The 110200-nt window shown below is 70.8% G+C and carries 97 protein-coding genes and 3 pseudogenes (1 of these 100 only partly in view); 40 read left to right on the plus strand and 60 right to left on the minus strand.

What is annotated here, in order from left to right; all coding sequences use genetic code 11:
- The 3 genes from LCH29_RS13740 to LCH29_RS13750 all read left to right on the plus strand — a co-directional run.
- A protein-coding gene (locus LCH29_RS13740; RefSeq protein WP_446461998.1) for an IclR family transcriptional regulator crosses the window boundary here: on the plus strand, positions 1-534 show its 3' portion. It extends 279 nt beyond the left edge of the window; only the last 534 of its 813 coding nucleotides appear in the window; its start codon lies off the left edge, out of view; the stop codon is at positions 532-534.
- A 123-nt stretch (positions 535-657) separates the two neighbouring features.
- Positions 658-2103, plus strand: a complete 1446-nt coding sequence (locus tag LCH29_RS13745) for an MFS transporter (protein ID WP_446461999.1) — start codon at positions 658-660, stop codon at positions 2101-2103.
- Between the two features lie 48 nt (positions 2104-2151).
- Positions 2152-3543 carry an FAD-dependent oxidoreductase gene (locus LCH29_RS13750; RefSeq protein ID WP_446462000.1) on the plus strand — a complete coding sequence of 464 codons (1392 nt, stop codon included), beginning with the start codon at positions 2152-2154 and terminating at the stop codon, positions 3541-3543.
- A gap of 31 nt (positions 3544-3574) precedes the next feature.
- On the opposite strand, the gene hemE is transcribed toward LCH29_RS13750, so the two are convergent.
- Positions 3575-4660 (minus strand): uroporphyrinogen decarboxylase, encoded by a 1086-nt coding sequence (hemE, locus tag LCH29_RS13755; protein WP_446462001.1) that lies wholly within the window; start codon positions 4658-4660, stop codon positions 3575-3577.
- A 91-nt stretch (positions 4661-4751) separates the two neighbouring features.
- On the opposite strand from hemE, the gene LCH29_RS13760 reads away from it, so the two are divergent.
- The 5 genes from LCH29_RS13760 (at position 4752) to LCH29_RS13780 (ending at position 11422) form a co-directional block, all read left to right on the plus strand.
- Positions 4752-5480: a DUF3000 domain-containing protein gene (locus tag LCH29_RS13760; RefSeq protein WP_446462002.1), complete on the plus strand. Its 729-nt coding sequence runs from the start codon at positions 4752-4754 to the stop codon at positions 5478-5480.
- A 241-nt stretch (positions 5481-5721) separates the two neighbouring features.
- Positions 5722-6384, plus strand: coding sequence for a response regulator transcription factor (locus LCH29_RS13765; protein ID WP_063730929.1), 663 nt, complete (start codon positions 5722-5724; stop codon positions 6382-6384).
- A 107-nt stretch (positions 6385-6491) separates the two neighbouring features.
- Positions 6492-7769, plus strand: coding sequence for an HRDC domain-containing protein (locus LCH29_RS13770; protein WP_446462003.1), 1278 nt, complete (start codon positions 6492-6494; stop codon positions 7767-7769).
- A gap of 309 nt (positions 7770-8078) precedes the next feature.
- The gene (locus LCH29_RS13775) at positions 8079-9296 is read left to right on the plus strand and encodes a thiolase family protein (protein ID WP_123099413.1); all 1218 of its coding nucleotides are present in this window, start codon (positions 8079-8081) and stop codon (positions 9294-9296) included.
- Positions 9293-11422 (plus strand): 3-hydroxyacyl-CoA dehydrogenase NAD-binding domain-containing protein, encoded by a 2130-nt coding sequence (locus LCH29_RS13780; protein ID WP_446462004.1) that lies wholly within the window; start codon positions 9293-9295, stop codon positions 11420-11422. Before LCH29_RS13775 ends, LCH29_RS13780 begins: the two co-directional genes overlap by 4 nt.
- Before the next feature lie 369 nt (positions 11423-11791).
- Here LCH29_RS13780 and LCH29_RS13785 read toward each other — a convergent pair whose 3' ends face one another.
- Entirely contained in the window at positions 11792-12838 is a 1047-nt protein-coding gene (locus LCH29_RS13785) for a hypothetical protein (RefSeq protein ID WP_446462005.1), read from the minus strand.
- 67 nt (positions 12839-12905) lie between these two features.
- Between LCH29_RS13785 and LCH29_RS13790 the strand changes: the two genes are divergently transcribed.
- Entirely contained in the window at positions 12906-13310 is a 405-nt protein-coding gene (locus LCH29_RS13790) for an NTP pyrophosphohydrolase (RefSeq protein WP_446462006.1), read from the plus strand.
- A 45-nt stretch (positions 13311-13355) separates the two neighbouring features.
- Here LCH29_RS13790 and LCH29_RS13795 read toward each other — a convergent pair whose 3' ends face one another.
- The 9 genes from LCH29_RS13795 to ngcE form a co-directional block, all read right to left on the minus strand.
- The gene (locus LCH29_RS13795) at positions 13356-14825 is read right to left on the minus strand and encodes an amino acid permease (protein ID WP_446462083.1); all 1470 of its coding nucleotides are present in this window, start codon (positions 14823-14825) and stop codon (positions 13356-13358) included.
- Positions 14826-15110: 285 nt separating this feature from the next.
- Positions 15111-17099 carry a 1-deoxy-D-xylulose-5-phosphate synthase gene (gene dxs, locus LCH29_RS13800; RefSeq protein ID WP_446462007.1) on the minus strand — a complete coding sequence of 663 codons (1989 nt, stop codon included), beginning with the start codon at positions 17097-17099 and terminating at the stop codon, positions 15111-15113.
- A gap of 285 nt (positions 17100-17384) precedes the next feature.
- The gene (locus tag LCH29_RS13805) at positions 17385-18725 is read right to left on the minus strand and encodes a sugar ABC transporter permease (protein ID WP_446462008.1); all 1341 of its coding nucleotides are present in this window, start codon (positions 18723-18725) and stop codon (positions 17385-17387) included.
- On the minus strand, positions 18722-19510 hold the full coding sequence (locus tag LCH29_RS13810; RefSeq protein ID WP_446462009.1) for an ATP-binding cassette domain-containing protein: 789 nt from the start codon (positions 19508-19510) through the stop codon (positions 18722-18724). Before LCH29_RS13810 ends, LCH29_RS13805 begins: the two co-directional genes overlap by 4 nt.
- Positions 19511-19646: 136 nt before the next feature.
- Positions 19647-20744, minus strand: coding sequence for a substrate-binding domain-containing protein (locus tag LCH29_RS13815; RefSeq protein WP_446462010.1), 1098 nt, complete (start codon positions 20742-20744; stop codon positions 19647-19649).
- A gap of 283 nt (positions 20745-21027) precedes the next feature.
- Positions 21028-22227 (minus strand): ROK family transcriptional regulator, encoded by a 1200-nt coding sequence (locus LCH29_RS13820; RefSeq protein WP_039940999.1) that lies wholly within the window; start codon positions 22225-22227, stop codon positions 21028-21030.
- 268 nt (positions 22228-22495) lie between these two features.
- A complete protein-coding gene (locus LCH29_RS13825; RefSeq protein WP_446462011.1) occupies positions 22496-23440 on the minus strand; it encodes a carbohydrate ABC transporter permease in 945 nt (314 codons plus the stop codon).
- A gap of 61 nt (positions 23441-23501) precedes the next feature.
- The gene (locus tag LCH29_RS13830; RefSeq protein WP_446462012.1) at positions 23502-24419 is read right to left on the minus strand and encodes a carbohydrate ABC transporter permease; all 918 of its coding nucleotides are present in this window, start codon (positions 24417-24419) and stop codon (positions 23502-23504) included.
- Positions 24420-24492: 73 nt separating this feature from the next.
- Complete coding sequence (gene ngcE, locus LCH29_RS13835) at positions 24493-25929, minus strand: N-acetylglucosamine/diacetylchitobiose ABC transporter substrate-binding protein (RefSeq protein WP_446462013.1); 1437 nt, start codon at positions 25927-25929, stop codon at positions 24493-24495.
- Positions 25930-26267: 338 nt separating this feature from the next.
- Between ngcE and LCH29_RS13840 the strand changes: the two genes are divergently transcribed.
- Together LCH29_RS13840 and LCH29_RS13845 are read left to right on the plus strand one after the other, a co-directional pair.
- Entirely contained in the window at positions 26268-26789 is a 522-nt protein-coding gene (locus LCH29_RS13840) for a hypothetical protein (protein WP_446462014.1), read from the plus strand.
- 275 nt (positions 26790-27064) lie between these two features.
- Positions 27065-30934, plus strand: a complete 3870-nt coding sequence (locus LCH29_RS13845) for a GH92 family glycosyl hydrolase (protein WP_446462015.1) — start codon at positions 27065-27067, stop codon at positions 30932-30934.
- Positions 30935-30992: 58 nt separating this feature from the next.
- Here LCH29_RS13845 and LCH29_RS13850 read toward each other — a convergent pair whose 3' ends face one another.
- On the minus strand, positions 30993-31256 hold the full coding sequence (locus LCH29_RS13850; RefSeq protein ID WP_446462016.1) for a hypothetical protein: 264 nt from the start codon (positions 31254-31256) through the stop codon (positions 30993-30995).
- A gap of 245 nt (positions 31257-31501) precedes the next feature.
- Between LCH29_RS13850 and LCH29_RS13855 the strand changes: the two genes are divergently transcribed.
- Complete coding sequence (locus tag LCH29_RS13855; protein ID WP_446462017.1) at positions 31502-32446, plus strand: RICIN domain-containing protein; 945 nt, start codon at positions 31502-31504, stop codon at positions 32444-32446.
- 180 nt (positions 32447-32626) lie between these two features.
- Here LCH29_RS13855 and LCH29_RS13860 read toward each other — a convergent pair whose 3' ends face one another.
- On the minus strand, positions 32627-32932 hold the full coding sequence (locus LCH29_RS13860; RefSeq protein ID WP_446462018.1) for a hypothetical protein: 306 nt from the start codon (positions 32930-32932) through the stop codon (positions 32627-32629).
- A 145-nt stretch (positions 32933-33077) separates the two neighbouring features.
- Here LCH29_RS13860 and LCH29_RS13865 point away from each other — a divergent pair, with 145 nt between their 5' ends.
- The 3 genes from LCH29_RS13865 to LCH29_RS13875 are packed head-to-tail and all read left to right on the plus strand — an operon-like array spanning position 33078 to position 35017.
- Positions 33078-33929 carry a helix-turn-helix domain-containing protein gene (locus LCH29_RS13865; RefSeq protein WP_446462019.1) on the plus strand — a complete coding sequence of 284 codons (852 nt, stop codon included), beginning with the start codon at positions 33078-33080 and terminating at the stop codon, positions 33927-33929.
- 10 nt (positions 33930-33939) lie between these two features.
- Positions 33940-34209 carry a DUF397 domain-containing protein gene (locus LCH29_RS13870; protein WP_446462020.1) on the plus strand — a complete coding sequence of 90 codons (270 nt, stop codon included), beginning with the start codon at positions 33940-33942 and terminating at the stop codon, positions 34207-34209.
- A gap of 37 nt (positions 34210-34246) precedes the next feature.
- The gene (locus LCH29_RS13875) at positions 34247-35017 is read left to right on the plus strand and encodes a PIG-L deacetylase family protein (RefSeq protein ID WP_446462021.1); all 771 of its coding nucleotides are present in this window, start codon (positions 34247-34249) and stop codon (positions 35015-35017) included.
- On the opposite strand, the gene LCH29_RS13880 is transcribed toward LCH29_RS13875, so the two are convergent.
- From LCH29_RS13880 to LCH29_RS13890, 3 genes are all read right to left on the minus strand, one after another.
- The gene (locus LCH29_RS13880) at positions 35014-35478 is read right to left on the minus strand and encodes a hypothetical protein (RefSeq protein WP_446462022.1); all 465 of its coding nucleotides are present in this window, start codon (positions 35476-35478) and stop codon (positions 35014-35016) included. The genes LCH29_RS13875 and LCH29_RS13880 overlap by 4 nt on opposite strands.
- Positions 35478-36335, minus strand: a complete 858-nt coding sequence (locus tag LCH29_RS13885; RefSeq protein ID WP_446462023.1) for a hypothetical protein — start codon at positions 36333-36335, stop codon at positions 35478-35480. The genes LCH29_RS13880 and LCH29_RS13885 overlap by 1 nt, the downstream gene beginning before the upstream one ends.
- Before the next feature lie 73 nt (positions 36336-36408).
- A complete protein-coding gene (locus LCH29_RS13890) occupies positions 36409-37410 on the minus strand; it encodes an NAD-dependent epimerase/dehydratase family protein (RefSeq protein WP_446462024.1) in 1002 nt (333 codons plus the stop codon).
- Positions 37411-37484: 74 nt separating this feature from the next.
- Between LCH29_RS13890 and LCH29_RS13895 the strand changes: the two genes are divergently transcribed.
- Positions 37485-38372 carry a GNAT family N-acetyltransferase gene (locus LCH29_RS13895; protein ID WP_446462025.1) on the plus strand — a complete coding sequence of 296 codons (888 nt, stop codon included), beginning with the start codon at positions 37485-37487 and terminating at the stop codon, positions 38370-38372.
- 76 nt (positions 38373-38448) lie between these two features.
- Here the strand turns inward: LCH29_RS13895 and acnA are convergent, their stop codons facing one another.
- The gene (gene acnA, locus LCH29_RS13900) at positions 38449-41166 is read right to left on the minus strand and encodes an aconitate hydratase AcnA (protein WP_446462026.1); all 2718 of its coding nucleotides are present in this window, start codon (positions 41164-41166) and stop codon (positions 38449-38451) included.
- Between the two features lie 351 nt (positions 41167-41517).
- On the opposite strand from acnA, the gene LCH29_RS13905 reads away from it, so the two are divergent.
- Positions 41518-42417 (plus strand): LysR family transcriptional regulator, encoded by a 900-nt coding sequence (locus LCH29_RS13905; RefSeq protein WP_446462027.1) that lies wholly within the window; start codon positions 41518-41520, stop codon positions 42415-42417.
- Positions 42418-42507: 90 nt separating this feature from the next.
- Positions 42508-43074: a Uma2 family endonuclease gene (locus LCH29_RS13910; RefSeq protein WP_446462028.1), complete on the plus strand. Its 567-nt coding sequence runs from the start codon at positions 42508-42510 to the stop codon at positions 43072-43074.
- Between the two features lie 27 nt (positions 43075-43101).
- On the opposite strand, the gene LCH29_RS13915 is transcribed toward LCH29_RS13910, so the two are convergent.
- Together LCH29_RS13915 and LCH29_RS13920 are read right to left on the minus strand one after the other, a co-directional pair.
- Positions 43102-43461 (minus strand): GntR family transcriptional regulator, encoded by a 360-nt coding sequence (locus tag LCH29_RS13915; RefSeq protein WP_446462029.1) that lies wholly within the window; start codon positions 43459-43461, stop codon positions 43102-43104.
- An 8-nt stretch (positions 43462-43469) separates the two neighbouring features.
- Positions 43470-44432 (minus strand): DUF1648 domain-containing protein, encoded by a 963-nt coding sequence (locus LCH29_RS13920; RefSeq protein WP_446462030.1) that lies wholly within the window; start codon positions 44430-44432, stop codon positions 43470-43472.
- Between the two features lie 111 nt (positions 44433-44543).
- Between LCH29_RS13920 and LCH29_RS13925 the strand changes: the two genes are divergently transcribed.
- A complete protein-coding gene (locus LCH29_RS13925) occupies positions 44544-46073 on the plus strand; it encodes a helix-turn-helix domain-containing protein (protein ID WP_123100717.1) in 1530 nt (509 codons plus the stop codon).
- A gap of 48 nt (positions 46074-46121) precedes the next feature.
- Here the strand turns inward: LCH29_RS13925 and LCH29_RS13930 are convergent, their stop codons facing one another.
- From LCH29_RS13930 to LCH29_RS13950, 5 genes are read right to left on the minus strand one after another with little or no spacing between them, the layout of a single operon-like run.
- On the minus strand, positions 46122-46937 hold the full coding sequence (locus LCH29_RS13930; protein WP_446462031.1) for an SDR family NAD(P)-dependent oxidoreductase: 816 nt from the start codon (positions 46935-46937) through the stop codon (positions 46122-46124).
- 29 nt (positions 46938-46966) lie between these two features.
- Positions 46967-48064 carry a serine hydrolase domain-containing protein gene (locus tag LCH29_RS13935; RefSeq protein ID WP_446462032.1) on the minus strand — a complete coding sequence of 366 codons (1098 nt, stop codon included), beginning with the start codon at positions 48062-48064 and terminating at the stop codon, positions 46967-46969.
- 3 nt (positions 48065-48067) lie between these two features.
- The gene (locus LCH29_RS13940) at positions 48068-48583 is read right to left on the minus strand and encodes an ArsR/SmtB family transcription factor (protein WP_446462033.1); all 516 of its coding nucleotides are present in this window, start codon (positions 48581-48583) and stop codon (positions 48068-48070) included.
- 47 nt (positions 48584-48630) lie between these two features.
- Positions 48631-49035: a RidA family protein gene (locus LCH29_RS13945; protein WP_123100721.1), complete on the minus strand. Its 405-nt coding sequence runs from the start codon at positions 49033-49035 to the stop codon at positions 48631-48633.
- Complete coding sequence (locus tag LCH29_RS13950; protein WP_446462034.1) at positions 49032-50156, minus strand: acyl-CoA dehydrogenase family protein; 1125 nt, start codon at positions 50154-50156, stop codon at positions 49032-49034. The genes LCH29_RS13945 and LCH29_RS13950 overlap by 4 nt, the downstream gene beginning before the upstream one ends.
- A 127-nt stretch (positions 50157-50283) precedes the next feature.
- Here LCH29_RS13950 and LCH29_RS13955 point away from each other — a divergent pair, with 127 nt between their 5' ends.
- The 6 genes from LCH29_RS13955 to LCH29_RS13980 all read left to right on the plus strand — a co-directional run bounded on the left by LCH29_RS13955 (position 50284) and on the right by LCH29_RS13980 (position 55756).
- Positions 50284-51921, plus strand: coding sequence for an AMP-binding protein (locus LCH29_RS13955; RefSeq protein ID WP_446462035.1), 1638 nt, complete (start codon positions 50284-50286; stop codon positions 51919-51921).
- Positions 51922-51939: 18 nt separating this feature from the next.
- A complete protein-coding gene (locus LCH29_RS13960; RefSeq protein ID WP_446462036.1) occupies positions 51940-52782 on the plus strand; it encodes a PaaX family transcriptional regulator in 843 nt (280 codons plus the stop codon).
- 282 nt (positions 52783-53064) lie between these two features.
- Positions 53065-53520: a hypothetical protein gene (locus LCH29_RS13965; protein WP_446462037.1), complete on the plus strand. Its 456-nt coding sequence runs from the start codon at positions 53065-53067 to the stop codon at positions 53518-53520.
- A gap of 107 nt (positions 53521-53627) precedes the next feature.
- Positions 53628-54842, plus strand: coding sequence for a cytochrome P450 (locus LCH29_RS13970; protein ID WP_446462038.1), 1215 nt, complete (start codon positions 53628-53630; stop codon positions 54840-54842).
- A 20-nt stretch (positions 54843-54862) separates the two neighbouring features.
- Positions 54863-55057 (plus strand): ferredoxin, encoded by a 195-nt coding sequence (locus LCH29_RS13975; protein WP_123100732.1) that lies wholly within the window; start codon positions 54863-54865, stop codon positions 55055-55057.
- A 27-nt stretch (positions 55058-55084) separates the two neighbouring features.
- Positions 55085-55756, plus strand: coding sequence for a TetR/AcrR family transcriptional regulator (locus LCH29_RS13980; protein ID WP_446462039.1), 672 nt, complete (start codon positions 55085-55087; stop codon positions 55754-55756).
- On the opposite strand, the gene LCH29_RS13985 is transcribed toward LCH29_RS13980, so the two are convergent.
- Both LCH29_RS13985 and LCH29_RS13990 read right to left on the minus strand, forming a co-directional pair.
- On the minus strand, positions 55753-58056 hold the full coding sequence (locus LCH29_RS13985; protein ID WP_446462040.1) for a bifunctional salicylyl-CoA 5-hydroxylase/oxidoreductase: 2304 nt from the start codon (positions 58054-58056) through the stop codon (positions 55753-55755). The two genes, LCH29_RS13980 and LCH29_RS13985, sit on opposite strands and share 4 nt — an antisense overlap.
- Entirely contained in the window at positions 58053-58880 is an 828-nt protein-coding gene (locus LCH29_RS13990) for an enoyl-CoA hydratase family protein (protein ID WP_446462084.1), read from the minus strand. The genes LCH29_RS13985 and LCH29_RS13990 overlap by 4 nt, the downstream gene beginning before the upstream one ends.
- 227 nt (positions 58881-59107) lie before the next feature.
- Between LCH29_RS13990 and LCH29_RS13995 the strand changes: the two genes are divergently transcribed.
- Positions 59108-59596: an ATP-binding protein gene (locus LCH29_RS13995; protein ID WP_446462085.1), complete on the plus strand. Its 489-nt coding sequence runs from the start codon at positions 59108-59110 to the stop codon at positions 59594-59596.
- A gap of 3 nt (positions 59597-59599) precedes the next feature.
- On the opposite strand, the gene argF is transcribed toward LCH29_RS13995, so the two are convergent.
- The 5 genes from argF to LCH29_RS14020 all read right to left on the minus strand — a co-directional run bounded on the left by argF (position 59600) and on the right by LCH29_RS14020 (position 65962).
- The gene (argF, locus tag LCH29_RS14000) at positions 59600-60604 is read right to left on the minus strand and encodes an ornithine carbamoyltransferase (protein WP_446462041.1); all 1005 of its coding nucleotides are present in this window, start codon (positions 60602-60604) and stop codon (positions 59600-59602) included.
- A 136-nt stretch (positions 60605-60740) separates the two neighbouring features.
- Positions 60741-61970, minus strand: a complete 1230-nt coding sequence (locus LCH29_RS14005) for an arginine deiminase (protein ID WP_446462042.1) — start codon at positions 61968-61970, stop codon at positions 60741-60743.
- A 156-nt stretch (positions 61971-62126) separates the two neighbouring features.
- Positions 62127-62894 carry a hypothetical protein gene (locus LCH29_RS14010; protein WP_446462043.1) on the minus strand — a complete coding sequence of 256 codons (768 nt, stop codon included), beginning with the start codon at positions 62892-62894 and terminating at the stop codon, positions 62127-62129.
- A gap of 14 nt (positions 62895-62908) precedes the next feature.
- Positions 62909-64981: a hypothetical protein gene (locus tag LCH29_RS14015; RefSeq protein WP_446462044.1), complete on the minus strand. Its 2073-nt coding sequence runs from the start codon at positions 64979-64981 to the stop codon at positions 62909-62911.
- Between the two features lie 261 nt (positions 64982-65242).
- The gene (locus tag LCH29_RS14020) at positions 65243-65962 is read right to left on the minus strand and encodes a Crp/Fnr family transcriptional regulator (RefSeq protein ID WP_009714497.1); all 720 of its coding nucleotides are present in this window, start codon (positions 65960-65962) and stop codon (positions 65243-65245) included.
- 189 nt (positions 65963-66151) lie between these two features.
- Here LCH29_RS14020 and LCH29_RS14025 point away from each other — a divergent pair, with 189 nt between their 5' ends.
- Entirely contained in the window at positions 66152-66283 is a 132-nt protein-coding gene (locus tag LCH29_RS14025; RefSeq protein ID WP_446462045.1) for a hypothetical protein, read from the plus strand.
- 49 nt (positions 66284-66332) lie between these two features.
- Here LCH29_RS14025 and LCH29_RS14030 read toward each other — a convergent pair whose 3' ends face one another.
- From LCH29_RS14030 to LCH29_RS14060, 7 genes are all read right to left on the minus strand, one after another.
- Entirely contained in the window at positions 66333-68939 is a 2607-nt protein-coding gene (locus LCH29_RS14030) for a polynucleotide kinase-phosphatase (protein ID WP_446462046.1), read from the minus strand.
- Positions 68936-70549, minus strand: a complete 1614-nt coding sequence (locus LCH29_RS14035) for a 3' terminal RNA ribose 2'-O-methyltransferase Hen1 (RefSeq protein WP_446462047.1) — start codon at positions 70547-70549, stop codon at positions 68936-68938. Before LCH29_RS14035 ends, LCH29_RS14030 begins: the two co-directional genes overlap by 4 nt.
- 34 nt (positions 70550-70583) lie before the next feature.
- On the minus strand, positions 70584-71501 hold the full coding sequence (mmuM, locus tag LCH29_RS14040; protein ID WP_446462048.1) for a homocysteine S-methyltransferase: 918 nt from the start codon (positions 71499-71501) through the stop codon (positions 70584-70586).
- 108 nt (positions 71502-71609) lie between these two features.
- Positions 71610-72533 carry an LLM class F420-dependent oxidoreductase gene (locus LCH29_RS14045; RefSeq protein ID WP_446462049.1) on the minus strand — a complete coding sequence of 308 codons (924 nt, stop codon included), beginning with the start codon at positions 72531-72533 and terminating at the stop codon, positions 71610-71612.
- Positions 72534-72551: 18 nt separating this feature from the next.
- Positions 72552-73037: a DUF6099 family protein gene (locus LCH29_RS14050; protein ID WP_123107935.1), complete on the minus strand. Its 486-nt coding sequence runs from the start codon at positions 73035-73037 to the stop codon at positions 72552-72554.
- Positions 73038-73169: 132 nt separating this feature from the next.
- A complete protein-coding gene (locus tag LCH29_RS14055) occupies positions 73170-73508 on the minus strand; it encodes a nucleotide pyrophosphohydrolase (RefSeq protein WP_446462086.1) in 339 nt (112 codons plus the stop codon).
- Positions 73509-73563: 55 nt separating this feature from the next.
- A complete protein-coding gene (locus LCH29_RS14060) occupies positions 73564-74718 on the minus strand; it encodes an AAA family ATPase (RefSeq protein WP_446462050.1) in 1155 nt (384 codons plus the stop codon).
- Between the two features lie 106 nt (positions 74719-74824).
- Here LCH29_RS14060 and LCH29_RS14065 point away from each other — a divergent pair, with 106 nt between their 5' ends.
- Entirely contained in the window at positions 74825-75349 is a 525-nt protein-coding gene (locus LCH29_RS14065) for a hypothetical protein (protein WP_446462051.1), read from the plus strand.
- A 22-nt stretch (positions 75350-75371) separates the two neighbouring features.
- Positions 75372-75725: a toxin-antitoxin system YwqK family antitoxin gene (locus tag LCH29_RS14070; RefSeq protein ID WP_446462052.1), complete on the plus strand. Its 354-nt coding sequence runs from the start codon at positions 75372-75374 to the stop codon at positions 75723-75725.
- Here the strand turns inward: LCH29_RS14070 and LCH29_RS14075 are convergent.
- Positions 75703-77355 carry a hypothetical protein gene (locus LCH29_RS14075; RefSeq protein ID WP_446462053.1) on the minus strand — a complete coding sequence of 551 codons (1653 nt, stop codon included), beginning with the start codon at positions 77353-77355 and terminating at the stop codon, positions 75703-75705. The two genes, LCH29_RS14070 and LCH29_RS14075, sit on opposite strands and share 23 nt — an antisense overlap.
- Here LCH29_RS14075 and LCH29_RS14080 point away from each other — a divergent pair.
- A pseudogene (locus tag LCH29_RS14080) lies at positions 77344-78258 on the plus strand (IS630 family transposase); the annotation flags it as partial. The gene LCH29_RS14075 and the pseudogene LCH29_RS14080 overlap by 12 nt on opposite strands.
- On the opposite strand, the gene LCH29_RS14085 reads toward LCH29_RS14080, so the two are convergent.
- The 3 genes from LCH29_RS14085 to LCH29_RS14095 form a co-directional block, all read right to left on the minus strand.
- Positions 78255-79496: an amidohydrolase family protein gene (locus tag LCH29_RS14085; protein ID WP_446462054.1), complete on the minus strand. Its 1242-nt coding sequence runs from the start codon at positions 79494-79496 to the stop codon at positions 78255-78257. The pseudogene LCH29_RS14080 and the gene LCH29_RS14085 overlap by 4 nt on opposite strands.
- Positions 79497-79677: 181 nt before the next feature.
- Positions 79678-80241 (minus strand): Rrf2 family transcriptional regulator, encoded by a 564-nt coding sequence (locus tag LCH29_RS14090; protein ID WP_446462087.1) that lies wholly within the window; start codon positions 80239-80241, stop codon positions 79678-79680.
- 223 nt (positions 80242-80464) lie between these two features.
- Positions 80465-81064, minus strand: a complete 600-nt coding sequence (locus tag LCH29_RS14095; protein WP_446462055.1) for a TetR/AcrR family transcriptional regulator — start codon at positions 81062-81064, stop codon at positions 80465-80467.
- Between the two features lie 118 nt (positions 81065-81182).
- Here LCH29_RS14095 and LCH29_RS14100 point away from each other — a divergent pair, with 118 nt between their 5' ends.
- Positions 81183-81932: an SDR family NAD(P)-dependent oxidoreductase gene (locus LCH29_RS14100; protein WP_446462056.1), complete on the plus strand. Its 750-nt coding sequence runs from the start codon at positions 81183-81185 to the stop codon at positions 81930-81932.
- A 13-nt stretch (positions 81933-81945) separates the two neighbouring features.
- Entirely contained in the window at positions 81946-82695 is a 750-nt protein-coding gene (locus LCH29_RS14105; protein ID WP_446462057.1) for an SDR family oxidoreductase, read from the plus strand.
- A 220-nt stretch (positions 82696-82915) separates the two neighbouring features.
- On the opposite strand, the gene LCH29_RS14110 is transcribed toward LCH29_RS14105, so the two are convergent.
- The 4 genes and pseudogenes from LCH29_RS14110 to LCH29_RS14125 all read right to left on the minus strand — a co-directional run bounded on the left by LCH29_RS14110 (position 82916) and on the right by LCH29_RS14125 (position 85652).
- A complete protein-coding gene (locus LCH29_RS14110) occupies positions 82916-83686 on the minus strand; it encodes a DUF1963 domain-containing protein (protein ID WP_446462058.1) in 771 nt (256 codons plus the stop codon).
- Positions 83687-84110: 424 nt separating this feature from the next.
- A pseudogene (locus LCH29_RS14115) lies at positions 84111-84266 on the minus strand (hypothetical protein); the annotation flags it as partial.
- 159 nt (positions 84267-84425) lie between these two features.
- Positions 84426-84819, minus strand: a pseudogene (locus LCH29_RS14120) (IS630 family transposase); the annotation flags it as partial.
- A 143-nt stretch (positions 84820-84962) separates the two neighbouring features.
- Positions 84963-85652: a nitroreductase gene (locus tag LCH29_RS14125; protein ID WP_446462059.1), complete on the minus strand. Its 690-nt coding sequence runs from the start codon at positions 85650-85652 to the stop codon at positions 84963-84965.
- A 107-nt stretch (positions 85653-85759) separates the two neighbouring features.
- Between LCH29_RS14125 and LCH29_RS14130 the strand changes: the two genes are divergently transcribed.
- Positions 85760-86374, plus strand: a complete 615-nt coding sequence (locus LCH29_RS14130; protein ID WP_446462060.1) for a TetR/AcrR family transcriptional regulator — start codon at positions 85760-85762, stop codon at positions 86372-86374.
- Between the two features lie 834 nt (positions 86375-87208).
- On the opposite strand, the gene LCH29_RS14135 is transcribed toward LCH29_RS14130, so the two are convergent.
- Positions 87209-89485: a GmrSD restriction endonuclease domain-containing protein gene (locus LCH29_RS14135; protein WP_446462061.1), complete on the minus strand. Its 2277-nt coding sequence runs from the start codon at positions 89483-89485 to the stop codon at positions 87209-87211.
- A 397-nt stretch (positions 89486-89882) separates the two neighbouring features.
- On the opposite strand from LCH29_RS14135, the gene LCH29_RS14140 reads away from it, so the two are divergent.
- From LCH29_RS14140 to LCH29_RS14160, 5 genes are all read left to right on the plus strand, one after another.
- The gene (locus LCH29_RS14140) at positions 89883-90050 is read left to right on the plus strand and encodes a hypothetical protein (RefSeq protein ID WP_446462062.1); all 168 of its coding nucleotides are present in this window, start codon (positions 89883-89885) and stop codon (positions 90048-90050) included.
- A 60-nt stretch (positions 90051-90110) separates the two neighbouring features.
- Positions 90111-90236, plus strand: coding sequence for a hypothetical protein (locus LCH29_RS14145; RefSeq protein WP_446462063.1), 126 nt, complete (start codon positions 90111-90113; stop codon positions 90234-90236).
- Between the two features lie 386 nt (positions 90237-90622).
- Positions 90623-91606 (plus strand): hypothetical protein, encoded by a 984-nt coding sequence (locus tag LCH29_RS14150; protein WP_446462064.1) that lies wholly within the window; start codon positions 90623-90625, stop codon positions 91604-91606.
- 521 nt (positions 91607-92127) lie between these two features.
- Entirely contained in the window at positions 92128-92391 is a 264-nt protein-coding gene (locus LCH29_RS14155; RefSeq protein WP_446462065.1) for a CopG family transcriptional regulator, read from the plus strand.
- Positions 92388-92804 carry a PIN domain-containing protein gene (locus tag LCH29_RS14160; protein WP_446462066.1) on the plus strand — a complete coding sequence of 139 codons (417 nt, stop codon included), beginning with the start codon at positions 92388-92390 and terminating at the stop codon, positions 92802-92804. The genes LCH29_RS14155 and LCH29_RS14160 overlap by 4 nt, the downstream gene beginning before the upstream one ends.
- Positions 92805-93222: 418 nt before the next feature.
- On the opposite strand, the gene LCH29_RS14165 is transcribed toward LCH29_RS14160, so the two are convergent.
- From LCH29_RS14165 to LCH29_RS14205, 9 genes are all read right to left on the minus strand, one after another.
- On the minus strand, positions 93223-94323 hold the full coding sequence (locus LCH29_RS14165) for a hypothetical protein (RefSeq protein WP_446462067.1): 1101 nt from the start codon (positions 94321-94323) through the stop codon (positions 93223-93225).
- A 985-nt stretch (positions 94324-95308) separates the two neighbouring features.
- On the minus strand, positions 95309-96652 hold the full coding sequence (locus tag LCH29_RS14170) for a class I SAM-dependent RNA methyltransferase (RefSeq protein ID WP_446462068.1): 1344 nt from the start codon (positions 96650-96652) through the stop codon (positions 95309-95311).
- A gap of 107 nt (positions 96653-96759) precedes the next feature.
- A complete protein-coding gene (locus tag LCH29_RS14175) occupies positions 96760-98841 on the minus strand; it encodes an APC family permease (protein WP_446462069.1) in 2082 nt (693 codons plus the stop codon).
- 88 nt (positions 98842-98929) lie between these two features.
- Positions 98930-100045, minus strand: coding sequence for a cytochrome P450 family protein (locus tag LCH29_RS14180; protein WP_446462070.1), 1116 nt, complete (start codon positions 100043-100045; stop codon positions 98930-98932).
- On the minus strand, positions 100027-101412 hold the full coding sequence (locus LCH29_RS14185; protein WP_446462088.1) for a cytochrome P450: 1386 nt from the start codon (positions 101410-101412) through the stop codon (positions 100027-100029). The genes LCH29_RS14180 and LCH29_RS14185 overlap by 19 nt, the downstream gene beginning before the upstream one ends.
- A 138-nt stretch (positions 101413-101550) precedes the next feature.
- Positions 101551-102147, minus strand: coding sequence for a GTP-binding protein (locus LCH29_RS14190; protein ID WP_446462071.1), 597 nt, complete (start codon positions 102145-102147; stop codon positions 101551-101553).
- Positions 102125-102481 carry a DUF742 domain-containing protein gene (locus LCH29_RS14195; RefSeq protein WP_123103937.1) on the minus strand — a complete coding sequence of 119 codons (357 nt, stop codon included), beginning with the start codon at positions 102479-102481 and terminating at the stop codon, positions 102125-102127. The genes LCH29_RS14190 and LCH29_RS14195 overlap by 23 nt, the downstream gene beginning before the upstream one ends.
- Positions 102478-102906: a roadblock/LC7 domain-containing protein gene (locus LCH29_RS14200; RefSeq protein ID WP_123103938.1), complete on the minus strand. Its 429-nt coding sequence runs from the start codon at positions 102904-102906 to the stop codon at positions 102478-102480. Before LCH29_RS14200 ends, LCH29_RS14195 begins: the two co-directional genes overlap by 4 nt.
- A complete protein-coding gene (locus LCH29_RS14205; RefSeq protein ID WP_446462072.1) occupies positions 102903-104381 on the minus strand; it encodes an ATP-binding protein in 1479 nt (492 codons plus the stop codon). Before LCH29_RS14205 ends, LCH29_RS14200 begins: the two co-directional genes overlap by 4 nt.
- Before the next feature lie 481 nt (positions 104382-104862).
- Here LCH29_RS14205 and LCH29_RS14210 point away from each other — a divergent pair, with 481 nt between their 5' ends.
- Positions 104863-105531, plus strand: coding sequence for a potassium channel family protein (locus tag LCH29_RS14210; RefSeq protein WP_009714521.1), 669 nt, complete (start codon positions 104863-104865; stop codon positions 105529-105531).
- Positions 105528-106211: a potassium channel family protein gene (locus LCH29_RS14215; RefSeq protein ID WP_123107159.1), complete on the plus strand. Its 684-nt coding sequence runs from the start codon at positions 105528-105530 to the stop codon at positions 106209-106211. Before LCH29_RS14210 ends, LCH29_RS14215 begins: the two co-directional genes overlap by 4 nt.
- Before the next feature lie 78 nt (positions 106212-106289).
- Here LCH29_RS14215 and LCH29_RS14220 read toward each other — a convergent pair whose 3' ends face one another.
- From LCH29_RS14220 to LCH29_RS14235, 4 genes are all read right to left on the minus strand, one after another.
- Positions 106290-107135: a DUF3159 domain-containing protein gene (locus LCH29_RS14220; RefSeq protein ID WP_446462073.1), complete on the minus strand. Its 846-nt coding sequence runs from the start codon at positions 107133-107135 to the stop codon at positions 106290-106292.
- 3 nt (positions 107136-107138) lie between these two features.
- Complete coding sequence (locus tag LCH29_RS14225; protein ID WP_184503503.1) at positions 107139-107549, minus strand: OB-fold nucleic acid binding domain-containing protein; 411 nt, start codon at positions 107547-107549, stop codon at positions 107139-107141.
- A gap of 89 nt (positions 107550-107638) precedes the next feature.
- Positions 107639-108322 (minus strand): response regulator, encoded by a 684-nt coding sequence (locus tag LCH29_RS14230; protein WP_123107156.1) that lies wholly within the window; start codon positions 108320-108322, stop codon positions 107639-107641.
- On the minus strand, positions 108319-110200 hold a 1882-nt coding region (locus tag LCH29_RS14235; protein ID WP_446462074.1), incomplete at its 5' end, for a DUF4118 domain-containing protein. The genes LCH29_RS14230 and LCH29_RS14235, both read right to left, overlap by 4 nt.

The raw sequence follows: 110200 nt of genomic DNA on the forward strand, positions 1-110200 counted from the left end.
CGCGAGGCGGCGCTGCCGTTCATGGAGGACCTGTACGAGGCCACCCATGAGAACGTCCAGCTGGCGGTGCGCGACGGCCTGGAAGTGGTCTACGTCGAGCTGATCTCCGGCCGCTCCGCGGTCCATGTGCGCACCCGGGTCGGCAGCCGCTGGCCGCTGCACGCCACGGGCGTCGGCCTGGTGCTGCTCGCGTACGGGCCGCCGGGTCTGGGCGAGCGGGTGTGCGCCCGGCCGATGCGCCGGTTCACCGAGCGGACCATTCAGGACCCGGCGCGGCTGCGGGCCACGCTCGCCGAGGTGCGGCGCACCGGAATCGCGGTCAGCGACCGGCAGATCACCATGGACGGGCTGTCCATCGCCGCCCCGGTGCGGGGCCCGCGCGGGGATGTGGTGGCCTCGCTGTCGGTGGTGGTCCCGGCCGCGGAGGGGCGGGCACCGGGGCTGATACCCGCGGTGCGGGTCGCCGCCCACGGCATATCCCGTACCCTCGCCGCCTCCTGGGGACAAGAGTCCCTCGCCGAGGCTTCCGGCTGACGGAAGACCTCGATCTACCCCTTGCCGGGGGTGCGTTCACGCCACATTCTGTGGGGCGCCACCTCCTGTGCGGCACACCGCGCTCCGAGCTGGAACACCCAACGCCCGAAGGGGGCGCCCGACGTGACCACCGAGGACACCGCCGCGCGGGAGCCGACGGCCCACCGCACCGGCTGGCAGCCGTACCACACGCTGTGGGCCATGCTGCTGGGCGGCTGGCTCTTCTCCTACGCCGACCGCACCATCACCGGCCCGGTAGTGACCTGGCTGATCGAGAACGACCACGGCATGCTGGGCTCCGCCAGCCATCCGCATGCCCTCGGCGGTCTGATCGGCAGCCTCTTCTTCGCGGGCTACATGCTCACCCAGTTCCCCGGCGGCTATCTCGGGGACCGCTTCGGGCATCGCACGATGCTCGCCGTCTCGCTGGTGTGGGCGGGGGTGGCGACCCTGGCCAGCGGCGTGGTGAGCGGGCTGATCGCGTTCGTCGTCCTGCGGGTGCTGACCGGTCTCGGCGAGGGCGTCTTCTACTCCAACGACCGCTCGCTGATCGCCCAGCGCACCCCGCCCGAGAAGACCAGTCTCGGCATGGGCGTCGCCATCACCGGGCTGTCGATCGGGCTGACGATCGCGACCATCAGCACGCCCTATCTGATCGACTGGGGCGCCGAGGTGTTCGGCCACGAGGACGCCTGGCGGATGCCGTTCCTGGTGCTGGGCGCCGCGACGCTCGCGTTCGGCTGGATCACCACGGTCTATCTGCGCCGCATCGGCGGCCCGCTCAAGGCCACCGGCTCCACCCTGCGGCTGCTGGGGATATCGGCGGTGCTGTGCGCGGCCGTCATGGCGGTCTATCTGATCGCCGACGGGGCGGGGATGCCGAGCTGGGGCGTGGCGGTCCTGGAGTGCGTGCTCGCGTTCGTGCTGATCGGGGCGATCTTCGCCCGGCGCGGGTCGCGGCTCGGCTCCATCTTCCGGAACCGCAATGTGCTGCTGCTCAGCTTCGCCTTCATCGCGGTCATGTGGAACCTGTGGTTCTTCAGTTTCTGGTCGGTGTCGATCGTCGCCGACGCCGCCCACAGCTCCTTCCAGAACGCGGCACTGGTCGCGACGTTCAACGCGGGCGCGGGCATCCTCGGGTTCCCGGTCGGCGGCAGGCTGTCGGACCTGGCGAAGGACCGGGGGTGGGGGCGGCGGCCGCTGCTGATCGCGTTCACCGTGGTCCAGGGCGTGCTGGTGCTGGTCTTCGCGGCGTACCTCCAGGCCCAGGAGAAGCCGTCCCTGCTGGTGATGTCCGTCCTCCTCTTCGTCACCAGCCTGTTCTTCAACGCCCTCCAGCCGATGGCGCACGCCCTGCTGAACGATGTGGTCGACGCGTCCGAACGCGGTGCCGCCTTCGGCCTGTTCAACCTGGTCGGGGAGATCGGCGCGGTGATCAGCCCGGCGCTCAGCGGCACCCTGTTCGACCACTACGGCAGTTGGACGTCCGCCGTCTACATCGACGGCGCGCTGATGCTCACGAGTGCTGTTCTGTACGTCCTGGTACGCGAACCCATGGCGCGCTCATAGCGTGGTACCCGACGGAGCGGGACATACGGCTGTGAAAGGGCGGATTCGATGGCGGCAGCGCGGCGGATGGTGGTCATCGGGGGCGATGCGGCGGGGATGTCCGCCGCGTCCCGGGCGCGCAGGCTCAGCAAGCGGGGCGAGCTGGAGGTCCTGGCCTTCGAGCGCGGCCACTTCACGTCGTACTCGGCGTGCGGCATCCCGTACTGGGCCGGGGGCCTGGTGTCCGGCCCCGACGACCTCGTCGCCCGGACCCCGGAGGCACACCGCGGGCGCGGCATCGACGTCCGCCTCCGCAGCGAGGTCACCGAGATCGACGTCGCCGGGCAGCGGGTCCGGGTCCGGGAGCTGGACGCCTCCGGCGCCGCCGAGCGCTGGCACGGCTTCGACGACCTGGTCATCGCCACCGGCGCCCGCCCGCGCCGCCCCGACATGCCCGGCATCGACGCGCCCGGGGTGCACGGGGTGCAGACCCTGGACGACGGGCGGGCGCTGCTGGAGACCCTGGAGGGCCGGACGGTCGAGCGGGCGGTCGTGGTCGGCGCCGGATACATCGGTGTGGAGATGGCCGAGGCGCTGACCCGCCGCGGCTGCCGGGTCACCGTCCTGGAGCGCGGCGAACAGCCGATGGCCACCCTCGACCCCGACATGGGGCGGCTGGTGCGGGAGGCGATGACCGGGCTCGGCATCGACACCGTGACCGGCGCGGAGGTCGCCGAGGTGCTCACCGGCGAGGACGGCCGGGTGCGCGGGGTGGCCACCAAGGTCAGCGAATACCCGGCCGAGCTGGTCGTCCTGGGCCTCGGGGTGGCCCCCGAGACCGGGCTCGCCCGGGAGGCGGGGCTGCCGCTGGGTGAGTCGGGCGGGCTGCTCACCGACCTGGCCATGCGGGTCCGCGGGCACGCCAACATCTGGGCGGGCGGCGACTGCGTGGAGGTCCTCGACCTGGTGTCCGGCCGCACCCGGCACATTCCGCTGGGCACCCACGCCAACAAGCAGGGCCAGGTCATCGGCACCAACATCGGCGGCGGCTATGCCACGTTCCCCGGCGTGGTCGGCACGGCGGTCAGCAAGGTCTGCGATCTGGAGATCGCCCGCACCGGGCTGCTGGAGGCCCAGGCGGAGGAGGTGGGGCTGCGCTTCCACGCCGTCACCGCCGAGTCGACCAGCCGCGCCGGGTACTACCCCGACGCCCGCCCGATGACGGTCAAGGTGCTCGCCGAGCGCCGCACGGGGCGGCTGCTCGGCGCGCAGATCGTCGGCCGGGAGGGCGCGGGCAAGCGCGTGGACATCGCGGCGGTCGCGCTGACCGCCGGGATGACGGTCGAGCAGGTGGCGTCGCTGGACCTGGGGTACGCCCCGCCGTTCTCCCCGGTGTGGGACCCGGTGCAGGTGGCGGCGCGCAAGGCGGCGGCCGTCGTACGGGAGGCGGCGGACCGGTAGACGCCCGCCGCCGGGGCGTACGGCCGGGGCGTCAGCGCGCGGTGTGGGTGTGGACGTACTCGACGAGCCGGGTCAGGGCGTCCGGGTCGGTGGTGGGCAGCACGCCGTGGCCGAGGTTGAAGATGTGCCCCTCGAGACCCTGGGCCGCGTCCAGCACCTCGGCCGCCTTGGCCTCCACGGCCTCGCGCGGCGCGAACAGCACGGCGGGGTCGAGGTTGCCCTGGAGCGCCTTGCCGGGGCCCACCCGCCGGGCGGCCTCGTCCAGCGGCACCCGCCAGTCGGCGCCCACGACGTCCGCGCCCGCCTCGCCGAGCAGCCCGAGCAGCTCGCCGGTGCCGACACCGAAGTGGATGCGCGGCACCCCGTACCCGGCGACCGCCTCGAAGACCTTCGTGGAGGCGGGCATCACACTGCGCCGGTAGTCGGCCGGGGCCAGGGCGCCGACCCAGGAGTCGAAGAGCTGCACGGCCGAGGCGCCCGCCTCGATCTGCACCGTCAGGAAGGTCGCGGTGATGTCCGCGAGCCGGTCGAGCAGCTCGGCCCACAGCTCCGGGTCGCCGTACATGAGCGCCTTGGTGTGCTCGTGGTTGCGCGACGGGCCGCCCTCGACCAGATAGCTGGCGAGCGTGAAGGGCGCGCCCGCGAAGCCGATGAGGGGGGTGGTACCCAGTTCGCCGACGAGCGATCCGACGGCCTCGGTGACGTACTTCACATCGTCGGGGTCGAGCGGACGCAGCTGCTCCAGATCCGCGCGGCTGCGGATCGGACGCTCCACGACGGGGCCGACGCCGGGCTTGATGTCGAGGTCGATCCCGATCGCCTTGAGCGGCACCACGATGTCGCTGAAGTAGATCGCCGCGTCCACCCGGTGACGGCGCACCGGCTGGAGCGTGATCTCCGTGACCAGGTCGGGCCGCATGCAGGACTCCAGCATGGCGGTGCCCTCACGGACCTTCCGGTACTCCGGCAGCGAGCGCCCCGCCTGCCGCATGAACCACACCGGGGTGTGCGGCACCGGTTCGCGTCGACAGGCCCGGAGGAAGGCCGAATCGGCGCAGGGGTTCGCCGCCGGGCGGCCGGTCTGCTGCTGGCCCGAGGGCCGCTCTGTGGCGCTCATGCACCAAATCTTCGCACGGGCCGAACGAGTGACCCGCCAACCCGGGTGTTCCTCCCCGGTTGGAGCCCTCACTGCGCCTAGTCTTCCGGGCATGGCAGCGGTTCAAGGACACGTCTCGAACGGTGCTGACGGCGCTGACGGCCCGGACGCGGGCGGGGAAGGCGCCCCGCTCGCCTTCCGGCGTGCGGTCGCCGGTCTGCGCGCGGCACGGGTGCGGCCCGAGGTGGAGCTCGACCCGACCCCACCACCGCGCCGCCTGGCGCCGTTCGCGTACGCACTCGAAGCGGTGGTCACGGACCCCACCGCCGACGACGACGAGGAGTTGGCCGAGGGCCGGCTCATCCTGCTGCACGACCCGGCGGGCCATGACTCCTGGCGCGGCACCTTCCGGATGGTCACGCTGATCCACGCCGACCTGGAGCCGGAGATCGCGGCGGATCCCCTGCTGCCCGAGGTGTGCTGGTCGTGGCTCACCGGCGCGCTGGAGGCGCGCGGCCTCGGCTGCTCGGAGCCCAGCGGGACGGTGACGCGCGCCAGCTCGCACTACTTCGGCGGGATCGGGGAGCGGGAGCCCTCGACCCGGATCGAGATCCGGGCTTCGTGGACGCCGTCGGACCACCCGTCCCCCGAGCCGGCCCGCCCGGAGCGGCCGGAGCGGTCGGACGAGGCGGCCGCGGAGCCGCTGGGCGTGCCGGACACCGGGGCGCACCTGGCGGCCTGGTGCGATCTGCTGTGCCAGATCGCCGGTCTGCCCCCGGCCGGGACCACGGAGGCGGGCGTGGTCTCCCTCCCCCAGCGCCGCGGCCCCCAGCCCCGCTGAGCGGCCCCCGCCGGGCGGTTCCCCCGGCATTGCGCGGCCCCGCCAGGCAGTTCATCAGCCCCGCTGAGCGGTCATCAGCCCCGCCCGGCGGGTCTTCGCTGTGCGCTTCCGGCGCTCGGACAACCCCGTCTGACCGAGATTGCCCGAATTGTTACTCACCAAATCGTGATCATTCCCTAAAGCTGGACCGTATCGGTGCCGAAGGAGTGGTGACCCGTCCCACCACTTCCCAGGAGGCCTGGTGTCTGTTCTCCTCGAGCAACCGTCCAGCCTGGTCGCCTACCGCCCGAACAAGCCGACGGCCATGGTCGTCGTCGCCGACCCCCGCGTTCGTTCCACCGTCACCCGTCACCTGTGGGCCCTCGGGGTGCGCGACGTCATCGAGGCGTCGTCCGTCGCGGAGGCCCGCCCCCGTATCGGCAACCCGCGCGACATCTGCGTCGCCGACGTCCACCTCCCCGACGGCTCCGGCCTCACCCTGCTCTCCGAGACCCGCGCCGCGGGCTGGCCGAACGGCCTGGCCCTCTCCGCCGCCGACGACATCGGCGCCGTGCGGAACGCGCTGGCCGGCGGCGTCAAGGGCTACGTCGTCACCGGCACCCGCACCAACCTGGGCATCCCGGGCCGTCCCGGCGCCGCCCCCATCGGCGCCGCCGCCGCCCGGATGCACCGCCGGCCACCGGGCGCCCCCGGTCACCCGGGGGGCTACCGGGAGCTGTCGGGACGCGAGGTCGAGGTGCTGAGGCTGGTTGCGGAGGGCCAGTCCAACAAGGCCATCGGCGTCTCGATGGGCCTGTCCGCACTCACCGTCAAGAGTCACCTCGCCCGGATCGCCCGCAAGCTCGGCACCGGCGACCGGGCCGGCATGGTCGCGGTCGCGCTGCGTACCGGCATCATCCACTGAGCCGTACGGCGGGGGATCACCCGCCGCGCACCGGCCTCGCGCCCGTCGACGGAACGTTCCGTCGACGGGCGCCCTGTGTACCCGGCGTACACAGCTACCCTTGACAGGTGACCGACGCCCAAGAGACCGCAGCAGAGACGACACTGCGAACCACCGGGGGCGCTCCTCCGGACGACCTCCCCCCGGCGCCGGTCCCCTTGCTGGAGCCGCGTGAGGGCATTCCGCCCGTCACCGCCGACCCGGACGCGCTCGCCGAAGTCGTCGCGGCCTTCGCCGCGGGCCACGGCCCCGTGGCCGTCGACGCCGAGCGCGCCTCCGGCTACCGCTACGGACAGCGGGCCTATCTGGTCCAGCTGCGCCGGGCCGGAGCGGGGACCGCACTGATCGACCCCGTCGGCTGCCCCGACCTGTCGGGTCTGGGGGCCGCCGTCGCCGACGCCGAGTGGGTGCTGCATGCCGCGACCCAGGATCTGCCGTGTCTGCGTGACATAGGCATGGTCCCGGACCGGCTCTTCGACACCGAACTCGCGGGCCGGCTGGCCGGGTTCGCCCGGGTGGGGCTCGGCGCCATGGTCGAGAACATCCTCGGCTACGCGCTGGAGAAGGGACATTCGGCCGTCGACTGGTCGACCCGCCCGCTGCCCGAGCCGTGGCTGCACTACGCCGCGCTCGACGTGGAGCTGCTGGTCGACCTGCGGGACGCGTTGGAGGAGGAGCTGACCCGGCAGGGGAAGCTGGAGTGGGCCCACCAGGAGTTCGCGGCCATCGCCGCCGCCCCGCCCGCCCCGCCGCGCAAGGACCCCTGGCGGCGTACGTCGGGGATGCACAAGGTCCGGCGACGACGGCAGATGGCGGCGGTGCGCGAGCTGTGGACGGCCCGGGACCGCATCGCCCAGCGCCGCGACGTGTCGCCCGGCAAGGTGCTGGGCGACGCGGCGATCGTGGAGGCCGCGCTGGCGCTGCCGGTGAACGCCCGGGCGCTGTCCGCGCTCAGCGGCTTCGGCCACCGGATGAGCCGCCGCCAGCTGGAGCAGTGGCAGGCCGCGGTGGACCGGGCCCGGGAGCTGCCGGAGGCCGAACTTCCGCAGCCCGGCCAGCCGGTGGCCGGTCCGCCCCCGCCGCGCGCCTGGGCCGACAAGGACCCCGCCGCGGCGGCCCGGCTCTCGGCGGCCCGCGCCGCGGTGACGGCCCTCGCCGAACGGCTGAATCTGCCGCAGGAGAACCTGATCGCCCCGGACACGGTCCGGCGGCTGTGCTGGGAGCCCCCGGCGGAGCCGACGACGGACGCGGTGGCGGACGTTCTCGCTGGTCATGGCGCCCGTCCCTGGCAGATCGACCAGGTGTCGTCGGTTCTGGCCGGTGCCCTGCGGACGGACTCGGCGTGATCTCCGTCGTGATGTGACGCGCGTGGACCGGCGGCCTCGGCCGCCGGTCCGTCCAGGGCGTGTCCGCGCAGTCGCGTCGGGTCAGCCCGCGGCGTCAGGGGGCACCTCCCAGCGGTAGCTGGGGGAGCGTGCCAGGCGTCGCGGGCCCGGCCGGACCGTGCGGACACGCCCTACCGTGTGACCTGTGACCTTCGACGCTACGGCGGCGAAGACTGGGCAGCGTGGTTACTCATAAGTAGCATGAGGGTGTGGAAGCGCGCCGATGGCGTGCCCGCAGCAGTGCCATCCCGCACCTGGAGGAGAGCCAACGTGCCTCGTACCGCTAGGGACGTCGTCTTCGTCGACGGCGTCCGCACCCCGTTCGGCAAGGCGGGCCCGAAGGGCATCTACCACGAGACCCGCGCCGACGACCTGGTCGTCAAGTGCATCCGGGAGCTGCTGCGACGCAACCCGGATCTTCCGCCGGAGCGCATCGACGAGGTGGCCGTCGCCGCGACCACCCAGATCGGGGACCAGGGCCTGACCATCGGCCGCACCGCGGGCATCCTGGCCGGGCTGCCGCAGTCCGTCCCCGGCTACTCGATCGACCGGATGTGCGCCGGTGCGATGACCGCCGTCACCACCACCGCGGGCTCCATCGCCTTCGGCGCGTACGACGCGGTCGTCGCGGGCGGCGTGGAGCACATGGGCCGCCACCCGATGGGCGAGGGCGTCGACCCGAACCCGCGGTTCGTCTCCGAGAAGCTGGTCGACGAGTCGGCCCTCTTCATGGGCATGACGGCGGAGAACCTGCACGACCGGCTGCCGCACCTCACCAAGCAGCGCGCCGACGAGTACGCGGTGCGCAGCCAGGAGAAGGCCGCCAAGGCGTACGCCAACGGCAAGATCCAGCAGGACCTGGTGCCGATCTCGGTGCGCCGCACCACCCCCGAGGGCGGGGAGACCGGCTGGGGGCTCGCGACCTCCGACGAGCCGATGCGCCCGGGCACCACGCTGGAGAACCTGGCCACGCTGAAGACCCCGTTCCGGCCGCACGGCCGGATCACCGCGGGCAACTCCGCGGGGCTCAACGACGGCGCCACCGCCTCCCTGATCGCCTCCGAGGACTTCGCCCGGGAGCTGGACCTTCCGGTCAGGATGCGCCTGGTGTCGTTCGCCTTCGCGGGCGTCGAGCCCGAGGTGATGGGCTACGGCCCGGTCCCGGCCACCCAGAAGGCCCTGGCCAAGGCCGGGCTGACGATCGATGACATCGGCCTGTTCGAGGTCAACGAGGCGTTCGCCGTCCAGGTGCTGTCGTTCCTGGACCACTACGGCATCGCGGACGACGACCCGCGCGTCAACCAGTACGGCGGCGCGATCGCCTTCGGCCACCCGCTCGCCTCCTCCGGCGTCCGCCTGATGACGCAGCTGGCGCGGCAGTTCGAGGAGCAGCCGGAAGTCCGCTACGGCATCACCACCATGTGCATCGGATTCGGCATGGGGGGCACCGTGATCTGGGAGAACCCGCACTTCGAGGGGAACAAGTGACTACCACCGCAGAGCTTCTCAAGGGAGCGGCCGAGCTGTTCCCGGACGAGGTCGTGACGCAGGCGCACGTCCGCCACCTCGACCTCCCCCAGGACGCGGGCCGTTTCGCGCTCATCACCCTGGACAACGGTCTTGACCACACCAAGCCCACCACCTTCGGCCCGGCCTCGCTCGCGAACCTCAACGCGGCGATCGACCAGGTCGAGCAGGAGGCCGCGGACGGCGCGATCACCGGCGTCGGCATCACCGGCAAGCCGTTCATCTTCGCCGTCGGCGCCGACCTCAAGGGCGTGGAGCTGCTGAAGCGCCACGAGGACGCGCTCGCCATCGGCAAGGGCGGCCACGACGTCTTCAAGCGGCTGTCCCACCTCGCCGTGCCCACCTTCGCGTACTACAACGGCGCGGCGATGGGCGGCGGCGTCGAGGTCGGCCTGCACTGCACCTACCGCACCGTCTCCGGCGCGCTGCCCGCGTTCTCGCTGCCCGAGGTGTTCCTCGGCCTGGTCCCCGGCTGGGGCGGCTGCACCCTGCTGCCGAACCTGATCGGCGCGGACCGCGCGGTCTCGGTCATCATCGAGAACTCGCTCAACCAGAACAAGCAGCTCAAGGGCCGGCAGGTCTACGAGCTGGGAATCGCCGACGCCATCTTCGAGGGCGCCGACTTCCTGGAGCAGTCGCTGATCTGGACCGCGTCCGTCCTCAGGGGCGAGCTGGAGATCGTACGGCCCGAGATCGACCGCGGCGACGCCTGGCACGAGGCCGTGGTGCGCGGCCGCGCCATCGCCGACGGCAAGGTGCACGGGGCGGCCCCGGCCGCGTACCGCGCGCTGGAGATCATCGACGCGGCCCGCAACGGCGACCTCGCCCGTGGCTACGAGGCCGAGGAGAAGGCGCTCGCCGACCTCATCATGGGCAGTGAGCTGCGCAGCGGCATCTACGCCTTCAACCTGGTGCAGAAGCGCGCCAAGCGGCCGGCCGGTGCCCCGGACAAGTCGCTCGCCCGCCCGGTCTCCAAGGTCGGCGTGGTGGGCGCGGGGCTGATGGCCTCGCAGCTGGCGCTGCTGTTCGCGCGCCGCCTGGAGGTGCCGGTCGTGCTGACCGACATCGACCAGGAGCGCGTCGACAAGGGCGTCGGCTACGTCCACGACGAGATCGACAAGCTGCTGCTCAAGGGCCGTATCAACCAGGACAAGGCCAACCGGCTCAAGGCCGCGGTGACCGGGTCGCTGGACAAGGCCGCCGCGTTCGGGGACGCCGACTTCGTCATCGAGGCCGTCTTCGAGGAGATGGGCGTCAAGCAGCAGGTGTTCGCCGAGGTCGAGGCGGTCGTGCCGGAGCACGCCATCCTCGCCACCAACACCTCCTCGCTGTCGGTCAGCGAGATGGCCTCCAAGCTGAAGCACCCCGAGCGGGTCGTCGGCTTCCACTTCTTCAACCCGGTCGCGATCCTGCCGCTGCTGGAGATCGTCCGCGGCGAGAAGACCGATGACGCGTCGCTGGCCACGGCCTTCGGGGTGGCCAAGAAGCTGAAGAAGACCGCCGTCCTGGTCAAGGACGCCCCGGCGTTCGTCGTCAACCGGATCCTGACCCGCTTCATGGGCGAGATCCAGAACGTCATCGACGAGGGCACCCCGGTCGACGTCGCGGAGCGCGCGGTCGAGCCGCTCGGGCTGCCGATGTCCCCGCTGGTGCTGCTGGAGCTGGTCGGCCCGGCCATCGGCCTGCACGTCTCCGAGACGCTGCACGGCGCCTTCCCGGACCGCTTCACGGTCTCGGAGAACCTCAAGCGCGTGGTCGAGGCGGGCAAGCGCGGCTTCTACGTCTACGACTCCGGGAAGCCGGAGCTGGACCCGGAGGTCGCCGCGCTGCTCCAGCAGGGCGACACGGTCCTGACGGAGGAGCAGGTGCGCGCCCGGGTGCTGGACGCCGTCGCGCAGGAGATCGGCCTGATGCTGGACGAGGGCGTCGTCGCCGAGGCGCAGGACATCGACCTGTGCCTGATCACCGGCGCCGGGTGGCCCTTCCACCTGGGCGGCCTCACGCCGTACCTGGACCGTGAGGGCGTCTCGGAGCGGGTGAACGGGAAGCGGTTCCTGGCCCAGGGGGTCGCGAGCGTCCCGGCGTAACCGCGTCGTATCGCCCCGGGCGCCGGGCGGACCACACGGTCCGCCCGGCGCCCGTGCGTTCCCTGGGGCTTGCCGCCCCGCCGACGGCAGGCACCGCGGCAACGGCAGACGCTCCGGGCACCCGCGGCCCGGAGTGGCGACCGCGGGCGTATCCACGAAGCCGCGTCAGGGCGGCCCGCGGCGTCAGGGGGCACTTCCCGGCGGTAGCCGGGGCGCGTGCGGTCGCACGGCGGAGGGCCGTCCTCACGGGGCCACGCCGGGCCGGAGTCCGGGCGCGGACCCGCTCTTCCCGGACACGTCCGACAGCGCGGCGAGAGGGGACCTCCCAGCGGTGGCTGGGACGTCGCGGGCCCCGCGGGACCGTGCGGCCTAGCCGCCCACCCGGGACCACGCGCGCAGGGCCAGGCCGCGTTCGTCGGTCTTCTGACGCGCCACCAGCAGCCCGCCGTCCGGCGCGAGCGCGGCCAGGACCACCAGCCCGCGCCCGTCGAGGGCCAGCGCCGGGTGCTGGGCGCCGGGGTCGCCGGACGGCGTCCACCACACGCCCGCCGCCTCGTCCTCCGCCGGATGCGCGGCGACGGCCAGCCGACCGCTGGAGGCGTCGCGGTGCGCCAGGACGACGCAGTCGTGGCCGTCCACCGGGGCGCGCAGCGCGGCGACCGGGCCGGTGCCCGTCGCCCCGCCCAGCGGCGCCGGGGCCGGGGCGTCGGGCCGCCAGGCCAGGATCTCCCCGCTGCCCGCGTCCCGCCAGTAGTGGGTGACGGTGCCGGGGCTGCTCTCCACCGCGGACGCCGAATCCGGCCGGGTGTCGGCGGGGACGTCCTCGCCCCGCTTCGGGGCGGCGCCGGGCGTGGGCTGGTACCAGCGCAGCGCGACGCCCTTCCCGGCCGGTGCGAGCAGTTCGAGGCGGCCGTCGGCGGTCACGGCCGCCGACAGCCCGTCCAGCACGTCCGCGCCCTTCCAGTCGGTCCAGCGCTCCCACGTCCCCTTCTTGGGGTCCTGCCGCCGCGCGCTGACCCCGCCCCCGGCGTTGCGGACCAAGACGCGGAGGGCGCCCGTGGAGTCGACCGCCGCGGCCGGTGCCCCGATCCGCTGCGCCTTGGCGCGGTCCTTGGGGTGCGGGGTGCCCAGGGAGTGCCATGCGGTGAGCGCGCGGCCGGTCTGGAACTGGGTGGCGTGGACGAGGTCGACCTGTGGCCCGTCCTTGCCCTCCCTGCGCCGGAGCCCCACGAGGTGGACGTAGCCGTCGGCCCCCTGAGCGACCGTCAGCCGGACGAGTCCGGGCACCTCGATGAGCCAGGGGCCCGTCCAGTCCGGTCCGCCGGGACGCTCCTCGGTCCAGCGGGCGACACCCCCCGCCACCTCTGCGTAGGCCGTGAGCCTGCCGTCCTTGCCGCGGAGCAACCGCAACACCATGGCCCGCCGCCAACCTTCCCGCGTCGATCTACCTGATCCCCGTCGCCCATAGTATTTTGCCTGGTCTATGAGTGGTCTCGTCGGGCTTGTCGTCGTGGACGCAGCGAACGTGGTCGGCTCGGTGCCGGACGGCTGGTGGCGCGACCGGCACGGGGCCGCCGAGCGGCTGCGCGACCGGCTCGGCGCGGTCGCGGTGAGCGGTGTCCCCGGGCGCGCGGACGTCCCCGAGTGGGCCCGTCAACCGCCCCTGGACATCGTCTTGGTGGTGGAGGGCGCGGCGCGCGGGGTGGATCCGGTGGAGGGCGTACGGGTGGAGGCCGCGCCGGGGAGCGCGGACGACCTGATCGTGGAGCTGGTGGGCGCGCGTGAACCGGGGCGGCCCTGCCTGGTGGTCACCGCCGACCGGGAGCTGCGGGAGCGGGTGACGGCCCTGGGCGCGGAGGTCGTGGGCCCCCGCGCCGTCCGGGGATAGCGCGCCGCCCGGGGGTAGTCGCGCCGCCCGGGAGGGGAAACGGCGTCAGCGGCGCGTGCCCGCCTCGGTCACCCGGCTGTGCCTGCGCCCGTAGAGGACGTAGATGACGACGCCCAGCACCATCCACACCGCGAACCGCACCCACGTCTCCGCGGGCAGATTGAGCATCAGCCACACCGACGCCGCCACGGACGCGGCGGGCAGCACCGGCACCCAGGGCGTACGGAAGGCGCGGGGCAGGTCGGGGCGGGTGCGGCGGAGGACGACGACGCCGAGCGCGACGACGACGAACGCGAAGAGGGTGCCGATGTTCACCAGGGCCGCCAGCTCCGAGATGCTGGTGAACCCGGCGACCACAGCGATGAGGACACCCAGCAGGATCGTCGAGCGGTACGGGGTGCGGTACCGCGGGTGCACCCTGGCGAAGACCCGGGGCAGCAGCCCGTCCCGGCTCATCGCGAAGAAGACCCGGGTCTGGCCCAGCAGCAGGATCATGCACACGGTGGTGAGGCCGACCGCCGCGCCGAAGCTGATGAGGCCCGCGTAGAAGGGTTGTCCGACCGCCTTGAAGGCGTCGGCGAGCGGGGCGTCGATCGACAGCCGGGAGTACTTCTCCATGCCGGTGACCACGATGGACACCGCGACGTAGAGCGCGGTGCAGATGAAGAGCGAGCCGAGGATGCCGCGCGGCATGTCGTGCTGCGGGTTCCTGGTCTCCTCCGCCGCGGTGGCCACGACGTCGAAGCCGATGAAGGCGAAGAAGACCACGGCGGCGGCGGTGAAGATACCGGCGACGCCGAAGGTCGTCGGCTGGTAACCGGCCATCAGCTGGATCAGCGGCGCCCTGAGCCCGGAGGCCGCGACGGAGCCCTGCTCCTCGGGGATGAAGGGGCGGTAGTTGTCCGAGTCGATGAAGAAGGAGCCCGCGATGATGACGAGCAGCACGACCGTCACCTTCACCGCGACGACGACGGAGGTGACGCGCGCGGACAGCTTCATGCCGAGGACCAGGATCCCGGTCAGCACCAGCACCAGGAGGGCCGCGAGGATGTCGAAGGTGAAACCGCTCGCCGCGTCGGGGCCGGAGAGCACGGCGGGCAGCCGCCACCCGGCGTTGTCCAGCAGGGAGCGTACGTACCCGGACCAGCCGACCGCGACCACGGCGGTGCCGAGCGCGAACTCCAGGACCAGGTCCCAGCCGATGATCCAGGCGGGCAGCTCGCCGAGCGAGGCGTACGAGAAGGTGTACGCGGACCCGGCCACCGGCACGGTCGAGGCGAACTCGGCATAGCACAGCGCGGCCAGCGCGCACACCACGCCCGCGACCACGAAGGCCAGCGCGGTCGCGGGGCCCGCCTGCTCCTTGGCGACGGCCCCGGTGAGCACGAAGATGCCGGTGCCGATGATGACGCCGACACCGAAGACCGTGAGGTCCAGGGCCGACAGCGACCGGGTGAGGGCGTGCTCGGGTTCCTCGGTGTCCTGGATGGACTGCTCGATCGTCTTCGTCCGCAGATAGTCCGGCCGGGCCCTGCCCCGGGGGCCGCCGCTCCGGCCTCCGTCGCCGACTGGTTCCTCATCGCTCACCGGTGACACCTCCACGCCTGCCCCTGCGCGTCATGGTTCTGCCAACCGCGCGGGAGCGGAGCGCGCACACTCGACGGCCCCGCCGATTCACCCGATGGGGGCGGGCGGGCGGGACGGGGCTGGGCCGGTCGGAGCACGAAAACGGCCCCGGCCCGGACCGCGCGGGTCCGGGCCGGGGCCCTGAAAAGCCGGGGGCCCTGAAAAGGGAAGCCGTCAGTCGCGCACCGGCTCGGCGGTCGCCGGACGCGTCGCCACGCCCGCCTCCTCCGTGCCGGCCGACTCCTCGTAGCGGCCGCCGATCCGCGACACCAGGCCGGTGACCTGGCGGGCGATGTCCGGTGCGGTCAGCCCGATCTCGGACATGACCTCCTTGCGGGAGGCGTGCTCCAGGAAGCGCGGCGGGATGCCGAAGTCGCGCACCGGCATGTCGACGCCGGTGTCGCGCAGCGCCTGGGCGATGGCGGAGCCCACACCGCCGACCCGGCTGTTGTCCTCGACGGTGACGACGACGCGGTGCCGCTCGGCGAGCGCGGGAAGCTCCTCGTCCACCGGCTTGACCCAGCGCGGGTCGACCACCGTGGCCGAAATGCCCTGCTTGTCCAGGAGGTCCGCGATCTCCAGGCACATCGGCGCCAGCGCGCCGACCGAGACGAGCAGCACATCGGGGTGGTCCGCCGCGCTCGCCGCGGGCTCGCGCAGCACGTCCATGCCGCCGATCCGGCCGACGGCGGCGACCTCCGGGCCGACCGCGCCCTTGGAGTACCGCACCACCGTCGGGGCGTCGTCCACCTCGACGGCCTCCCGCAGCTGGGCACGGACCTGGCCCGCGTCACGCGGGGCGGCGATCCGCAGCCCCGGGACGACCTGGAGGAGCGACATGTCCCACATCCCGTTGTGCGACGGCCCGTCCGAACCGGTGATCCCGGCACGGTCGAGGACGAAGGTGACCCCGCACTTGTGCAGCGCCACATCCATCAGCACCTGGTCGAAGGCGCGGTTGAGGAACGTGGCGTAGACGGCGAAGACCGGGTGCAGCCCGCCGGTGGCCAGCCCCGCCGCGGACACGGCGCCGTGCTGCTCGGCGATGCCCACGTCGTAGACCCGCTCGGGGAACCGCTTCGCGAACTCGGTGAGGCCCACCGGGTGCAGCATCGCCGCCGTGATCGCGACGATGTCCTCCCGCTCCTCGCCGAGCTTGACCATCTCCTCACCGAAGACCGAGGTCCAGTCCGCGCCGCCCGCCGAGATCGGCAGCCCGGTGTCGGGGTGGATCGGGCCGATGCCGTGGAAACGGTCGGTCTCGTCCTGCTCGGCCGGGGTGTAGCCGCGGCCCTTCTCGGTGAGGCAGTGCACGATGACCGGGCCGCCGAAACGCTTCGCCCGCTGGAACGCGGACTCCAGCGCCTCGATGTCATGGCCGTCGATCGGGCCGACGTACTTCAGCCCCAGGTCCTCGAACATGCCCTGCGGGGCGATGAAATCCTTCAGCCCCTTCTTCGCGCCGTGCAGCGTCTCGTACAGCGGGCGGCCGACGACCGGGGTGCGCTCCAGCAGGTCCTTGCCGCGGGCCAGGAAACGCTCGTAGCCGTCGGTGGTGCGCAGGGTGGCGAGATGGTTCGCCAGACCGCCGATGGTCGGCGAGTACGACCACTCGTTGTCGTTCACGACGATGACGAGCGGGCGGTTCTTCGCGGCGGCGATGTTGTTCAGCGCCTCCCAGGCCATTCCGCCGGTCAGCGCGCCGTCCCCGATGACCGCGACCACATGGTCGTCCTTGCCCTGGAGCTCGTTCGCCTTGGCGATGCCCTCGGCCCAGCCGAGGACGGCCGAGGCGTGGCTGTTCTCGATGACATCGTGCTCGGACTCGGCGCGCGACGGGTAACCCGACAGCCCGCCCTTCTTCTTGAGCCGCGAGAAGTCCTGGCGCCCGGTGAGCAGCTTGTGGACGTAGGACTGGTGCCCGGTGTCCAGCAGCACCTTGTCCTTCGGCGACTCGAAGACCCGGTGCAGGGCGATGGTCAGCTCGACCACGCCCAGGTTGGGCCCGAGGTGCCCGCCGGTCTTGGACACGGCGTCGACGAGAAAGGTGCGGATCTCCGCGGCCAGCTGGTTCAGCTGCTCCGGGGCGAGCCGGTCCAGATCGCGCGGTCCCCTGATGCCGGTCAGCAGCACCCGTGCCTCCTTGCTGTCGAGCGTGTCCATCGAGCCTTGCCATTAGGGGGTGTCTTGCCGGTCATGCCGGGCTCCCGACGCCTGGCACGGCACCTCGCGGCCCCGCGCTCGTCGCGCGCAGCACCGCTGCGCTCTCCTCACGCGGCTTGCGATGCACCGCACCAGACGCCGCTCGCTGATCCGGCCTGATCGGCAAGACACCCCCTAGCCCCCGAGAGTCTAATGCTGCCCTACAGGAAGGCCCGGTTCGCCTCCGGGGCGGTCGGGGGTGTCGGCCCCCGGCCCCGAAGACGTCCCCGGAGGAGAGAGGGTTGCTCAGCCGCGACCCGCCGAGCGCTGTGTTCTGCGCGACACCGAGTCGATGACCACGGCGGCCAGCAGCACCGCGCCGGTGATCATGTACTGCACGGAGTTCGCGACGCCCAGCAGGTTCATCCCCGACGAGATCGACCCGATGACCAGCATGCCGAGCATCGCCGACCACACCGAGCCGCGCCCGCCGAAGAGGCTGGTGCCGCCGATGACCGCGGCCGCGATGGCCTCCATGAGCAGGTTGCCGGTACCGGCCTGCTGGCTCGCGGAGCCGATCCGGGACGCGATCATGAGACCGCCGAACGCGGCCATGAGCCCGGACAGCGCGAACACCGAGATCCGCACCGCGACCACGTTGATGCCCGCGCGGCGGGCCGCCTCGACGCTGCCGCCCAGCGCGATCACCTTGCGCCCGTACGGGGTGCGGCGCACCAGGAAGTCGAGCGCGACCAGCACCACCACGAAGATCACCAGGGCGAGCGGCAGGCCCATGTACTCGTTGAGCCGCCAGGCCGCCGCGTAGACGATCAGCGCGAGGACGGCGGTGCGCACCAGGATCTCGCTCAGCGGCCGGGACGGTATGCCGACCGCCTTGCGGCGCCGGCTGTCCAGGAACTGGCCGAGAAAGAAACCGGCCACCGCGACGGTCGCCGCGCCGTAGGCGGCGATGAGCTGGCTGAAGTAGTGATCGGTGAGCATGCGCACGAAGCTGTCGTCGTCGATGCCGATGGTGCCGGTGGTGCCGAGCACCTGGAGCATCAGCCCGTTCCAGGCCAGCAGACCGGCGAGGGTGACGACGAACGCCGGGACGCCGATCCTGGCGAAGAAGAAGCCGTGCACCGCGCCCAGGGCGGCACCGGCGGCCAGCGCCGCGACCACCGCGACGCCCTCCGGCACGCCGTGGCGCACGTTGAGCACCGCCAGGGTGGCCGCGGCCAGGCCGCTGACGGATCCGACGGACAGATCGATCTCGCCGAGCAGCAGCACGAAGACGATCCCGACCGAGATCATGCCGGTGCCGCCGATGAGGATCGACAGGTCGGAGAGGTTCTTGGGCGAGAGGAAGGCGCTGTCCTTCCACTGGAAGACCGCCCAGATGACGGCGATGCCGACGATCACCGGGACCGCGCCCAGGTCGCCGCTGCGCATCTTGCGGACGAACTCGTTGAGGTAGCCCTTGAAGCCCTCCTGGCGCACCAGCAGCCGCGGATCGACCACGGTGACGGCGTCCTTGGCGACCGGCCCGGCGTCGTCCGGTCCGGCCGGGGCCTTGTTGCTGCCGCCGTCCCCGCCGGCCCCCTCCCCGCCCTGGGCGTCATGGGTCTTGTCGAGACGGGTGCTCACTTGGCGGCCTCCCCGCTGCGCGCCTTGCGGCGGGTCACGGCGTTGTCCGTGGCGCCGGTGATGGCGGAAATGATCTCTTCTTGAGAGGTGGTGCGGACATCGAAGATGCCGTTGTTGCGGCCCAGCCGCAGCACCGCGACCCGGTCCGCGACCGCCTTGACGTCGGCCATGTTGTGGCTGATGAGGATCACGGCGAGCCCGCGCTCGCGCAGCCGCTCGACCAGGTCCAGGACCTGCGCGGTCTGCTCGACGCCGAGGGCGGCGGTCGGCTCGTCCAGGATGACCAGCTTCGGCTCGCCCAGCATCGACCGGGCGATGGCGACGGTCTGCCGCTGACCGCCGGAGAGCGAGGCGATCGGGATGCGCACGCTGGGGATGCGGATCGACAGGGTGCTCAGCAGTTCGCGGGCGCGGCGCTCCATCTCGACCTCGTCCAGCACCCCGGCGCGCAGGATCTCGCGGCCGAGGAAGAGGTTGCCGACGACGTCGATGTTGTCGCACAGGGCGAGGTCCTGGTACACCGTCGCGATGCCCAGGTCCTGGGCGTCGTGCGGGCGGGCGACCTCGACGGGCTTGCCCTGCCATTCGAGGACGCCCTCGTCGGCGGGGCCGACTCCGGCGATCGCCTTGACGAGGGTCGATTTCCCGGCGCCGTTGTCGCCCACCAGGGCGACCACTTCACCGGCGCGGACCTCCAGGTGGATGTCGGTGAGCGCCTGGACGGCGCCGAACCGCTTGGAGATCCCGCGCAACGCCAACACGGGTTCGTTTGGCACGATGGCCATCTCCGTTCCGGGCAGGGGGCGGCCCCTGCTGTGTGACGGAGGGGAGAGGACTTCTCCCCTCGGAGGGGATATGAGAGGGGTCGGCGGGCGGGCCGCCGGCGAAAGTCACGGCGGCCCGCTCCGGTCCGGCAGAGACCTACTTGAGCCCGGCAGCGGCACAGGCGGCCTTCAGCTTCGCCGTGCAGATCTGACCGACCGAGTAGAGACCGTCCTTGACGACGGTGCTCTTGATCTTGTCCTTGGTCAGCGAGACCGGGGGGATGAGCGTGGCCGGGATGTCCTTGGTGGTCGGGCTGTCGACCGTGCTCGTCCCGTCGACCTTCTCACCGCGGCCGAGGGCGATGGCCATCTTCGCGGCCGCGGTCGCCTCCTCCACGTAGGACTTGTAGACGCTCATGTACTGCTCGCCGCTCACCACCCGCTGCACACCGGCGAGTTCGGCGTCCTGGCCGGTGACCGGGGGCAGCGGCTTGACGCCGCCGCTCTTGAGCGCGGTGATCGCGCCGCCCGCCATGCTGTCGTTGGCGGAGTAGACGCCGATGATGTTGCTCTTGCCGACGGACGAAATGGCGCCCGTCATGGCCTTGTTGGCCTCCTCGGCCAGCCAGCGGTCGATGTCGTAGGACTTGGCGATGTCCACCTTGCCCTTGAGGACCGAGAGCGCGCCCTTCTTGAACATGGCGGCGTTGGGGTCGGCCTCCCAGCCGTTGAGCATGACGACCTTGCCGTCCTTGGCCTTCTTCCCCAGGGCCTCCAGCAGCGCCTTGCCCTGGACCTTGCCGACCGTCTCGTTGTCGAAGGACGTGTACGCGGACACCGGGCCCTCGGCGAGCCGGTCGTAGGCGACGACCGGGATATGCGCCTCGGCGGCCTTCTTGACCGAACCGGAAATGGACTTGGAGTCCACCGAGTCCAGAATGATGACGTCGACCTTTTTGGTGATCATGGAGTCGACCTGCTGCTGCTGTACGGCCGGGTCCGACTTGGCGTTGACGTACTTGATCTCGCAGTCGGCGCAGTCGGCCAGGATCTTCTTCTTGATCAGCGGACGGTCGAAGTTCTCGTATCTCGCCGTCTGATCCTCGGGCAGAAGGAGCCCGATGGTCAGCGGACCCGACTTCTTCTTCTTGTCGCCCTTCTCATCCGCTTCTTTCGCCGAACCACAGGCGGCGAGCGAGGCGGCCATCGATACGACGGCGGTGGCAATGGCGACGCGACGCATCGTTGCGTTCATAACGGGGGTGACCTCCCTGACGAGGCCGCGTCATTGCGGCCGAGGTGGCGTGAAGTCAACTCCGGCGCCGTCATGGCGTCAAGAAGTAAATCCTTAACGAGATGGCAACGGTGCCATTCGTTATCTGAGTGAACACAGCCCGAAGTTGCCCGAATGGGCAACGGAATGGCCCCCGAGGACGCGGCAAAGGTCCTCGGGGGCAGGAAGAATGGCAGGCTGTCAGGGTGGCCGAGAGGCCAGCGCACGGGGACGCGGCGCCCGGTGCCGGGCGTACGGCGGCGGCTCAGGCGAGCGCCGGGGTGCCCGCCGACAGCGCGCCCTCCAGCAGCGTCGAGTCGCCCATCTCGCTCAGCACCAGCGCCAGGGCGCCCAGCACCTCGGCCCGGCCGCCGAGCGCCCCGGGCATCACGGCCAGCTGACGGGCGGCGCTCGGGATGGCGTACCGCGCGACCGACTCGCGGATCGGGCCCAGCACCAGCTCACCCGCCTCGGCGAGGTGGCCGCCGAGCACCATGCGGCTGGGGTTGATCAGGTTGCACAGGTTCGCCACGCCGCTGCCGATGTGGCGGCCGACGTCCGCGATCACCCGGCGGCAGCCGGGGTCGCCGTCCCGGGCGAGCTGCACCATGCGCTCGATGGTCAGGTCCGCGCCGTGGGCGGAGTGCAGCAGCGGCAGGACGTAGCGGGCCGCGGCGAAGGTCTCCAGACAGCCGCGGTTGCCGCAGCGGCACACCGGGCCCGACTCGTCGAGGGTGATGTGGCCGATCTCGCCCGCCGTGCCGCCCGGGCCGCGGTAGATCTGGCCGCTGATCACCAGCCCCGCGCCGACACCGTCGGCGACCTTGATGTACGCGAGGTCGGCGACCCCGCGTCCGGAGCCCCAGACCAGCTCGCCGAGCGCGCCGAGGTTGGCGTCGTTGTCCACGTGCACCGGCACCCCGAGCCGCTGGGCCAGGTCGTCGCGCGGATTGGTGCCCGCCCAGCCCGGCAGGATCGCGGTGGAGCCGAGCGTGCCGGTCTCCACGTCTATCGGGGCGGGGACGCCGAGGCCGACGCCGACGACCTTGTCCTGGCTCAGGCCGGTGCCGGCGATCAGCCTGCTGACCAGCTGCTCCGCCCGGTCCAGGCCCTGCGCGGAGGAGGCGTCCACATCCAGCGGCTCCGCCTCCTCGGCCAGGACCTGGTGGGCCAGGTTGCCGACCGCGACCCTGAGGTGCGTATGGCCGAAATCCACGCCCACGACGATGCCCGCGTCCCCGCTGAGCGAGACGCTGCGCGCCCGGCGGCCGCCCGCCGAGGTGGGCGTGACCTCGACCGTTCCGCCGTCCTTCAGCTCGCGCACGATGTTGGAGACGGTGGCCGCGGACAGCCCGGTGGACCGGGCGATCTCCGCCTGGGTCAGCGAGCCCGCCATGCGCACCGCACGGACCACCCGCTCGAGATTGGCCCGGTGCAGCGATGACTGCGATCCCGGAGTCTCCACGCCCATCCACTCCCGCCTTCACGGGCGGCACGCCGGCCGCTCCGCCGGCCGGGCCGCAGCATGAGGCCCGGCTTTGTCTCCAACATGTGAACTCTAAGCTGAGCCGCCTCGCTTGTTCCACGTCAAGTCCTTGATGTGGGCAGACGGCCCTGTGAGCGAGGGTGTGGCAGGAGGTTTCCCCGCCCACCCTCGCACAATCGCGATATCCCGCCAGCGTACGACGGAGCGATCGAATCCGTTTCGTTCACATACCGAATACTATGCGGTTTTACTTGAGCGCCCCGGCGGTCAGTCCCGTCTGGACCTGGCGCTGGAAGACGATGTAAGCCGCGAGCACCGGAAGCATCGCCAGCACCAGCCCGGCGAACAGCGCCGACCAGTCCCCCTTGTATTGCTGGCTGGCCGCGAGCTGCACCAGCCCCTGGGTGAGCACCCGCTTGTCCTCGTCCGTGTTGAGCACGGTGGGCAGCATGTACTGGTTCCACTGGCCGAGGAAATTGAAGATGCCCACGCTGATCAGTCCGGGCTTCGCCATCGGCAGCATGACCTGGAAGAACGTCCGGGTGTGGGACGCGCCGTCGATCAGTGCCGCCTCCGCCACCGAGGTGGGCAGGGTCTTGAAGAAGGAAGTGAGGAAGAAGACGGTGAACGGCAGCGAATAGGCGATATAGACCAGTACCAGCCCGTGGAAGGTGTTGAGCAGGCTCATGTTCTTCATGACGAAGAACAGCGGCACCAGCGCCAGGATGATCGGGAAGCTCATCCCGCCGACGAACATGAAGTAGAGGACGCGCTTCCCGGGGAATTCGAACCGGGCCAGCACATACGCCGCCATCGCCCCCAGCAGCATCGTGCCGATCAGCGAACAGCCCACCACCAGCACGGTGTTGAAGAAGAAGTCGCCGATGTTGGACTTGCTCCAGGCACGCGACCAGTTGTCGAAGTGCAGCGCGGAGGGCAGCCCCCAGGGGGAGGTGAAGATCTCCTTGTCGGTCTTGAGGGAGCTCATCACCGCCCACAGCAGCGGCATGGTGACGAGCAGCCCCCAGATCACCAGCATGCCGTGCGAGAAGACGTTGAGGACCTTGCCCTCGCTGCCGATCCGCCCCTCCGGGGTGAAGCGCGGCGGCTGCTCGGCGACGGGGGCGACGAGCGGCCGCTCGTCGTCCTTGGTGACGCCGGGGAGTTCCGAGGGCTCTGCTTGCGAGGTCACTGTGATCCCCCCAGGTCGGCGGTCGAGCGTTGGTTCGCGGGTGCGGTAGCGGGCCCCGGCATCAGTACTCCAGCCGTTCGCGCCGACCGAGCTTGCCCACGACGACCGCGAAGATCAAGGTGACGATCAGCATCGCGACGCCGATCGTGGTCGCGCGTCCGGCCTGCCCGTCGCTGAACGTCTTGGTGTACACGTAGAAGCCCAGCACCTGGGTGGAGTCGGCGGGACCGCCCGGGCCGATCGTCATGATCTGCACGACGGCGAACGCGTCGAGGGCGATGATGCCCATGTAGATCCAGCCGGTCTGGACCGTGTCCCACAGCAGCGGCAGGGTGATCCGGAAGAAGGTGTTCACGCGGTTGGCGCCGTCGAGCAGCGCGGCCTCGTAGAAGTCCTTCGGGATGGAGCTCATCCCGGCGGAGAAGAGGACGACGTAGAAGCCGACGTTGCTCCACACCATCACGGCCATGAGGCACCACAGCGCGAGCTTGGGGTCGGCCAGCCACTGCTGCTGGAGCGCGTCCAGGCCGATTCCGCCGAGGAAGGCGTTGAGCGCGCCGTTGCGCGGGTTGTAGGTGAACTGGAACAGCAGGGCGACGATCGCGATCGACAGCACCTGCGGAAAGAAATAGATCACCTTGTAGACGCTCGACCCGCGCACGCCCGTGACGGCCGCGTTCTTCCTTCCGCGGCCGCCGACGTTGAGCATGAAGGCGAAGAAGAGTCCGAGACCGAGCGTCACCAGCGGCACGACCAGCAGCAGCAGAACATTGTGCCCGACCGCTTTCCAGAAGAGGTCGTCCTTCAGCAGCCAGTCGTAGTTCCTGAAACCGACCATCTTGAAGTCGGAACTCAGGCCGGTCCAGTCCGTGAACGAATAGTAGATGGCCTGGACGAACGGCGAGATCACGAAGACCGCGTAAAGGATCACCGGCAGGGCCAGGAACCCCGCGATGAACCGGTATTTACCATGCTGCATTTCTACCGACCTCGGACTTCCCTCGCGGATAATGCCGCCGGTGACGCATCGAACTCCATCAGATGTGCCTCGGTCAGACGTGCTTGTACTTCTTGACGGCGTCGTCCTTCGCCGCGTCGTCGGCGAACTTCTGGCACTTCTTGATGGCCTCGGCCGGAGTCATGCGGCCCGCCATCATCTCGCCCAGCACGCCCACGCCGATCTTCTGCTTCTGCAGCGTCCCGTACCAGTCCTGCATCCGCGGGTTGACGACGTTCTTGCCGGCCTTCTCCAGCGCCTCCTGAGCGGACGACAGGCCCGGCGGCAGGGTGAGACCGTCGGTGCCGCCGTTGAGGGAGGAGAGCGAGGAAACCTGCCGGATGAAGTTCTTGGTGGACTTCTCGCCGAGCATGATCCGCAGCAGCTCCATGCCGCCCTGGGGGTTCTTGGCCGCCTTCGGCACGATGAAGGGTTCACCGCCGGACGCCCAGAGGGTGCCGAACGGCATCTTGTCGCTCTTGTCGAGGCTGGAGGGCGCGCCCACCGCCATCTGGAAGTCCTTCGGCGTGGTCTTCTTCGCCTCGTTCTCCACCCAGGAGCCGTTCGGGATGAACAGCGCCTTCCCCTCGTTCCAGGCGGTCTGCGACTCGATGTGGGTCAGACCCGGGGTGCCCCTGAGGATGTAGCCCTTCTTGTACAGCTCGTAGTACGCCTCGAAGGCGGCCTTCACGGCCGGGTGCTTCCAGGCGTTCGGCTCCAGGTTGTCGATCGAGTCAAGGACATCCCGGCCGCCGATCTTGCCGATGAACGGGTAGAGGCTGAACGGCAGGTAGTACGGGTACTTGCCCGGGTACGTCCAGCCCGCGACCCCCTTCTTCTTCGCCTTCTCGCAGACCTTGAGCATGTCGTCCCAGGTCTCCGGGTACTCCGCGTCGAGCTTGCCGAGATTGGTCTTGGAGTACCAGACGCCGTAGACGGTGTAGGCGTAGTAGAGAACCCACACCGGCTTGCCGTCGAACTGGCCCATCTCCGCGACACCGGGGCGCAGCGTCTCGCGCACCGTCTTGTTCGGATCGTCCACGGAAGGCGCGTCGAGCAGCGGAGTCAGGTCGGTGAGCTGGTTCTTGCCGACCAGGGTGCCCATGTCCATCTGCTCGGCACCGTTGTTGTCCACGAGGTCCGGCGGGGTGCCACCGTTGAAGCGCGGCTGGAGGACAGTCTGGATCTTCTGGGTTGCCGAGTGCTTGACCTTGCCCTTGGTCTTCGGATACGCCTTCGCGTACTCCGCCTCGGCGTCCTTGGCGTACTGCTGCCCGAAGCCGCCGTCGAAGATCATGACATCGAGCGGCGCGCTCGCGTTGACGGCGAGCGGGTTCTTGGCGCTCTTCTCGCCCTTGTCGACCTTCTTGGTGTCGTCATCGCCGCCGCTGGCACACGCGGAGAGCACACTCATCGCGGGCACGGTGATCAGCCCGAGGGCCGCCGACCGTTTGATCAGGTCACGCCGACCGAAATCTGAGATGGATCCCATGCTCAAGTCCTCGCCTTCGTCAGGACTCAGGCGGTGTAACGGTCTCCCGTACATGCTCGCCTCCGGGCGAGGGGCCCGACACCGCGGGTCAGTTGAAGCGTGAAGCGGAATTGCTGGGTGTGCGCCGGGAGAGCTCAGAACCGCCGAGGCCAACTCGGCACGGCCGCGGCGCGGCCTCCCCCTGGGGCGACAGGTATAGTCCACTGGGCATCGAGAGGGCAAGATCGAAAGGTCATCGGGGTGGCATCTTTCCCGAGTTGAGACCTGTCCGACATACCGTGGGGGGCCCAGCCCGTACGGCATTCAGCCGTGCGCGCGATCCATGAGAGGCGGTCCTCGTGCCCCGGAAGCAGCTCCCCTTCGCCACCAGCGTTGTCGTGGCCGCGACACTCGCGCTCTCCGCGGGCTGCGGCACCGACCGAGGCGGCTCTCCGGCCGAGGACACCAAGGGCGGTGCCGCGATCGGCAAGGGCATGGCCCGGCTCCCGGTGGAACCGACGGAGGAGCCCACCGACGACCCCGCCACCGACCGCACCGACGACCCCTCGGACCCACCCACCGGCGGCTCCGGGCTGATATCGGCGGACGCCAAGATGGGCACGTGCGGCTGGAGCACGGACGGCAAGCCGTACGCCAATGTGACGATCAGCAACTCCAGCTCCTCCACGGCCTATTACTTCCTCCTCGTCGGCTTCGTGGACAGCTCCGAAGAGGTCGTGACCACGGGCACCGAGTCCGACGCCTCGGTGGCGGGGAACTCCGACAAGACCATCAAGGTCTCCGGCCTCCAGGCGGACTCCTCCAAGAAGGCGAAGAAGTGCCGTCTGTCGATGGCCACCAAGTCCAGCTCTCCCGGCTGACGGGTCGCGCCGATGGATCCTGCTGAGGGATTATTGACCGGCCGCCATGGACAGGGGCCGCATCCCGGCGCGGGTGCGGCCCGCGTCGCGCGGTCGCCACTCCAAGATCACCCGCATGGAGTGACCGATGGAGTGACCGATGGAGTGATCAGCGAAGCGATCACCCGGCATGGCTTGTGCGCGTCCGTCACCTTGACACCACCCTCCCCGCGACGCCCTACTTATCCCTGCCCCACCCAACCGACAACGTTGTCAGACTCCTTGAGAGGCTGAGTATGCGACAGAGACGGCTCAGACGCAGACCTCCGTCAGGTCGAGCGGCCGCCTTGGTGGCGGCCGCTCTGCTGGTGGTGACCGCCCAGGGCGCGGCGACCGCCGTTCCGCGGGGCCCCGGTGCGGCCGCGGACCGCGCCGCGGCCGCAGCCCCCTCAACGTTCACCTCGTCCTTCGAAGCGGACGATCCGCAGCCCGACTGGCGCAACACCGTCGAGACCACCCCGGGCGGTGAGAAGAAGGCCGACGGCGTCGACGGCGGCTACACCTCCGGCATCCCCGGGAACGTGACCGACAAGGTCACCGCCGTCCGGGCGAGCGGCGAGTACGCCGACGCGGGCGAGACCAAGGAGAACCTGGTCGACGGTGACGTCACCACCAAGTGGCTCGCGTTCGACAGGACCCCATGGCTCGAATTCGACCTCTCCGAGCCCGTCGACGTCGTCCGTTACGCCCTCACCTCCGCCAACGACGCCCCGGAGCGCGACCCGGTCGACTGGACGCTCAAGGGCTCCGCCGACGGCTCCGACTGGACCACCCTGGACACCCGCAAGGACCAGGTCTTCGACAAGCCTCACCAGACCAGGCAGTTCTCGGTCGAGGACGCCGCCGCCTACCGCCACTTACGCCTGGAGATCACGCGCAACAAGGGGGCGGACGCCACCCAGCTCGCCGAGGTGCAGTTCGCCAACGGTGACACCACCCCGCCCGCCCCCGCCGACATGCGCAGCCTGGTCGACCAGGGCCCGTCCGGCTCCCCCACCGCCAAGGGGAACGCGGGCTTCACCGGCACCCACGCCCTGCGCTACGCGGGCAGCCACAAGCCGGACGGCCGGGCGTACTCGTACAACAAGGTCTTCGACGTGAACACGGCCGTCACCCGCGACACCCTGCTCTCGTACCGGATCTTCCCGTCGATGGCCGAGACCGATCTGAACTACCCGGCCACCCACGTCTCCGTCGACCTCGCCTTCACCGACGGCACCTACCTCAGCGATCTCGCGGGCGCGGTCGACCAGCACGGCGCCCGGATGAGCCCCCAGGGGCAGGCGGCCTCCAAGACGCTGTACGTCAACCAGTGGAACCACAAGGAGTCCCGGATCGGCGCCGTCGCGGCGGGCAAGACGGTCGACCGGATCCTCGTCGCGTACGACTCCCCGGGCGGCCCGGCGAAGTTCCGCGGCTGGGTGGACGACATCTCCCTCGCCCCCCAGGCGCCCGAGAAGCCCCTGAAGCACCTCTCCGACTACGCGGTGACCACCCGCGGCACGAACTCCAGCGGCAGCTTCTCGCGCGGCAACAACTTCCCCGCGACCGCCGTCCCGGGCGGCTTCAACTTCTGGACGCCGGTGACCAGCGCGGGCTCGACCGACTGGCTCTACCAGTACGCCCGCGCCAACAACGACGACAACCTCCCCACCATCCAGGCGTTCGGCGCGAGCCATGAGCCGAGCCCCTGGATGGGCGACCGGCAGACGTTCCAGGTGATGCCGTCCGCCGCGTCCGGCACCCCGGACGCCTCCCGCAGCGCCCGCGCGCTCCCCTTCCGCCACGAGGAGGAGACCGCCCGGCCGTACGGCTACGGCGTGACGTTCGAGAACGGCCTCAAGGCCGAGATCGCGCCCACCGACCACGCGGCGGTCATGCGCTTCACCTATCCGGGCGACGACGCGAGCGTCATCTTCGACAACGTCAACAACAACGGCGGGCTCACCCTCGACCCCGAGCACGGCGTCGTCACCGGCTGGTCCGACGTCAAGAGCGGAGGGTCCGCCGGCGCCACCCGGATGTTCGTCTACGGCGTCTTCGACGCGCCCGTCAGCGCGAGCGGCAAGCTGCCCGGAGGCGGCGGGCAGGACGTCACCGGCTACTTCCGCTTCAGCCCTGGCAAGGACCGCGCCGTCACCCTCAGGCTCGCCACTTCCCTCATCGGCGTCGACCAGGCGAAGACCAACCTGGAGCGCGAAATACCCGCCTCGACGTCGTTCGAGCAGGTGAAGCGGCGTGCCCAGAGCGCCTGGGACGACATCCTGGGCCGTATCGAGGTCGAGGGAGCCAGCCGCGACCAGCTCACCACGCTCTACTCCAGCCTCTACCGGCTGTACCTCTATCCCAATTCCGCTTTCGAGAACACCGGGACCGCCCGCAACCCCCGGTACCAGTACGCGAGCGCCTTCTCGCCCGCCGCCGGGGAGAACACCCCGACCCGCACCGGCGCGAAGATCGTCGACGGCAAGGTGTACGTCAACAACGGCTTCTGGGACACCTACCGCACCACCTGGCCCGCCTATTCGCTGCTGACCCCGAAGCGCGCGGGGACGATGGTCGACGGCTTCGTCCAGCAGTACAAGGACGGCGGCTGGATCTCCCGCTGGTCCTCCCCCGGCTACGCCGACCTCATGACGGGCACCAGCTCGGACGTGGCCTTCGCGGACGCGTACCTCAAGGGCGTCCGCTTCGACGCCGAGGCCGCGTACGAGGCGGCGCTGAAGAACGCCACCGCGGTGCCGCCCTCGTCGGGCGTCGGCCGCAAGGGCATGACCACCTCGCCCTTCCTCGGCTACACCAGCACCGAGACCCACGAGGGCCTGTCCTGGGCGCTGGAGGGCTACCTCAACGACTTCGGCCTGGCGAAGATGGGCCGCGCCCTGTACACGAAGACCAAGAAGGCCCGCTACAAGGAAGAATCCGACTACTTCCTCCACCGCGCGCAGAACTACGTCAGGCTCTTCGACGACAAGGCGGGCTTCTTCCAGGGCCGCGACACGGCCGGGAAGTGGCGCGTCCCGTCCGAGAAGTACGACCCGCGGATCTGGGGCTACGACTACACCGAGACCAACGGCTGGGGCTACGCCTTCACCGCCCCGCAGGACAGCCGGGGCCTGGCCAACCTCTACGGCGGGCGCTCCGGCCTGGCCAAGAAGCTCGACACGTACTTCTCCACCCCGGAGACGGCCTCACCTGAGTTCAAGGGGTCGTACAGCGGCGTCATCCATGAGATGACCGAGGCCCGCGACGTCCGGATGGGCATGTACGGGCACAGCAACCAGGTCGCCCACCACGCCACCTACATGTACGACGCGGCCGGACAGCCCTGGAAGACCCAGGAGAAGGTGCGCGAGGTGCTGTCCCGCCTCTACACCGGCAGCGAGATAGGCCAGGGTTACCACGGCGACGAGGACAACGGCGAGCAGTCCGCGTGGTACATCTTCAGCGCGCTCGGCTTCTACCCCCTGGTGATGGGCGGCTCCGAGTACGCGATCGGTTCGCCGCTGTTCACCAAGGCCACGGTGCACCTGGAGAACGGCCGCGACCTGGTGATCAAGGCCCCGCGCAACAGCGCGCGGAATGTCTACGTCCAGGGGCTGAAGGTCAACGGCAAGCGGTGGAACTCCACCGCCCTCCCCCACTCGGTGCTCGCGCGTGGCGGCACGCTCGACTTCACCATGGGCGCGAAGCCGTCGAAGTGGGGCACGGGCGCGAACTCCGCCCCGTCCTCCATCACGAAGGACGACAAGGTGCCCACCCCGCGCCGCGATCTGACGGTGCCGAGCGGTGGCACAGCGCTGCTGGACGACACGTCGGGTACGGAGGCGACGTTCGAGTCGGTGGACCTGCCGGTGACGGACGCGGGCCGCGCGGTCCAATACACCCTGACCTCCGCCGACCGCGCGGAGGCACCCACCGGGTGGGTCCTCGAAGGCTCACAGGACGGCGAGAAGTGGCAGACCCTGGACCAGCGCTCGGATGAGTCCTGGTCCTGGGACAAGCAGACCCGCGTCTTCTCGGTACGGTCGCCCGGTACGTACGAGCACTACCGCCTCGTACCGGACGGCAAGGCCACCCTGGCCGAGGCCGAACTGCTCGGCTGAGCCATTGGGTGGGCCGGGCCCGGCGTCCGGACCCGGCCTGCCCTCGGTCGTCACGTGCTCACGACGCGTCGTCCACCCAGAGCTGCCACTTGCCGCTGCTGCTCGGCTTGCAGTCCCACTTGGAGTAGACGGAGTTCCGCCCGTCGCGGGCGCACGCCTCGTCGCTGGCGTAGGTGCCGACGTAGATCCACTTGCTGGCGCCGGGTACGACAGCCGTCGTCGTGGCGGAGGACGCGGGTGCTGCCTGCACGGTGGCGATGGTGCCCCCCGTCAGGAGGGCGGCCCCCATCGCGGCGCCGGCGAGGACAAGTCGAGTACGCATGTTTCTCCTTTTCATCGGAGTCTTGCGGTCGACGTGATCCTGGGACAGGGCGGGGCGCGAGGACAACAGGAATCGGGTGTCCTGGACGCTCTTGGACTGTCCCGGACACCCCGCTTGGCGTCCACGCTGGTCAGCGGCCTGTCCCGCGACCTTCTCGCGTACGTTGTCCCGCCCGTCGCGGCCCGTCTCGTGATTGGCGGGGTTCGTCATTGACGACTCACGAGTGGGACGCGACGCTCAAGTGCATGGAGAAGCAGGGGGGTTGGGATCTTGGCGAGGTCCATGACATACGCGCACTCATGGAGTTGCTGCGTCAGCTGAAGAAGACTTCCGGATTGTCATACCGGGAATTGGAAAAGCGCGCGGCGGCGGTGGGAGACGTGCTACCCCGCAGCACCGCCTCCAAGATGCTGAGCCAGGACGTGGCACCGAGACCTGATCAACTGGTTTCCTTCCTCAAGGCATGTGGGGAAGAGGCGCGGATCGAGCAGTGGCTCCAGGCTCGGGAGAGAACCATCCATCAACGGGTCGGTGAAACCCGTGACGAGGAACCCGAGGAACCCACTCAGCGAGCTCCGCTCTTCAGGCCACCGCGGAGAGGCACCATACTGGCTCTGTTGGTGGCCCTCCCGGCAATGGGCGCTCTCGGCGCTTGGATGCTGGCCGCTTCCGGCGGACCGGCAGGGAATTCCCGGGCGGATCGGAGCGCGATGGCCGCGCCCTCCGACATCGGGCCGGCGCTGCTGAGCGGCTGGGTCCGTATCCGGCCGGTCACGGCCCCCGATCTCTGCTTGACCGACGGACGGGTGCTCGACCGCCGGTACACACCTTTGGTGGCCGTGCAGCGACCGTGCACCAAGGTGACGCCGCAGGCCACCAAACTGGAAGCGATGGGCGGGGACACGTACCGGATCCAGTGGCACCACCCCGACTACGGCAAGGGCTGTCTCGAAGCGCTCGAAGAGGGCGCCGGGGCGGGGTTGCTGGAGCCGAACGACGACTGCGCGCAGGGGAGCAGGTTCCACCTCGAACCATCAGGACCCTACGCGGACAGCAAGTATGTCCTCCGCGTGGCCGGTCAGGGATGCGTCGGGATCAAGGCATCGGCCACCTTCGAGGGGGCTGAAGCCGTGATGGGGCGGTGCGTGGGCAAGGGGGGCCAGGTGTTCTTCATCGAGCCCGCGTCCTGACCGGCTTGCCGACGCGGCCGACGTCTGACGCCGGCGAAGGCGCCGCTCACCGGGTGAGGGGCCTGCCCCGGGGCCCATGGTGCGGTCCGCCGGACGGCGGCGGCGCGGGCCCGGGGCGAGGCCCCGCCGCTGCTCCATGCGCCGAAGGCGCGAGACGAAGCCCGCGCCCGACAGCCGGTCTCAGGCCGCCTCGGCCCGCTCGAAGGCGGGCGCCGTGGGCGCGGCGAACCACACGAGCCGGGCGGTGATCCCCTTCTCCCGCCCGAACCACCACGTCGCTCGTTCGGGTGAAGTGAGGTTGAGCCGGTGCTGCCCATTGGCGGTAACCACGTGCGCGCTCCCGTCCTCGTAGGCCAGCCCCCACGCGGCGATTTCCCCGTCCAAGGCGCCGGGTTCCACTTCGTACTGCACGGCGACGGCGAAGACGCGGGGCGCCGTGTCGAGTGCGAGGTCGCGGAGTTCTCGGTCGAAGTCGAAGGCAGCCATGGAAGTCTCCCGTCAGGAAAGGGAATTGGGCCATGCACGTACGGTGACGTGGTTCACACCATAGCGAGTCACACCTAAACCTTTACTTGATTCACCGCCAATCCTTTACAGATACCCTCGTGTGGGGGACAAGGGAGGGAACGTCATGCCGACAAGCAACCCACCAACCGCGCGACGACAGCGCCTGGGCGCCGAACTCCGCAAGCTTCGTGAGCGCGCTGGGATGTCGGCCGCGACTGCGGCGGGTCTGCTCGGCGGCAACCAGACCCAGATCAGCAACATCGAGGCGGGCCGCCACGGAGTGAGCGCTGACCGGGTACGGACCCTGGCACGCTTGTACTCGTGCGGAGACCAGAGCTACATCGACGCACTCGCAGCCATGACCGGCACGCGCACGCGGGGGTGGTGGGAGGAGTACCGCGAATTCCTGCCGGTCGGGCTGCTCGACCTGGCCGAGGTGGAACACCACGCCACGTACGTGCGCGTCGCCACCATGGTCCACATCCCAGGGTTGCTCCAGACCGCCGAGCATGCCCGCGTGGTCTTCAATGCGGGTATCCCGCAGCTCGCGCCGTACGAGGTGGAGCACCGCGTCTCGCACCGCATCAAGAGGCAGGCGATCCTCTACGGGGACACCCCGACACCGCTGACAGCGATCATTCACGAGGCCGCTCTCCGCATGGGGTACGGGAGCTCCACGGTGGCCCGTGGGCAGCTTCAGCACCTGATCGACATGGGCGAACGGGACAACATCACCATCGTGGTGATTCCATTCGGCGCCGGACCTCTTCCCGGCTCCGGCCAGTCAGTTGTTTACTTCGGAGGCCCCGTGCCGCAGCTCGACACCGTCGAACTCGATACCAGTCACGGTATCGAACTGGTCGACGCGGAGGCCCAACTGATCAATTACCGAAACGTGCTGGACCGTATGCAGGGGTACGCCCACAAGCCCGCAGCATCCAGGGACCTTATCCACCGCATCGCGCAGAGCAGCTAAGGGGAACCACGTGTCCATCCATGACTGGCAGAAGTCCTCGTACTGCGCCCAAGGAGCCAACTGCATCCACGTCCGCAAAGTGACCGCCGATTGGCAGAAGTCGTCCTACAGCCACGAGGGGGCCAACTGTCTCTACGTCGCCGCTCCCGCCTCCCGCACCATCGCACTCCGTGAGAGCGACGAACCGGACGTCATCCTCACCACCACGCCCGCCACCCTCGGCACCTTCATACGCGCGGCGAAGGCCGGCGCCTTCGACGGGCTCACCCAGGACCGGTAGGGCGCGCCGCGCACCCGCGAATGCCAGGATGGACCGCATGGCTACCGTCCTGGCATTCCACGCCCACCCCGATGACGAGGCCCTGCTGACCGGCGGCACGCTCGCCCGGCTCGCAGACGAGGGACACCGGGTGGTGGTCGTGGTCGCCACGGACGGCCTGATCGACGCGGCACCGACGCATGCCGAGTCACCCCGCCTGCACGAACTGCGCACCAGCGCCGCTCTGCTCGGCGTCGACCGCGTCGTCCACCTCGGCTACGCGGACAGCGGCCACGGCCCGCTCCTCTACCCCGACCCGCCGGACCGTGTGCGCTTCGTCCGCGCGAAGACCGAGGAGGCCGCCGAGCGGCTGGCCGCGATCCTCCGCGACGAGGACGCGTCGATGCTGCTCCACTACGACCCCCACGGCGGCTACGGCCACCGCGACCACATCAAGGTCCACCAGGTCGGCCGCCGCGCCGCCGAACTGGCCAAGACGCCCAGGGTGCTCGAAGCGACGATGCCGCGCGACACCGCCGAGCGCCTGGTCCGCCTGGCCCACCGGCTGAGGGTCCCCCTCCGCTTCACCGCCGAGGAGCTGAACACCCGCTTCAGCCCCCGGTCGGACATCACCCACCGCCTCGACGTCCGCCCCTACGCCCGCCAGAAGCAGGCGGCCCTGGCGGCCCACCGCTCCCAGATCGACGGCACGGGCCGCATGAGTGCCGCCATGCGGACCATGCTTCGGCTCCCGGCCCCGCTCTTCGGTCTGCTGCTGGGCCGGGAGTGGTTCATCGACGTCTCCCCCGTCAGGCCGTCACAGCCTTAGCGGTCAGCGAACAGTTCCTCAGTGCGCGAAGCGGTCACGGCCCGGTCCAGCCAGGTGCCGAGGACGTCCAGATCCCTGCACTCCTCAATACGCTTACGTGTCTCGGCAGTGACGTTGAGCTCCCGTTGGCCAAGGACCCGCAAGATGTCCTCGGCGCGGCTCTCGATCCGAACATCGGTGAAGGCCCGCTGGCCAAGGTTGGAGCGGAAGAAGATGTTGGGCTCTACGTCGAGCATGTGGCACAGATCCGTCGTGGAAGACACCGTCAGAGCACCATCCAGCCAGCCTCCGAGCAGCTCCAAGTCGGTACACAACTGGATGCGCTCACGAGCCATGCCGACGACCTCAAAGCCCCGCCGGTTGAGGACCCGCACAATGGTTTCGGCGCGGCTCTCGGCCCGAACCTTGGCAAAGGCTACCTGGGAGTGCTCGGAGCGGAAGAAGTTGAGCAGCGGGGACATCAGTCGAACAGATCCTCCACACGGGAGGCGGTGGCGGCCCGGTCCACCCAGGTACCGAGAACATCCATGTCCTTGCACGCCTCGATGCGCTCACGTGTCTCGTCGGTGACCTCAAGCCCTCGGGCCTTGAGGACCCGCAGCAGGTCGCCGGCGCGCACCTCTGCGAAGGCGTGCTGGGCATGCTGGGAACGGAAGTAGTTCATCAGCACGGGCATCAGGTCTCTCCAGATCTCTCGTGCCGGGGAGTTTCCAAGACCGGCTTCAACGAGTTCGGCGTAGATGTTTTCCTGAACGGGGTCAAGTTTGCTGAGGGCGGTCGCGAGTGCCTTCAGTATCTCATCGATGCCTTCGCTTCTGCTGTGCGTAATCGCGGAGAAGGCAGCGATCGGGATATCCCTGGCCACCTCTTTCGCATCCGTGACGACGGGAGTGTTGCCGGGGCCCAGGACCAGCGGGCGGACCGTCAGGGAAGGGTGACTCGGTAAGCCGAGGATGATGGGACGGGCGGCCCAGCGAGCCGTGGCGTCGTCGGGGCAGAGCACGATCAGCACCGGCTGGTGCCGGAACTTCGCGTACATGTACGAGAGGTAGTACGCCCAGGCCGCCGGTTTGTCCTTGTCCCGTCTGCTCTGCGACTCGATAGCGAACAGATAAGTGCCGTGCTTCTCCGTCTCGACCTGGAGCAGGGTGTCCACACGTCTCTCGACGGGTGCGATCTCGGTGAGGTCGGGGCTGACCACGAACGTCTTGCTCGTGTCGGGGAACGGAACGCCGAGCAGTTTACGCAGTGCTCGGACGATGGCCCCGGTGTCCTCCTGGAAAATCCGGTGGAGGGCTTCATGCGAGGAACTGACCATGCGGTGAACGCTAAAGATGCGAGGGCAAGTGTCGATGGCATTTGCCATCGCATCACTCGAACGTATGTAGCCGCTATTGGCGTTGACGCTGGGCGGCCAGCACCTCCGCCTCCTTCTCCGGCGCCAGGCCCACCGCCGGGCGGTCCGCACGCTGCGGCGCCTGGCCGTCCAAGCCGCGCAGCCAGGCCCACGTATCGGCCACCGTCTCGGCGACGGGGCGGCACCGCAGGCCCGCCGCGAGCGCCTTCGAGACGTCGGCGGCGTGCAGCGTGTCGTGCGGCTCGCCCGGGGGGAGCCAGATCGGGAGGTCGGTCCAGGGGACGATGCGGGCGGCGAGGACGCTGTCCGGGTCGGTCCAGCGCAGGTCGGCGGCCGAGCCGGTGACGCGTACGCAGGTCTCCAGCAGTTCGCCCATCGTGGTGTGACCCGGCGGACTGACCGTGTTGTACGGGCCGCCGAGGCCGCGTTCGGCGGCGTCCAGGAGCCAGCTGGCCAGGTCGCGGGCGTCGATGTACTGCAACGGGAGGTCGCGCGGGCCGGGGGCGAGGACCGGGCCGCCGCGGGCGATGCGGGTCAGCCACCAGGGCAGGCGGCCGATGTTCTCGTACGGGCCGAGGATCAGCCCGGGCCGGGCCAGCAGCGCGCGGTCGCCGAAGGCGGAGAGGGCGGCGAGTTCGCCGCCCCGCTTGGCGCGGGCGTAGTCGGTCTCGTCACCGTCGTCGGGGGACGACTCCACCACCGGGCCGTCCTCGGCGAGTCCGGCGCGGGCCGGGTAGGTGTAGACGGAGCGGGTGGAGACGTAGGCGTAGTGGCGTACGCGGTCGGCGAGGAGGCGGGCCGCGTCGCGGACGGCCGAGGGGGCGCCGGACCAGGTGTCCACGACGGCGTCCCACGCGCCGTGTTCGAGCGCGGCGAGCCCGCCGGGCGCGGTGCGGTCGCCGCGCAGCACGGTGGCTCCCGGCGGCGGGGCATGGCGGCCGCGGTGGAACACCGTGACCTCCCAGCCGCGGGCCAGGGCCGCCTCGGTGACGGCGCGTCCCACGAACTCCGTTCCGCCCAGCATCAGAAGTCTCATGACGAGGACTCTGCCTGCTCCCGGCAACGCGCGCCCGGTGGATTAGCCCTCGGCAGATCGCCATGATGGAGCGCATGATCCTCCGCCAGCTACGTGACACCGAGGAGGACGCCGAGGCGGTGAGGACCGTGGCCTCGGCCGCCTTCGACACCTCGCGGGCCCTGCGCGGCGAACCGGCGGCCGACCGGCCGCCCGACCGGCTCGCCCGCATCGACAGCCGCAACCGCCATCTGGCCCGGACCGATCCGGGCGGCTGCTGGCTCGCCGTGGACGATGTCGGCATGCCGGTCGGCACGGTGTTGTCCACGCGCCGCGAAGGCACCTGGGGGCTGGCGCTGTTCGCCGTGCTGCCCCGGGCCCAGCGGCGCGGGATCGGCCGGGAGCTGATGGCCGCGGCGCTGCTGTACGGACGGGCCTGCCTGCGCGGGATCATCTGCGGGTCCCGGGATCCGCGCGCGGCGGCCACGTACCGGCGGGCGGGCTTCACCCTGCATCCGGCGATGCGACTGCGCGGCACCGTCGACAAGGAGCTGAAGACCCGGCTGCCGTCGCTGGACGGCGCTGTGCACGAGGGCACGGCGCGGCACCGGGACCTGATGGACTCCCTGGACCGCCGCACCCGCGGCGGGGCCCACGGCCCCGACCACGAGGAGATGCTGCGCCACTCGCGGCTGCTGGTCGTCGACGAGCTGACCGGGAGCGGCTACTGCTACGTCGGCGCCGACGGGGACGTCGAACTGCTCGCCGCGACCTCCCGCCGCATCGCCGGGCGGCTGCTGACCGCCGCCCTGCTCAGCGTCCCGGAGGGCACGGAGGTGGCGGTGGAGAACCTGACGGCCGAGCAGGAGTGGGCGGTGGACGTCGGCCTCGAAGCGGGCCTTGAGCTGTCCAACGCGGGCTACGTCTGCCTGCGCGGGATGCGGCCGCCGTCCCCGTACATCCCCTCCGGCGCGTTCCTGTGATGACGACGCGCGAACGGGCCGCACCCCCGATGCGCAGGGGTGCGGCCCGTCCGTACGGCCGAAGACGCGCAGCGTCCTACTTGCGGATCAGCGAGCGCAGCACGTACTGCATGATGCCGCCGTTGCGGTAGTAGTCCGCCTCGCCGGGGGTGTCGATGCGCACCTTGGCGTCGAACTCCACATCGCCCGCCTTGACCTTGACGGTCTCCGGGATGCCGCCGTCGTTGAGCGCGGTGACGCCGGTGATGTCGAAGGTCTCCTCGCCGGTCAGGCCCAGCGACAGCGCCGAGGCGCCCTCGGGGAACTGGAGCGGGAGGACGCCCATGCCGATGAGGTTCGAGCGGTGGATGCGCTCGTACGACTCGGCGATGACGGCCTTGACGCCGAGCAGCGCGGTGCCCTTGGCGGCCCAGTCGCGGGACGAGCCGGAGCCGTACTCCTTGCCCGCCAGGATGACCAGCGGGGTGCCGGCGGCCTGGTAGTTCTGCGAGGCGTCGTAGATGAAGGAGACCGGCCCGCCGTCCTGCGTGAAGTCGCGGGTGAAGCCGCCCTCGGTGCCGGGCGCGATCTGGTTGCGCAGCCGGATGTTGGCGAAGGTGCCGCGGATCATGACCTCGTGGTTGCCCCGGCGGGAGCCGTAGGAGTTGAAGTCGCGACGCTCGACACCGTGCTCGGTGAGGTACTTGCCCGCCGGGGTGTCGGCCTTGATCGCACCGGCCGGGGAGATGTGGTCGGTGGTGACCGAGTCGCCCAGCTTGGCCAGGACGCGGGCGCCGGTGACGTCCTCGACCGGGGCCGGGTCCATGGTCAGGCCCTCGAAGTACGGGGGCTTGCGGACGTAGGTGGACTCCGCGTCCCACTCGAAGGTGTTGCCGGTCGGCACGGGCAGCGCCTGCCACTGGGCGTCACCGGCGAAGACGTCCTGGTAGGACTTGTTGAACATGTCCTCGCCGATGGCGTTGGCCACGACATCGTTGACCTCGGCCTCGGTCGGCCAGATGTCTTCGAGGAAGACCGGCTTGCCCTCCTGGTCGGTGCCCAGCGCGTCCGTGGTGATGTTCACCTTCATCGAACCGGCGATGGCGTACGCGACGACCAGCGGCGGGGACGCCAGGTAGTTCATCTTGACGTCCGGGTTGATCCGGCCCTCGAAGTTCCGGTTGCCGGAGAGGACGGAGGTGACGGCGAGGTCGGCGTCGTTGACGGCCTTGGAGACCTCGTCCGGCAGCGGGCCGGAGTTGCCGATGCAGGTGGTGCAGCCGTAGCCGACCAGGTTGAAGCCGACCTTGTCGAGGTAGGGGGTCAGGCCCGCCTTGTCGAAGTAGTCGGTGACGACCTTCGAGCCCGGCGCCAGGGTGGTCTTGACCCACGGCTTGCGGGTCAGGCCCTTCTCCACCGCCTTCTTGGCCACCAGCGCGGCGGCGACCATGACGTACGGGTTCGAGGTGTTGGTGCAGGAGGTGATCGCGGCGACGGTGACGGCGCCGTGGTCGATCTCGTACGTGGACCCGTCGGGGGCGGTCACCAGGGTCGGCTTGGTGGGCACGCCGTTGGAGACGGCCGGGGCGTCGGAGGCCGGGAAGGACTCCTTGCCCGCCTCGTCCTCCTCCGCGTCGGGGACGTAGTTACGGACGTCCTGCGCGAACTGCTGCGCCGCCTCGGCGAGCACGATGCGGTCCTGCGGGCGCTTCGGGCCGGCGATCGACGGGACGACCGTCGACAGGTCCAGCTCCAGCTTCTCGGAGAAGTCCGGCTCGGCGGCCGGGTCCAGCCACAGGCCCTGCTCCTTGGCGTACGCCTCGACCAGCGCGAGCTGCTGCTCGCTGCGGCCGGTGAGCTTCAGGTAGTTGATCGTCTCGTCGTCGATCGGGAAGATCGCGGCGGTGGAGCCGAACTCCGGCGACATGTTGCCGATGGTGGCGCGGTTGGCGAGGCTCGTGGCCGCCACACCCTCGCCGTAGAACTCGACGAACTTGCCGACGACACCGTGCTTGCGCAGCATCTCGGTGATGGTCAGCACGAGGTCGGTCGCCGTGGTGCCGGGCTTCAGCTCACCCGTCAGCTTGAAGCCGACGACGCGCGGAATGAGCATCGACACCGGCTGGCCGAGCATCGCGGCCTCGGCCTCGATGCCGCCGACGCCCCAGCCGAGCACGCCGAGGCCGTTGACCATGGTGGTGTGCGAGTCGGTGCCGACGAGGGTGTCCGGGTAGGCCTGGCCGTTGCGGACCATGACGGTGCGGGCCAGGTGCTCGATGTTCACCTGGTGGACGATGCCGGTGCCGGGCGGGACGACCTTGAACTCGTCGAACGCGGTCTGGCCCCAGCGCAGGAACTGGTAGCGCTCCTTGTTGCGCCCGTACTCCAGCTCCACGTTCTGGGTGAAGGCGTCGTTGGTGCCGAACTTGTCGGCGATCACGGAGTGGTCGATGACCAGCTCGGCCGGGGCCAGCGGGTTGATCTTCGCCGGGTCGCCGCCCAGCTCCTTGACGGCCTCGCGCATGGTGGCGAGGTCGACCACACAGGGCACACCGGTGAAGTCCTGCATGATCACGCGAGCCGGCGTGAACTGGATCTCCTGGTTGGGCTGGGCCTGTGAGTCCCACCCACCGAGCGCTCGGATGTGGTCGGCGGTGATGTTGGCGCCGTCCTCCGTGCGGAGCAGGTTCTCCAGCAGAACCTTCAGGCTGTAGGGGAGGCGGGCGGCCCCCTCCACCTTGTCCAGCCTGAAGATCTCGTACGACTCGTCGCCCACCTGCAGGGTGCTGCGGGCATCGAAGCTGTTCGCCGACACGACAGTCTCCTTCATGCATGAATTACGCGCGTACCACCGCAATGCTGCCGCGACATGCCCGCGCCGATCCGCTAAGGTAGGGCTAAGTTAGGTAACCCTTACCGGTGCGGCGCGACGGTGCGCCCGTCGACAGATATCTCGATGTCGAGATAACTCTAATACATGGCCCTCGCGGCGGGCAGCTCAGCCCTGCCATCGGGGCAGCGGGCCCGTAGCCCGCGAGGGTGTCGTCGGTCACGGTGAGCAGGGGGCAGGAACGGCAGCGTGAGGCGGCTGCGGCGCCTGAGCGGTGCCCGCCGTGATGCCCGGAGACCCCATGAACGCCCCTTCCGAGCCGCGATACTTGTCCGCATGGATCCGCATCTGCTCCGCACCTTCGTCTCCGTGGCCCACTGCGGCTCCTTCTCCGACGCCGCCCACCAGCTCGGCTCCACGCAGTCGGCCGTCTCGCAGCAGATCGCGACCCTGGAAGCCGATCTGCGCACCCCGCTGCTGACCCGGCGGCCGGTGACGCTCACCACCGCCGGGGCGCGGCTGCTTGAGCACGCGGGTCCGCTGCTGCGACGGCTGGACGCGGCCCGGGCGGACGTCGAGCGGCTGGCCGGGCCCGCCGCCGTGCGGCTGACCCTCGGCGCCTCCCCGCTGGCCATGACGCCCGCGGTCGCCACGGCCCTCGACGAGACGCGCCGTTCCTGTCCCGACGCGGGCGCCGCCGTACGGATCCTCCGCCGCCGGGAGATTCCGGCGGCCGTCGCGACCGGCGCGCTGGACCTGGGGCTCCTCGACGGCCCGGCGGCCCCCGGCGCACCCCTGCCGCTGCCCGAGGCCGGGCCGCTGACCACGGTCGCGGTCGCGGAGACGCCGCTGGTCGTCGCCCTGCCGTCCGGCCATCCGCTGGCCCGCCGGCTCGGCCTGCGGCTGGCCGACCTCGCCGACTCCTCCTGGCTGGACGCGCCGGACGCCGCGGTGCCGCTGGGCGCCCTGCGCGCCGCGAGCGGCACCGGCGGCTTCCGCGCCTCGCTGACGTACGAGGGCACGGACGTACGCGCCCTCCTCGCCCTGACGGCGGCCGGCCACGGCCTGGCCCTGCTCCCCCACACGGCCGCCGAGAACGCCCCCGGCATCGCCGCGATCCCCCTGACCGCACCCCGCCTGATCCACCGCACCGAACTCCTCCATGGCCCCGCCGTGAACGGCCCGGCCCGCACCCTGGCAGCGGTGCTGACGGGAGACGGTCACCGGTACGGGTGATTGCCGGGCGGATATGCCCGACCCCGTCAAGGATTGCGATGGACCTTGGGCAGTCGTCATGCTGCGATTACGACGCCTGGTGGAGGACCGATGAGCGCGCAACCCCATGAACACACGGCTTCGTACGTGCCCGACGACCCCGAAACCGCACTGAAGTATGCGATCCAGCACCACCAGGGGGACCGGGTGCAGATCGTCGAGGGGCTCATCGAACCGTTGTCTCCGACATGGGACCACGAAAACGCGGCTGATCTGATCCGCGAACAAATTGGCCCGGTCATGCGGAAGCTGGACTGCAGAGCGGGCTCGGGAAACCTTGACCTGCCAGGCAGCACCAACTGGTACGTGCCGGACCTGGCCGTCGTGCCGCGCGAGCTCGCGAAGGGCGGCGGGGCGCTCGTCCCCGACCAGACCCTGCTGGTCGTCGAGATCACCTCGGACTCCAACGGAGACACCGACCGGATCGTCAAGCGCCGCCGCTACGCCGAATACGGCGCGCCGCTGTACCTGCTGGTCGACCGGCAGGAGCGCACCTGCACGCTCTACGCCGCACCCGGCCCCCTCGGCTACACCAAGGTGGACGGCCCGCATCCCTTCGGCACACCCCTCGCGCTCCCCGAGCCGTTCGGCTTGGAATTGGACACCTCGGACTTCTGATCCGACTGATCCGACTCTGCGCCCGGCTCAGCCGCTCGCCAGCCGGGTGCGCACCAGGGACAGGACCTCCTCGTCCGACAGGCCGAGCGCCCGGGCCTCCTCCACCAGGTTCTGGACGCCCTCCAGGAGCCGGGCGCGGGCGGTGGGCTGTTCGCCGGTGACCACGGCGCCGCGGCCGCGGCGCAGGTCGATCAGGTCCTCTTCGCGGAGGCGCTGGTAGCCGCGGAGGACCGTGTGGACGTTGACGCCGAGGGAGTCGGCGAGGGCGCGGGCGGCGGGGAGGCGCTCGCCGGGGCAGAGGGTGCCGTCGGCGATGGCTCCGCGGACGGTGGCGGCGATCTGGTCCCCCAGCGGGACCGGGGAACCGAGGTCGACACGGAAGAGCATGGTCAGCCTTACGTTCCAGTATTGGTCCGGTCGCGCTCGACCAGGGTGTTGAGCAGGGCCGCCGCGGTGGCGGCGTCGTCCACCGTCACCACGAACTCCTTGCCGGTGGTCAGCCGCAGGAAGAGCGCGTCGCCCGAGCGCAGCACCAGGGCGCTGCGCCCCGACTGGATGCGATAGCCCCAGCCGCCGAGGCCGAGGACGCGGGCCTCACGGCTGGTGGCGTTCGCGATCCGCTCCAGCGGTATCCGCATCCGCGGGCGCGGGGCGAACCACGGTGCGACGGACAGGCCGCGGCGGTCCACGGTGACCCGGCAGCGGGACAGCGCCACCGAGATCAGCCCGACGACGATCAGCGCCGTTTCCGCCCTCGTGTCCGTGGCCACGGCGAGCACCACACCCAGCAGGGTGGTGCCCGCCCCCAGAACGGCCAGCACGGGCGATCCGACGCCGCGCGTCCAGACGGCGGCCTCGCCCTTGGCGAGCGGCAGCCGGGGTCCGGCCGCCTCGGCGGTCTCGTCGGCGGGCGCCGCGTCCCGCCCGGCCAGCAGCCATCCCGCCCAGCCGACGACCCCGGCGGCGGCGAGGGACACGGCCAGGTGCCACAGGGGGAAGGTCACGTCGGCGGCACGGGCGGCACTGGCGTTGACCCACAGCATCACGATGTGGGCGTAGCCGAGCATCGCGGCCGTCCCGAACCCGATGGCGACCAGCCCCTGCTGCGCGCCGAGCGCCGTACGCGAGCGGAGGGCGACGACCGCCACGATGAGGCCGGGCAGCAGCAGAAGGGTGGTGACCACCGGGAGGAAGGCACCCAGACCGGTGAATCCGTCGGCCTGCCCTCCGGGGCCGAAATGCGTGGCGAGCCGATCCGGCAGCCGGTCCCGCAGCGCGGCGTAGACGGCCAGCACAGCGGCCCAGGCCAGCAGAAAGGGCAGAGCGGCGACGGCAGCGCGCCGCCAGGCTTGGGTCACGACAACCTCCCTTGTTCGGGTACTACTAGAACAATACTCGGGTGGACAGCCCTCACACCTCACCCCACCCCAGTCGCATGCGCATCTCATATCTGAGATAGCCTCTTCTGTATGACTGACGACTACCTCTCCCGCATCGGCAAGCTCATCCGTGACGCCCGCCAGCACCGTGGCTGGACCCAGTCGCAGCTCGCGGAGGCGCTCGGCACCAGCCAGAGTGCCGTCAACCGCATTGAGCGCGGGAATCAGAACATCAGCCTTGAGATGATCGCCCGTATCGGTGAGGCGCTGGACAGTGAGATCGTCTCCCTCGGGTACGCGGGCCCGATGCATCTCCGAGTAGTCGGCGGGCGCCGCCTCTCCGGCGCCATCGACGTGAAGACGAGCAAGAACGCGTGCGTGGCGCTGCTGTGCGCCACCCTCCTCAACGCGGGCCGCACCACGCTGCGGAGAGTCGCCAGGATCGAGGAGGTCTACCGCATCCTCGAAGTGCTGGGCAGCATCGGCGTCCGCACCCGCTGGCTCAACGACGGGAACGACTTGGAGATCGTGCCGCCCGCCGAGCTGGACCTCGACTCCATGGACACCGAGGCCGCGCGCCGCACGCGCAGCGTCATCATGTTCCTCGGCCCGCTGCTGCACCGGATGGACCGCTTCCGGATCCCCTACGCGGGCGGATGCGACCTCGGCACCCGCACCGTGCAGCCGCACATGACCGCGCTGCGCCCCTTCGGCCTCGAAGTGACCGCCACCGACGGCATGTACCACGCCCGCGTCGACCGCTCGGTCTCCCCCACCCGCGCGATCGTGCTGACCGAACGCGGCGACACGGTCACCGAGAACGCCCTGCTCGCGGCCGCCCGCCACGACGGCGTCACCGTCATCCGCAACGCCTCCTCCAACTACATGGTCCAGGATCTCTGCTTCTTCCTGGAGGAGTTGGGCGTCAAGGTCGAGGGCGTGGGCACCACGACGCTCACCGTCCACGGCGTCACCCACATCGACCGCGACGTCGACTACGCGCCCTCCGAGGACCCGGTGGAGGCGATGAGCCTGCTCGCCGCCGCCGTCGTCACCGAGTCGGAGCTGACCATCCGCCGGGTGCCGGTCGAGTTCCTGGAGATCGAGCTGGCCATCCTGGAGGAGATGGGCCTCGACCACGAGCGCAGCGCGGAGTACGCGGCGGACAACGGCCGCACCCGCCTGATCGACCTGACGGTCCGGCCGTCGAAGCTCCAGGCGCCCATCGACAAGATCCACCCGATGCCGTTCCCCGGCGTCAACATCGACAACGTCCCCTTCTTCGCCGCCATCGCGGCCGCCGCCCAGGGCTCGACACTGATCCACGACTGGGTCTACGACAACCGCGCCATCTATCTGACGGAGCTGAACCGGCTCGGCGCCCACGTCAAACTCCTCGACCCGCACCGGGTCCTGGTCGAGGGCCCCACCCGCTGGCGCTCCGCCGAGATGATGTGCCCGCCCGCGCTGCGCCCCGCCGTGGTCGTCCTGCTGGCGATGATGGCCGCGCCCGGCACCTCCGTACTGCGCAACGTGTACGTGATCAACCGGGGTTACGAGGACCTGGCCGAGCGGCTGAACTCGATCGGCGCCCAGATCGAGACGTTCCGCGACATCTGAGGCCCAGCCGGACGGGGGCGCGGCGCCGCGGCGCCGCGCCCCCGTCGGTCAGGAGTCGCCGCCGCGTCGCTCCACGCGGAAGCCGAACGGCGCCGTGCCTCCGTCGAGCGCCGCGACGCCGCCGTCCACGGTGAGGGTCGCGCCGTTGACGAAGGACGCGGCGGGCGACAGCAACCAGGCGATCGCCTCGGCGACTTCGGACGGGTCGCCCGGGCGGCCCGCGGGTATGAGGGCGGTCGCCTCCTCGTACGCCTCCTCGACACCGCCGTCCAGGTCCGCCTCCTCGGCGAAGCGGGCCATGCGGCCGTCGGCCATCTCGGTGCGCACCCAACTGGGGCACACGGTGTTGGCCCGCAGCCCCCGGCGGCCGTAATCGACGGACAACGAGCGGCACAGCTGGAGCAGCGCGGCCTTGGAGGTCGCGTACGCGGCGTTGCCCATTCCGTTGCGCAGCGCCGCGACGGAGGCGACGGCGACCACCGAGCCGCGGGCCTCCAACAGGTGCGGGAGCGCCGCGCGCATCAGCAGGAAGGGGGCGGTCAGGTTGGTGCGGAGCACCAGATCCCAGGTCTCGTCCGAGAGGTCTCCCACCGCTCCGCTGCGCCCCACGCCCGCGTTGAGAACCAGTCCGTCGAGCCTGCCGTAGCGGGAGACGGTGTTGTCGACCAGCTCGCGGACGACAGCCGCGTCGGTGAGATCGCCGACGTGGGCCAGGGCGCCGGTTTCGTCGGCGATCCGGCGCAGGGGCTCGGGCCGTCGGCCACCGATGACGACGTGGTGTCCCTCGGCGCGCAGCAACCGGGCGGTCGCGGCGCCGATGCCGGTGCCTCCACCGGTGACGACGACAACGCGCTCGTCGGCCATGAGTATCAGAGCTCCTCGTTCCGTCAAGATCAGCGGCCGGCGTCGAGGTCGTCCAGCAGCCCGTAGGTGAGCGTGTCCATCGGGCGGTCCTTCCCCTCGGGCACCGGGCTGACATTGTTCGTCATCATCACCACCGCTGTCCCGCTCTCCCGGTTGAACGCCGCGCAGGTGCCGAAGCCGCCGGTTTGTCCGTTGTGCAAGATCATGGTGCGGCCGCCGGGCAGTGGGCTGAGGTGCCAGGCGAGCCCGAGCCGCAGACCGCGGCCGGCGGTGAAGTGGGGCCGCTGGGTGAGTTCGATGGCGTCACGCAACGGGGAGCGTTCGGGGCGGAGTTGGGCGGCCAGGAAGCGCAGCATGTCGTCGACCGTGCTGTATACGGAGGTGCCCGCGCCGCTGAGCACGCGGTCGTGCCAGTCGGGCACCGGCGTGCCCTCGTAGTGGCCCACGGCCTTGCGGAGCAGCATGTCCGGCCGCAGTGTCGTCGTGGTGTCGGCCAGTCGCAGCGGCGCGGTCACGCGGTGCCGCAGCATCGCGTCCACGCGGTCGAAGGCGAGTGCCTGGCCGAGGAGTCCGAAGCCCAGGTTGGAGTACGCGTACTTCTCGCCCGGCTCGGTGGCCAGGGTGGTCTTGGCGAGCCCCTCGGCCAGGTCGTCCAGCGTGTAGCGCGCGTACGGGTCGTAGGGGTTCGCCCCGTCGAGGAGGTTGGGCGGCAGCGAGGGCAGACCGGACGAGTGGGTCGCCAGGTCGGCGAGGGTGATCCGGCGGGGGCCCTTGCGGGGGATGGGGAACCGTGCGGGCAGGGTGAGCGGTGCGTCGAGGCGCGTTTCGCCCGCGGTGACGGCACGGGCGAGGGCGGTGGCGGTGAGCGTCTTGCCGATCGAGCCGAGCTGGAAGACGGTCCGGCCGTTCGGCGTCCGCTTCCCCTTTCCGGCCGCGCCCGCCACGTACGTCCGTTCACCCTGGATGACGCCGCACACCGCGCTCGGGCTCCCGGCGGCCAGCACCTGGTCCAAGGTGCGCCGCACCTGTGCGCGCAGGGTGTCGTCGGCCGCGGCGGCGGTGCCGGACAGCAGCGAGGCGCCCGCGGCAGCGGTGGCCGCAGTGGTGATGAATGTACGTCGGTTCATGCGTCATTCCCCCGTGGTCGGTTCGGCTGGTGGCACCACCGCGGACAGCAGCACGAGCAGCGGCACGACCCGGCCCGCGGGCACCTGGTAGTGGCCGCGGCCCTCGGCCTGGAGCCAGCCCGTGGCCGTCAGCTGCTTGAGGTGGTGGTAGAGCTGGCCGGTGGTGTTCAGCCCGGCGGTCTCCTGGAGTTCGGCCGCCGAGCGGGTGCCGCCCAGTACGGCGCGCAGCAGGGTGAGCCGCGCCGGGTGACCCAACGCGGCGTAGGGCGCGGCGTGTTCGGACCAGTCCGCGTCCAGCAGGCCGTCGGTCGTGGCGCCCTGCTGCCATTCGTAGTGCTTGCCGGTGGGCATCTCGACCGCACCGGTGAACAGCACCTGCCCGTGTCCCGTGCTCCGTCGGCGCAGTTCCTCCAGGGCCCAGAACACCTCGTTCCGCGGGGTGTCCGGCGCTTCGGACTCCAGCCGCGACACCCGTTCTTCGAGTGCGGCGACCCGCTCGGACAGGGACTCGTCGGCCATGGACCGGAGACTACGTTATTCCGGAATTACAGAGCAAGGGCGTTTCGCTACGGCAGCACCGCGATGCCGTCCAGTTCGACCATCGCCTCCTCGTCCCACAGCCGGACGATGCCGATGACGGCCATCGCCGGATAGTCGCGGCCGGCCATCTCCCGCCAGATCCGGCCGAGTTCGGGGGCGCACTCGCGGTAGGCGGCGATGTCGGTGGCGTAGACGGTCAGCCGGGCGAGGTCGGTGGGGCTGCCACCGGCGGCCGCCAGCGCGGTGAACAGATTGGTGAGCGCGCGGCGGAACTGGGCGGGGAGGGTGTCCCCGACGACCTTGCCGTCCTGGTCCAGCGCGGTCTGACCGGCGAGGAAGACCAGTTGGCCGCCGGTCGCGGTGACGGCGTGGCTGAATCCGGTGGGCGGGGACAGCTCGGCGGGGTTGATCCGGTGCAGGGGCTCGGTCATCGGTACAGCTCCTTCGCGATGATCGTGCGCTGGACCTCGGTGGCGCCCTCGTAGATGCGGGGCGCGCGCACCTCGCGGTAGAGGTGTTCCAGCAGATGGCCGCGGCGCAGCGCGCGGGCGCCGTGGATCTGGACGGCCGCGTCCACGACGTACTGCGCGGTCTCGGTGGCCAGCAGCTTGGCCATGGCCGAGCGCCGGGCGATGCCGGGCTCGCCGTCGTCGTACGCGCTCGCCGCCGCGTACACCAGGAGCCGGGCGGCCTCGGTACGGGTGGCCATCTCGGCGAGCTGGTGCGCGACCGACTGGAGGTCCTTGAGCGGACCGCCGAAGGCGGTGCGGCTCCCGGCGTGCGCCAGCGAGGCGTCCAGCGCCGCCTGCGCCATGCCGACGGCGAACGCGCCCACGCTCGGCCGCAGCAGGTTGAGGGTGCGCATCGCGACGCGGAAGCCCGCGTCCGGCACGCCGAGCACGTCCTCGGCGGTGACCGGGACGCCGTCGAAGACGAGGCGGCCGATGGGGTGCGGGCTGAGCATCTCCAAGGGCTCGCCGCCGAGTCCGGGGCGGTCGGCGGGGACCAGGAAGGCGGTGACGCCGCGTGAGCCCGCGCCCGGGGTGGTGCGGGCGAAGACGGTGGTGACGTCGGCCTCGGGCGCGTTGGAGATCCAGCACTTCTCGCCGGTCAGCCGCCAGCCCCCGGCCCCGTCCCGGTCGGCCCGCAGGGTGAGCGCGGCCGCGTCCGACCCGGCGTCCGGCTCGCTCAGCGCGAAGGCGGTGACGGTGCGGCCCGCCCGGATCCCGGGCATCCAGCGCTCATACAGCTTCTCGCCGCCGGACAGCACGATCGGGTACGCGCCGAGCCCCTGGAGGGCGAGCGCCGTCTCTGCCTCGGTGCACTCCATGGCCAGCGACTCGCGCAGGAGGCACAGATCGAGCGCCCGGACCGGCCCGTCCTCCGGGAACAGCCGCTCCAGCAGGCCCAGTTCACCCAAGCAGACGGTCAACGGCCGGTTGATCCGCCCCGGCGTACCGGCGTCCGCGAGCGGCCGCAGCCGGTCGCGGGCCAGCGCGCGCAGCCGTGCGCACCAGCGCCGCTGCTCCGGATCCAGTGCGAATGACGGCATCGGGGGCCTCCCTCGGCACAACCCTTATCGCGGCATATTGACTGTCGTCACCATCACGTTACGCTGACAAAGCGACTTCAGACAGCCATCCGGCAGGCACATCGGGCAGGCAGGGGGCGCAACCTCGATGGAGCTCAGGCCTTCGGCACACGTCGACACCTTCGCCCGTGACCACCTCCCGCCCGGCGACCAGTGGCCCGGCTTCCTCCTGGACCTGCCGGGGCCACGCCGCCCCGACCGGCTCAACTGCGGGGCGGAGTTACTGGATCGCACGGTGGAGCGGTACGGCCCGGAGCGGGCCGCCGTGCGCGACGGCTCCGGCACGGTGTGGACGTACGGGGACCTGCGCGCGCACGTCGACCGCATCGCGCACACCCTCACCACCACCCTCGGCGTCGTCCCCGGCAACCGGGTGCTGCTGCGCGGCCCCACCTCGCCGTGGCTGGCCGCCTGCTGGCTCGCCGTCATGAAGGCGGGCGCGGTCGCGGTGACCGTCCTGGCCGCCCAGCGGTCCCGCGAACTGGCCACGATCTGCGACATCGCCCGGGTCGGGCACGCCCTGTGCGACGCGCGGTGCGCGGACGACCTCATCAAGGCCGGGGTGCCGGGGCTGCGCACCCTCACCTACGGCGGTGACGCGCCCGACGACCTGCTGCGGCTCGCGGCCCGCGCGCCCGCGTCGTACGAGGCCGTCCCGACCTCCGCCGACGACGTCGCCCTCATCGCCTTCACCTCGGGAACCACCGGGCGACCCAAGGGCTGCATGCACTTCCACCGCGACGTCCTCGCCATCGCCGACACCTTCTCGGCCCAGGTGCTGCGGCCCACCCCCGACGACGTGTTCGCGGGCAGCCCGCCGCTCGGCTTCACCTTCGGCCTCGGCGGTCTCGTCGTCTTCCCGCTGCGCGCCGGGGCGTCGGCGCTGCTGACCGACCGGGGCGGCGGCGGGCCGGAGCGGCTGCTCGGCGACATCGCGCGGCACCGGGTGTCGGTGCTGTTCACCGCGCCGACCGCCTACCGGGCCATGCTGAACCGGCTGCGCACCGAACCCGGGGCGTACGACGTCTCCTCGCTGCGCCGCTGCGTCTCCGCCGGGGAGAACCTGCCCGCCGCCACCTGGCACGACTGGCACGAGACCACCGGGCTGCGCATCATCAACGGCATCGGCGCCACCGAACTCCTCCACATCTTCCTGTCCGCCGCCGACGACGCGATCCGCCCGGGCACCACGGGCGTTCCGGTGCCCGGCTACGAAGCCCGAGTCGTCGACGTCGGCCTGCGCCCCGTCCCCGACGGCGAACCGGGCCTGCTCGCCGTGCGCGGCCCGACCGGCTGCCGCTACCTGGCGGACGAGCGCCAGCTCACGTACGTACGCGACGGCTGGAACCTCACCGGCGACACCTACATCCGCGATCCGGATGGCTACTTCCGCTATGTGGCGCGCGCCGACGACATGATCATCTCGTCCGGGTACAACATCGCGGGCCCCGAGGTCGAAGACGCCCTGCTGCGCCACCCCGACGTGGTCGAAGCCGCCGTCACCGGACAGCCGGACGCGGAGCGCGGCACGATCGTCGTCGCCCACGTGGTGCTGCGCCCGGGCATCCCGCGCACCGAGGAGACCGTGGCCGCCCTCAAGGCCCACACCACCGCCGAACTCACCCCCTACAAATGCCCGCGCCGCTTCGTCTTCCTCGACGAACTCCCCCGCACCGCCACCGGCAAGCTCCAGCGCTACCGCCTCCGCGACGGCGCCCCCCTGTGACCGCCTTACAGTGACCTCGTGAACGGCCAGCACACCCCGCGCTCCCTCATCGTCACCCACTACGGCGCCTACGGGCGCGGCGCCCCCGGCCGCCCGGCCGGGCCGGTGCCCGTCGCCGCCCTCATCCGGCTGATGGGCACCGTCGGCGTCGACCCGCCCTCGGTGCGCTCCGCCGTCTCCCGCCTCAAGCGGCGCGGCCTGCTGGTCGCCGACCGCACCGCCACCGGCGCCGCGGGCTACGCCCTGTCCGCCGACGCCCGCCAGCTCCTCGACGACGGCGACCAGCACATCTACCCCCGCCCCACCCCCGGGCCCGACCGCTGGCTGCTCGCCGTCTTCTCCGTCCCCGAACAGGAGCGCAACAAGCGCCACCTGCTCCGCTCCCGCCTCTCCCGCCTCGGCTTCGGCACCGCCGCCCCCGGCGTCTGGATCGCCCCGGACCGCCTCTACGACGAGACCCGCCACACCCTGGAACGCCTCGGCCTCGACTCCTACGTCGACCTCTTCCGGGGCGACCACGCGGGCTTCACCCCCACCGCCGAGGCGGTCCGCCGCTGGTGGGACCTGGACGAACTCGCCGCCCTCCACCGCGCGTTCCTCACCGCCCACGAACCGGTCCTCGCCCACTGGACCGACCGCGCCCCCACCCCCGAAGACGCCTACCGCGACTACCTCCTGGCCCTCGACTCCTGGCGCCACCTCCCCTACGCCGACCCCGGCCTGCCGCCCGCCCTGCTCCCCGACGACTGGCCCGGCGCCCACGCCGCCGAGGTCTTCACGGCCCTCCACACCCGCCTGCGCGACGCGGCCGCGGAGCACGCCGCGGCCGTGCTGCACGGCACGACGGCGAGACCGGCCTGATGGCACTCGCAGCCCTGGGGTTCGCCCTCATACCGTGGTTATGGGCCCTCGCCGCCACCATCCCCTCCCGCGAGCCCCGAACGGGACTGCTCTGGGCCCTCCTCCACCTCGCCGCCACCGGCGCCCTCCTGCTGTGGCTGCGCGCGGGCACGGGCGGGCAGACGGCAGCCCTGACGAAGCTCCTCCTGCCGCCGCTGCTCGCCGGTGGCGCGAGGCTCGCGTACGAGATCCACCGCCACCTCACGGCGACACCCGCGCCAAGCCCTGAGCCCAGGAGACACGGTGTTCCCCCTGCCACGAGGCGCGACCGGTTTCGCCCGGCCCGAGCACGGCCCGCTCCCGGAAACCGACGTGCGCGCCTTCCGCACCGCCCTCCACGCAGCCGCTCGCGCGGCCGGTGGCCGGGTCGGCACGGTGGAGGAGCGGACGTACCCCCGGACCTTCCACACCGCCTCGATCCTCCGGCGCGCCGACGAGCATGTCGTCCTGTGCCACGCCCATCACCCCTGGATCGCCTTCGCCGAAGAGCGGCGGACCGGGCACGACGGCGGCTTCGCCTCCCCACCTCCCTGGTCGGACGTCTTCTCGGCCTCGGGCTTCGACGTGCTGACGGCCGAGCAGTTGGGAACGCCTCTCACCGACCTGGACACGTCGGGGTTCTCGCGGGCCGAGTGGCACCAGATCGGCTACTTCGGGATCACCACGCTGGGCGGAGTGCTGTTCAACGCCTGGGACTGACACCACCCCGCGGGTCGAATGTCGGCCAGACCTCCTAAGCCCGTTGATTTAATAAGACGACCGTCTTACGGTGCTCAGGAGGTCCCCGACACCGGAGGAGTCCGCCCATGACTGACGTCGTTCCTGACTACCCGTTCGAGCAGCCCAACGTGCTGGAGCCCCCGCGGGAGTGGGCCGAGACGCGGGCCGCGTGTCCCGTGGCGCATGTGCGGATGCCGAGTGGGGATGTGGTCGGTCTGCTGACCGGGTACGAGGAGGTGCGCGGGCTGCTGACCGATCCGCGGTTCAGCCGGAACCTCGACCGGGAGGGCGCGGCGCGGATGTCGACCACCGAGGACGGTGGCATGTTCAGCCGGCCGGCCCAGGGGCGGGTGGACAACAAGGAGGGGCCGGGGCACCGGCGGTGGCGGCGGCTGATCAGCCGTGCGTTCACGGTGAAGAAGATGGAGGCGTGGCGGCCGCGCGTGCAGGAGATGGCCGACGCGCTGGTGGACGACATGGTGGCCAAGGGGTCGCCCGCGGATCTGCGCGCGGCGCTGGCGCTTCCGCTGCCGGTGCGGGTCATCTGCGCGCTGCTGGGCGCGCCGAGCGAGGACCAGGACAAGTTCGCGCGGTGGTCGGAGGTCCTGCTGACGCTGACGCGTTACACGCAGGCCGAAGTGGACGAAGCGCAGCGGGACTTCCACGCCTACGCGTCGGAACTGGTCGAGCGCAAGCGGGCGGAGCCGGGCGACGATCTGCTCAGTGAGCTGACGCAGATCTCCGACAGCGAGGACGGGCGGCTCAGCCACGACGAGCTGATCTCCACCGCGGTCGGCCTCCTGCTGGCGGGGCACGAGACCACGTCCAACATGATCCTGAAGATGACGGCGATGCTGCTGTCGGAGCGGGAGCGCTACGAGGCGGTACTCGCCGATCCGGACCTGGTGCCGGGTGTGGTGGAGGAGGCCCTGCGGATGGACGCGAACGGCGGGGTGGGCATCCCCCGGTTCATCACCGAGGACACGGAGGTCAGCGGGGTTCCGGTGGGCGCCGGGAGCACGTTGTTCGTCAATCTGCACGCCGCCAACCGGGACGAGCGCAAGTTCCCCGAGCCCGACCGGTTCGATCCGCGCCGTGAGAACAACGCCCAGCACCTCGCCTTCGGTGCGGGGCCGCACTTCTGTGTCGGCCAGACGCTCGCCCGGGTGGAACTCCAGGTGGTGCTGGGGACGTTCGTCAGGCGACTGCCCGAGCTGCGGCTGCGGGACGCCCCGGAGGCGCTCCGCATCCGCGAGGGGGTCGCCGCGGGCGGTTTCGAGGACATGTGGGTCACCTGGTGACGGGCGGCGAGGGAGGTAGCATGAAGATCACTGTCGACGAGGGGCTCTGCTGCGCCAGCGGGATGTGCGTGGTCAGGGCCGATGAGGTCTTCGACCAGCGGGAGGAGGACGGGATCGTGGTCGTGCTGGACGACGCTCCGCCGCCGGAGCACCGCGATGCCGTCCGTGAGGCCGCCGCGGCGTGTCCGACCGGGGCCATCAGCCTGACGGAATGATCCCTTCAGCGGAATGACTCCAGCGGAATGACGCTTCCCGGCCCGGCTGCCCCGCCGTCCGCGCGCTCGGTGCTCGCGCGGGACAAACTGATGCGCACCGCCGAGCGGCTCTACGCCGAGCGCGGCTTCGCGGGCGTCTCGGTGCGGCAGATCAGCGAGGCAGCCGGGCAGCGCAACAACTCGGCGGTGCAGTACCACTTCGAGAGCCGTGACGGGCTCATCAGGACGATCCTGTCGCACCACACAGCACTCGTCGAGAAGCACCGCATCGCCATGGTGGAGGCGCTGCGCGGGCAGGACACGGTGTCCCTGGAGGACCACTACGGCTGCCTGATCCTGCCGAACGTCGAGACGTACATCGAGGCGGGCACCCCCGCTTGGTGCGCACGCTTCTTCGCCCAGGCCCTCGTCGAACCCGCGCTGCGCGACTACGTCGTGCGGGAACATCTGGAGACGCCGTCCCTCGGCCTCCTGGGCGAGATCGGCGCGATCCGCCGGGACGACATCCGTCCCGACCTCCTGGAGCGGCACGGCACGATGGTGCGCCAGCTGTCGGTGCACGCCTTCGCCGAGTTGGAGTACGACCTGGCCAACGGCCGCGTCGACCCGGCCCGGGCGGAGGAGTCGTGGCACACCCTGGGCCGGGACCTGATCACGGCACTGTGCGGGCTCACCACCGCCCTGCTCGGGCCTCTCTAGAGGGCGAGCCGCGGCCTCGGGGCATCGGTGCGGCCGGTCGGGGGTGTGCGGCTGCCCGCCTGGTACGGGAGGGGCCAGGGGGTGGCGGGGCCGGTGTAGTTCTGGTCGGCGGCGGCGTGCAGGGTCCAGTGGGGGTCGTAGAGGTGGGGGCGGGCGAGGGCGCAGAGGTCGGCGCGGCCCGCCAGGATCAGGGAGTTGACGTCGTCCCAGGAGGAGATGGCGCCGACCGCGATGACGGGGACGCCGAGTTCGTTGCGGATGCGGTCGGCGTAGGGGGTCTGGTACGAGCGTCCGTAGTCGGGGGTCTCGTCGGGGACGACCTGGCCGGTGGAGACGTCGATGGCGTCGGCGCCGTGGGCGGTGAAGGCAGCGGCGACGACGACGGCGTCGTCGGCCGTGGTGCCGCCGTCGGCCCAGTCGGTGGCGGAGATGCGGACCGTCATCGGGCGGTCGTCGGGCCAGACGGCGCGGACGGCGTCGAAGACCTCCAGGGGGTAGCGGAGGCGGGCGTCGAGGGAGCCGCCGTAGGCGTCGGTGCGGTGGTTGGTGAGCGGGGAGAGGAAGCTGGAGAGCAGATAGCCGTGGGCGCAGTGGAGTTCGAGGAGGTCGAAGCCCGCGCGGGCGGCGCGCTCGGCGGCGCGGACGAACTGATCGCGGACGGCGGCGAGTCCGGCGGCGTCGAGGGCCTGCGGGGTCTGGTTGACGCCGGGGCGGTACGGGAGGGGCGAGGGGGCGAGAAGCGGCCAGTTGCCGTGCGGGAGAGGGGTGTCGATGCCCTCCCACATCAGCCGGGTGGAGCCCTTGCGCCCGCTGTGGCCGAGCTGGACGCCGACGGCCACGCCCGGGGAGTGGGTGTGGGCGAAGTCGGTGACGCGGCGCCAGGCGACTTCGTGGGCGTCGGCGTAGAGGCCGGTGCAGCCGGGGGTGATGCGGCCCTCCGGGCTGACACAGACCATTTCCGTCATCACCAGACCGGCCCCGCCGAGGGCCCGGCCGCCGAGGTGGACGAGGTGGAAGTCGCCGGGGGTGCCGTCGGGGGCGGCGGAGTACATGTCCATGGGGGACACGACGACGCGGTTGCGGAGGGTGAGGCCGCGGAGGCGGAAGGGGGTGAACATGGGCGGTGTGGCGGCGGGTACGGCGGCCTCGCGCTCCACCGTCTCGACGAACTCCCCGTCGCGCAGCCGCAGGTTGTCGTGGGTGACGCGCCGGCTGCGGGTGAGGAGGTTGAAGGCGAACTGCCGCGGCGGCTGGTCCAGGTACAGCTCCAGGTTCTCGAACCACTCCAGGCTGGCACGCGCCGCGCGCTGGGTGGAGGCGACGACCGGGCGGCGTTCGGCCTCGTACGCGGCGAGCGCGTCGGGGAGGGCGGGGTGTTCTTCGAGGCAGGCGGCCAGGGCGAGGGCGTCCTCGACGGCGAGTTTGGTGCCGGAGCCGATGGAGAAGTGGGCGGTGTGCGCGGCGTCGCCGATGAGGACCGTATTGCCGTGTGACCAGCGCTCGTTGACGACCGTGCGGAAGGCGGTCCACTGGGAGTGGTTGCCGCGCAGGGGGTGGCCGCCGAGGGCGTCGGTGAAGAGCTTGGCGCAGCGCTCGGTCGACTCGCGTTCGGTGCAGCGGTCGAGCCCGGCCCGCCGCCACACCTCTTCCCGCATCTCGATGATGACGGTGCTGGCGTCCGGCTCATAGGGATAGCCGTGCAACTGCATGACGCCGTGCTCGGTCTCGGCGATCTCGAAGCGGAAGGCGTCGAAGGCGACGTCGGCGGCGAGCCAGATGTAGCGGCAGCGGTGGGTGGTGATGCGGGGGCGGAAGGCGTCGGCGTGGGCCCGGCGGGTGGCGCTGCCCGCGCCGTCGGCCGCGATGACCAGGTCGTACGCGCGGGACAGCTGCTCGGTGGGCGGCGCCTCGCTGCGGAACCGGAGGTGGGCCCCGAGGGCCTGGCAGCGCTCGTGGAGGATGCGCAGCAGCCGGCGGCGGCCGAGGGCGGCGAAGCCGTGGCCGCCGGAGGTGAGCACATGGCCGCGGTGGGTCACGTCGATGTCGTCCCAGCGGACGAACGCGTCGCGGAGGGCGGCGTAGACGACCGGGTCGGCGTGCTCGATGCCGCCGAGGGTCTCGTCGGACAGGACGACGCCGAAGCCGAAGGTCTCCTCGGGGCCGCCCCGCTCCCAGACGGTGATCTCGCGCCGCGGGTCGAGGCGGGCGAGCAGCGCCGCCGCGTAGAGCCCGCCGGGCCCGCCGCCGACGACGGCGACGCGGAGCGGGCGGCGAGGGGCGGGACCGGGGGCGGTGGTCATCGGCCCTGCCACAGCGGGGCGCGGCGGGCGGTGAACGCGGCGTGGAACTCGGCGTAGTCCGCGCCGGTCATCAGCAGCGCTTGGGTCGACGCGTCCATCTCGATCGCGGCGGACAGCGGCATGTCGAGTTCGGCGGTGAGCAGCGCCTTGGTCTGGGCGAGGGCGAGGGAGGGCCCGTCGGCCAGCCGCCGGGCCAGCGCCGCCGCCTCCGCCCCGGCCTGCCCCTCGTCGGCCAGCACGCTGATCAGGCCGATGCGCTCGGCCTCGGGGGCGCGCACGGGTTCGCCGAGCATCAGCAGCCGGGTGGCGTGGCCGAGCCCCACCACGCGGGGCAGCAGATAGGCGGCGCCCATGTCGCCGCCGGAGAGCCCGACCTTGGTGAAGAGGAACGAGAAGCGGGCGGAGGGGTCGGCGACCCGGAAGTCGGCGGCGAGGGCGAGGACGGCGCCCGCGCCCGCGGCGGCGCCGTGCACGGCGGCCACCACGGGGAAGGGGCACTCCCGCAGCACGCGGACCACCTGCCCGGTCATCCGGTTGAAGTCGAGCAGCCGGCGGGTGTCCATGGCGAGGGTGGCGCCGATGATCTCGTCGACGTCGCCGCCGGAGCAGAAGCCGCGCCCCTCGCCGCCGAGGACGAGGGCGTGGACGGAGCCGTCGCGGGCCAGCTCGGCGAGGAGGTCGCGCAGATCGGCGTAGGCGCCGAAGGTGAGCGCGTTGAGCTTCTCGGGGCGGGCGAGGGTGACGGTGGCGACGCCCTGGTCGAGGGTGAGGTGCAGATGCCGCCACTCCTCGGTGCGGGGCGCGGAACCGGTGAACGGACTCATGGGGGCCATGGCCTCCTTCAGCCGGACGGCTGGGTCTGCCGGGTGCCTTCCTGGTGCCTGCCCCTCGAAGTTATCACTGGTACGTGACTGTCGTCACGAGTGCGCGATAGTCCGTGGCGCGTGATCGATAAGACCAAAGTCCCCCCAAGAGTGGTCCATGGTCCCTTCCGGCACTATCGTCCGCTTCATACCGTCAAGGGCTGCGGTATCCGCTCCACGCCGACCGTCTGGACCCGTACGTGCCCGAACCCCTCCACGCCGCCACCTGGCGCTTCGCACTGCCGCACACGACGGCCGCGGTGCCGCTGGCCCGTGCGCTGATCCGCAACACGCTGGCGGACATCGGCGCGCCCGTGGACGGCGACACGGCGGAGCTGCTGACGGCCGAGCTGGTCGCCAACGCGGTGCAGCACACGGCCGGGGACGAGCCGATAGAGCTGGTGGTGGAGCTGGTACCGACCGGCGGCTGGCAGGTCGAGGTGCACGACCAGGACCCCACCCCGCCCGGCGGTTTCAGCGGCCCGGACGGCCAGGGCGTCCGGGAGGCCGACGGCCCGGGCCGCCCCGAGGGACCCAAGAGACCCGAAATCCTCGCCGAACGGGGACGCGGACTGCTGCTCATCCGAGCCCTCAGCGCGGACACCGGCTACCGCCCCACCCCCTACGGCAAGGCCGTCTGGTTCACCCTTCCCCCGGCGGAAGCCGCGGAGGGCTGACGGCTACGCCGAGCCGAGCGTCGCGACCAGCACCGCCTTGATGGTGTGCATCCGGTTCTCCGCCTCGTCGAAGACGACCGAGTGCTCCGACTCGAAGACCTCCTCGGTGACCTCCAGCTCGGTCAGCCCGTGCCGCTCGTAGATCTCCCGGCCCACATCGGTGCCCAGGTCGTGGAAGGCCGGGAGGCAGTGCATGAACTTCACGGCGTCGTTGCCGGTGGCCCGCAGCACGTCCATCGTCACCGCGTACGGCCCCAGCAGGGCTATCCGCTCGTCCCACACCTCCTTGGGTTCGCCCATCGACACCCACACGTCGGTGGCGATGAAGTCCGCGCCGCGCACGCCCTCGGAGACGTCCTCGGTGAGCGTGATCCGGGCGCCGGAGGCCGTGGCCATCTGGCGGGCCAGCTCCACGATGGTGTTGTCCGGCCACAGCAGCTTGGGCGCGACGATCCGCACGTCCATGCCCAGCAGGGCGCCGGTGACGAGGTAGGAGTTGCCCATGTTGTACCGGGCGTCGCCGAGGTAGGCGTAGGCGATCCGGTCCAGCGGCTTCTCGCTGTGCTCGGCCATGGTGAGGACGTCGGCGAGCATCTGCGTGGGGTGCCACTCGTCGGTGAGGCCGTTGTAGACCGGCACCCCGGCGTGGGTGGCCAGCGCCTCGACGACGCCCTGGCCGTGTCCGCGGTACTCGATCGCGTCGTACATCCGGCCGAGCACCCGCGCCGTGTCCTTGACGGACTCCTTGTGGCCGATCTGCGAGCCGGTCGGGTCGAGGTACGTGGTCGAGCCGCCCTGGTCGGCGGCGGCGACCTCGAAGGCGCAGCGGGTGCGGGTGGAGGTCTTCTCGAAGATCAGGGCGATGTTCCTGCCCTGGAGCCGGCGCGTCTCCGTGCCCGCGCGCTTCGCCGCCTTCAGCTCGGCCGACAGGTCGACCAGGTGCCGGAACTCCTCTGCGGTGAAGTCCAGCTCCTTGAGGAAGTGGCGGCCGGTGAGGTCAATCGCCATGGGGTGGGCTCCTAGGTCGCGGTCGAGCGGGTGCAGCAGGTCGGGCAGGTCAAACGAGGCCGAGCAGGGTCGAGCCCTGGAAGCATATACGAGAGACTGTATATATACGGAGGGAGGTCCGGGAATGACCCCGCCGTTACGACTCCACGGCGTCCCGCTCGACCGGGCAGCTCATGCAGCGCGGCCCGCCCCGGCCGCGGCCCAGCTCACTGCCCGGGATATCGATGACCTCGATGCCGCGCTTGCGCAGGAACGTGTTGGTCGTCGCGTTCCGCTCGTAGGCGACCACCACGCCCGGCTCGACCGCGAGCACATTGCAGCCGTCGTCCCACTGCTCGCGCTCCGCCGCGTGCACGTCCTGGGTGGCGGTGAGCACCCGGATGGCGTCCAGGCCGAGGGCCGCGGCTATGGCCCGGTGCATGTGCTCCGGCGGATGGTCGGTGACCTTCAGCTCCCGGCTGCCCGCGCCCGGCTCGATGGTGTACGAGCGGAGCATCCCGAGCCCCGCGTACTGGGTGAAGGTGTCCCCGTCGACCATCGTCATCACCGTGTCGAGGTGCATGAAGGCGCGCCCCTTGGGCATGTCGAGCGCCACGATCGTACGGGCGGAACCGGCCTCGAACAGCCGGTGCGCCAGCATCTCCACCGCCTGCGGGGTGGTCCGCTCGCTCATCCCGATCAGCACCGCGCCCTTGCCGATCACCAGGACGTCGCCGCCCTCGATGGTCGAGGGGTAGGCGGCCTGGCCCTCCGACCAGACGTGGAAGTCCTCGTCCGCGAACAGGGGGTGGTGGCGGTAGACGGCCTCGTAGTGCACCGTCTCGTGCCAGCGGGCGGGCCAGCGCATCGCGTTGATGGCCACCCCGTCGTACACCCAGGCGGAGGCGTCCCGGGTGAAGAGGTGGTTGGGCAGCGGGTTCACCAGGAAGTCGTCCGGCTCCATGGCGTGGAAGCGGATGGACACCGGCTCCGCGAACCGGGCCAGATACTCGCGCTTCGTCATGCCGCCGATCAGCGCCTCCGTCAGTTCCGGGGCGGTCAGCTCGTCGAAGGCCGCGCGCAGCCGGTCGGTGGCCAGCGGACCGTACTCCTTCTCGTCGAAGACCCGGTCCAGCACCAGGTCCCGCGCCGTGGGCAGGGCCAGGCTCTCGGCCAGCAGGTCGCCGAACAGATGGACCTCGACGCCCCGGTCGCGCAGCACGTCCGCGAATCCGTCGTGCTCCTGGCGGGCCCGGCGCACCCACAGGACGTCGTCGAAGAGGAGCGCGTCCCGGTTGGTGGGGGTGAGCCGCTTCAGCTCCAAGTCGGGACGGTGCAGAATGACGCGGCGCAGCCGCCCGGCCTCCGAGTCCACATGGAATCCCATGATTCCCATCTTCGCCGCTTCGGGCTCGCTGCGGATGACCCGCGACACAAGTCGTGACCAAGGGCCCCTGTCCGGTCCGCGGCCGGGATGAGGCAACCGCCAGGATCAGGCAGCGGCCGGGATCAGGCAGCGGCCGGGATCAGGCCGCGGCCAGGATCAGGCCGCGGCCAGGATGACGATCAGGACAAGGGCCACGGCCAGGAAGCCCAGCAGGGCCGAGACCCACAGCTGACCGGGCTGGAGATCGATACGGCCGCCGTCCTCGGCGCCGCGGCGGCGCGCGGGCCACCGGAGGGGCCGCCGGGCGCCGCGGGAGACGGCCTCCGCGCGCCCCCGGCACTCCTCATGCTCCCGGCACTCCTCGGCCAGGCCGCCGAACAGCGCCTTCCAGCCCTTCTCCCCGAACCCGGTGACCTGCCGGGTGGCGACGATACGGCGCACCACCTCGCGCCCCGCGCCGTCGCCCGCCCCCCACAGCCCGGGCAGGACGCACGCCATCAGCTCGGGGACGGCGCCCCGGTCCGCGTACGGGCGCACCAGGCCCTCGTACAGCATCAGCGCGTTGCGCACCCGGAGGCGGCCGCTCCCGCCCGGCTGATCGAGGTAGAGGTGGGCGATCAGCACCTTCTCGCAGACCGCGTCGGCGAGCCGTGGCCCGCGCTCGGGCGCGCGGCGCACCAGCTCGACCACGACGCGGGTGGCCCGGTCGGCGGGCAGCCCCGCGTCGAGCGCGCTCAGCAGCAGCCCGTCGTCGGCCTCGCGCAGCGCCGCGGGCAGGGCGTCGCCGCCGTGGCGCAGCGCCTCTCGCAGGGTGCGGAGGGTGCGTACGGCGCCCACCGGCGTCGGGGGCGGGCCGCCGTCCGGGGTGTCCGGCGTGTTCCGTGTCTGCTCCGTGTCCCGCGTGCAGTCCGTGTCCTTCACCATCGACGTCTCTCTCCTCACAGCGCTTCCAGCACCTCCCGGATCCGGGTGGCCGCCCGTACGTCGAGCGGTTCGTCACCGTCGTGCGCCAGCCGGGGCAGGAAGCCGTACAACACCGCCAGCTGGCGGTCGTCGCGGGCGGCCCGCCGGATCCAGCCGACCAGCGCGTCCTCGGCCGCGGCCGCCGAGCGGGCCGAGGTCAGGGCGGCCCGCAGCAGTTCGGCGAGCCGCGGTGCGCTGCCCGGGCGCGCGGCCAGCAGCGCGGTGGCCAGCGGCCAGGCGGCGTACGGCTCCAGTTCGGGCACCTCGCCGAGCCCCCACAGATGCGAGGCGCGGGTGGTGACGGCGCGCAGCACCGTCAGCAGCGCGAGGTCCCGCCGCGGCCGCCGGGTGTCGTGCAGCCAGGCGGCGAGTGCGGCGAGCACGGCCTCCGGATCCGTCCCGGCCAGCAGCCGCAGCACGCTGTACGAGGTGGTCCGCCCGTCGTCGGCGTACGCCAGCCGGGCCAGCTCCTCCAGCGACGCCCGGACCGAACCCGCGGCGAGTCCGTAGCCGTGGGCGAGGACCGCCGTCTCGCGCTCGCGCGCGTCGTCGCCGAGCGCCCAGCCGCGCAACAGGCCGTCCACGGCGGGCCGTACGCCGTCGTCGCGGGCCGCCTCGGCGAGCGCCGTGGCGGCGGCCATCCGCTGCACCGGGCTGTCGGCGCGGGCCAGCGGCAGCAGCAGTTCGACGAAGCCGTACAGATAGTCGCGGGCGCAGAGCACGCCCGCGGCGACCGCCGCGCGCACCCACACCTGGGGGCGCGGATCGTCGCACAGGGCGCGCAGCCAACGGGCCATCGGGCCGCGGACGTTGTGGTGCCCGTCCCATGCCTCGTACAGCACCGCGGATGCCAGCCGCCGCCCCTGGAACCGGACGGCGCGGACGGGGACCGACACCTCCCCCAGGTCCTCCGCGCCGTCGCAGCACACCGCGCGCGCCGCGGCGAGCCCGGCGCCGGGGCGGGCGGCGAACAGCGGGCGCCCGGGCGCGTACTGGGGGTCGACGGTGACGGCCAGCTCCCAGGTCAGCAGCTCGGCGGCCTCGGCGGTGAGGCTGTGCGCCGAGCCGTTGAAGACGGCGAGCGCGATGCGCAGCGCCGCCGTCCGCAGGGCGGGTAGCGCGGCGGGCAGGGTGCCGGGGCGGCCCGCGCCGTCGAACCACGCGCGGGCCTGGTCCGGGGCGAAGGCCCGGCAGCGCTCCAGCAGCCCTTCGTCGGACAGCCGCCCCTCGGCGTGGGCGGCGAGGTGCCGGGCGAGCCGGGCGGCCTCGCCGGGACGCGGCTCGTCCAGGCCGAGGGCGTCGGCCACATCGGGGCGGGCGGCGGTGGCGCGGGCGAGGTCCAGCAGCTCGGCGGGCTTGTCCGCGAGCAGATGGGCCAAGTGGTGGTCCAGCACCTCGGCGGCGGGCGGGGGTTCGTACGGTACGGCGTGGCGGCGGGCGCCCAGCAGCCGGTCGGCGGCCGGGCCGTCCGCGACCAGGACGACGCCGAATGCCCCGCGCTCGGCGAAGCGGGCGCGCAGCCGGTCCAGGAGGGGCCCGGGGTCGGTCGCATCGGCGGGCAGTTCGAGGAGGTAGCCGTGACCGCGCTCGATCTGCGGCCCGGCGGGGACCGTCCCGGGACCGAGCCGGACCACTTCGCCGCCCGCCGCTTCGGCCGGGTCGTCGCCTTCGGTCGGTTCGTCGGTCAGTTCGGCGAGGAGCGCGAGGCCCGTCCAGGCGCGGCCGGTGCCGGGTTCGCCGCACAGGGCGAGGAGGCGGGTGTGGCGCAGCCGCTCCCGCATCGCGGCGTGGCCGGGGGCGGGCCGGTGGACGCGGCGCAACAGCGCCAACTCCTCGCGGGCCACCGGCCCTTCGGGGAGCGGACGGTGCTCGTCCGCGTCGGGCGGACGCGGCGGGCAGTCGGTGAGGCGCAGATGGGCGCGCGCCTCGCGCGCCGTGCGGGCGCCGCCCGCCTCCCCCACGCCGTCCAGCGGGCCGCCCCTCGGGATGTCCAGCCGCCGCGGGCCCGGGGCCGCCGGGGTGTCGATGCCGTCCGGTTCGTCGTTCATCGCGCGCCGTCCTTCATGCCGTGTCCCCGTACGCGTAGGTCTTCGGGGGTGGCATCCCTGGAGGGAGGCCCGAAGCGGGCGGCGGGACCTCTCCCTCGATCCGCCCCGCCGCCCTTCTCCGGTGCCAGGCGCTGGGCCGTGTGCACCCCCGTCGCACACGGTCCCGTTCACCTGTGCCACCACCAGGGTGGGCCGGGGGCGGGACGGGGGCTGTAGCCATTTACACAGTCGCGCACATTCGCGGGGCGTGCGCGCCCGCGCTCATTCGCAGGGGCGCGCCGGAATGTGCTCCCCGGTCGCGCGCCCCTCGGCCAGCAGCCGCAGCAGGCCGATGTCCCGCACTTCGAAGCGGCGCGAGGCGGTCCGTACGACGCCCTGGTCGCGCAGCAGCCGCAGCGCCTTGGCTACGGCCTCCCGGGTCGAGCCCACGGCGGCCGCGATGTCGTGCTGCGGCAGCGGCAGATCGACGGCGATGGCCCCGCCGGGGCCGGGGTGGCCGGTGCGTTCGGCGATCTCGACCAGCCGGGCGGCCAGCCGCTGGAGCACCTTCTCGGAGGCGAGGGAGCGCCGTTCGCCGTCGGAACTGCGCAGCCGGGAACTGAACTGACGCATGATCAGTACGGTGGCGACCGGCCGCGCCGCCAGATAGGCGCGGAACCGGTCGCCGGAGACCACGACCGCCTCCATCCGGCCGAGCGCGGTGACGGTGGCGCTGCGCGAACCATGGTCCACCGCGGCCTGGTCGCCGACGACTTCGCCCGCGCCACGCAGCGCCAGGATGAGCCGAACCCCGCGCTCGGTCTCCACGGAGACGGTGGCCCAGCCGGAGACGATCGCGACGACGAAGGTGGTGCGGTCGTGTTCGCGCAGGACGACCTCGGAGGGGCCGTACGTCCGCGGGCTGCCGAGCGCGAGCAGGGCGCGCCGGTCGTCGGCGGGGAGCGCGTGCAGAAAGGGCCGGCCGTCCTCGAAGAGACTCATCCGCCCTCCCGCTTCACTGGTGGCTCGTCAGGTTGCGGAGAACCGATGGGATGACGAGCACGCTAGGCAGGTGGCACGGGCACGTCAATGGGGCCGGACGGAACCGGTGCCCGCGGGCGGACCTGCGGCGGAATCCGCTCGAACACCCCTGCGGCCCTTTGCGCCGGAGCCCCCGTCGCTGCGCCTTGCGTGCCCGCCGCCGCGCAGGGCCGTCGCCGCGAGCGCGGCGAGGCCCGCCACTTCACCCGGGCGGTGGGGGTGCCGCGGCATGACTACCGGCGTGCGTTCCGCGCCCGGGAGTCGGCGGTGTCCGCCATCTGACCCCGGGCCCGTCACCTGGCGGCTCCGCGGCCCGGGAGCCACCTCCCCGCTACAGCCGCGGGTCCACCGGCTCCGACTCCAGGGCCAGCACCGCGAACACCGCCTCGTGCACCCGCCACAGCGGCTCCCCGTCGGCCAGCCGGTCCAGGGCCTCCAGCCCCAGCGCGTACTCCCGCAGGGCGAGCGAGCGCTTGTGGCCGAGGTGGCGCTGACGCAGCTGGTCCAGGTTTTCCGGGCGGGTGTACTCCGGGCCGTAGACGATCCGCAGATACTCCCGGCCCCGGCACTTGACGCCCGGCTGGACCAGTCGGCCATCACCCTTGCGGACGAAGCCCTGGAGCGGTTTGACGACCATGCCCTCGCCACCGGCCTCCGTCAGCTCCCGCCACCACGCGACGCCCTCGGCCACCGACGCGTCGTCCTCGGTGTCGACGATCAGGCGGCGGGTGGGGGCGAGCAGCGGGCCGCCGCCCGGCCCCGGTTTCTCCGCCTCGATCATGCGGTCGATCAGGGCGAGTTGCCGGTCGTGCGGGAGCGCGGCGAGGCTGCGGCCCTGGGCGGCCAGGATCTGGAACGGCGCCATCCGTATGCCGTCCAGCCCGTCGACCGGCCAGCAGTAGCGCCGGTACGCCTCGGTGAACGCGGCCGCGTCCACGGCCCGTCCGCGCTGCTTGTCGAGGAGCGCGGACACCTCGACACCGCGCGCCGCCGCGCCCTCCAGCGCCGAGAGCACGCCGGGGAACACGGCGCCCGAGGCCGCGCCCACCGCCGCGTACTGGTTGCGCAGCAGCCCCGCGGCCTTGAGCGACCACGGCATCAACTCGGCGTCCAGCAACAGCCAGTCGGTCTCCAGCTCCTGCCACAGACCGGCGCTCTCGATGCCGCCGCGCACCCCGCCGAGGACGGACTCGGTCAGCCGCGGGTCGTCGAAGAACGGCCGCCCGGTGCGGGTGTACACCATGCCGGACACCCCCTCGGGCGCCCCGAAGCGCTCCTTCGCCACCTCCGGGTCGCGGCAGACCAGCGCCACCGCCCGGGAGCCCATGTGCTTCTCCTCGCAGATCACCTGGCGCACCCCGTCCGCGCGGTAGGCGGCGAACGCCTCCGCCGGGTGCTCCAAGTAGCCCTCTTCGGCGGAGGTGGCGGCGGGCGCCATGGTCGGCGGGAGGTAGGCGAGCAGCCGAGGGTCGACGGCGAAGCGGCTCATGACCTCCAGGGCCGCCGCCGCGTTCTCCTCCTTGACCGCGATCCGGCCCATGTGCCGGGTCTCGACGATACGGCGGCCGCTCACATCGGTGAGGTCGAGCGGACGGCCCTCGGCGCCACCCGGGGCCTCGTTGCCCAGCGGCCTGACCGGCTCGTACCAGACCTGCTCGGCCGGGACGTCCACGATCTCGCGCTCCGGCCAGCGCAGCGCGGTCATCCGGCCGCCGAAGACACAACCGGTGTCCAGGCAGAGGGTGTTGTTGAGCCAGGACGCCCGTGGGGTGGGCGTGTGGCCGTAGACGACCGCGGCGCGGCCCCGATAGTCCTCGGCCCACGGGTAGCGCACCGGCAGACCGAACTCATCGGTCTCACCGGTCGTCTCCCCGTACAGCGCGTGCGAACGCACCCGGCCCGAGGTGCGGCCGTGGTACTTCTCGGGCAGCCCGGCGTGACACACCACCAGCGCCCCGCCGTCCAGCACATAGTGGCTGACCAGCGACTCGATGAACTCCCGCGCCCGGTCGGCGAACTCCGGGTCCGCGGCGTGCTCGCGGTCCAGCTGCTCGACCGTCTCGGCGAGGCCGTGGGCGATCTTGACCTTGCGGCCCTTGAGGTAGCGGGCGAGCTTGTTCTCGTGGTTGCCGGGCACGCACAGCGCCGACCCGGAGGCGACCATGCCCATCACCAGGCGCAGCACCCCGGGGCTGTCCGGCCCGCGGTCGACGAGGTCGCCGACGAAGACGGCCGTGCGCCCCTCGGGGTGGACGGCGTCGACCGGGCGGCCCTGGCCGTCGCGGCGCAGGGCGTATCCGAGCTTGCCCAGCAGGGTCTCCAGCTCGGAGCGGCAGCCGTGGATGTCGCCGATGATGTCGAACGGGCCGGTGAGGTGGCGCAGGTCGTTGTAGCGGCGCTCGATGGCGATCTCCGCGGCCTCGACCTGCTCGACGCCGCGCAGGATGTGCACCTTGCGGAACCCCTCGCGCTCCAGGGACTTCAGGGAGCGGCGCAGCTCACGACGCTGACGCGGGACGACGTGGGAGGGCATAGCGGCCCGGTCGGGCCGGGCCGCGTTGCGCCGCGCGCATTCGCCCTCGGGGACGTCGAGGACGATCGCGACCGGCAGGACGTCGTGCTCGCGCGCCAGCTGGATCAGGCTGCGGCGGGCCTCGGGCTGGACGTTGGTCGCGTCGACCACGGTCAGCCGCCCGGCCGCCAGCCGCTTGCCCGCGATGTAGTGGAGCAGGTCGAAGGCGTCCCGGGTGGCGCTCTGGTCGTTCTCGTCGTCGGAGACCAGGCCCCGGCAGACGTCGGACGAGACGATCTGGGTGGGCAGGAAGTGGCGCCGGGCGAAGGTGGACTTGCCGGAGCCGGTGGTGCCGACGAGGACCACGAGGGACAGGTCGGGCACGCCGAGGCTGCGCCTGTCGAGCGTCATGGTGGTGTCGGTCATGCGGCGGCCTCCTTCGGTGTCGCGGTCGGTGTCGTGCCGGTCGTCGTGCTGGTGGTCGTGTCGGTTCGGCCGGTCTCCCCGGTCTCCTGCCGGAAGAGCGCGAGCTGAGTCGGCGCTCCGACCTCGGGGTCCTCGGGGCCGACGGGCCGGAACTCCACCACGTAGCCGTGCCGTTCGGCCACTGCACGCGCCCAGTCGCGGAACTGCTCCCGCGTCCACTCGAAGCGGTGGTCGGGGTGGCGGACCTGCCCGGCGGGCAGGGACTCCCAGCGCACGTTGTACTCGACGTTGGGCGTGGTCACCACGACGACGGTGGGCCGGGCGGCGCCGAACACCGCGTACTCCAGGGCGGGCAGCCGGGGCGGATCCACGTGCTCGATCACCTCGCTGAGCACCGCCGCGTCATAGCCGGTCAGCCGGGAGTCGGTGTACGCGAGCGAGCCCTGCGTCAGCTTCAGCCGCGTCGACTGCCGCTCGGGCATCCGGTCCAGCCGCAGCCGCCGCGCCGCCTCGTTCAGCGCGCGTATCGACACATCGACACCGACGATCTCGGTGAACCGCGCGTCCTTGAGCAGCTCGCCCAGCAACTGGCCCTGGCCGCAGCCGAGGTCCAGCACCCGGGACGCTCCCGCCGCCCGCAGCGCGTCGAGGATCGCCTCGCGCCGCCGCACGGCCAGCGGCACCGGCCGCGGCGTGCTCTCCCCCTCCGGCTCCACCTCTTCCCGCTCCCCCTGCTCCGTCGGCTCCGTCTGTCCTGCCTGCTCCGTCTGTCCTTCCTGCTCGGCGCACTCGACGGCCAGTTCCTCCACCGCGTTGTCGATCTCCTCCACCTCGGCGTCGTCCGTCTCCGCGAGCCGCGCCAGCTCCAGCCGTTCCAGCGCGCTGCGGGTCAGCGACCAGCGGCGGGCCAGATACCGGTTGGTGATCAGCCGCTGCTCGGGGTGGTGCTCCAGCCAGCCCTCGCCGGAGCGCAGCAGCTTGTCCACCTCGTCCGGGGCGACCCAGTAGTGCTTCGCGTCGTCCAGTACGGGCAGCAGCACATACAGATGGCGCAGCGCGTCGGCGAGCCGCAGCTCGCCCTCCAGTACGAGCCGTACGTACCGCGAGTCGCCCCACTGCGGGAACCGCTCGTCCAGCGGCACCGGCTCGGCCGTCACCGCCCAGCCCAGCGGCGCGAAGAGCCGCTCGACCAGGGCGGCGCCGCCGCGGGCGGGCAGGGCGGGCACCGCGATCCGCAGCGGCAGCGGCCGCTCCGGCAGCTCGGGCCGCGCCTTGCAGTGTCCCCTCAGGGCGCTGGAGAAGACGGTGCTCAGCGCGACGGCCAGCAGCGAGGAGGCCGCGTACGGACGGTCGTTGACGTACTGGGCGAGCGCGGAGTCGGGCGCGCCGCCCCGCCCCTTGCCCCGGCCCCGCCGCACCAGCGCGACGGGGTCGACCTCCAGCAGCAGCGCCGCCGTGCAGCGCTCGGCGTCGGCCTCGGGATAGAGGACGTGCGCGGTGCCGTGGGAGGTCGAGAACCGCTGCGCCTTGTCGGGGTGCTTGTGCAGCAGGAACCCGAGATCGGTCGCGGGGCGCTCGATGGTGCCGGTGGTGGATATCGTCAAGAACACCCGTCCGAGTATCGCCGGGTGCAAGCCCCCTTACCTAATGGTTTCTCACCACGCCCGCCAGCTCGGCGATCCGGTCCGGCCCGACCCGGCAGCAGCCGCCGATGAGCCGCGCGCCGGCATCCCGCCACCCCTTCACCCGTGCCGGGTCGAAGGTCGACCGCCCGCTCCAGCTCCGGGCCTCCGCGTCCCACTCCTCTCCGCTGTTCGGATACACCACCACCGGCTTTCCGGTGGTCTCGGCCGCGATCTCCACGGCCCGGTCCGCGTCGCCCGGCTCGCAGCAGTTGACGCCGACGGCGATCACCTGCTCGTTCCCGGCGGCGACGGCGAACGCGTCCCGGAGCGGCTGCCCGGCCCGGGTGGCCTCCCCGGCGATGCTGTACGACAGCCAGACGGGCACCCCGCAGCCCTCGACGGCCCGCAGCATGGCCGCCGCCTCGTCGGCGTCCGGCACCGTCTCCAGGGCGAGCACATCGGGCCCGGCCGCGACCAGCGCCTCGATCCGCGGCCGGTGGAACCGCTCCAGCTCGGCCACGCTCAGCCCGTACCGCCCCCGGTACTCGCTGCCGTCGGCCAGCATCGCCCCGTAGGGCCCGACGGAGGCCGCCACCCACACCCGGTCGGCCGGGCCGGCCGCTTCCCTCGCCGCGCCGCGTGCCAGCTCGACGCTGCGCCCCAGCAGCGCCGTGGCCTCCTCGCGGGCCACGCCCCGGTGGGCGAAGCCCTCGTAGGTGGCCTGGTAGCTGCTGGTGATGAGCACCCGCGCGCCCGCCCGCACATACGCGGCGTGCGCCGCCTCGATCTGCCCCGGGTCATCGGCGAGCAGCCGGGCCGACCACAGCTCGTCGGAAAGGTCGCAGCCCTGCGCCTCCAACTGGTTGGACAACCCGCCGTCGAGGACGAGCGGCCCGCCTTCCAGAGCGGTGGCCAGTGGCGTAGGTGGGACGGACATCACGGGTACTCCTGGTGGTTCGGTGAGCCACGCGGCTCGGTCGGCCCGTCGGCCGGGACCGGCCGACGGGTCGGTGGGCCGGGACGACAGGCCCGGCCGGTGGGCCGGTCAGCCCAGCTGGGACTGGACCTGGGATGAAATCAGCTCAAGGTGATCGAGGTCGTCGAGGTCCAGGATCTGGAGGTAGACCCGGGACGCCCCGGCCTCCGCATAGCGGCCGATCTTCTCGACCACCTCGGCCGGGGAGCCCGCCAGCCCGTTCTCCTTCAGCTCCGGAACCTCGCGGCCGATCGCCGCGGCCCGCCGGGCGACCTCGGCGTCGTCCTTGCCCACGCAGGCCACCAGCGCGTTCGAGTACACCAGGTCGTCGCCCTTGCGCCCGGCCTCCTCGGCGGCCGCCCGCACCCGGCCGAACTGGCGCTCGCTGTCCTCGACCGACGCGAACGGCATGTTGAACTCGTCCGCGAACCGCGCGGCCAGCCGCGGGGTACGGGTCGGTCCCTGACCGCCGACCAGCACCGGCACCCGGCCCTGGGCGGGCTTGGGCAGCGCGGGCGAGTCGGTGAGCTGGTAGTGCGCACCGTCATGGCTGAAGGTCTCGCCGACCGGCGTCTTCCACAGACCGGTGACGATGGCCAGCTGCTCCTCCAGCCGCGCGAACTTCTCCTTCGGGAAGGGGATGCCGTACGCGGTGTGCTCCTGCTCGTACCAGCCCGCGCCCAGGCCCAGCTCGACTCGTCCACCCGACATCTGGTCGACCTGCGCGACCTGGATCGCGAGGACGCCCGGCAGCCGGAAGGTGGCGGCGGTCATCAGGGTGCCCAGCCGGATCCGCTTGGTCTCGCGGGCCAGCCCGGCCAGGGTGAGCCACGCGTCTGTGGGGCCCGGCAGTCCGTCGACATCCCCCATGTGCAGGTAATGGTCGGAGCGGAAGAAGGCGTCGAACCCGAGGTCTTCGGTGGCCTTCGCGACGGACAGCAGAGTCTCGTAGGTCGCCCCCTGCTGGGGCTCGGTGAAAATGCGGAGATCCATGCACCCCATCCTGCCTTCTCATGCCGCACCACCCCACTCCCCACCCCACTCCAGCCCCGTGAGATGCCTCAGCATCCCGAGCACCCGGTCCCTCGCCTCGTCCGCCGCGTCGATCGCCTCGACGCACTGCCAGTACAGCGCCTCCTCTTCCGTGCTGGAGGCGACGCCCACCAGCGCGAATCCCGCCTCCGCCAGCAGATCCCCCAGCGCCAGCAGCACGCCTCTGGGGTCCCGCACCTCCGACAGCTGAGCCGCCCGTAAGCCCGCGCCGCGCAACGCGGGATGGTGCAGCGCCGGGTGAAACAGCGCCCCGCGCGCCCTGCCGCCCGCCTCGCACAGGCCGCGCGCCTCCGCTCGCGCCGCCGCCGGGCCGCTCACCATGAAGTATCCGCCGACCGCTTCCGCCAGCGCCTGGACCTGCCAGGCCTCGGCCACGATGTCGTGCACGCCTCCGGCCTTCGCCAGGGCGTGCCGGGTGACACCGATCAGCCGCATCGCGTCCATGCCCCGAACCCCTCTCAACGGACTTTCCGCACCCGTCACTCCTCCACTACCCAGAGTGATGACTAACAGGCCGAAAAGCTAGGGGAATTCAGGAATCTGTTGACAACAGTTGCGTTGTGGATAACTTTGCCACTACTGAGAGTGACGAACGGGGCCTCCAGGCGCCGCAACCGGGAACCGGCCCTCGTTGCGGTCGATCTTCGCGGCCAGTGCGGCGAGCGCGTCGATCCCCAGCGCCTCGCAGAACTGGAGCAGATACGCCAGCACATCGGCGACCTCGTCCTCGACCCGGGCCGCCTTCCCCGGCTCCTCCATCACCCGCACCGACTCCTCCGGCGTCAGCCACTGGAAGATCTCCACCAGCTCCGACGCCTCGACGCTCAGCGCCGCCGCCAGGTTCTTCGGGGTGTGGTACTGCTGCCAGTCGCGCACCGCCGCGAAGGCCGCCAGCCTGCGCTGGAGGCCCGCCACATCAAGGCCGTCGGACCGTCGCTCACACGCGGCGGAACGCGCACCGGACTCGGGTTCAAGAGACTCGCTCACGCTCCAGGTTTACCACCGTGACAGGAGCGTCCCCCGTGGCGGGGGCGTCCCCGACCGCCCCCGCCACGTCCCCCACGGTCCCCACCAGCCGGATGTGCCCCCGTGCGCACATCCGGACCGCCACCCCCAGCAGCTCCCGCGCCTGCCTCCGGTCCAGGCAGCGGTCGAAACCGTCCGCCAGCACCGTCAGCACCTGCCGCGCGGGAAGCACATCCGCCGCCGGTTCCATCGCCAGCACCCCCGGACCGGTCAGCAGCACCAGCGCGAGCGCCAGATAGCGCAACTCCCCGTCGCCCAGCCGCTCCACCGGCATCGCGCCCAGCTCCCCCTGCTCCACCAGGGCCCGCACCCCACCTCCCCCGGACCCCTCCGTCACCAGGCCCTCCACCGGCCCCGCGCACCCCGCCCGCACGGCCGCGACCAGCGCAGCGTGCCGGGAGACGCACTCCCGGCTGGTGCGCCGCAGCACCGCCGCCAGGTTCTCGCAGCCGCCGCGCAGCCGCCCGTCACGCGGCGCCGCCGGCGCCCGCATCCGATCCGGCCGCGGATCGCAGGCGAACACCGAGCGCAGCGCGATCACCACCTGCTCGGCCCCGGCCAGCGCCAGCCGCTGCCCCTCGGTGATGCCCGCCACCCGCAGCGGCAGCAGCGAGGTCGCCAGCCGGTCGTCGGGCAGCGGCGCCCGGGTGACCGCGACCGCCCCCGCCGTGTGCCAGGCGGCCTGGACGGAGCGCCGCTCCGGGTCGCGCAGCGCCGTCTCCAGCAGCGTCTCCCCCGCCCCCGTCAACCGCTCGCCCACGATGCGCAGTTCGGGCTCGGCCTGGACGGCGACGTCGAGCCGCACCGGCCCGACCGGGCCGTCCACGGTGCACCCGATGCGGAAGCCGCGCCGCCCCTGCCGGTCCGGCCGCGCCCGGCGCGGGATGTACGACGCCGGCTCGCGGAACACCTCCGCGAGCCGGGCGCCGCCCGCCAGGCGCGCGAGCGCCGCGTACGCCTCCAGCACGCCCGATTTACCGCTTCCGCTCGGCCCGGCGAACAGCGTCAGCGGCCCCAGGGAAAAGACCGCACGTCGATGGGACTTGAAGGCGGACAGCCTCAACTCGGTCACGGCGGGCCGCAGCCCGGATGCGCTCATGCCCGGAACATATCTGTGGCGCATACCGCCGAACCGTTACTCCTTCCGTATCTTCCTACCATCGGGGGATGGTGGCTGTGACCGAAGATGACCAAGGGGGCGCACGATGTCTGCCGGTACGTTCTGGATCGCGGCCCTCACCGGCGGCACCGCCGTCCTGGCCAGTTGGGTCACCAGCCGCGGCAACACCCGGGCCGCCCGGATCCAGGCCGACACCGCGGCGCGCGCCCAGCAGTCGGAACGGCTGCGCGACAGCAGGCGCACCGCGTACCTGGAGCTGATCGAACAGGTCCACAGAACGGGCGAGTTCTACTGGGAGATCTCCGCCGCCCACCGCGCCGGTGACTTCCGGCGCGATCCCACCCTGCTGGAGCAGATGGTCGAGCGCGAGCGCGACTACTACAGCAAGCTGCGCCGATGTGTGCGCGTGGTCGAACTGGAGGGCCCGGACGCGGCGGGCGAGGCGGCCCATGCCCTGCAGAAGTCGACCGGCAGGTTCCACCGCTCGCTGCAGGCCATGGCCGCCGACGATCCCGAGGCGATACGCCGCTTCGACGACGCCTACCGCCCCTTCTGGGCCGCCCTCACGGTCTTCGTCGACGCCGCGAAGACGGCGCTGCGGGAACCGTGACCACAACCTGGAGGAAGAGAACGTGACACCGGAACCCGAGCCGGGCGCAGGACCCGCCGCACCCCGGGTCCGGGAAGACGACCTGGACTCGTACGAGCAGGACGGCCCCGTCTACTACCGCGGCGAGCGCTACACGGGCGAGGCCGAGGAGCGCCTGCCCGACGGCACCCTCATCACCCTCACGTCCTACCTCGACGGCCGTCAGGACGGCCTGGACCGCGAGTGGTACCCGGACGGAACACTGAAGTCCGAGGCTCACTTCCGGGACGGCATCCCGGTCGGTGTGCACCGAACATGGAGACCCGACGGGACCTTGTCGAGCGAGGTGGAATTCACTGACGGCGGCAGCATCCTCAGGCGTGACAGCCACCCATGACCAGCCGAAGTCGCTCAGCACGGGACGGCTTCATGGGGGCAACCTTCAACCGGGCTCGATGGTCTATGCGGTGAACTGCGGTCACGATCAGCCGCTTCCTTTCGGAATCGAGGGCGAAGTAGATCCGTCCGACCTCATTGGGCGACACGGCGTCCCGGACCTTGATGTGCGGCAGTCCGTCCCTGCGCTTGCCATCAAACTCGAAATAGCGCTTTTCCTTGTTCTTGCTGAGCCTCTCGTCGCTGTTCGCGAACTTCAGGCCGTGGTTGTCATAGAACCACCGGTCCAGCCTGGGAATTTTGCCGGGCTTGGTGTACAGGTCCATCGCCGCCTGCGCGAGGGTGATCAACTGGTCAGTCATTTGTTGGGGATACGGGTACTGAGAGCCTTTCCAGGCACGCGCCGCCCTCGCCGTGAACACGATGCGCTCCTCCGACGTCTTGGCGAGAGCCTCGAAAGTGGGCCCGGCGTCCGTCCCCAGGACCGGGATCTCGCTCCAGGCATCCAACTCGGCCGACTGCCCACTCCCTCCCTTCGACAGGTCGAGGTACAGCTTCTTCCAGTAGTCCCGGTCCTGGCGCAGTGCCTCCGCCACAGCGGCCTCGGACTGCGCCTTGTCGCGTTCCTCCATGCAGCTCTGGGCCATGTCCTCCCACGACTTGGCGTCCTCTTCAAGCTGCCGCGTACGTTCCTTGAGTGCCTTGAGCTCAGCGGTCGTGTCCCCGGCGGCCTGTGCACGCGCCAGCTGCTCCTCCGCCTTGCGTGCCCCGGCCCGGTACGAGGCCTGCCGCGCCCGCTCCCACGCCGTGTCACTGCCTCGGGCAATGACGGAGAGATGAGCGAGCGCCGGCATCAACCGTCTTCCCACGAATGACGACTGGGCCACCTCCTCACGCGAGTAGGCGGGATGTTCCAAGCCGAGGTTGGGCCAGACCAACTGGGCCCCGCCGCTGGGGACGGCCACCTGCTGGTGGACCCGGCGTACGGCCTGTGCGGTCACGTAGTTGAGAGTCACGACCTGAGCCAGTCCTGCGAGTTGCCCAGAGGCGTCGGCTGCCATGTTCCATCCCAACTGGTCCCTGGGATGCACCAGGAGGATGGGAAGGCGTGTGCTCAGTGCGAGCGACTCGAGGAGCACGGCGGCGTGCCCTTCCTCCCGGATCCTTTCGTACCGCCCGGTGGTGAGCTGGCCCAGTACCCGCACTTCGAGTTCCCGGTCCCCAAGCACTGCCCGCAGCAGGTTGGGGCGCTTGAGAGGCGGGTCCTGACCCGGTGCGATCCAGCCGTCGGGGATCTCCCGGCCCATGACAACCCTGAGTCCGCCGCCCTTCTCCGACTGGGAGACCGTGACACGAGTGACGAACTGGGCCGGGCCGTCGGATAGCGACTGATGGTTGGTCATCCGCAGCGCACGGGTACGCTCATCACCCGCCACCGACCAGCTCACCGTCCGCTCGCCGTGTCCGGGGATCTTTCCGGCGAGCACCGCTTGCCCGGCACGGTCCAGATCGATGGTGGACGGAGCCTCCACGCGTCCGCGGTCACCGAGCCATTCGGCGAGATGGCGGCGGAGTCGCTCGTAGACGTGGCCCGGCTGGACGTCCTGGACATCGAAATTATCGAAGCGCACACGGTCAGCCGGTGGCGGGCCCGTTTCGTACGCGACCGGCTGGAAGGGCTGAGTGACGAGCCGCGCCCCGGTGCCCCCAGGAAGATCACCGATGAGCAGGTGGAGGAAGTGATCGTCAGGACGCTGGAGGCCACCCCGGAGGACGCCACGCACTGGTCAACGCGTTCGAGGCCGCCGAGGTGGGCCTGTCGCAGTCGACCGTCTCCCGGATCTGGCGGACCTTCGGCCTCAAGCCGCACCTGGTGGACACCTTCAAGCTCTCGAAGGATCCCCAGTTCATCGAGAAGGTCCGCGACGTGGTCGGCCTCTATCTCGCCCCGCCCGAGCACGCATTGGTGCTGTGTGTGGACGAGAAGACCCAGATCCAGGCGCTGGACCGCTCGGCTCCGGTGCTGCCGATGATGCCGGGGATGCCCGAGCGCCGCACCCACGACTACGTGCGGGGAGGGGGGACCACCTTGTTCGCCGCGCTGAATACCGCCACTGGAGAGGTGATCGGGCAGATCCACCGCCGGCGCCGTGCAGTGGAGTTCAAGAAGTTCCTCGCCCGCATCGATAAGGAAGTGCCCGCGGGACTGGATGTTCATCTGATCTGCGATAACGCTTCGACGCAAGACACCGGCCATCCAGCGGTGGCTGGCCGCCCATCCCCGTTTCCACGTGCACTTCACCCCCACCAGTTCCTCCTGGCTCAACCAGGTCGAGCGGTGGTTCGCTCTGCTGACGACCAAGCAGATACGGCGAGGCGTCCACAAGAACATCCAGACCCTGGAGAAGGACATCCGCACCTGGATCAAGACCTGGAACGAGGACCCCAAGCCCTTCGTATGGACGAGAACCGCCGACGAAATCCTCGAACGCCTCGCCGGATATCTGAACCGAACCAACGACTCAGGCCACTAGCGCTTGTCGACGGCGAGTTCGCCGTTCAGGATCACCATGCGGAGGTCGCGTACGTTGCGGATGTCCGTGGTGGGATCGGCGTTCAGCACGAGCAGGTCGGCACGCTTGCCAGGGGCCACCGTGCCGAGGTCGGGGCGGACACACTGCCGCGACGCACCGCTGGTGCCTGCGGCCAGTACCTGGGTGGGCGTCATCCCGGCCGCCACCATGAGTTCGGCCTCTTCCAGAGTGTTGGCTCCGAACAGGCCCCGACCGCTGAAGGTGTCGCTGCCCAGCGCGATGTGCACGCCGACCTCGGCAACCTTCCGGAGATTGCCACGGGCGTCCGGGTGGGCGTCGTCGATCCAGAGCGTGGGTGTGTAGGTGATGCCGTGTTCGAGCATCAGGTCGATGAGCGAGCGGTCGGTGAGGGGCTCGACGGTGACCCCGTGCTCCAGGCCGTCTGCCCCGGCCTCGATCGCCTCGCGTGCCGCGGCTTGCTGGGTGGTGTGGACGGTGACCCGAAGACCCCGCTCGTGCCCGGTCTCGATACCCACCCGAAGGACGTCGAGGGGAAGCCGTTCCAACTCGACACCATCCGGAAAGGCAGGATTCTGCCAGAGGTATTTCGGCCCGCCTGAGTGTGGGCACGCCCCCTCTGACAGGAGTTTGATCGCGTCCACCTTGCGGTCAGCCAGGTGGTGCACCAGGTCGCAGATCTCCTGCACGCTGCCGGCCTCTCTCGTGAAGCGCTCGCGCGCCCAGGGGTTGTCGCTGAAGACAGTGGCCGCGGGGTGCCCACCGCGTCCGGTGATGCCGCAACCGGTCGCCAGCAGTCGCGGGCCACGCAGCGTGCCTGCGGCAATTCTGGCCCGTGTGGCCAGGATTCCGTCCGTCGGATCGCCCACCGACTTGATGGTGGTGATCCCGTGGTCGAGGAACAGCCCGAGCCGTCCGGGAAGCTCGTTCTCCTCGAAGGCCCGCATCGAATCGGGATCGGAGACCGCGCGTACGTCGTAGAAGTGGATGTGAGTGTCGATCAATCCCGGCATGACCCATCCTCCTGCCGCATCCACCTCCTGTCTGCCCCTGAGCGGCTCGGCCGATACGGAAGCGATCCGTGCGCCGTCGACGGCGACGTCATACAGACCGGTGAGCGCTTGGCGGCCGTCGAAGACACGTGCGCGACTGATCACGAGGTCGTAGGTCGCAGGACCGCGAGCCTCGGCGCTCGCGATCGCTTCGTCATTCTGGTTCATCGCTTCCACTCCTGGCACGTTCTGAGTAGGTGTTCAGGTTCGGGTGCGTAGAGGGACCGTGCGGCCGCTGGCACCGCGAGTCGGGAGGCCCTGGAGCATCGCACCCAGCGCAAACTGCAACTAAGTGAGTTACAGTTTGGGCATGCGTCAAGAAGCAGGACGTCTATGCGTCACCGCTGAATCAGCGGTCCTTCGCTTCGTCGTCGGAGGCCAGTATCTGCTGCAGCAGGGCGGCGATCGTCGTCCGGCCGAGCCGCTCCTCCAGAGCTCGCTCCGCGTTCCGGAACTCGACGTCAAGCAGATGGCCGATGCTGCGGCCGACCACGCACGCCCCGCTGGGCGGATGGGGATGCCTCGAGAAGACCTGCTCCCCCTCCACGGCGGCGTACGCGTCATAGAGCGTGATGTCCCGCGGGGTGCGAGCAAGGGACCAGCCACCTCCACGACCCTCGGTGGACCGCACCAGGTGAGCGTCTCGCAAGCGGCCGAGGATACGCCGCACAAGAACTGGATTGCTTTCGAGGCTGTCCGCGATCTCCGCGGAAGTCAACGAGCCTCCACGCCGGTGCGCCAGCATCGCAAGCGCGTGAATCGCGACCGCGCTCCTGCTACTGAGCCCCGCCATCCCCGACTCCTGTCGCCGCCAGTAAACTGCCACCAATCTAGTTGCAGATGATTCGATGGTCAACCGAGTCGTCCGGGGACCTCGGACCTGAGCAGGCCGGATGCGCCCTGGTCGGCTCATCGCCTTCACGGCCCGACACCTTCGGGGTCTTGCCGCATCCGCTACGAGCTACGCGCCTACCTCCACCAGGGGCTCCTCCGACTCGGGCGCTCGGGCCGGCCCATCGTCCGTGATGCCGGCATCAGCGGCACGACCCGGGGCCCGGGCACCGCGTCGCCGTTCGCCATCGCCCGCTCGGCCAGCATGTGGACCGGGTCGATCAGCGCCGCCCCGAGAGCTCCGGTCACGCCCGCAGCCCGTCCAGCGCCGTGTCGATCGCCGCCAGGGCCGCAGCCCTGTCGAGCCCCGCCCTCGATACGAGCGAGAGACCTTGGACCAGGTAGAGCAGCATCTGGGCCTGGGCCGCGGGACGGGCTTTGCCGGTGACCTCTCCGGCGGCCTGTGCGCGGCGGAGCGCGTCGGTGACGATGTCGGTGAACCGGTGGTACGAGCGGGTGACGATCTCCGTGGCTTCGCCGTCCTGGGGGACGAGTTCGGCGGTCGTGTTGCCGACCAGGCAGCCCTGCGGCACGCCCGCGTCGGAGATCAGTTCGTCCAGCCGCGCGGGATGGGTCAGGATCTCCCGCAGGGCGGGCAGGAGCGGGCTGGTGTCGAGGGCGGTGGTCAGGTGCCGCTCGTACACCTCCCAGTAGAGCCTGACGGCTTCGAGGTAGAAGCGGCGCTTGTCGCCGAATGTGCCGTAGAGGCTGCCGCGCTCGACGGCCAGCGCGTCGACCAGGTCCTGGATCGACGTCGCCCCGTATCCCCGGGACCAGAACAGTTCGAGTGCCCGCTCCAGCGCTTGTTCCTTGTCGAACTCGCGGGGGCGTCCGGTTCGTGCCACGTGCCCGATACTACGACTTCTTGACTCCTCGTTCAAGAAGTCGTAGCTTCCCCCGAGTCACTTCTTGAACACACGCACAGAAGTCGGTCGCTCGCCGGCCGGCACGAAGGGCGAAGCAATGGAATTCGCAGGCAAGACGGCGCTCGTCACCGGATCCGGCGCGATCGGCGGACTCGGGCACGCGACCGCCAAGGTGCTGGCCGCGGGCGGAGCCGACCTGATCCTGACCGGCACCGATCCACAGCGCGGCGCCCAGGTCGTGGAAGACCTCGGCGCAGCCGGTGGCACATCCGCCGGGACGGTGCGTTTCGTCGCCGCCGACGTGTCCGATGTGGCGGGCGTGCGGCAGCTGGCCGCGGACGCAGGAGCCGTCGACATCCTGATCAACAACGCGAGCGTCATGACGTTCTCCCCGACCACCGGGCAGGATCTCGCGAGTTACGACACCGCCTTCGCGGTCAATGTCCGGGCCCCGTTCCTGCTCACCGCCCTGCTCGCGGAGAAGATGGCCGCGGGCGGCGGCGGCAGCGTCGTCAACGTCAGCTCCACCGCGGCCGGCCTCGGCATGCCGGGCATGGCCGTCTACGGCGCCACCAAGTCGGCGCTCGAATCGCTGACCCGCACCTGGGCGGCGGAGTTCGCCGAGTCGAACGTGCGGGTCAACGCCGTCGCTCCGGGCCCGATGCGCACCTCGAAGGTGGTCGCGGCGATGGGACCGGACATGGGTGGCATGGGCCTGGCCACCGCACTCAAGCGCACCTCCGACCCGGCCGAGGTGGCCCACGTGATCGCCTTTCTCGCCAGTGACCGGGCCAGTTACATGACCGGCGCGATCGTGGCCGCCGACGGTGGCCGCACCGCAATCTGAAAGGGGCAGAAACATGGATCGTCTCGTGGGAAAGCACGCGCTGATCACAGGAGGGACGAGCGGCATCGGCCTGGAAACGGCCCGCGAGTTCCTCGCCGAGGGGGCGACCGTCGCCATCACCGGCCGCTCGCGGGAAAGGCTGGACGAGGCAGCACGGCAATTGGACGGCCCGCTGCTGACCGTCGCCAGTGACGCCGGCGACGTACCCGGCCAGGCGGCGCTCGCGGCGCGGCTCCGGGCGGAATGGCCGAAGCTCGACATCCTGATGAGCAACGCCGCCGACGTCACCCACCTCCCCATCGAGGCATGGACCGAGGAGGCGTTCGACAGGCTCCTCACGACAAATCTGAAGTCGCCGTTCTTCCTGATCAGGGACCTGCTACCGCTCTTCTCGCAGCAGTCCTCGGTCATCCTCGTCGGCTCGGTCTCCGCCTACATCGGACACGAGAACGCGACGGTCTACGGTGCGGCCAAGGCGGGCCTGCTCTCCTACACCCGCGGGCTGACCCATGAGCTGAAGGACCGGGGCATTCGCGTCAACGGACTGAGTCCGGGCCCGACGATCACCAACGCGTTCGCCCCGCTGGGTCCCGAGCGCCAGGCCGCCCTCTACGAAGAACTCCGGCAGACCGTGCCTCTCCATCGCCTGGGAACCGCCACCGAGCTGGCGAAGGCAGCGGTCTATCTCGCCTCGGACGAATCCGCTTACACCGCGGGGACCGTGCTCCGCGTTGACGGGGGCATCGGGCAGCTCGCGTACTAGGCTAGTGCCGCATCAGAGAACCTATGCCCCGTCGTGAGCGACGCGCCGTTCGGATGCTGGTCCGGACGGCGCGATGTCGCCAGGCTGTCCGGGTGGCAGAACGAGTACGCGTCCGCGAGATCCATGCGGGGCAGGAGGGCGCACCGCCCCACGGCCCCGGCCCGCGCCTCGCGTTACCTCGGCCGCGTGTGCGTCCGACGGGTGCGGGCAAGGCCGGGCGTCATGCCCTGTCGACGTGGCCGTACACGCGATCGAAGCGCAGGGACGCCAGGTCCTGGCGGCGGATCATCCAGCTGACGACGTGCGAGTCCAGCTCGCGGACCTGCTCACCGCAACGCCAGGTGGCCAGCAGGACCCAGTCGTCGGTGTCCGCCGCGGTGTCGCCGGTCTCCGACTCGTCGTCCCTGGCGAGGAGAAGAGGGTCGTCGTTGATGACAACAGGGTGGGCGCCGAGTGCGAACGTCCAGGTCGGCCAGGAGCCCCCCACGTGCGTCCAGGCGCTCTCCAACTCCTCGGCGAGTGCGTACTCCTCGTCGTCGGGGACGTCCCACCTGGCCTCCGCGAAGCTCTCCGGCATCGGCGGGGACAAGTGGTGCCACGTCGTGCGCATATCCTGCGACTCGAACGGCCCGTACCCGGTCTTCACACGCCGGACGGCCGTCGGTGTCCCGGCGGGGACATGGCACACCGCGTCACTCATCGGGCCATGCAGACCCAGCTCCAGGTCGGCGAAGAACAGCAGGTGGCCCGCTGACGGCAGGGGGAGTCCGGTGGCGCTCTGGGGTATCAGCGCGCAGTCGACGCGGGCGATCAGGGGGTGGCATGGGTCCGGGGCGCCTTCCGGGAGTACCGGATCACCACCCATCCGCGCCGCGAGCGGCCCGTCACCGCCCTGTGCGAAGAACGTGCCCGGCACAGCGGCCCGTATCCACTCCTCGACCTCCTCCGCCGGCAGCCCACGGGACCCCGCCTCGGCGCGGAAGCGATGCACTCTGTCGGTATTCCAGCCATCGATCACAGCCACACCCTAGCCGGGAGGGACGACACCACAGGGGGACCGCAGCCGCGGCAGCGGTTCACCGCGGCCAGGGCAACCGACCTGGCCCCGCGTCCTGAGTCCCGTGTGCCGGGCGCCCGGGCGACCTGCTCCGAAAGCGCCGCAGGCCGACGACGCCCCGAGAGGGCCCTGAGACCAAGGGGCCGAAACGGCCGCCGCGCACCTGCATATCCGGGACACATATCCGTACCGATATGCGGGCCGGTCCGCCGACGCGTGGCAGATCCGGCGGCGAACTGCCACGACACCCTCCGCGGGGTGCTCCGGTCCAAGCCGGAGCACGGGCAGAACGAGGGTGGAAGGACACCGGCCGGGAGCACCCGCCAGACACCGGCCTTGTGGGTGTGTCCGCGAAGGTTCAGCGGGGTCGGGGCAGGCGGGCCAGGGCGCAGCGGTCTTCGCCGGTGCAGGCCACCCGCCACACCGGCCGACCAGGTCCGTGCGCAGTCAGCCGGTCCAGGCCCTCGGCTTCGTAGCGTCGGCGCCAGGTGTGGAAGCACTGGCGGCTGATGCCGTAGTAGTGGCAGGGTCGCGGCGACGTTGCCGCTCACTTCCTCGGCGTGGCGCAGCACAGCGAGCCGATGCCGGGCGCGTCTTGCGAGCTCGCGTTCGGTCATGCGGGTCTCCTGGGGACGGGAGACCCGCCTGTCAATAACGTCCGCCCCGCGCGGTGCGCCGGGAGCCGGTCGGGCTTGCCCTGGTTGGCCCAGCAGGATCCCGCGGTGGGCCGGATCCCCAGGGGGCCGAACTCGTCGAAGGCGAAGACCCGGTCCGGGAAGTGTTCCAGGACCTGCTCGATGCGGTCGAGCTTGGCGCCACGGTCGGGGTCGGGGGACTCCTTCCAGGTCTTGGTGCGCTGGAAAGTGATGCCGCGGCGCAGGAGCAGGCACCGTAAGGCTTCACGGCCGATTGCCGATCTCGTTGAACCGGTGGATCACCTCCCGCCCGGTGTCCTCGTCGGCCTGGACCAGCTGGGCGATCACCGGGATGCGGTTCCCGCCGGCTGAGGCCAGCAGCATCATCGCCCGGCGGAAGCGCACGGAGCTGGTACTGCCCCGGCGCACGATCCGCTACAGCTTCTGCCCCTCCTGATCGGTCAGCCTGCGTACCCGCACAAGCTCTGCCACCACACCTCCGGCGGTCGGAACGGACGGCACCACCCATCCAACCGCGCCAAGGACCACCCCGGCGAACCTATGTGGTCACAGCACTAGTCGTGGAAGGCCGTGGTCGACTCGAGTGGAGCCCGCTCGGCCTTCACCCGATTCACCGGCGCCGTCTCGTCGGCGTACCCGAAGGAGATGCCAACGAGCAGCTTCCCTCCGGTGACGCCGAGTTCGGTGCGGACGGTGTCGGCGTAGAAGCTCAACAGTCCCTGCGGGCAACTGTCCACGCCGTACGCGGTCATGGCCAGGAGCAGCGTCTGCATGTAGGCGCCGACATCCGCGGCCAGCCGGGCCTCTCCGTCACCGTGGACGAAGAGGAAGGCCGCGTGGGGCGCGCCGTAGAAGCGCAGGCTCTCCGAGTCGTAGGCCGCACGTGCCGTGTGATCGTCGGGGCCGATGCCCAGCGCCCCGTACAGTTCGGCACCGAACGCCGCCCGACGTGTCTGGTGCACCCGCGCGTACATCCCCTCGGAATACGGGAAGTCCGCCGAGGTGCGCCGTTCGGCGTGGGCCGTCCGCAGGGCACCGGTCAGGCGCTGACGTGCCGCGCCGCTCACCACCTCCACCTGCCACGGTTGTGCGTTGGAGTTGGACGGCGCGGTGCCGGCCAGCGAGAAGATCCTGCGCATCGTGTCCTCGGGTACGGGTTCCGGACGGAACGCGCGGGTCGCGTGACGGCCGCGTATCAGCTTCTCCGCGCAGCTGCTCAGCTCAGTGGAGACGAACCCGCTCATGGGACTCCTTGATGACGAAAGAGTTCATGTAAACGATGCCGTTTACATGCGGAGGCCACCTTAACGCGATACGCCGACCCAAGTAAACGACTGCGTATACTTACTTCATGAACACGACCGTGAGTACGACGGCCACGGCATCCCGGCGGCGGGGGCGCGGCGGACGGGAACGCATTCTGACTGCCGCCGCCCGGCTGTTCGCGACCCAGGGCATCAGCGCGACCGGCATGGAACAGGTCGCCGAGGAAGCGCCGGTGTCCAAGCGGACCCTCTACGCGCACTTTCGCACCAAGAACGATCTGGTCATCGCCCACTTGCAGGGCCTCGCACTGTCGGGGGCCACCCTGGAAGCCGTGCTGACCCGCGAGGACATCCCTCCGCGTGACCGGATCCGCAGGTTGTTCGACCAGCCGGTGGCGGACGCGGCTCCGGTACGCGGGTGTCCGTTCATCGATGCCGCCGCGGAGTTCCCCGATCCGCAGAGCGCGGTGCACTCCTACGCCCGGGAGCAGAAGCTGCGCATGGTGCAACTGATCGTCGCGGTGGTGACGGAGCTGGGCTGCCGCGAACCCCTCCTACTCGCCGAGCAACTGGCCACCCTCGCGGACGGGGCGGCCAGCCGTGCCATGGTGCTAGACGAATCGGACTACGGCCGACACGCGCGGGCGGCGGCGGAAGTCCTCCTCGATCAGGCTCTGCCGGGAAAGGCGGCAAAGAGCTGACGAGGACGACGTCGGGGCAGGGGCGGTCGAAGGGCTGGAGGCGCGCTGGTGCCCCGAACGAAAGGGCCCAGGCGGTTTCCGTTCGGATCAGCTGCTCGCCGCTCCGGGTGTGTCGTTGACCGACGCGCCCCGGACCGGACGCCGAAGCGGGGCGGCTGGTGGCGAGACCACCGTGAGACGGTCGATGCGACCGCCTTCACGTTGTGGACCGGGCGCTCCCAACGGCCGCCAGTCCCGCCGAAGGCCCGACCAGCCGGGTACAGGGCGGACTGAATCGAGCTATCGGCATCCGGCAGACCAGCAGCACCCATCCAACTGATGCCCCATCAAGTCGAGCGTCAAATGAGCGTCGAGGCGATGCACTCCCGTCCATGCGAGGTCGGGGCCTTGCATCCGTGCTCCCACACGAGCCTGGAAAACAGCAGATCAGCAGCACTGTCCGAACCTCGGCACAGTCCACGTCACGCGCCCACGAAACAGGTCAGGGCCATCGCCCGAAGCTAACAGGAACAGAAGAAACAGCAGGTCATAGGCCCTTCGCGGCCGGTTCGAGGATGGCCACGCACTCCACGTGGTGCGTCACCGGTATGACGTCAGTCTGTGCCGGTTATGGAAAAGCGCAGGTCACAGCAATCACATCGATTCTCGCCCCGGCTTGTCGGCGTCCAGAGCGTCAACCGAGTGTCACGGCCGACAGCCTGCGCTTGCTCCTTGGCAACCGCGCCCGCGGTGCGCGGGCCATTGCGTGTTCAAGCCGGTCGACGAGGAGGCCGAGAAGGCCGACCGGACTCCACCGACGCCATCCGTCGATGTGCCCGAATGTGTAGATCGCGCTCATCCCCAGTGTTCCTCCTGGTAGCGCAGGAGGTCATCGCCGTGGAGTTGCTTGGTGGCGTTGCCGACCCGGACCCAGAAGTCAGTGGCGCCGTTGCCGCCCTTGGCGGGCTTGGCGAACACCGGCTTACCTGCCGCGGCAACGCTGATCTGACAGACGACATTGCCGGAAATCTCGGGGAAGCGCACGCGGACGGTGGTCGCGGTCGGGGTCGACAGGCTGCTGTCGAGGAGTTGGCGTACGAAGAGCTCATACCCGTCGACGCTGGCCTGCGACTCCAGAGTGGTGAGGTCGTTGTCGATGCCGAGGACGGTTCCGTCGTCGGCCACACCGATGAACAGGTTTCCGCCCTCGCCGTTCAGGAAGCCGCAGACGGCCTTGACGATGTTGTGCCGTAGGGACTTGTCGGCCTGCTGGGTGTGCACGTTCCAGCGGGCGCTGGCCTTGAACTCGGTGCCCTGGGCCTCGCCGGCGGCGATCATGTCGGCCGGGGTGGTTGGGACGTACGCAGGGCGTTCCCCTGTGAGGGTTTCGAACGCTTCCCGCACAACCTTGGCGATCAGCTGGCGCCGCCGTTCCAGGAAGGTGAAATAGTCGAGCTGTTCCCAGCCGACCGGGAGTGCGTGCCACCGTACCTGCCGCTCGAGCACCTCCGGGTCCATCGCGTCCGTGATTCTCGGCCAGTAGTCATGCGGTGCACCGGTGTTGGACGGTTTGTCTGCCGGCCACGTCACGTAGGCCATGTTGGCGATGGCATTGACTTGGCGCCGGTCGGTGATACCCAGTCGGGCGAGTGCCTTGCGGTGGAACAGGTTGTCCCGGTCGACAACCTTGGCGGGTAGGACCGAGGGGTCCAGCAGATCACGGATTCGTTGGTCGCCGAAGAGCATTTCGGCGTCGAGGATGTTGAGCGCCGCCTGGTAGGCGAACAGCACTGGTGAACGCGACGAGGACGTGTCCAGCCGGTTCGGCAGGGAGATGTCCCAGTAGTCGCCGGTAAAGTTCGCTGCGATGATCCGGTCGAGTTCCACGGTGAAGGCCCGGCCGTCACCTGGCGGCAGACTGCCGATCCGTCCCAGGTCAAACTCCATCTGTGACTCCGGCGAGTTGGAGTACCGACCGGTGGTGTGCGCCATGAAGAACCACCGTCCGATCACCGGACGGAGCTCATCGACCGTCAGCCCGAAGTCGTGGCGTCCGATCAGCCAGAGTGTGTAGCTGTACAGCAGGGCGTTGTCGGAGGTGATCATCTTGCGACTGCGGAAGCCTGCCGCCGTGACGCACTGGAAGAACTCGTGCCAGCTGGTCAGGTCCAGGACCTTCGTGTGTGCTTGGGCGAGCCGGTCGAACTGATCCTGCCGTCGAGCGGCGGTGACCTTGCCGGTTTCAAGGTCCTTTCCTCGTAGGACGCTATAGACGTGCTGCAGCCGGGCGCGCCGGAAGGCGACAGCGACGGCTACGCGCAGCAGTTGGTCCGGGCTGGGGTCCAGAAAGGCGTTTCGAGGGCTCGGACCGGGGAGTCCTGCGACCACCGCGCCGCGGCTGAAGTCTTCGAGCTGGCGGCGGCCCTTCTCCCAATGTACTGACATCAGGGTGAGGATGAAGTCGGACTGGTTGAGCTTCACGCCTTCGGAGTTGATGCGCACGAAGATGTCGGCGACCTGCTCCTCGTTGGCCGAAGCACCCAGCTCCACAACCTGGAAGCGGAACTCGTGCAGGTCCCGGACCCTGTGTACGCGTTCTTCGAGCTCATCCTTGGCAGCGTCCGACAAGGGCTGGCCGCTGGCCTGTTCGAGCCGTTGGAAGAACTGTCGAACGGCGGGCTTGTAACCACCTTGGGCCCAGAGCGCGGTGATGTCCGGAATGAAGTGGGCGTCACGCTCGATCGCCGCGTCCGTGACCTCGAACGTCTGGTCCTCCGGGTGGAACGCGATGCGAACGTTGATCTCGTCGAAGGACCTAGTGACGATCTTGCGTCCGGTGAGGACTGTGAACAGGGCGGTGAGCCGCTGCTGCCCGTCAACGACCAACAGCTGAGGTGCCCGATCACCGGCTTCCGTTCCGATCTGTCGCGTCCCCACCTCAGCGCCGGTCTCCCAGAACATCAGGGTGCCGATCGGGTAGCCCCGATACATCGAGTCGAAGAGATCGCGGGTCTTCGCAGCAGACCAGACGAACGGGCGTTGAATGTCTGGTAACCCGATGCGACCGCCTTCGATGTCCTCGATCAGGTGCCGGAGCGTGTAATTAGTGTCGCGATACAAAGTGGGTGGCACAGCCGAGGGCTCCTAACGTCCGAGGGCAACTGATCGGCGGAAGCGGTCATGGCGTGGGAACAGCATCAGGTTAGCCTGCGCCACCGTGACCGATCAGCACCGCTTCGGTCCGGGATGATGCGGCTGGCCAACTCGCTCGCCTCCGGAGGAATGCTGCAGGGCGGCAAACAGACCGCGGCACCGAGACCTCTTGACGCCCCCGAGATCGTCATCGTCGACACCGACGGGCAACGCGAGCTGGCCAGCCCGCACCTGACCGGTCGTCGCAGCGGCTGGTGGCCGGCCAGGGCACTGATCGCCAACGGCCACTCGTGTCCAGACCCGGCTCTACGTCATCGACAACTGGGATCGAATCCGGGCCGCAAAGGACGACAGATCCTTCACCCACCTCGCCTCGTTGGTAGGCACTCCCGGAGTACGGCGGCTGCGAACGAGCCACCTGATCACTCCGCCGCACGAGAACGAGCGCGAGCTCGGCGTGTTCGGGAACGCGCTCGCCGACGTCCTGGCCCGACACGTCGAGGTGACGGGCATCGACGACGAACTGACCTTCTACAGCACGTAGGAAGACGGGATCCGCGCGGCCCGCAGCTCGGTCTGGCTGTGGGCGTGGGTCTTGAACCGGGTGCGCAGCATCCTGCCGCTGCTGCGCGAGGCGGTCGGGCGCGGCGTGCGCGTGACCGTCTTCATCCGCGACGGCACGGACCCAGGCCCGTCCGAGTGCGGCCGCTGCGGCGGCACCAGCATCTAACTGCGCCGCCGAGAGAACGCCACCTGATATTGGCGCTGTTAACACACGGTCTGCAATATGGGGCCGAACGGCCGCCGCCGCGCCTGGAACCAGGACATCAGGTAGGTAGGGGCAGGAGTTGAGGGACCGGGCAACGCCCGTCTCGACTTAGGATTTCGCGAACTCACTGGCATCCCCGGCACCTTCTGTGGCAGGCTTCCGCCTGCCAGCAACGGGATCTCGCTCGTAGCCAGATCACCAGCTGCGCTTTAGCTAAGGAGTCCGCGGACGCACCCGAACCACCGGCTTGTCTCTCACCTCATCTTTCACGTAGCAGGCTCGAGTCTGCGGCGGTGTTCCCTACCGTGCCCGCACTCGTTGCCCGCGCACCACTCGGAGGCTCAGCCATGCCGGCACATTCCGCGCCATCGCATCTCTTCTTCCTGACCCAGCCCAAGGGCAACGGTGCCATCCTCTTCAGCATGCGGGGGACGCCCCGCGGACCGGAACTCTCGAAGATCGGGACGTTCGAGGATCGCGACGAATCCCAGCTGCTCGCCGCCACGCTCAACGCAGCTCTCCAGAGAGGAGCAGGCGCCCTCGGGAAGGTTCACCGGTCCTTGGCTTCCCTGCCTGGGCCCCTCCGGAAGGCGATCACTGATATCGCGGAGGAGATCGAGGACACGCATCGGGACGCTCCACGAGCCCGGGCTGCGCGCAGGGCCGCGCGGGCCGTCACGGAGAACCTGGGACAGCTCAACACGGTCATGTTCTCGCTTTTCAGCGCATCCGACTGCGGGAGCTGCCGAAGCTGCGGCTGCACTGTGGCCGAGGACTGCGCGAAGTGCGCCATCTGCGACTCGTCCTCCCGGGGCCGCGGCTGCGGGGACTGCAGCGGCGTTGGGGTAACACCCAGGACCGCATTCGTTCTCCAACGGCAGCTGAGGGACCTTGCGGACAAGACGTACCTCGCCGCTTATGACCCCGACTTCTGGGAACACAGCGTTCCGGTCAGCGCGGGGACTCAGTCGGACTGGTTCCTTCTTCACTGCGCTCGCGCGTACGACGACCTCGCGGCCGATCTGCTTGCCGGCGGTATCCCGAAACCGCACTGTCTGGCCGAGAGCGTGCTATTCGGCTACGCCGTGGAAGGCATCGGCGGGTTCAGTATCGAATCCGTCCACGCGGACGAGGTCTACCAGACCCTTCCGGCCTCGCGGTTCGACTATGACTGGGAGTTCCTCGCTAATGAGAGCGGGCTGCTTGACGTCAGCGACAGGGCGCACGACTTCCTGGAAGCAGACGTGGCCGAAGAAGACCTGTGGGACGAGTGGTTCAAGCCTTACACGGACGTCGAGCCCCGGGGCACGCCCCGCAGGTTCCACTGCTGACGTTCGCCCGAACCCAGCCGGAGATTCCCGGCAGGTTGAGATTCCCGCTTCGAGCATCATGCGAGCGTCGAGAATCTCCGGACGAGACCTTGACGGCGTCCTCCGATGCAGCGCCTCCCCCATGAATGCGCAGGCCAGGAAGGTTGCGAGGGACGCCGTCCACTCGAACCGCTGTCACGGAGAGGAACAGGTCGAGCACTCCACCCTGGCCACAAAACCGCAGGTCAGACACCCTGTCAGCTGGCTCCAGGACCGCTACGCACTCCACGTGTGACGTCATCGAGAGGAGGATCGAATTTGACCACCCAGACAAAGATGCAGGTCAGAGCCTGTACACGCCTCACAATCACGCCCCGATACACGCCATCGGAGTCGACGGCGTCACGGATCACCAGCGCGGCAGGCAGTGAAGTGTCAACCGCCCGGGGGACAAGGGCGCCCTGAGCTCACAGACACTTGCCTCATCGCAGAGCCCGATCGACACTGGAACCGGGAGGAATACCAGCGGTAGGATGGGTGGCATGGGTGAAGCTACCGGCAAGTACTCCATCACCATGCCGCGGAACATCGCCGAGGCTGCCCGCGACCGCAGCGGACCATCCGGCCTCTCCGCCTACGTCGCCGCAGCGGTCGCCCGCCAGATCGAGCGCGACAATCTCAACGAGCTCATCGCCACCGCGGAAGCAGAACACGGCCCCATCACCGACGAGGAGATCCAGGCCCTGCGCGACGAAGTCCACCAGGCCCGGCGGCAGCAGGGCTCGGGCCGGGCGGACGCCGCGTGACCCGTACTTCCCCCGCGGTCCCGGGCGGCACCCTCGTCCTGGACAGCGAAGGACTGGCGAAGGCCGTCCTGCGCGACCGCACGGTCACTGCCTGGCTCGCCCTCGCCCGCGCCGACGATCTCCGGGTCATCACCTCCGCGGCCACCCTGGTCGAGGTCATCCACCCCCGGATCAACCGCCCCGCCCTCGAGTGGACCCTCTCCCGGCTGGTCGTGGAACCGGTCACCGAGCCGTTCGCCCGGCACGCCGCCGCACTCCTCGCCGACGCCGGGCTCCACGGCCACAAATACGCCATCGACGCCATACTCGCCGCGACCGCACTCTCCGCCCCAGGCCCCACCACCGTGCTCACCTCCGACCCAGAGGACCTCACCACCCTCTGCGGAACACGAGTCACCGTGATCAAGATCTGATGGGAATGCCCCGCTTTCCATCAGGGACAGAAGTCCGGTCGCAACCAAACCGCTCAGGCAGACGACGACTACCAGCAGGACGAGAGATTTCTTGATCTTGGGTCTTCCAAGATTCTCGTAGGCGTTGGTCGAAACAGTCCGGGCTTCAGCCGAGCAGAATGCGCCGGCGGAGTGGGGCGTGGTCGGGAGGCGCCCGCGAACACCCCGCTTGCCGTCCGGCGTGAAGTGCAACTGCCGCAGTGACCGCATCCTCACATGGTCAGCCTTCTCCATACCGAGCGGGCCACCGAAGCGCACTGACCGAGCCGGCGGCGCGGCGGTACCCCGCCGGTCTCCCCGGGACCGGCAGCTCAAGTCCGCTTCTTGCCATGGTGAGGGCGGATCCACCGGTTCACGGTCGACCCCACCCCTCACACTCTCAGCCCGTTAGACCGCCCCTGCGTTCCCGCGTACGTTCGGCCTGGGTCGTGTCGTCGCCGATGAGCCCGGCGAAGACCAGTGCGCGCGAGCCGTCGAGACTTGCCTTGATCTGGGCCTGGATGATGTCACTGGCCCTGCCGCGGGTTCCGATCCAGCCGTCCTGCACGAGTTGGGTGAAGGTCGTGTTGTCGAGATACCGGGGCACCGTGTGGTAGCCGAACAGCTCACCCCCTTTAGGACCGGTGGCCAGCCCGGGCCGCCCTCGCAACCACTCGACGTGTTCGCGCGTGAGGTACATGCCGCCGATCAGCGCATCTCCCTTCGGCGCCACTTGTTCGGACTTGCAGAACTTGATCCAGCATGGCTGGTGAACGAAGCGGTAGTCGGCCGGCGGATCCTGTTCCAGCCGCATACACGCCTCTTCTACCTGCCTCATGCGCTTGAGCTGGTCGTCAAGATCACCGTCCGGCCGATATCCCCACTCACTGCGCCCGGCTCCGACCTGGCCCATCTTCTTGTACTGGACAAAGATGAAGCTGTCCCGGCTCACATGGTGATATATTAGGTCGACCCCCAGCGTGTCCTCAGCCGGCAGGCGGTTCACGTTGGCGATGAACAGTTGCTGGTCGCCCTTGCGGAATACACGCTTCGCGAGATGCTCCGCGTCACTTCCGATCCAGTCAGAGAAGCGTTGCGCGTCGTGAGCGACGAGGTGGTCCTCGTGCGCCGGATGTCCCGGCAGGGTGGCGAGGACGGGGATCTGATCCCCGTCCTCTTCCGGGAACTTCGCCTCTTCAATGATGCTCCGGTCGAATCTGCCCAGTTGAAGTGCCAGTCCGGTGGCATCTCTCTGCTCCAGGAACAGCTCCCGCACTCTGCCGAGGATCCGGACACCGCCCACCCTTTCCTGCAACTGGGCGATGACCGCAGCCAGATCCGCACGGAGCGTGGTAAGACCGTTCAACAACTCTTCGCCGGACCGCTTCGTCAGCACTCCGGACCGGTCGACGGCGTCTCTGTGTCGGAGCGGAAGCTGGTCGGACAGATCTTCCATCGGGACCGGAGGCGCGACTCGATGGAGTTGAGTCAGCTCGACCACACGCCGGAAGGTCCCGGCGGGGCGACCGCTCCGGGCCTGCCCCACGTATTCGACTCGCGGTCGACCTCTCTCCTGCCCGGTCACCACAAGGACGACATGTCTACTTTTCCACTCGCCCCGTTCTCCGACCGACTCCCAGCCGACATCGAGTTGCTCCTGCCGCTTCCTGCTGCCGAGGAACTTGGCCTCGCCTGGGGTGCACCGCAGTATCGCCACCATTCGATCACCGTACGCCGCCCGTCCTGCGGATTTCCACGACTCGTCGCCAGCATCGGATACATCGCCAACCCTGGAGAGAGCAAAGGGAATTGGACCTTGGCACTCCGCACCTCATACGGGCGTCTCCGCTCTCTCCGATCGACGCCCGCGACCACTCTGCCACTCCGTACGACCCGAGGAGCAACAGCTCGTCCAAGAGGTCGACGGCTCCCGGCTCGACCGGCCTGGGCGTACGCACGAACCAGCAACCCACCAACGTGGTGGGCACCACCGGCCGCGGCGTGAGTCGCGAGGTCGGTGGAGGCCGGGCCGCACTCGTCGATGAACCGCCTCACGCACATTAGAACCAGGTCGTCGACGCGATCCGGAGCGTTCTCGAGTGTGATCGGCAGTTGTGGCAGGGCCGACCTGAAGGCCGGAGAGCCGATCAGCCCGGTCAGGGCGGAGCGGAAGCGATTCAGCCGCCGCCCTCGCAGTGCCGAGGCCGCAGTGGAGTTCCCCGTGACCTCGGACACCTCACCCTGGCGGCGGCCAGCCGCCCACACCCGGCATCCCCGCCAGACAGAACCTCACCCGACGGGCCGTCGGAATGAGCGTCGTTCCAGCGTCAGGACTTCCAGGACGCCCCGTCCGCAGACCAGGCAACAATCAGCCACCGCACCGGGAAATCCCAGGCCAGAGGCCATAGGGCCAAGCCATCACGCCTCGATCTGTTTCCACTGGGAAAGGACGTCGAAATCATCCCTCGCTTCCACAAACCCGCAGGTCAGACGCCCTTCCCCGCCGGCTCCAGCACCGCCACGCACTCCACGTGGTGCGTCACCGGGAACAGGTCGAACGCGCGCAGGCGGCGCGGGGTGTAGCCCGCGTCGTGGAAGTAGGCGAGGTCGCGGGCCAGGGCTGCCGGGTCGCAGGCTACGTAGGCGATGCGGCGGGCGCCCAGGGAGGCGAGGTGGGCGACCGTTTCCCTGCCCGCGCCGGAGCGGGGCGGGTCGAGGACGATCAGGTCGGCCTCGGTGATGCCGGTGCGGGGCAGGACCTGCTCGACCTTGCCGTGCTCGATGCGGACGCGGTCCAGGTCCTGGAGGTTGTGGCGGGCGTCCTCGGCCGCGCGCTTGGAGGACTCGATGCCGAGCACCGCGCCGCGGTCGCCGACGCGCTCGCCGAGGGCGCCCGCGAAGAGGCCGACGCCGCAGTAGAGGTCGAGCGCGGTGTCGCCCTTGCGCGGCATGAGGCCCTGCATGACGGCCTCGACCAGCAGGTCCGCGGCCTTGGGGTGGACCTGCCAGAAGCCGCCCTCGCCGACGCGCCAGGTGCGGTCCGCGGCGCGTTCGCGGACGAAGGGGCGGCCGTGGACGCGGTGCACGAGGCGCCGGCGCTCGCGGCCGCGGGACTCGGCGATGCGCAGGACGGAGACCGGGCGGTCGAGTTCGACGATCGGCAGCCGGGCGCCGGGGCGGGGGGTGAGGACGACCTGGCGGTCGGAGGAGCCGGTGGCGGCGATGGCCTCGACGCTTTCGATCTGCGGCCATTCCCGCTTCTCGATGCCGAGTTCGGTGACCCCGGGCGCGGCGATCAGGCAGTGGTCGACGGGCTCCACCTCGTGCGAGCGGTGGCGGCGCAGCCCGGGGCGGCCCGCCTCGTCCACCGCGTACTGGAGCCGGGTGCGCCAGGCCGGGACCTCGCCGCGGGCCACCTTGTCGCCGGGCGCGGGTTCGACGGTGCCGTCCCAGCGGGCGGCCTCGGGGGTGAGCCCGGCCAGCCGCTGGAGCTGCTCGGTGATCACCTCGGCCTTGAGCCTGCGCTGGGCGCCGGGGGCGACGTGCTGCCAGTCGCAGCCGCCGCACCGGCCGGGGCCGGAGAACGGGCAGGGGGCCTCCACCCGGTCCTTGGCGGGGTCCAGGATCCGCACCGCGTCGGCGCGCAGGAAGCGCGCGCCCTCCTCGCCCTCGGTGACCCGGGCGACGACCCGTTCACCGGGCAGGGTGTGGCGTACGAACAGCACTTGGCCCTCGGCGGTCCGGGCGATGCAGTGGCCGCCGTGCGCCACCGGGCCGACCTCGACCTCGTACTCCTCGCCGACCAGCGACGCCTTGGGTTCACTTTGCATGGCGGGCTCGGCTCCAGAGGGGTGAGGGGGTGGGGTGGGACGGTGGCCCTGGCAGGGCAACAGCAGCCCACCAGTCTACGTCCCCGTACCCCCGCCCCACACAAAGGCTATCGGCCGGGCGTCCGGACGCCCGCCTTCTCGGCCTTGCGCTCGCCCCTCGGCCGCGGCGGCACCACGGGACCGCGCCGGACCGAGCCCGGGGCGTTCCACTCGGCGCGCTTGCGGGCGCGCTTGCGGGCCAGCTCCGAGGAGTCCAGCTGCCAGGGCACGGAGGTCACCATCACGCCGGGGGTGAACAGCAGCCGGCCCTTGAGCCGCAGCGCGCTCTGGTTGTGCAGCAGGTGCTCGTACCAGTGGCCGACCACGTACTCCGGGATGTAGACGGAGACCACGTCGCGCGGGCTCTCCCGGCGCAGCCCCTTGACGTAGTCGATGACCGGCCGGGTGATCTCGCGGTACGGCGAGTCGAGGATCTTCAGCGGGACGTCGATGCCGCGCTCGTGCCACGCGGACTGAAGGGCCTTGGTCTCGGCCGGGTCGACGTTGATGCTCAGCGCCTCCAGCCGGTGGGAGCGCATCAGCTTGGCGTAGGCCAGGGCGCGCAGCGTCGGCTTGTGGATCTTGGAGACGAGGACGATGGAGTGCACCCGGGAGGGGCGGACCTCGTCCTCGTCGTGCTGCTCCTCGGCCGCGGCCAGTTCCTCCGAGACGCCGTCGTAGTGGCGCCGGATCGCCGTCATGGTGATGTAGAAGACGGCCATGCCGAGGAGCGCCACCCACGCGCCGTGGGTGAACTTGGTCAGCAGCACGACGACCAGGACCAGACCGGTGAAGAAGGCGCCGAAGGTGTTGATCACGCGGGCGCGGATCATGCGACGGCGGGCGGCCGGGTCGCGCTCGGTGGCCAGGTGGCGGTTCCAGTGCCGGACCATGCCGGTCTGGCTGAGGGTGAAGGAGACGAAGACGCCGACGATGTAGAGCTGGATCAGCCGGGTGGAGTCCGCGCCGTAGATGTAGACGAGGACCGCGGCGGCCCCGGCGAGCAGGACGATGCCGTTGGAGAAGGCGAGCCGGTCGCCGCGGGTGTGCAGCTGGCGCGGCAGGTAGCGGTCCTGGGCGAGGATCGAGCCGAGCAGCGGGAAGCCGTTGTACGCGGTGTTGGCGGCCAGGAACAGGACCAGCGCGGTGGCCGCGGCGAGCACCACGAACAGGAGCGAGCCGTCGCCGAAGACGGCGGCCGCGACCTGCGAGATCACGGGGTTCTGGGTGTAGCCGGAGCCGAGCGCGGCGCCGTCCTTGAACAGGTCGTGGGCCGGGTCCTCGGCCATCTTGACGTTGGTGACCATGGCGAGGGTGATGATGCCGACGAACATGGTGACGGCGAGGCCGCCCATCAGCGCCAGCGTCGTCGCGGCGTTCCGGCTCTTGGGCTTGCGGAAGGCGGGCACCCCGTTGCTGATGGCCTCGACGCCGGTGAGCGCGGCGCAGCCGTCGGAGAAGGCGCGCAGCAGCAGGAAGACGAGCGCGAAGCCGGCCAGCCCGGTCTGTTCGGCGTGGACCTCGAAACCGGCGGTGGGGGCCTTCATGTCGTCGCCGAGGACGAGCCCGCGGTAGGCGCCCCAGAGGATCATCACGAAGACGCCACCGACGAAGACGTACGTGGGGATCGCGAAGAGCTTGCCCGACTCGCGGACGCCGCGCAGGTTCATCAGGGTCAGCAACAGAATGATCGCGACCGCGCAGAGCGTCTTGTGCTCGACGATGAAGGGGACGGCGGAGCCGAGGTTCTCCACCCCGGAGGAGATCGACACGGCCACCGTCAGGACGTAGTCCACCAGCAGGGCGCTGGCGACGGTGAGGCCCGCCTTGGGGCCGAGGTTGGTGTTGGCGACCTCGTAGTCCCCGCCCCCGCTGGGGTACGCGTGCACGTTCTGGCGGTACGACGCGACCACCGTGAACATGAGCACGATGATCGCGATCGTGATCCACGGTGAGTACTTGTAGGCCGACGCACCCGCCACGGAAAGGACGATCATCACCTGCCCAGGCGCATACGCGACGGAGGACAGGGGGTCGGAGGCGAAGACGGGGAGCGCGATGCGCTTCGGGAGGAGGGTCTCCCCCAGCTTGTCGCTGCGCAGCGCGCGCCCGATCAGGATCCGTTTCGGGACGTCGGTCAGTTTGGACACGCTGAGGATCGTAAAGGGTGGGCCGGGCGCCCGCCCAGCCGCCCGCCCACCCGGAGACGGGCGGGCGGCCGGGCGGGCCGTACGGCGGTCAGGACAGCCGTACCGGCAGGGCTCGGTGGCCGTTGGAAATGAAGGACTCCATCGGCTCCAGCGCGGCCTGCCCGGACGCTAGCGAGAGTCGAGGGAAGCGGTCGAACAGGGCCGGGAGCGCGATCGCCGCCTCCAGCCGGGCCAGCGGCGCGCCGACGCACAGATGGACGCCGTGGCCGAAGGCGAGATGGCTCTTGATCTGCCGGGTGACGTCGAAGGCGGCGGCGTCCTCGCCGTGGATCTCGGGGTCGCGTCCGGCGGCCGCGTAGGCGGCGAGGATCGCGTCGCCCTTGCGCAGCACCACCCCGTCCTCCAGCTCGATGTCCTCGACGGCGTAGCGCAGCGGCAGGTTGGCGACCGGGGCGGAGTGCCGCAGTGTCTCCTCGATCACGTCCTCCCACGAGGCCCGGCCCTCGCGCACATGGGCGAGCTGCTCGGGGTGGGTGAGGAGCGCGTGGACGGCGTTGTCCAGGAGGTTGACCGTGGTCTCGTGCCCGGCGGTGAGCATCAGCGCGAGGGTGTCGCACAGCTCACGCTCGCTCAGCGGCGAGTCCTCCTCGCTGCGCACGGCGATCAGGCCGCTGGTCAGGTCGTCGCCGGGCCGCTCGCGCTTGGAGGCCACGAGGGCCTCCATGATGGCGTCCATCTCGGCGGAGGCGGCCGCGACCTCCTCCGGCGAGGTGGTGGTGCGGAAGGAGCTGTCGGCGAACGCGCTCATCCGCGCGCGCAGCCCCTCGTCGGTGAGCCCGAACAGCTCGTAGATCACCTGGAGCGGCAGCGGGTACGCGTACCCGTCGCGCAGATCGACGGGCCGGCCCGGCGGGGTGGCGGCCAGCCGGTCCAGCAGGTCGGCGCAGATCTCCTCGATGCGCGGCCGCAGGGCGGCGGTGCGCCGCGCGGTGAACGCCTTGGAGACCAGGGTGCGCAGCCTGCGGTGGTCGGCGCCGTAGGCCGTGAACATGTTCTGCACGGCCACCCAGGCGATCAGCGGCCAGTCGGACGGGACCTCACCCTCGTTCCAGGCCCGCCAGTGCAGGCGCGGGTTCTTGGACACCCGCGGGTCGGTCAGGAGCTGTTTGAGCAGGCTCTGGCGGCTTATCGCCCACGCCACCAAGCCCCCAGGAAGCTCCACAGGCGTCGCGGGCCCTTGGCCTCGGACGCGCTCGGCTTCGGCGTGGATGTCGCGGCCGGTGGGGTCGAGGACGAGGGGACGGGACTCGTGGACCACTGGTTGTCTCCCTGGGGCTCGGCGGGCTGTCGTTGCGCGGGCACGGCCGCGGCGGGCGGCATGGAGGCGGGTCCGGGGGTCGGCTTCGTGAGGACGGGGAACCGCACGGGCAGCGAGGCCAGGGCGCGGTTGAAGGGGCCGGGGCGCCAGGTCAACTCGTCCGACGACACCGCGAGTTGCATGTCGGGGAGGCGGTCGAGGAGCCTTTCGATGGCGACGGAGGCGATGACCCGGGCGGGGCCCTCGGCGGGGCAGCGGTGGGCGCCCACGCTCCAGGCGAGGTGGGCCCGGTTGCCGGCGCGGCCCTGGGAGGTCAGCTCGGGGTCGGTGTTGGCCGCGGCGTAGCTGGTGAGCACCGCGTCGCCCTTGCGCAGCCGTACGCCGCCCATCTCGACGTCGTAGCGGGCGAACCGGGTACCGAAGTTGGCCAGCGGCGGATCGGCCCACAGCACCTCGTCCAGGGCGTCCTGGACGGGCAGGCTGCCCCCGGACAGCTCACCGGCGAACCGGTCGTCCGACAGCAGCAGCCGCAGCGCGTTGCCGATCAGGTTCACCTGGGGTTCGGTACCGGCCGCCATCAGCAGCGCGATCTGCTGCATCAGCTCGTCGTCGGCCAGCCGCGAGGGATGGGCGATCATCCAGGAGGTGACGTCGGCGCCGGGCTTCTGGCGCTTGGCGTCGACGAGGTCCGCCATGTAACGCGACAGGTCCAGGTTGGCCTGCCCCGTTTCGGCCGTGCTCGCGTCGAACATGATCGTGAGGATCCGGATCAGTTCGCTGCTCTGCTCCGGAGGGGCGCCGAAGAGCCGGTTGAACACCATCAGCGGGATGATCCCCGCGTACTCGCTCAGCAGCTCGGCCTCGCCCCGCTCCACGAAGGAGTCGATGAGGGTGTCCGCGCTGCGCTCCACGTAGTCGCTCAACGCGTGCGAGTCCACCCGGCTGAGGCTGTCGGTGATCGCCCCGCGGTAGCGGGCGTGCTGCTCGCCGTCGGTGAACAGGGCGTTGGGCCGGAACTGCATCATCGGCAGCACGGGGCTGTCCTCCGGGAGCCGGCCCTCGGTGAGGGCGGCCCAGTTGCGCGGGTCCTTGGCGAACCGCTCGGTGTCGCGCAGGACCTCCAGCGCCATGGAGTAACCGGTGACCAGGTACGCGTCGACGCCCGGGGCGAGTTCCACCGGGGTGATGGGCCCCGCGGCCCGCATCCGGGCGTAGAACCCGTGCGGATCGGCGGCGAAGTCGGCGCCGTACATCGGCACCCGGGCGCCATGCCCCAGGGGACCGGCGGAACCGGCCGTACCGCCTTGATGCGCGGGGCAGCCCGGCGGTGGTGCGGTTCCGGTGACGGCCTCGAGGTCTGGACGGTGGGTCACACATTCTCCTGAGACGAACTAACGGGTGTGCCGGGCCTGCAAATACTGCACGAGGGCGATCAGGGCGTGGGTGGACGAGATCCGGTCCCTGGCATCACAGGTGACCAGCGGGGTCTCCGGCAGCAGATCGAGCGCCTCCCGAACCTCCGTCTCGGCGAAGCGGGGCGCGCCCTCGAAGTGGTTGACGGCGACGGCGTACGGCAGCCCCTGCTCCTCCAGGACGGCCATCACCGGGAAGGACTGCTCCAGCCGACGGGTGTCGGCGAGCACCAGCGCGCCCAGCGCGCCGTTCGTCATGTCCTTCCACATCCGGGTGAAGCGCTGCTGTCCGGGCGCGCCGAAGAGGTACAGGACCAGGGAGTCGCTGAGGGTGAGCCGGCCGAAGTCCATGGCGACCGTGGTGGTCGTCTTCTCCTCGATGCCGGCGAGGTCGTCGATGAGCGCACCCGCCTGAGTCATCGTCTCCTCGGTGCGCAGCGGGCGGATTTCGGACAGCGAGCCCACGAAAGTCGTCTTGCCGACCGCGAAGTGGCCGACGACCAGCAGCTTCGCCGCGGTCCGTACGGTCTGGGGCAGGTAGACCGCGCCCCGGTCAGAGGCGAGCGCGGAGTCCATCGAGCACCTCCTGGAGGAGCTGGGTCTCCGGGAGTTCGGCCTTCGGGATGGGGGCCCGGGTGCTGATGTGGCCGCTGTCGACCAGATCGCTCAGCAGCACCTTGGTGACGCTCACCGGCAGCTCCAGATACCCGGCGACCTCGGCGACCGACAGCGCGCCGCCGAGGCAGAGGTCCATGACCCCCCGCTTCTCCGGGCTGAGCCCGGTGAGCGGCCGGTCGGGGTGGGCCATGACCAGGGTCACCAGGTCGAAGGTGTTGCGGCTCGGGTAGGCACGGCCGTCGGTCACGACATACGGCCGTACCAATCCTCGTTCGCGCCTGCCCGGACTCATGCGGGACTGCCGATCCCCTGCCAGGCCGCGCCCTGCCGCGGCGGGCTCGTCAGTTCCTTGCCCAGCCGGTCGACCAGCTTCTGCATCCGGTAGCTGACCGCCTCCATGTCCACGTGCTCGGTGGCCGACACGGCCAGGTACGCGCCGGGACCGGCGGCGATCAGGAAGACGTAGCCGCCGACGAACTCCACCAGCGTCTGCTGCCAGGGCGTCTCCTCGCGGTCGCAGAACTCGGAGGTGCTGCGGCTGATCGACTGGAGCCCGGAGAGCGCCGCGGCCTGGCGTTCGGCCTCGTCCCGCGCGATGCCCGCGGAGTGCGCCCGCAGCATCCCGTCGGCGGAGAGCAGGATCGCGTGCCGTGCCTCCGGCATCTTGACCACCTCGTCGAGCATCCATCCCAGCTCGTTGTTCATGTGGTCGTTCATGCCTGGCGGTTCCCTTCTTCGGTGTGAGGGGCGGCATCCTGTGTGACGCCACGGCCGGAGCGCGTACCGCGCGCGAACGCGCCCATGCGCTTGGCGGTCTCTTCGGCCGAGCGGACACGGTGCGACCCCGTGTCGGGTTCGGGGGCGCCGGAGCGCGGTCCGGGCGCGGTGGGCCCGTCCACCGGTGGGGCGGCGGTGGGATGCCGGCGGCGGCGCTTGGGCAGACCGCCCGCGGTCTCCCCGTACACGCGCGTCGCCTCGTCTTCCGGGGACGCGTGGGCCGGGGGCGCGGGCTGCGCCGGTGCCGGAGCGGGCTCCTGGGCCGGTGCGGGGGCCTGTACGGGCGCCTGGGCCTCGGCGGGGGCCTGGGGAGCGGCCCGGCGGCGGGTCGGGCGGGACGGGAGGGTGCGCAGCGGGGCGGCGGCCTCGGCCTCGTACGGGTCGTGGGCCGCCGGAGCGGCGGCGGGCGCGTCCGCGTCGACGTGGGTGAGCAGCGCGCTGGGGAGGAACAGGACGGCGCGCACGCCGCCGTACGGGGACCGGGTGTCCACCGAGACGCTGAAGCCGTACCGGGCGGCGAGCAGGCCCACCACGGCGAAGCCGAACTGCGGCGGGTCGCCCAGCCGCGAGACGTCCACGGCGCGCTGGCCGGACAGCAGCCCGGCGGCCCGCTGGACCTCCAGGCCGTCCATGCCGACCCCGGCGTCGTCGATCACGATGCAGGCGCCGTTGTGCACCGGCTGGAGGCTGACCTCGACGTTGGTGTTGGGCTGGGAGTGCCGGGCGGCGTTGTCCAGCAGCTCGGCGACCGCGAGCACCACGGGCTCCACCGCGCGGCTGACCACGCCGATGTCGATCAGGGCGTGCACCTGGACCCGCCGGTAGTCGCGGATGCGCGACTTGGCGCCCCGGACGACGTCGGTCATCGGGGAGGCGGTGCGCTGACGGCCGGGCCAGGAGCCGCACAGCACGGCGATGGCCTGGGCGCGCCGGCCGAACTGCGCGTTGGCGTGGTCGATCTCCAGGAGGTCCCGCAGCACGTCGGGGTTGTCGTGCCGCTCCTGCATCTCCGAGATCGACACCTGCTGTTCGTTGGCGAGGCCCTGGAGGGCGCGCATCGACGCCTTGAGCGCGGCCTTGGCGGAGGCGTCGGCCCGCGACTGCGCCTTGTCCACCGCGCGCGCGAAGTGCTCCATGACCGCGTGCAGGCTCTGCGCGTAGGCGGTTCCGGCCAGCTTCTCGTCCCGCAGCCCGGGCAGCGGGGTGGGCTGACTCAGCGCGTCCGCGATCGCCGGGAGGCGGACCTCGACCAGATGTTGCACTTCCTCGTCGCGGGCCCGCACATTGTCTTCGAGCGTGGCGTTACGCCTGCGCACTCCGGCAGTGATCCGGCGCTGGCGTATCAGAAGCACCGACACGACCAGAAGGACGACGGCCAGGCACCAGCTCACCGCCTCCGTCATGTGATCTGTCATCAGGAACCTCGTGCAGAGAACGCGGGCGCGGAAGGAACGACTCAGTGCCCTGATGTCCCGTCCGGAAACGGTACGGCGATCATCTTAGCCACGCCGTGACCGAGTGTCCGACGGCCGTAACAAAGTTCGAACTGACGGGACTCTATTGCCAATTCCCGTAAGGGTTCAGTGAAGATCCTGGATATCGGGCAAAGATGAAGGAGCACACCTCCCGGTGGCAGTCATCCGCGCCCGCCCTCACACCGTAGCCTCCGGGCCGCCCGCGCACCACGTTTCCTCCCGCCCGGTGCACTCGGGCGGGGAATCGCCCCATGGGTATGGATACGGTGGGAACAGACGCCGTGGCGGACGACCTCCGTCGCCGTGCGGCACCGGCATCGGGGTCCTTCGCCCCGCTGTCGCCCCGTAGGTCCTGGAAGGAAGATGTGAGCAGGGTGTTTGCGCAGGTCAGCACGGTCATCAGGAGTGCGGGGTAAGACGCATGCATATCGTGATCATGGGCTGTGGCCGGGTGGGCGCGGCGCTCGCCCAGACCCTGGAGCAACAGGGACACACGGTCGCGGTCGTCGACCAGGACCCCACCGCCTTCCGCCGCCTCGGCGCGGGTTTCGGCGGTCGCCGGGTGACGGGCGTCGGATTCGACCAGGACACGCTCCGCGAGGCGGGCATCGAGGAGGCCGGGGCCTTCGCCGCGGTCAGCAGCGGCGACAACTCCAACATCATCGCGGCCCGGGTGGCCCGCGAGATGTTCGGCGTGGAGAACGTCGCGGCACGGATCTACGACCCGCGCCGCGCCGAGGTCTACCAGCGCCTGGGCATCCCGACCGTGGCCACCGTGCGGTGGACCGCCGACCAGATGCTGCGGCGGCTGCTGCCGTCCGGCGCCGAGCCGCTGTGGCGGGACCCCAGCGGCGGGGTGCAGCTCGCCGAGGTGCACACCTCCCCCGCGTGGGTGGGGCACAAGGTCAGCAAGCTCCAGGAGGAGACCGGAGTGCGGGTCGCGTTCCTGACCCGGCTCGGCGAGGCGATGCTGCCCACCTCGCAGACGGTCCTACAGGAAGGCGACCTGGTGCACGTGATGATGCGCACCGACGAGGTCGAGAAGGTCGAAGCCTCGTTCGACGAGGGGCCTGAGGAGGGAGCCCGATGAGGGTTGCCATTGCCGGAGCGGGCGCCGTGGGGCGCTCCATCGCGGGCGAGCTGCTGGAGAACGGGCACGAGGTCCTCCTCATCGACAAGGCACCGACCGCCATCTCGGTGGAGCGGGTGCCGCAGGCCGAATGGCTGCTGGCCGACGCGTGCGAGATCACCTCGCTGGACGAGGCGGCGCTCCAGCGCTGCAACGTGGTCATCGCGGCCACCGGGGACGACAAGGTCAACCTGGTCGTGTCCCTGCTCGCGAAGACCGAGTACGCGGTGCCGCGGGTGGTCGCGCGGGTGAACAACCCCAAGAACGAGTGGCTGTTCAACGAGGCGTGGGGCGTCGACGTCGCCGTCTCCACGCCGCGGCTGATGTCGGCGCTGGTCGAGGAGGCGGTGAGCGTCGGCGACCTGGTGCGGCTGCTGCGCTTCAGCCACGGCGACGCGAACCTGGTGGAGCTGACGCTGCCGCCGGAGGCGGCCCTGGTCGGCACCCGGGTCGGCGACGTGGAGTGGCCGGAGGACACCACGCTGGTCACCATCATCCGGGGCACCCGGGTGCTGACCCCGAACAGCGACGACGTCCTGGAGGCGGGCGACGAGCTGCTGTTCGTCGCGGCCCAGGCGCGGGAGGAGCAGCTGGAGCAGCTGCTGTCCGTGCAGCGCCAGGACGCCGCGGGCCAGGTCTAGGGCCACCGGCGAGGCCCCGGGTTCCCTGTGCGGGAGCCCGGGGCCTTCGTGGTGCCGCTGTCGCTCAGTGCTCAGTGCTCAGTGCCGGGGCGGGCGCCGGTCGGCCGACTCGGTGCGGGCCTCGTTCACGATCTGGTCGGTCCACTCCGAGAGCAGCGGGTCGGCGATCCGCTCGGCCTGCTCGGCCTCCCGCTGCGCGCGCTCGCGGTCCCGCTCCGCCTTCTCCTCGGCCTCCATCTCGGCGATCACGTCGATCGGCGGCGGGGCCTTGGCGAGGAAGATCCACGTCAGGTAGACGCACAGCAGGAACGGCGGAATGCCGAGTGCCACCTTCACCCAGCCGAGCTGGGTGACGTCCCCCCACCAGTAGAGCGGGAAGAGGATCGCCGACTTGGCGAGCAGGATCAGCCCCCACGCCCAGGTGGCCCGGGTGTAGGCGCGGAACCGGCCGGGGTTGCGGGTGCGCCAGGAGAGGTTCTCCTTGAGCATCGGACCGAGCAGCACGCCGATCAGCGGATAGCGGAAGATCGCCGAGAGGACGTACGCGACCGCCAGGCCGAGCGTGTAGAGCATGCCCGGCAGGTAGAAGTTCTTGGCGTCGCCGGACATCATCGCGAAGATCGCACCGAACGCGACCCCGAAGACCCCGCTGAAGGCGTGCTTCAGCGTCTCCTTGCGCACCATCCGGGCCAGCGCGAGCAGCACGGTCAGACCGAGCGCGCCGATCGCGGCCAGGTGGATGTCGCGCTTGATCGTGTACAGCAGGACGAAGACCAGCCCGGGGACGGTGGTGTCCACCATGCCCCGCACCCCGCCGAACGCCTCCAGGAGCGCGGTGTCCGCCGCCGCCCTGCTCTGCGCGTCGTGGGCGGCGGCGCCCTGGTGGTCGGTGTCGGTCGGGGTCGTCTTGTCGTCAGACGTCACCGGCTACTCCTGTCCGAGCGGTCGGAGTTCGTACTTCGGATTGAACAGCACCCGGCGCCCGTGGCTCATGGAGATCCGGCCGGTGGCGATCAGCTTGCGGCCCGGCTCTATGCCGATGATGGAGCGGCGGCCCAGCCACACCACGTCGAGGGCGGCCGTGCCGTCGAAGAGCTCTGCCTCCAGCGCGGGCACTCCGGCCCTTGGCCGCAGCGTGACCGTGCGCAGTGTACCCGTCACCTTGACGATCTGACGGTCGCCGCAGTCGCCGATCTTGGTGCAGCCCGCATCCTCCGCGTCCTGCTGGAGCTCGGCGGAGTGCAGCTCCTCCTGGGAGCTCGACAGCCGGTCGATCATCCGCCGGAAGCGGCCAACCGGCTTGTCACGCTTCCCGGGGGGCTGGGGTACGGAACTCATACGGCCAGCGTACCGGTGCGCCCCCGCCGAATCCCGGCGCCGCCGCATCCCGTACGCGACTCACCGCCCGCGACTCACCGCCCCACCGCTCACGGCTCGAAGCGGTACCCCATGCCCGGCTCGGTGACGAAGTGCCGCGGATGCGAGGGGTCGTTCTCCAGCTTGCGGCGCAACTGCGCCATATAGACCCGCAGGTAGTTGGTCTCGGTGCCGTACGAGGGCCCCCAGACCTCCTGGAGCAGCTGCTTCTGGCTGACGAGGCGCCCCTCGTTGCGCACCAGCACCTCCAGCAGATGCCATTCGGTGGGCGTCAGCCGGACGTCGCGGCCGTCGCGGTGCGCCTTCTTGGCGGCCAGGTCGACGCTGAACCCGTCGGTCTCGACGACCACCGCGGCGTCCGAAGGACCGGAGGGCTCGGCGCGGCGGACCGCGGCGCGCAGCCGGGCCAGCAGCTCGTCCATGCCGAAGGGCTTGGTGACGTAGTCGTCGGCCCCGGCGTCCAGGGCCTCGACCTTCTCGTCGGAGGTCTGGCGGGCCGAGAGCACCAGGATCGGGACCCGGGTCCAGCCCCGCAGCCCCTTGATCACTTCCACGCCGTCCATATCGGGCAGGCCCAGGTCGAGCACGACCACATCGGGGTGGCGGGTGGCGGCGAGCTTCAGGGCGGTCGCACCGTCCCCGGCGGCGTCGACCTCGTACTTGCGCGCCTTCAGGTTGATCACGAGGGCGCGTACGATCTGCGGCTCGTCGTCCACCACGAGCACCCGGTTCATCTGACGGCCTGCCTTTCCGTTGTGCCGCGTGTGCCGTCCCTCAGGGGCCCGGAGGCGGCCCGCAGGGTCAGCACCATGGTCATCCCGCCTCCGGGGGTGTCCTCGGCGGCCAGCGATCCGCCCATCGCCTCCACGAAGCCGCGGGCGACCGCGAGGCCGAGGCCGACCCCGGCGCCGCTCGGGGCGTCCCCGTACCGCTGGAAGGGTTCGAAGATACGGTCCTTCGCGGCGTCCGGCACGCCCGGGCCACGGTCGGCGACGCGCAGTTCGACCCGCTCGCCCAGCGCGCTCGCGGACACCAGCACGGGCCGGTCCCGCGGGCTGTACTTCACCGCGTTCTCGACGATGTTGGCGACGCTGCGCTCCAGCAGCCCGGGGTCGACCTCGACCATCGGCAGGTCCTCGGGGATCTCCAGGGTGACGTCGCTCTCGGGGACGCCGACGAGCGCCATCGGCACCACCTCGTCCAGGTCGATCTCCCGGATGAGCGGGGCGACGGTGCCGGTCTGGAGCCGGGACATGTCGAGCAGATTGCCGACCAGGTGGTCGAGGCGGTCGGCGCCGTCCTCGATGCCCTCCAGCAGCTCGGCCTCGTCCTCGGCGGACCAGGCCACGTCGTCCGCGCGCAGGGACGACACGGCCGCCTTGATGGCCGCGAGCGGGGTGCGCAGGTCATGGCTGACGGCGGCGAGCAGCGCGGTGCGGATGCGGTTGCCCTCGGCCAGCTCGCGGGCCCGCTCCGCCTCCCCCATCAGCCGCTGCCGGTCCAGTACGACGGCGGCCTGGGCGGCGAAGGCGGCCAGCACCCGGCGGTCCTCGGCGGGCAGCACCCGGCCGGACAGCGCGAGCGCCATGTGGTCGCCGACCGGCATGTCCACGTCCGCGTCCTCGGGCCGCTCCGGCGGCGGCACGCCCGCGGAGCCGCCGACGCTTCCCGCGCGGGTCCAGGGCGCGACGTCGCTCTCCCGCTCCAGCAGGGCCACCGTGTCCATGCCGAAGGTCTCTCGGACCCGCTCCAGCAGCGCCTCCAGGCTGGTCTCGCCGCGCAGCACGCTGCCCGCGAGGAACGACAGCACCTCGGACTCGGCGCGCAGCCGAGCGGCCTGGTGGGTGCGGCGCGCGGCCAGGTCGACGACGGAGGCGACGCTGACCGCCACCGCCAGGAAGATCACTATGGCGACGAGGTTCTCGGGGTCGGCGATGGTCAGCGTGTGGGTGGGCGGGGTGAAGTAGTAGTTGAGCAGCAGCGATCCGACGGCCGCCGAGGCGAGGGCGGGCAGCATCCCGCCCAGCAGGGCCGCCAGCACGTTGAGGAAGAGGAACAGCAGCACCTCGTTGGCGAAGCCGGGACCGGCGTCCGCGGTGAGCGTGGCGCCCATGGCGGTGAGCCCCAGGGTGAGCAGGGCGGGCCCGGCGACCCCCACCAGCCAGCCCGCGAGCAGCCGGGAGCGGCCGAGCCGGGCGCCGCGCGCGACCGGCAGGCCGCGGCCCTTGGCGACCTCGTCGTGGGTGACGATGTGCACGTCCAGGTCGGGCCCGGAGTCCCGGGCGACGGTCGCGCCCACGCCCGGCCCGAAGACGTGACTCCACGCCTTGCGGCGGCTGGAGCCGAGCACGATCTGGGTGGCGTTGACGCCGCGCGCGAACTCCAGCAGCGCGGCCGGGACGTCCTCCCCGATGACGTGGTGGAAGGTGCCGCCCAGGTCCTCGACCAGGGTGCGCTGGACCGCCAGCTCCTTCGGGGAGGCCGAGGTGAGGCCGTCGCTGCGGGCGATGTAGACGGCCAGGATCTCGCCGCCGGAGCCCTTGGCCGCCATCCGGGAGGCGCGCCGGATGAGCGTGCGCCCCTCGGGGCCGCCGGTGAGCCCGACGACGATG

This window comes from Streptomyces sp. BRA346 (genome assembly GCF_052851135.1).

Excerpts from the sequence above, each read along its gene's own strand:
- LCH29_RS13750 (WP_446462000.1), top strand. The coding sequence starts at position 2,152 with ATGGCGGCAGCGCGGCGGATGGTGGTCATCGGGGGCGATGCGGCGGGG.
- hemE (WP_446462001.1), bottom strand. The coding sequence starts at position 4,660 with ATGAGCGCCACAGAGCGGCCCTCGGGCCAGCAGCAGACCGGCCGCCCG.
- LCH29_RS13760 (WP_446462002.1), top strand. The coding sequence starts at position 4,752 with ATGGCAGCGGTTCAAGGACACGTCTCGAACGGTGCTGACGGCGCTGAC.
- LCH29_RS13785 (WP_446462005.1), bottom strand. The coding sequence starts at position 12,838 with ATGGTGTTGCGGTTGCTCCGCGGCAAGGACGGCAGGCTCACGGCCTAC.
- LCH29_RS13790 (WP_446462006.1), top strand. The coding sequence starts at position 12,906 with ATGAGTGGTCTCGTCGGGCTTGTCGTCGTGGACGCAGCGAACGTGGTC.
- dxs (WP_446462007.1), bottom strand. The coding sequence starts at position 17,099 with ATGGACACGCTCGACAGCAAGGAGGCACGGGTGCTGCTGACCGGCATC.
- LCH29_RS13810 (WP_446462009.1), bottom strand. The coding sequence starts at position 19,510 with ATGGCCATCGTGCCAAACGAACCCGTGTTGGCGTTGCGCGGGATCTCC.
- LCH29_RS13815 (WP_446462010.1), bottom strand. The coding sequence starts at position 20,744 with ATGAACGCAACGATGCGTCGCGTCGCCATTGCCACCGCCGTCGTATCG.
- LCH29_RS13830 (WP_446462012.1), bottom strand. The coding sequence starts at position 24,419 with ATGCAGCATGGTAAATACCGGTTCATCGCGGGGTTCCTGGCCCTGCCG.
- ngcE (WP_446462013.1), bottom strand. The coding sequence starts at position 25,929 with ATGGGATCCATCTCAGATTTCGGTCGGCGTGACCTGATCAAACGGTCG.
- LCH29_RS13845 (WP_446462015.1), top strand. The coding sequence starts at position 27,065 with ATGCGACAGAGACGGCTCAGACGCAGACCTCCGTCAGGTCGAGCGGCC.
- LCH29_RS13850 (WP_446462016.1), bottom strand. The coding sequence starts at position 31,256 with ATGCGTACTCGACTTGTCCTCGCCGGCGCCGCGATGGGGGCCGCCCTC.
- LCH29_RS13855 (WP_446462017.1), top strand. The coding sequence starts at position 31,502 with ATGGAGAAGCAGGGGGGTTGGGATCTTGGCGAGGTCCATGACATACGC.
- LCH29_RS13860 (WP_446462018.1), bottom strand. The coding sequence starts at position 32,932 with ATGGCTGCCTTCGACTTCGACCGAGAACTCCGCGACCTCGCACTCGAC.
- LCH29_RS13865 (WP_446462019.1), top strand. The coding sequence starts at position 33,078 with ATGCCGACAAGCAACCCACCAACCGCGCGACGACAGCGCCTGGGCGCC.
- LCH29_RS13875 (WP_446462021.1), top strand. The coding sequence starts at position 34,247 with ATGGCTACCGTCCTGGCATTCCACGCCCACCCCGATGACGAGGCCCTG.
- LCH29_RS13880 (WP_446462022.1), bottom strand. The coding sequence starts at position 35,478 with ATGTCCCCGCTGCTCAACTTCTTCCGCTCCGAGCACTCCCAGGTAGCC.
- LCH29_RS13885 (WP_446462023.1), bottom strand. The coding sequence starts at position 36,335 with ATGGTCAGTTCCTCGCATGAAGCCCTCCACCGGATTTTCCAGGAGGAC.
- LCH29_RS13890 (WP_446462024.1), bottom strand. The coding sequence starts at position 37,410 with ATGAGACTTCTGATGCTGGGCGGAACGGAGTTCGTGGGACGCGCCGTC.
- LCH29_RS13895 (WP_446462025.1), top strand. The coding sequence starts at position 37,485 with ATGATCCTCCGCCAGCTACGTGACACCGAGGAGGACGCCGAGGCGGTG.
- LCH29_RS13905 (WP_446462027.1), top strand. The coding sequence starts at position 41,518 with ATGGATCCGCATCTGCTCCGCACCTTCGTCTCCGTGGCCCACTGCGGC.
- LCH29_RS13910 (WP_446462028.1), top strand. The coding sequence starts at position 42,508 with ATGAGCGCGCAACCCCATGAACACACGGCTTCGTACGTGCCCGACGAC.
- LCH29_RS13915 (WP_446462029.1), bottom strand. The coding sequence starts at position 43,461 with ATGCTCTTCCGTGTCGACCTCGGTTCCCCGGTCCCGCTGGGGGACCAG.
- LCH29_RS13925 (WP_123100717.1), top strand. The coding sequence starts at position 44,544 with ATGACTGACGACTACCTCTCCCGCATCGGCAAGCTCATCCGTGACGCC.
- LCH29_RS13930 (WP_446462031.1), bottom strand. The coding sequence starts at position 46,937 with ATGGCCGACGAGCGCGTTGTCGTCGTCACCGGTGGAGGCACCGGCATC.
- LCH29_RS13935 (WP_446462032.1), bottom strand. The coding sequence starts at position 48,064 with ATGAACCGACGTACATTCATCACCACTGCGGCCACCGCTGCCGCGGGC.
- LCH29_RS13940 (WP_446462033.1), bottom strand. The coding sequence starts at position 48,583 with ATGGCCGACGAGTCCCTGTCCGAGCGGGTCGCCGCACTCGAAGAACGG.
- LCH29_RS13945 (WP_123100721.1), bottom strand. The coding sequence starts at position 49,035 with ATGACCGAGCCCCTGCACCGGATCAACCCCGCCGAGCTGTCCCCGCCC.
- LCH29_RS13950 (WP_446462034.1), bottom strand. The coding sequence starts at position 50,156 with ATGCCGTCATTCGCACTGGATCCGGAGCAGCGGCGCTGGTGCGCACGG.
- LCH29_RS13955 (WP_446462035.1), top strand. The coding sequence starts at position 50,284 with ATGGAGCTCAGGCCTTCGGCACACGTCGACACCTTCGCCCGTGACCAC.
- LCH29_RS13970 (WP_446462038.1), top strand. The coding sequence starts at position 53,628 with ATGACTGACGTCGTTCCTGACTACCCGTTCGAGCAGCCCAACGTGCTG.
- LCH29_RS13975 (WP_123100732.1), top strand. The coding sequence starts at position 54,863 with ATGAAGATCACTGTCGACGAGGGGCTCTGCTGCGCCAGCGGGATGTGC.
- LCH29_RS13980 (WP_446462039.1), top strand. The coding sequence starts at position 55,085 with ATGACGCTTCCCGGCCCGGCTGCCCCGCCGTCCGCGCGCTCGGTGCTC.
- LCH29_RS13985 (WP_446462040.1), bottom strand. The coding sequence starts at position 58,056 with ATGACCACCGCCCCCGGTCCCGCCCCTCGCCGCCCGCTCCGCGTCGCC.
- LCH29_RS13990 (WP_446462084.1), bottom strand. The coding sequence starts at position 58,880 with ATGAGTCCGTTCACCGGTTCCGCGCCCCGCACCGAGGAGTGGCGGCAT.
- argF (WP_446462041.1), bottom strand. The coding sequence starts at position 60,604 with ATGGCGATTGACCTCACCGGCCGCCACTTCCTCAAGGAGCTGGACTTC.
- LCH29_RS14005 (WP_446462042.1), bottom strand. The coding sequence starts at position 61,970 with ATGGGATTCCATGTGGACTCGGAGGCCGGGCGGCTGCGCCGCGTCATT.
- LCH29_RS14010 (WP_446462043.1), bottom strand. The coding sequence starts at position 62,894 with ATGGTGAAGGACACGGACTGCACGCGGGACACGGAGCAGACACGGAAC.
- LCH29_RS14015 (WP_446462044.1), bottom strand. The coding sequence starts at position 64,981 with ATGAACGACGAACCGGACGGCATCGACACCCCGGCGGCCCCGGGCCCG.
- LCH29_RS14020 (WP_009714497.1), bottom strand. The coding sequence starts at position 65,962 with ATGAGTCTCTTCGAGGACGGCCGGCCCTTTCTGCACGCGCTCCCCGCC.
- LCH29_RS14030 (WP_446462046.1), bottom strand. The coding sequence starts at position 68,939 with ATGACCGACACCACCATGACGCTCGACAGGCGCAGCCTCGGCGTGCCC.
- mmuM (WP_446462048.1), bottom strand. The coding sequence starts at position 71,501 with ATGTCCGTCCCACCTACGCCACTGGCCACCGCTCTGGAAGGCGGGCCG.
- LCH29_RS14045 (WP_446462049.1), bottom strand. The coding sequence starts at position 72,533 with ATGGATCTCCGCATTTTCACCGAGCCCCAGCAGGGGGCGACCTACGAG.
- LCH29_RS14050 (WP_123107935.1), bottom strand. The coding sequence starts at position 73,037 with ATGGACGCGATGCGGCTGATCGGTGTCACCCGGCACGCCCTGGCGAAG.
- LCH29_RS14060 (WP_446462050.1), bottom strand. The coding sequence starts at position 74,718 with ATGAGCGCATCCGGGCTGCGGCCCGCCGTGACCGAGTTGAGGCTGTCC.
- LCH29_RS14065 (WP_446462051.1), top strand. The coding sequence starts at position 74,825 with ATGTCTGCCGGTACGTTCTGGATCGCGGCCCTCACCGGCGGCACCGCC.
- LCH29_RS14085 (WP_446462054.1), bottom strand. The coding sequence starts at position 79,496 with ATGAACCAGAATGACGAAGCGATCGCGAGCGCCGAGGCTCGCGGTCCT.
- LCH29_RS14090 (WP_446462087.1), bottom strand. The coding sequence starts at position 80,241 with ATGAGCCGACCAGGGCGCATCCGGCCTGCTCAGGTCCGAGGTCCCCGG.
- LCH29_RS14100 (WP_446462056.1), top strand. The coding sequence starts at position 81,183 with ATGGAATTCGCAGGCAAGACGGCGCTCGTCACCGGATCCGGCGCGATC.
- LCH29_RS14105 (WP_446462057.1), top strand. The coding sequence starts at position 81,946 with ATGGATCGTCTCGTGGGAAAGCACGCGCTGATCACAGGAGGGACGAGC.
- LCH29_RS14125 (WP_446462059.1), bottom strand. The coding sequence starts at position 85,652 with ATGAGCGGGTTCGTCTCCACTGAGCTGAGCAGCTGCGCGGAGAAGCTG.
- LCH29_RS14130 (WP_446462060.1), top strand. The coding sequence starts at position 85,760 with ATGAACACGACCGTGAGTACGACGGCCACGGCATCCCGGCGGCGGGGG.
- LCH29_RS14150 (WP_446462064.1), top strand. The coding sequence starts at position 90,623 with ATGCCGGCACATTCCGCGCCATCGCATCTCTTCTTCCTGACCCAGCCC.
- LCH29_RS14155 (WP_446462065.1), top strand. The coding sequence starts at position 92,128 with ATGGGTGAAGCTACCGGCAAGTACTCCATCACCATGCCGCGGAACATC.
- LCH29_RS14170 (WP_446462068.1), bottom strand. The coding sequence starts at position 96,652 with ATGCAAAGTGAACCCAAGGCGTCGCTGGTCGGCGAGGAGTACGAGGTC.
- LCH29_RS14185 (WP_446462088.1), bottom strand. The coding sequence starts at position 101,412 with ATGTACGGCGCCGACTTCGCCGCCGATCCGCACGGGTTCTACGCCCGG.
- LCH29_RS14190 (WP_446462071.1), bottom strand. The coding sequence starts at position 102,147 with ATGGACTCCGCGCTCGCCTCTGACCGGGGCGCGGTCTACCTGCCCCAG.
- LCH29_RS14195 (WP_123103937.1), bottom strand. The coding sequence starts at position 102,481 with ATGAGTCCGGGCAGGCGCGAACGAGGATTGGTACGGCCGTATGTCGTG.
- LCH29_RS14200 (WP_123103938.1), bottom strand. The coding sequence starts at position 102,906 with ATGAACGACCACATGAACAACGAGCTGGGATGGATGCTCGACGAGGTG.
- LCH29_RS14205 (WP_446462072.1), bottom strand. The coding sequence starts at position 104,381 with ATGACAGATCACATGACGGAGGCGGTGAGCTGGTGCCTGGCCGTCGTC.
- LCH29_RS14210 (WP_009714521.1), top strand. The coding sequence starts at position 104,863 with ATGCATATCGTGATCATGGGCTGTGGCCGGGTGGGCGCGGCGCTCGCC.
- LCH29_RS14215 (WP_123107159.1), top strand. The coding sequence starts at position 105,528 with ATGAGGGTTGCCATTGCCGGAGCGGGCGCCGTGGGGCGCTCCATCGCG.
- LCH29_RS14225 (WP_184503503.1), bottom strand. The coding sequence starts at position 107,549 with ATGAGTTCCGTACCCCAGCCCCCCGGGAAGCGTGACAAGCCGGTTGGC.
- LCH29_RS14230 (WP_123107156.1), bottom strand. The coding sequence starts at position 108,322 with ATGAACCGGGTGCTCGTGGTGGACGACGAGCCGCAGATCGTACGCGCC.